Source organism: Flavobacterium sp. MMLR14_040 (assembly GCF_033657265.1).
Classification (GTDB): domain Bacteria; phylum Bacteroidota; class Bacteroidia; order Flavobacteriales; family Flavobacteriaceae; genus Flavobacterium.
The window spans coordinates 1-115,343 of sequence record NZ_JAWVWO010000003.1; the positions used below are offsets into that span (position 1 = coordinate 1).

General features: G+C 32.6%; 104 protein-coding genes and 1 tRNA gene (1 of these 105 running past the window's edge). 64 read left to right on the forward strand and 41 right to left on the reverse strand.

Annotation, left to right across the window (positions count from 1 at the left end; translation table 11 throughout):
- The 5 genes from SD960_RS05170 to SD960_RS05190 all read right to left on the reverse strand — a co-directional run.
- The coding region (locus tag SD960_RS05170; RefSeq protein WP_318801285.1) for a PorP/SprF family type IX secretion system membrane protein at positions 1–3,849 on the reverse strand (3,849 nt) is incomplete at its 3' end.
- 1 nt (position 3,850) lies between these two features.
- Positions 3,851–5,311: a gliding motility protein SprC gene (sprC, locus tag SD960_RS05175; RefSeq protein ID WP_318801286.1), complete on the reverse strand. Its 1,461-nt coding sequence runs from the start codon at positions 5,309–5,311 to the stop codon at positions 3,851–3,853.
- On the reverse strand, positions 5,308–5,721 hold the full coding sequence (locus SD960_RS05180) for a hypothetical protein (protein WP_318801287.1): 414 nt from the start codon (positions 5,719–5,721) through the stop codon (positions 5,308–5,310). Before SD960_RS05180 ends, sprC begins: the two co-directional genes overlap by 4 nt.
- A gap of 104 nt (positions 5,722–5,825) precedes the next feature.
- Positions 5,826–7,118 (reverse strand): hypothetical protein, encoded by a 1,293-nt coding sequence (locus SD960_RS05185; RefSeq protein WP_318801288.1) that lies wholly within the window; start codon positions 7,116–7,118, stop codon positions 5,826–5,828.
- 179 nt (positions 7,119–7,297) lie between these two features.
- Positions 7,298–7,750: a hypothetical protein gene (locus tag SD960_RS05190; protein WP_115844776.1), complete on the reverse strand. Its 453-nt coding sequence runs from the start codon at positions 7,748–7,750 to the stop codon at positions 7,298–7,300.
- 436 nt (positions 7,751–8,186) lie between these two features.
- Here SD960_RS05190 and SD960_RS05195 point away from each other — a divergent pair, with 436 nt between their 5' ends.
- The 4 genes from SD960_RS05195 to recA all read left to right on the forward strand — a co-directional run bounded on the left by SD960_RS05195 (position 8,187) and on the right by recA (position 11,519).
- Entirely contained in the window at positions 8,187–9,335 is a 1,149-nt protein-coding gene (locus SD960_RS05195) for a DNA polymerase III subunit delta' (protein ID WP_318801289.1), read from the forward strand.
- Between the two features lie 7 nt (positions 9,336–9,342).
- Entirely contained in the window at positions 9,343–9,726 is a 384-nt protein-coding gene (locus SD960_RS05200) for a DoxX family membrane protein (protein ID WP_042564933.1), read from the forward strand.
- Between the two features lie 106 nt (positions 9,727–9,832).
- Positions 9,833–10,342 carry an acyl-CoA thioesterase gene (locus SD960_RS05205; RefSeq protein ID WP_318801290.1) on the forward strand — a complete coding sequence of 170 codons (510 nt, stop codon included), beginning with the start codon at positions 9,833–9,835 and terminating at the stop codon, positions 10,340–10,342.
- Positions 10,343–10,511: 169 nt separating this feature from the next.
- The gene (recA, locus tag SD960_RS05210; protein WP_318801851.1) at positions 10,512–11,519 is read left to right on the forward strand and encodes a recombinase RecA; all 1,008 of its coding nucleotides are present in this window, start codon (positions 10,512–10,514) and stop codon (positions 11,517–11,519) included.
- 573 nt (positions 11,520–12,092) lie between these two features.
- On the opposite strand, the gene SD960_RS05215 is transcribed toward recA, so the two are convergent.
- Complete coding sequence (locus SD960_RS05215) at positions 12,093–12,839, reverse strand: lysophospholipid acyltransferase family protein (RefSeq protein WP_318801291.1); 747 nt, start codon at positions 12,837–12,839, stop codon at positions 12,093–12,095.
- 294 nt (positions 12,840–13,133) lie between these two features.
- Between SD960_RS05215 and SD960_RS05220 the strand changes: the two genes are divergently transcribed.
- The 3 genes from SD960_RS05220 (at position 13,134) to SD960_RS05230 (ending at position 14,961) form a co-directional block, all read left to right on the forward strand.
- Positions 13,134–13,511, forward strand: coding sequence for a GxxExxY protein (locus tag SD960_RS05220; RefSeq protein ID WP_318801292.1), 378 nt, complete (start codon positions 13,134–13,136; stop codon positions 13,509–13,511).
- 215 nt (positions 13,512–13,726) lie between these two features.
- A complete protein-coding gene (gene trpS / locus SD960_RS05225; RefSeq protein ID WP_318801293.1) occupies positions 13,727–14,701 on the forward strand; it encodes a tryptophan--tRNA ligase in 975 nt (324 codons plus the stop codon).
- 134 nt (positions 14,702–14,835) lie between these two features.
- Positions 14,836–14,961 (forward strand): FeoB-associated Cys-rich membrane protein, encoded by a 126-nt coding sequence (locus SD960_RS05230; RefSeq protein WP_318801294.1) that lies wholly within the window; start codon positions 14,836–14,838, stop codon positions 14,959–14,961.
- A 21-nt stretch (positions 14,962–14,982) separates the two neighbouring features.
- Here the strand turns inward: SD960_RS05230 and dprA are convergent, their stop codons facing one another.
- Entirely contained in the window at positions 14,983–16,083 is a 1,101-nt protein-coding gene (dprA, locus tag SD960_RS05235; RefSeq protein WP_318801295.1) for a DNA-processing protein DprA, read from the reverse strand.
- Between the two features lie 255 nt (positions 16,084–16,338).
- On the opposite strand from dprA, the gene SD960_RS05240 reads away from it, so the two are divergent.
- The gene (locus tag SD960_RS05240) at positions 16,339–17,307 is read left to right on the forward strand and encodes an SPOR domain-containing protein (protein ID WP_318801296.1); all 969 of its coding nucleotides are present in this window, start codon (positions 16,339–16,341) and stop codon (positions 17,305–17,307) included.
- A gap of 131 nt (positions 17,308–17,438) precedes the next feature.
- Positions 17,439–17,879 carry a hypothetical protein gene (locus SD960_RS05245; protein ID WP_318801297.1) on the forward strand — a complete coding sequence of 147 codons (441 nt, stop codon included), beginning with the start codon at positions 17,439–17,441 and terminating at the stop codon, positions 17,877–17,879.
- Positions 17,880–17,939: 60 nt separating this feature from the next.
- On the opposite strand, the gene SD960_RS05250 is transcribed toward SD960_RS05245, so the two are convergent.
- The 9 genes from SD960_RS05250 to SD960_RS05290 all read right to left on the reverse strand — a co-directional run bounded on the left by SD960_RS05250 (position 17,940) and on the right by SD960_RS05290 (position 32,102).
- Positions 17,940–19,457 carry a hypothetical protein gene (locus SD960_RS05250; RefSeq protein ID WP_318801298.1) on the reverse strand — a complete coding sequence of 506 codons (1,518 nt, stop codon included), beginning with the start codon at positions 19,455–19,457 and terminating at the stop codon, positions 17,940–17,942.
- 166 nt (positions 19,458–19,623) lie between these two features.
- Positions 19,624–20,382, reverse strand: coding sequence for a hypothetical protein (locus SD960_RS05255; RefSeq protein WP_318801299.1), 759 nt, complete (start codon positions 20,380–20,382; stop codon positions 19,624–19,626).
- A gap of 249 nt (positions 20,383–20,631) precedes the next feature.
- Positions 20,632–22,911 carry a helix-turn-helix domain-containing protein gene (locus SD960_RS05260; RefSeq protein WP_318801300.1) on the reverse strand — a complete coding sequence of 760 codons (2,280 nt, stop codon included), beginning with the start codon at positions 22,909–22,911 and terminating at the stop codon, positions 20,632–20,634.
- A 99-nt stretch (positions 22,912–23,010) separates the two neighbouring features.
- A complete protein-coding gene (locus SD960_RS05265) occupies positions 23,011–23,592 on the reverse strand; it encodes an OmpH family outer membrane protein (protein ID WP_115845090.1) in 582 nt (193 codons plus the stop codon).
- A gap of 696 nt (positions 23,593–24,288) precedes the next feature.
- Positions 24,289–25,137, reverse strand: coding sequence for a class I SAM-dependent methyltransferase (locus tag SD960_RS05270; protein WP_318801301.1), 849 nt, complete (start codon positions 25,135–25,137; stop codon positions 24,289–24,291).
- Between the two features lie 96 nt (positions 25,138–25,233).
- Positions 25,234–25,698: a GNAT family N-acetyltransferase gene (locus SD960_RS05275; RefSeq protein WP_318801302.1), complete on the reverse strand. Its 465-nt coding sequence runs from the start codon at positions 25,696–25,698 to the stop codon at positions 25,234–25,236.
- A gap of 310 nt (positions 25,699–26,008) precedes the next feature.
- The gene (mnmG, locus tag SD960_RS05280; RefSeq protein ID WP_318801303.1) at positions 26,009–27,880 is read right to left on the reverse strand and encodes a tRNA uridine-5-carboxymethylaminomethyl(34) synthesis enzyme MnmG; all 1,872 of its coding nucleotides are present in this window, start codon (positions 27,878–27,880) and stop codon (positions 26,009–26,011) included.
- A gap of 413 nt (positions 27,881–28,293) precedes the next feature.
- Positions 28,294–28,713 carry an rRNA maturation RNase YbeY gene (ybeY, locus tag SD960_RS05285; RefSeq protein ID WP_318801304.1) on the reverse strand — a complete coding sequence of 140 codons (420 nt, stop codon included), beginning with the start codon at positions 28,711–28,713 and terminating at the stop codon, positions 28,294–28,296.
- Positions 28,710–32,102 carry a DUF4175 family protein gene (locus SD960_RS05290; protein ID WP_318801305.1) on the reverse strand — a complete coding sequence of 1,131 codons (3,393 nt, stop codon included), beginning with the start codon at positions 32,100–32,102 and terminating at the stop codon, positions 28,710–28,712. The genes ybeY and SD960_RS05290 overlap by 4 nt, the downstream gene beginning before the upstream one ends.
- A gap of 162 nt (positions 32,103–32,264) precedes the next feature.
- On the opposite strand from SD960_RS05290, the gene gltX reads away from it, so the two are divergent.
- Both gltX and SD960_RS05300 read left to right on the forward strand, forming a co-directional pair.
- Positions 32,265–33,770, forward strand: a complete 1,506-nt coding sequence (gene gltX, locus SD960_RS05295; protein WP_318801306.1) for a glutamate--tRNA ligase — start codon at positions 32,265–32,267, stop codon at positions 33,768–33,770.
- A 197-nt stretch (positions 33,771–33,967) separates the two neighbouring features.
- Complete coding sequence (locus tag SD960_RS05300) at positions 33,968–34,951, forward strand: SPFH domain-containing protein (RefSeq protein ID WP_318801307.1); 984 nt, start codon at positions 33,968–33,970, stop codon at positions 34,949–34,951.
- Positions 34,952–34,968: 17 nt separating this feature from the next.
- On the opposite strand, the gene SD960_RS05305 is transcribed toward SD960_RS05300, so the two are convergent.
- From SD960_RS05305 to SD960_RS05325, 5 genes are all read right to left on the reverse strand, one after another.
- Complete coding sequence (locus SD960_RS05305; RefSeq protein ID WP_318801308.1) at positions 34,969–35,223, reverse strand: DUF6327 family protein; 255 nt, start codon at positions 35,221–35,223, stop codon at positions 34,969–34,971.
- A 5-nt stretch (positions 35,224–35,228) separates the two neighbouring features.
- On the reverse strand, positions 35,229–35,579 hold the full coding sequence (locus tag SD960_RS05310; protein ID WP_318801309.1) for a competence protein: 351 nt from the start codon (positions 35,577–35,579) through the stop codon (positions 35,229–35,231).
- Positions 35,580–35,655: 76 nt separating this feature from the next.
- Complete coding sequence (locus SD960_RS05315; RefSeq protein WP_318801310.1) at positions 35,656–35,982, reverse strand: YtxH domain-containing protein; 327 nt, start codon at positions 35,980–35,982, stop codon at positions 35,656–35,658.
- Between the two features lie 91 nt (positions 35,983–36,073).
- Positions 36,074–36,550 (reverse strand): hypothetical protein, encoded by a 477-nt coding sequence (locus SD960_RS05320; protein WP_318801312.1) that lies wholly within the window; start codon positions 36,548–36,550, stop codon positions 36,074–36,076.
- Positions 36,551–37,453: 903 nt separating this feature from the next.
- Positions 37,454–39,571 carry a glutamine--tRNA ligase/YqeY domain fusion protein gene (locus tag SD960_RS05325; protein WP_318801313.1) on the reverse strand — a complete coding sequence of 706 codons (2,118 nt, stop codon included), beginning with the start codon at positions 39,569–39,571 and terminating at the stop codon, positions 37,454–37,456.
- Positions 39,572–39,715: 144 nt separating this feature from the next.
- Between SD960_RS05325 and SD960_RS05330 the strand changes: the two genes are divergently transcribed.
- The 4 genes from SD960_RS05330 to SD960_RS05345 all read left to right on the forward strand — a co-directional run bounded on the left by SD960_RS05330 (position 39,716) and on the right by SD960_RS05345 (position 40,757).
- Positions 39,716–39,931 carry a hypothetical protein gene (locus SD960_RS05330; RefSeq protein ID WP_318801315.1) on the forward strand — a complete coding sequence of 72 codons (216 nt, stop codon included), beginning with the start codon at positions 39,716–39,718 and terminating at the stop codon, positions 39,929–39,931.
- Positions 39,922–40,227 (forward strand): hypothetical protein, encoded by a 306-nt coding sequence (locus SD960_RS05335; RefSeq protein ID WP_318801316.1) that lies wholly within the window; start codon positions 39,922–39,924, stop codon positions 40,225–40,227. Before SD960_RS05330 ends, SD960_RS05335 begins: the two co-directional genes overlap by 10 nt.
- A 5-nt stretch (positions 40,228–40,232) precedes the next feature.
- Positions 40,233–40,592, forward strand: coding sequence for a dihydroneopterin aldolase (folB, locus tag SD960_RS05340; protein WP_318801317.1), 360 nt, complete (start codon positions 40,233–40,235; stop codon positions 40,590–40,592).
- A 94-nt stretch (positions 40,593–40,686) separates the two neighbouring features.
- Positions 40,687–40,757: transfer RNA gene (locus SD960_RS05345), tRNA-Cys, on the forward strand.
- A gap of 623 nt (positions 40,758–41,380) precedes the next feature.
- On the opposite strand, the gene SD960_RS05350 is transcribed toward SD960_RS05345, so the two are convergent.
- From SD960_RS05350 to rnr, 3 genes are read right to left on the reverse strand one after another with little or no spacing between them, the layout of a single operon-like run.
- Positions 41,381–42,061 (reverse strand): LysE family translocator, encoded by a 681-nt coding sequence (locus tag SD960_RS05350; RefSeq protein WP_318801318.1) that lies wholly within the window; start codon positions 42,059–42,061, stop codon positions 41,381–41,383.
- Between the two features lie 16 nt (positions 42,062–42,077).
- Positions 42,078–42,746 (reverse strand): head GIN domain-containing protein, encoded by a 669-nt coding sequence (locus SD960_RS05355; RefSeq protein ID WP_318801319.1) that lies wholly within the window; start codon positions 42,744–42,746, stop codon positions 42,078–42,080.
- A gap of 23 nt (positions 42,747–42,769) precedes the next feature.
- Entirely contained in the window at positions 42,770–44,950 is a 2,181-nt protein-coding gene (rnr, locus tag SD960_RS05360) for a ribonuclease R (protein ID WP_318801320.1), read from the reverse strand.
- A gap of 195 nt (positions 44,951–45,145) precedes the next feature.
- On the opposite strand from rnr, the gene SD960_RS05365 reads away from it, so the two are divergent.
- From SD960_RS05365 to SD960_RS05380, 4 genes are all read left to right on the forward strand, one after another.
- A complete protein-coding gene (locus tag SD960_RS05365) occupies positions 45,146–45,379 on the forward strand; it encodes a DUF2007 domain-containing protein (RefSeq protein WP_318801321.1) in 234 nt (77 codons plus the stop codon).
- 793 nt (positions 45,380–46,172) lie between these two features.
- The gene (gene rpiB / locus SD960_RS05370; protein WP_318801322.1) at positions 46,173–46,604 is read left to right on the forward strand and encodes a ribose 5-phosphate isomerase B; all 432 of its coding nucleotides are present in this window, start codon (positions 46,173–46,175) and stop codon (positions 46,602–46,604) included.
- Between the two features lie 7 nt (positions 46,605–46,611).
- Positions 46,612–47,535, forward strand: a complete 924-nt coding sequence (locus SD960_RS05375) for a cation diffusion facilitator family transporter (RefSeq protein WP_318801323.1) — start codon at positions 46,612–46,614, stop codon at positions 47,533–47,535.
- A gap of 219 nt (positions 47,536–47,754) precedes the next feature.
- The gene (locus tag SD960_RS05380) at positions 47,755–48,897 is read left to right on the forward strand and encodes an ATP-binding protein (protein ID WP_318801324.1); all 1,143 of its coding nucleotides are present in this window, start codon (positions 47,755–47,757) and stop codon (positions 48,895–48,897) included.
- Here SD960_RS05380 and SD960_RS05385 read toward each other — a convergent pair.
- A complete protein-coding gene (locus SD960_RS05385) occupies positions 48,880–49,149 on the reverse strand; it encodes a DUF1294 domain-containing protein (RefSeq protein WP_318801325.1) in 270 nt (89 codons plus the stop codon). The two genes, SD960_RS05380 and SD960_RS05385, sit on opposite strands and share 18 nt — an antisense overlap.
- 78 nt (positions 49,150–49,227) lie before the next feature.
- On the opposite strand from SD960_RS05385, the gene SD960_RS05390 reads away from it, so the two are divergent.
- Together SD960_RS05390 and SD960_RS05395 are read left to right on the forward strand one after the other, a co-directional pair.
- A complete protein-coding gene (locus tag SD960_RS05390; protein ID WP_318801326.1) occupies positions 49,228–50,046 on the forward strand; it encodes a Bro-N domain-containing protein in 819 nt (272 codons plus the stop codon).
- 111 nt (positions 50,047–50,157) lie between these two features.
- On the forward strand, positions 50,158–52,281 hold the full coding sequence (locus tag SD960_RS05395) for a Tex family protein (protein WP_318801327.1): 2,124 nt from the start codon (positions 50,158–50,160) through the stop codon (positions 52,279–52,281).
- A gap of 109 nt (positions 52,282–52,390) precedes the next feature.
- Here the strand turns inward: SD960_RS05395 and SD960_RS05400 are convergent, their stop codons facing one another.
- Together SD960_RS05400 and SD960_RS05405 are read right to left on the reverse strand one after the other, a co-directional pair.
- Positions 52,391–53,791 (reverse strand): glycosyl hydrolase family 8, encoded by a 1,401-nt coding sequence (locus SD960_RS05400; protein WP_318801328.1) that lies wholly within the window; start codon positions 53,789–53,791, stop codon positions 52,391–52,393.
- A 116-nt stretch (positions 53,792–53,907) separates the two neighbouring features.
- Positions 53,908–54,087, reverse strand: coding sequence for a twin-arginine translocase TatA/TatE family subunit (locus tag SD960_RS05405; RefSeq protein ID WP_042564899.1), 180 nt, complete (start codon positions 54,085–54,087; stop codon positions 53,908–53,910).
- 210 nt (positions 54,088–54,297) lie between these two features.
- On the opposite strand from SD960_RS05405, the gene SD960_RS05410 reads away from it, so the two are divergent.
- From SD960_RS05410 to SD960_RS05450, 9 genes are all read left to right on the forward strand, one after another.
- Entirely contained in the window at positions 54,298–54,798 is a 501-nt protein-coding gene (locus SD960_RS05410; RefSeq protein ID WP_318801329.1) for a peptidase, read from the forward strand.
- A 10-nt stretch (positions 54,799–54,808) separates the two neighbouring features.
- Positions 54,809–56,293, forward strand: a complete 1,485-nt coding sequence (locus SD960_RS05415) for a GH3 auxin-responsive promoter family protein (protein WP_318801330.1) — start codon at positions 54,809–54,811, stop codon at positions 56,291–56,293.
- Positions 56,294–56,309: 16 nt separating this feature from the next.
- Positions 56,310–56,648, forward strand: coding sequence for a hypothetical protein (locus tag SD960_RS05420; RefSeq protein ID WP_318801331.1), 339 nt, complete (start codon positions 56,310–56,312; stop codon positions 56,646–56,648).
- A 249-nt stretch (positions 56,649–56,897) separates the two neighbouring features.
- Entirely contained in the window at positions 56,898–58,577 is a 1,680-nt protein-coding gene (locus SD960_RS05425) for a DUF6909 family protein (protein ID WP_318801332.1), read from the forward strand.
- 7 nt (positions 58,578–58,584) lie between these two features.
- Positions 58,585–59,577, forward strand: a complete 993-nt coding sequence (locus tag SD960_RS05430) for a hypothetical protein (RefSeq protein WP_318801333.1) — start codon at positions 58,585–58,587, stop codon at positions 59,575–59,577.
- A 28-nt stretch (positions 59,578–59,605) separates the two neighbouring features.
- Positions 59,606–60,910, forward strand: a complete 1,305-nt coding sequence (locus tag SD960_RS05435) for an MATE family efflux transporter (protein WP_318801334.1) — start codon at positions 59,606–59,608, stop codon at positions 60,908–60,910.
- A 10-nt stretch (positions 60,911–60,920) separates the two neighbouring features.
- Entirely contained in the window at positions 60,921–61,940 is a 1,020-nt protein-coding gene (locus tag SD960_RS05440; protein WP_318801335.1) for a glycosyltransferase family 2 protein, read from the forward strand.
- A 9-nt stretch (positions 61,941–61,949) separates the two neighbouring features.
- Entirely contained in the window at positions 61,950–63,014 is a 1,065-nt protein-coding gene (locus SD960_RS05445; RefSeq protein ID WP_318801336.1) for a hypothetical protein, read from the forward strand.
- A 124-nt stretch (positions 63,015–63,138) separates the two neighbouring features.
- Positions 63,139–64,290 carry an O-antigen ligase family protein gene (locus SD960_RS05450; protein ID WP_318801337.1) on the forward strand — a complete coding sequence of 384 codons (1,152 nt, stop codon included), beginning with the start codon at positions 63,139–63,141 and terminating at the stop codon, positions 64,288–64,290.
- Here the strand turns inward: SD960_RS05450 and SD960_RS05455 are convergent.
- On the reverse strand, positions 64,226–65,335 hold the full coding sequence (locus SD960_RS05455; RefSeq protein ID WP_318801338.1) for a glycosyltransferase: 1,110 nt from the start codon (positions 65,333–65,335) through the stop codon (positions 64,226–64,228). The two genes, SD960_RS05450 and SD960_RS05455, sit on opposite strands and share 65 nt — an antisense overlap.
- Before the next feature lie 166 nt (positions 65,336–65,501).
- On the opposite strand from SD960_RS05455, the gene SD960_RS05460 reads away from it, so the two are divergent.
- From SD960_RS05460 to SD960_RS05470, 3 genes are all read left to right on the forward strand, one after another.
- Positions 65,502–66,485: a UDP-glucuronic acid decarboxylase family protein gene (locus SD960_RS05460; protein ID WP_318801339.1), complete on the forward strand. Its 984-nt coding sequence runs from the start codon at positions 65,502–65,504 to the stop codon at positions 66,483–66,485.
- A gap of 64 nt (positions 66,486–66,549) precedes the next feature.
- Positions 66,550–67,917 carry an undecaprenyl-phosphate glucose phosphotransferase gene (locus tag SD960_RS05465; RefSeq protein WP_318801340.1) on the forward strand — a complete coding sequence of 456 codons (1,368 nt, stop codon included), beginning with the start codon at positions 66,550–66,552 and terminating at the stop codon, positions 67,915–67,917.
- A complete protein-coding gene (locus tag SD960_RS05470; protein WP_318801341.1) occupies positions 67,917–68,684 on the forward strand; it encodes a glycosyltransferase family 2 protein in 768 nt (255 codons plus the stop codon). Before SD960_RS05465 ends, SD960_RS05470 begins: the two co-directional genes overlap by 1 nt.
- Positions 68,685–68,849: 165 nt before the next feature.
- Here SD960_RS05470 and SD960_RS05475 read toward each other — a convergent pair whose 3' ends face one another.
- Positions 68,850–69,380, reverse strand: a complete 531-nt coding sequence (locus tag SD960_RS05475) for an ORF6N domain-containing protein (protein WP_318801342.1) — start codon at positions 69,378–69,380, stop codon at positions 68,850–68,852.
- 40 nt (positions 69,381–69,420) lie between these two features.
- Positions 69,421–70,731 (reverse strand): phenylacetate--CoA ligase family protein, encoded by a 1,311-nt coding sequence (locus SD960_RS05480; protein WP_318801343.1) that lies wholly within the window; start codon positions 70,729–70,731, stop codon positions 69,421–69,423.
- A gap of 136 nt (positions 70,732–70,867) precedes the next feature.
- On the opposite strand from SD960_RS05480, the gene purD reads away from it, so the two are divergent.
- Complete coding sequence (gene purD / locus SD960_RS05485; protein WP_318801344.1) at positions 70,868–72,142, forward strand: phosphoribosylamine--glycine ligase; 1,275 nt, start codon at positions 70,868–70,870, stop codon at positions 72,140–72,142.
- Here the strand turns inward: purD and SD960_RS05490 are convergent.
- Positions 72,134–72,364, reverse strand: coding sequence for a DUF6341 family protein (locus SD960_RS05490; RefSeq protein ID WP_042564884.1), 231 nt, complete (start codon positions 72,362–72,364; stop codon positions 72,134–72,136). The two genes, purD and SD960_RS05490, sit on opposite strands and share 9 nt — an antisense overlap.
- Before the next feature lie 139 nt (positions 72,365–72,503).
- On the opposite strand from SD960_RS05490, the gene SD960_RS05495 reads away from it, so the two are divergent.
- Entirely contained in the window at positions 72,504–73,433 is a 930-nt protein-coding gene (locus SD960_RS05495) for a DUF6427 family protein (protein WP_318801345.1), read from the forward strand.
- Here SD960_RS05495 and upp read toward each other — a convergent pair.
- Positions 73,428–74,081: a uracil phosphoribosyltransferase gene (gene upp, locus SD960_RS05500; RefSeq protein WP_318801346.1), complete on the reverse strand. Its 654-nt coding sequence runs from the start codon at positions 74,079–74,081 to the stop codon at positions 73,428–73,430. The two genes, SD960_RS05495 and upp, sit on opposite strands and share 6 nt — an antisense overlap.
- A 111-nt stretch (positions 74,082–74,192) precedes the next feature.
- Here upp and SD960_RS05505 point away from each other — a divergent pair, with 111 nt between their 5' ends.
- Complete coding sequence (locus SD960_RS05505) at positions 74,193–74,798, forward strand: DUF4254 domain-containing protein (protein ID WP_318801347.1); 606 nt, start codon at positions 74,193–74,195, stop codon at positions 74,796–74,798.
- Positions 74,799–74,834: 36 nt separating this feature from the next.
- Positions 74,835–75,845 (forward strand): glycosyltransferase family 9 protein, encoded by a 1,011-nt coding sequence (locus SD960_RS05510; RefSeq protein WP_318801348.1) that lies wholly within the window; start codon positions 74,835–74,837, stop codon positions 75,843–75,845.
- Positions 75,846–75,919: 74 nt separating this feature from the next.
- Here the strand turns inward: SD960_RS05510 and SD960_RS05515 are convergent, their stop codons facing one another.
- The 3 genes from SD960_RS05515 to SD960_RS05525 all read right to left on the reverse strand — a co-directional run bounded on the left by SD960_RS05515 (position 75,920) and on the right by SD960_RS05525 (position 78,024).
- Positions 75,920–76,207 carry a hypothetical protein gene (locus SD960_RS05515; RefSeq protein WP_318801349.1) on the reverse strand — a complete coding sequence of 96 codons (288 nt, stop codon included), beginning with the start codon at positions 76,205–76,207 and terminating at the stop codon, positions 75,920–75,922.
- A gap of 315 nt (positions 76,208–76,522) precedes the next feature.
- Positions 76,523–76,831, reverse strand: coding sequence for a hypothetical protein (locus SD960_RS05520; RefSeq protein ID WP_318801350.1), 309 nt, complete (start codon positions 76,829–76,831; stop codon positions 76,523–76,525).
- 140 nt (positions 76,832–76,971) lie between these two features.
- Positions 76,972–78,024, reverse strand: coding sequence for a ferredoxin--NADP reductase (locus tag SD960_RS05525; protein WP_318801351.1), 1,053 nt, complete (start codon positions 78,022–78,024; stop codon positions 76,972–76,974).
- A gap of 124 nt (positions 78,025–78,148) precedes the next feature.
- Between SD960_RS05525 and SD960_RS05530 the strand changes: the two genes are divergently transcribed.
- The 24 genes from SD960_RS05530 (at position 78,149) to SD960_RS05645 (ending at position 104,441) form a co-directional block, all read left to right on the forward strand.
- Positions 78,149–79,609 (forward strand): DUF5687 family protein, encoded by a 1,461-nt coding sequence (locus SD960_RS05530; protein WP_318801352.1) that lies wholly within the window; start codon positions 78,149–78,151, stop codon positions 79,607–79,609.
- Between the two features lie 121 nt (positions 79,610–79,730).
- Positions 79,731–80,426 carry an ABC transporter ATP-binding protein gene (locus SD960_RS05535; RefSeq protein ID WP_318801353.1) on the forward strand — a complete coding sequence of 232 codons (696 nt, stop codon included), beginning with the start codon at positions 79,731–79,733 and terminating at the stop codon, positions 80,424–80,426.
- 89 nt (positions 80,427–80,515) lie between these two features.
- Positions 80,516–83,134: a tetratricopeptide repeat protein gene (locus SD960_RS05540; RefSeq protein ID WP_318801354.1), complete on the forward strand. Its 2,619-nt coding sequence runs from the start codon at positions 80,516–80,518 to the stop codon at positions 83,132–83,134.
- 4 nt (positions 83,135–83,138) lie between these two features.
- Positions 83,139–83,549 (forward strand): polymer-forming cytoskeletal protein, encoded by a 411-nt coding sequence (locus SD960_RS05545; RefSeq protein WP_318801355.1) that lies wholly within the window; start codon positions 83,139–83,141, stop codon positions 83,547–83,549.
- A complete protein-coding gene (locus SD960_RS05550) occupies positions 83,515–83,742 on the forward strand; it encodes an AtpZ/AtpI family protein (RefSeq protein WP_042564874.1) in 228 nt (75 codons plus the stop codon). Before SD960_RS05545 ends, SD960_RS05550 begins: the two co-directional genes overlap by 35 nt.
- A 566-nt stretch (positions 83,743–84,308) precedes the next feature.
- Positions 84,309–85,484: a F0F1 ATP synthase subunit A gene (gene atpB, locus SD960_RS05555; RefSeq protein WP_318801356.1), complete on the forward strand. Its 1,176-nt coding sequence runs from the start codon at positions 84,309–84,311 to the stop codon at positions 85,482–85,484.
- A gap of 38 nt (positions 85,485–85,522) precedes the next feature.
- A complete protein-coding gene (gene atpE, locus SD960_RS05560; protein ID WP_008465835.1) occupies positions 85,523–85,720 on the forward strand; it encodes an ATP synthase F0 subunit C in 198 nt (65 codons plus the stop codon).
- A 90-nt stretch (positions 85,721–85,810) separates the two neighbouring features.
- A complete protein-coding gene (locus tag SD960_RS05565) occupies positions 85,811–86,311 on the forward strand; it encodes a F0F1 ATP synthase subunit B (RefSeq protein WP_318801359.1) in 501 nt (166 codons plus the stop codon).
- 4 nt (positions 86,312–86,315) lie between these two features.
- Complete coding sequence (gene atpH, locus SD960_RS05570; RefSeq protein WP_318801360.1) at positions 86,316–86,849, forward strand: ATP synthase F1 subunit delta; 534 nt, start codon at positions 86,316–86,318, stop codon at positions 86,847–86,849.
- 38 nt (positions 86,850–86,887) lie between these two features.
- A complete protein-coding gene (atpA, locus tag SD960_RS05575) occupies positions 86,888–88,465 on the forward strand; it encodes a F0F1 ATP synthase subunit alpha (RefSeq protein WP_318801361.1) in 1,578 nt (525 codons plus the stop codon).
- An 82-nt stretch (positions 88,466–88,547) separates the two neighbouring features.
- Entirely contained in the window at positions 88,548–89,408 is an 861-nt protein-coding gene (atpG, locus tag SD960_RS05580; RefSeq protein ID WP_318801362.1) for an ATP synthase F1 subunit gamma, read from the forward strand.
- Positions 89,409–89,796: 388 nt separating this feature from the next.
- Positions 89,797–90,474, forward strand: a complete 678-nt coding sequence (locus SD960_RS05585) for a hypothetical protein (RefSeq protein WP_318801363.1) — start codon at positions 89,797–89,799, stop codon at positions 90,472–90,474.
- Positions 90,474–91,595: a hypothetical protein gene (locus SD960_RS05590; protein WP_318801364.1), complete on the forward strand. Its 1,122-nt coding sequence runs from the start codon at positions 90,474–90,476 to the stop codon at positions 91,593–91,595. Before SD960_RS05585 ends, SD960_RS05590 begins: the two co-directional genes overlap by 1 nt.
- 28 nt (positions 91,596–91,623) lie before the next feature.
- Positions 91,624–93,438 (forward strand): OmpA family protein, encoded by a 1,815-nt coding sequence (locus tag SD960_RS05595; RefSeq protein ID WP_318801365.1) that lies wholly within the window; start codon positions 91,624–91,626, stop codon positions 93,436–93,438.
- Between the two features lie 48 nt (positions 93,439–93,486).
- The gene (locus tag SD960_RS05600; protein WP_318801366.1) at positions 93,487–94,257 is read left to right on the forward strand and encodes a hypothetical protein; all 771 of its coding nucleotides are present in this window, start codon (positions 93,487–93,489) and stop codon (positions 94,255–94,257) included.
- A 2-nt stretch (positions 94,258–94,259) separates the two neighbouring features.
- Positions 94,260–95,090, forward strand: coding sequence for an ATP-binding cassette domain-containing protein (locus tag SD960_RS05605; protein ID WP_115844600.1), 831 nt, complete (start codon positions 94,260–94,262; stop codon positions 95,088–95,090).
- A gap of 9 nt (positions 95,091–95,099) precedes the next feature.
- Positions 95,100–96,632, forward strand: a complete 1,533-nt coding sequence (locus SD960_RS05610) for an AAA family ATPase (RefSeq protein ID WP_318801368.1) — start codon at positions 95,100–95,102, stop codon at positions 96,630–96,632.
- A gap of 633 nt (positions 96,633–97,265) precedes the next feature.
- Positions 97,266–97,712, forward strand: a complete 447-nt coding sequence (locus tag SD960_RS05615; RefSeq protein WP_318801369.1) for a GNAT family N-acetyltransferase — start codon at positions 97,266–97,268, stop codon at positions 97,710–97,712.
- A gap of 93 nt (positions 97,713–97,805) precedes the next feature.
- Positions 97,806–99,266, forward strand: a complete 1,461-nt coding sequence (locus SD960_RS05620; RefSeq protein ID WP_318801853.1) for a lipopolysaccharide biosynthesis protein — start codon at positions 97,806–97,808, stop codon at positions 99,264–99,266.
- Between the two features lie 28 nt (positions 99,267–99,294).
- A complete protein-coding gene (gene dut / locus SD960_RS05625; RefSeq protein WP_042564863.1) occupies positions 99,295–99,729 on the forward strand; it encodes a dUTP diphosphatase in 435 nt (144 codons plus the stop codon).
- A gap of 224 nt (positions 99,730–99,953) precedes the next feature.
- Entirely contained in the window at positions 99,954–100,970 is a 1,017-nt protein-coding gene (locus SD960_RS05630; RefSeq protein ID WP_318801371.1) for a sugar phosphate nucleotidyltransferase, read from the forward strand.
- 26 nt (positions 100,971–100,996) lie between these two features.
- Complete coding sequence (locus SD960_RS05635; RefSeq protein WP_318801855.1) at positions 100,997–102,346, forward strand: tetratricopeptide repeat protein; 1,350 nt, start codon at positions 100,997–100,999, stop codon at positions 102,344–102,346.
- A 13-nt stretch (positions 102,347–102,359) separates the two neighbouring features.
- The gene (locus tag SD960_RS05640; RefSeq protein WP_318801372.1) at positions 102,360–103,136 is read left to right on the forward strand and encodes a DUF4292 domain-containing protein; all 777 of its coding nucleotides are present in this window, start codon (positions 102,360–102,362) and stop codon (positions 103,134–103,136) included.
- Positions 103,137–103,160: 24 nt separating this feature from the next.
- Positions 103,161–104,441 carry a murein hydrolase activator EnvC family protein gene (locus tag SD960_RS05645; RefSeq protein ID WP_042564859.1) on the forward strand — a complete coding sequence of 427 codons (1,281 nt, stop codon included), beginning with the start codon at positions 103,161–103,163 and terminating at the stop codon, positions 104,439–104,441.
- Positions 104,442–104,478: 37 nt separating this feature from the next.
- On the opposite strand, the gene SD960_RS05650 is transcribed toward SD960_RS05645, so the two are convergent.
- Positions 104,479–104,901 carry a CBS domain-containing protein gene (locus SD960_RS05650; RefSeq protein ID WP_318801373.1) on the reverse strand — a complete coding sequence of 141 codons (423 nt, stop codon included), beginning with the start codon at positions 104,899–104,901 and terminating at the stop codon, positions 104,479–104,481.
- A gap of 215 nt (positions 104,902–105,116) precedes the next feature.
- On the opposite strand from SD960_RS05650, the gene rbfA reads away from it, so the two are divergent.
- The 3 genes from rbfA to SD960_RS05665 all read left to right on the forward strand — a co-directional run bounded on the left by rbfA (position 105,117) and on the right by SD960_RS05665 (position 108,308).
- Positions 105,117–105,509, forward strand: coding sequence for a 30S ribosome-binding factor RbfA (gene rbfA / locus SD960_RS05655; RefSeq protein ID WP_318801374.1), 393 nt, complete (start codon positions 105,117–105,119; stop codon positions 105,507–105,509).
- 1 nt (position 105,510) lies between these two features.
- Positions 105,511–106,710: an ABC transporter permease gene (locus SD960_RS05660; protein ID WP_318801375.1), complete on the forward strand. Its 1,200-nt coding sequence runs from the start codon at positions 105,511–105,513 to the stop codon at positions 106,708–106,710.
- 170 nt (positions 106,711–106,880) lie between these two features.
- The gene (locus tag SD960_RS05665; RefSeq protein ID WP_318801376.1) at positions 106,881–108,308 is read left to right on the forward strand and encodes an MATE family efflux transporter; all 1,428 of its coding nucleotides are present in this window, start codon (positions 106,881–106,883) and stop codon (positions 108,306–108,308) included.
- A 168-nt stretch (positions 108,309–108,476) separates the two neighbouring features.
- Here SD960_RS05665 and dusB read toward each other — a convergent pair whose 3' ends face one another.
- The 5 genes from dusB to SD960_RS05690 all read right to left on the reverse strand — a co-directional run.
- A complete protein-coding gene (gene dusB, locus SD960_RS05670) occupies positions 108,477–109,469 on the reverse strand; it encodes a tRNA dihydrouridine synthase DusB (RefSeq protein ID WP_073394480.1) in 993 nt (330 codons plus the stop codon).
- Between the two features lie 147 nt (positions 109,470–109,616).
- Positions 109,617–110,915, reverse strand: coding sequence for a phenylacetate--CoA ligase family protein (locus SD960_RS05675; RefSeq protein WP_318801377.1), 1,299 nt, complete (start codon positions 110,913–110,915; stop codon positions 109,617–109,619).
- On the reverse strand, positions 110,912–112,573 hold the full coding sequence (locus SD960_RS05680) for a C45 family peptidase (protein ID WP_318801378.1): 1,662 nt from the start codon (positions 112,571–112,573) through the stop codon (positions 110,912–110,914). Before SD960_RS05680 ends, SD960_RS05675 begins: the two co-directional genes overlap by 4 nt.
- A gap of 42 nt (positions 112,574–112,615) precedes the next feature.
- Positions 112,616–114,133, reverse strand: coding sequence for an NAD(P)/FAD-dependent oxidoreductase (locus tag SD960_RS05685; RefSeq protein ID WP_318801379.1), 1,518 nt, complete (start codon positions 114,131–114,133; stop codon positions 112,616–112,618).
- Positions 114,134–115,343, reverse strand: partial view of a 1-acyl-sn-glycerol-3-phosphate acyltransferase gene (locus tag SD960_RS05690; protein WP_318801380.1) — the 3' portion only. The gene runs 2,468 nt beyond the window's last position; only the last 1,210 of its 3,678 coding nucleotides appear in the window; its start codon lies beyond the right edge, outside the window — the gene reads right to left on this strand; its stop codon occupies positions 114,134–114,136.

Below are 115,343 nucleotides of genomic sequence, written 5' to 3' on the forward strand. Positions count from 1 at the left end.
AGCTTGTTGTGCTTCTGCGTCGGCTTTGGCTTTTGCTTCTGCAGCTAATTTTGCTTGTTGTGCTTCTGCATCTGCTTTGGCTTTTACTTCGGCAGCTAGTTTAGCTTGTTGCGCTTCTGCATCTGCTTTAGCTTTTGCTTCTGCTGCAAGTCTAGCTTGTTGTGCTTCTGCGTCGGCTTTGGCTTTTGCTTCTGCAGCTAATTTTGCTTGTTGTGCTTCTGCATCTGCTTTGGCTTTTACTTCGGCAGCTAGTTTAGCTTGTTGAGCTTCTGCATCTGCTTTTGCTTTTGCTTCTGCTGCAAGTTTTGCTTGTTGTGCTTCTGCATCGGCTTTGGCTTTTGCTTCTGCAGCAAGTTTAGCTTGTTGAGCTTCTGCATCTGCTTTCGCTTTTGTCTCGGCAGCTAGTTTTGCTTGTTGAGCTTCTGCGTCAACTTTAGCTTTTGCTTCTGCAGCTTGTTTTGCTTTTAATGCTTCTGCATCTGCTTTGGCTTTATCAGCAGCTAATTTAGCTTGACGTTCTTCCTCTTCTTGTAATTTTTTAGATTCTTGTTCTGCTTTTAGTCTTTCAGTCGCTTCTGCATCCGCTTTTACTCTTGCATCTGCTAATAATTTCGCTTGTAAAGCTGCCATATCGGCTTTAGCTTTTGCATCAGCAGCTAATTTAGCTTGTTGTGCTTCAGCGTCAGCTTTTGCTTTATTTTCAGCAGCTAGTTTTGCTTCACGAGCTTCTGCTTCTTCTTTAGCTTTAGCCTCAGCAACTAATCTTTTTTGTTCTGCTTCGGCGTCGGCTTTCGCTTTTGCCTCTTCAGCTAATTTTATTTTTAATGCTTCAGCATCTGCTTTTGCTTTTGCTTCGGCAGCTAGTTTTGCTTCATGAGCTTCTGCATCAGCTTTAGCTTTTGCTTCAGCAGCTAATCTCTTTTGTTCAGCTTCGGCGTCGGCTTTCGCTTTTGCCTCTTCAGCTAATTTTATTCTTAACGCTTCCGCATCCGCTTTTGCTTTTGCTTCGGCAGCTAATTTAGCTTGTTGCGCTTCTGCATCTGCTTTCGCTTTGGCTTCAGCAGCTAATTTTGCCTGAGCCTCAGCATCTGCTTTTGCTTTGGCATCTGCAACAAGTTTTGCCTGAAGTGCCTCTGCATCAGCTTTCGCTTTTGCTTCTGCAGCTAATTTTGCCTGAGCCTCAGCATCTGCTTTTGCTTTGGCATCTGCAACAAGTTTTGCCTGAAGTGCCTCCGCATCAGCTTTCGCTTTTGCTTCTGCAGCTAATTTTGCCTGCGCTTCAGCATCTGCTTTTGCTTTTGCATCTGCAGCTAATTTTATTTTTAATGCCTCAGCGTCTGCTTTCGCTTTTGCTTCAGAAGCAAGTCTGGCTTGTCTAGCTTCTTCATCTGCTTTTGCTTTGGCTTCTGTTGCAGCTTTTTCTTTTAATGCAGCTTCTTGTGCGGTTTTTTCTTTTGCAGCAGCGGCTAATTTAGCTTTGTTGGCTGCATCAATACTTACTTTAGTTTTTGCAGCAGCAGCAGCTTTTGCTTTTGCTTCGGCAGCTAACCTTGCCTGAAGTGCATCTGAATCTGCTTTTGCTTTGGCGTCAGCAGCTAATATAGATTGTAAATCTGCCGCTTCAGCTTTCGCTTTTGCATCTGCTTTACGTTTAGCTTCTGCAGCATCTGCTTTTGCCTGAGCATCAGCAGCTAACTTAATTTTTAATGCTTCAGCATCTGCTTTCGCTTTTTCAGCAGCTAATTCTGCAGCAGTTTTTTGTGGCTCAGCTGTTTCTGTAACAGTTGTTGTTTCAGTAACAGCTGGTTTTTTAGCTACTCCCTCGGCATCAACTTTTCCTTTTGCAGCAGCTAATCGGGCTCTTTCTGCAATTTGAGCGTCTACTCTGGCTTTATTTTCTGCAGCCAGTTTTGCTCTTTCGGCATCCTGTGCATCAGCTTTTGCTTTATTATCCGCAGCAATTCTTGCTCGCTCTGCAGCTTGTGCATCTGCTTTTGCTTTATTGTCTGCTAATAATCTTGCTCTTTGTGTAGCTTGTGCATCTGCTTTAGTTTTATTATCTGCAGCTAATTTTGCTCTTTGTTCCGCTTGCGCATCAGCTTTAGTTTTATTATCTGCGGCTAATCTTGCTCTTTCTACTGCCTGTGCATCTGCATTGGTTTTATTACCAGCTGTCAATCTTGCTCTTTCTGCTGCTTGTGCATCGACTTTTGATTTATCAGCAGCCAATTGTGCAGCTGTTTTTTCTGTAGCTGCTGCTGGTTGGTTGGTTGCAGCTATTTGTGTTTTGGCTGTACCTTGTACATCGGCTTTTGCTTTTGCATCTGCCGCTAATCTTGCTCTTTCTGCAGCTTGTGCATCTGCTTTAGTTTTTGCATCCGCAGCTAGTCTCGCTCTTTCTGCAGCTTGTGCATCTGCTTTAGTTTTTGCATCCGCAGCTAGTCTTGCTCTTTCTGCAGCTTGTGCATCGGCTTTTGTTTTTGCATCTGCAGCAAGTCTGGCTTTTTCTGCAGCTTGTGCATCAGCTTTCGCTTTAGTATCAGCAGCTAATCTTGCTCTTTCTGCAGCCTGTGCATCGGCTTTTGTTTTATTATCTGTAGCTAATCTTGCTTTTTCAGCAGCTTGTGCATCTGCTTTTGCTTTTGCATCGGCAGCTAATCTTATTTTTAATGCTTCAGCGTCTGCTTTTGCTTTATTGTCGGCTTCTAATTTTGCTTTTGCCGCGGCTTCGGCATCAGCCTTGGCTTTTTCTGCAGCAGCAAGTCGTATTCTTTGTGCTTCTGCATCAGCTTGTGCTTTTGCATCGGCTGCGAGTTTTGCTTTTTCAGCACCACTTGTTCTTGTAACCTGAGCTGTAGATGTGTTTTTCTTAGCAATTACAGGTTTAGATCTGTCCGGATCTATAAGAGCACCATCTTCATCATCTCCGTAATAGTAATTTCTGTTTTTAAATTTATATGCTATTGCAAATTCATGAGAACCACCTAAATTGGTAAAATTCCCCATTCCTCTTTCATAATTATATTCTATAGCAATACTTGGAGTAATATTAAATCCAAGTCCTGCTGAAATTCCGTATAAAGTATTATATCCGGCTTGTGCCCAAACTCCTTTTGGAACAGAAATCATGGCAAGCCCTGAAATAACTGCTTTATCTTGTTTAATTTCTGTTTTTACAATTCCTGAGAATTTACTTTGTTCAAAAAAACCATAGCTATCAATATATCCTGTGTACATAGCATGCAATTCTATTGCTCTTTCAGGATCATCTTTTACAACTCCTGAACCAAAGTTGTAAAGAATTAAATTGTTTACAGATAATCCGAAATCAAGAAATGCTGTTCCGTAGTTAATACCAGGATTTACAGTAAGCATTGTATTTGATGGATAATCTCCATCTAAAATAGTTGTGTCGTCTGAAATAATTTTGCCTTTGTTTAAACCACTTTGATAAGCACCAACGTTTAAACCGAAAGTTAAATTACTGTCCTGATCTAAAACGATGTTATGCGCAAAGTTACCTACTCCGCCAAACACGGTCATTAAACCATAGTTTTGTTGAAATAAACCAAAAGCAAAAGCTTCATTTTCTCTAAAACGACCTGAGTAACCAAATAAATAAGTGTTTGGAGCATCTTCAAACTGCACCCATTGCCTTTTATTATAAAAACTTATATAAGCATTTTGTTCACGAACGAAACTAAATGCCGGGTTAATTAAATATCTATTAAACTTTAAAGAATTTCTAATTGGTAATGAAAACGAAACAACTCCATTCTCAGAAGTCTGGGAATAGAGTACATTTGAAAAACCGTAAAATAAAGTTATGAATAGTAAAATTTTCTTCATATTATTTAATCACAGTTATTGATCCTTTTTTTTCACCTGCATCGCCTTGAATAACATAGTAATATACTGGATTTACATTTTTAAAATCTATTGAGGTTTGTGGCCAGTCGCCCTGATAATCGACAACGTCCAAAACCATATCACCATTCGAACTTATAATCATTACCTTGGTGTTTGTATTTTTATATTCATTTGGGATATTCCAATATGGGTTTAAACCACTTAACTTAATAATATTTGGAATAACCGTTGATGGGCCTGATTGCCCTAAAACTCTAAACTTTAATTCTTTTGTAGCTATACATCCAGAAGCTTGAGAAATTATAACTTTATAATTACCTCTTACGGCTATCACATTATTTTCTGTTGTTGCACCAGCAATCAGATTGTCATTTAAATACCATTCAAATGTTGGACTTGTAGCGTCTGTTGTTACAGAAACATTAATAGTTTCACCTTCTGCAATTGTTGTATCATCTGCAATATCGATACTCGCATTAAAACCATTATTGCTAAGATTAATACTTCCTGTAGCTTTACATCCGCCAAAATCAACATCTACAGTATAAAGTCCTGATTGATTTGTTGTGTAGCTACGTGTTGTTACTCCAGTTATTTCATTTCCATCTTTAAACCATTTATAAGTGTTTCCAGAAGTTGCTGTCAAAACAGTTCCTGTACCACTGTCACAGAAAGGATTTCCAAGACTTGAATTAATTACCGCTGCAGAGCCTGAGCCGGAAGAAACAACATTAACACGGTTTGAACTCGTATTTGGTTCTGTACAAACTCCATATTCTATTTGTGAATAATATTCACCCGGCGCATTAATTACTAACGATAAACCTGTCTGTCCGGCAATAAGAACATTGTCTTTAAACCATTTGTATTTAAGATTAGGATAATTTGCGGGAGATGAAGTTTTAACACCTGGTGTTTCGTTAAAAACTGTCAATGTCATACTACTGCCTGCGCAGATAGTAGCTTCTGTATTTTTATTATTGATATAAAAAGCACCCTCATAACTTTTAAAAAACACTCCAAAAGAAGTTTCACCTACTGAGTTTTTAATTCTCTGGCTTACTACTCCTGTAGAACTTTTTACTCTCATGCTATAAGTATCAGAGCCTATTAGTTCTTCTGGCACGGCAAATCGAATCGTTTTTTGCGTTGCACCTGGGTCACTAACACTGATCTCTCTGGCAATGGTAGTGTTTTGCAAAAAGCTTCCGGAAGGATCTGAAAATTCGATTTGAAAAGTTGTACCAGCCGGAAAATCCAGATAAGTAAAAGTTGCTTTGTATTCGTTGAAACTCGCGCCCGCACAAAATCTGTCAAGACCAGCCTCTAGTTGTTGCGGAACTATGATTGGTGCCTGAGCATACAGGTTTGATTTAGCAATAAATAAAAAGCTAAATAAAAAAAAATATTTAGTAAAAGAGAGAGTAATTTTTCGAATCATATAGTGCGTTTTCTTGCTAAATCTATATCTTCAAAAAACAAAATATCAATGAATGTTTCAGAAAAATCGTATTTGTAGTTCTCAATAATGTCTTTTGCAAGAACCGAATAAGAACCAGCAATTACTGAATTTTCGTAACATCCTGAAGTAGTTTGATTTTCTACATCAGCGGCCATAGCAAGGCTGTCCTTGGGGATGGACAGCCCTACTATAAACTGATTAGAATTATCTAATTTGCTGATACCTTTATCAGCTATATCATTCTTTTGATTAAGTGTACACGAAGTCATCTCGCAATCAGAAACAACAGAAACTGTAGGTTTTTCTATTGTATTCTGTGCATACAGACATAAGGTTACAGGCGAAATCAAAAATATTATACTAGTAAAATATCTTTTTATCGGGGCCATTATATTTTGATCTTTATTTGGGTCCGTTGAGACGAATACACATAAATTGTGTCTGGGGACTTTATTAATAAAATTTACGCTCTGAAATAAAAATCTAAATCTATCTATCTGTTTCCGCTAGATGCTGTAATTTTTCCTAATTGTAATCTGAAATCTGGTTTCTTAGGGTTATAGATATCAATGAATGTCTCTTTGTTGTCGCTTTGAGATTTAACATTAAAGAAAACAGTATTACCATACCAGCTCTCTAAATCTTCGTTGTTAGAATTGTATTCAGTAAAGATGTTTCCTTTACATAGGTTGAAATACATTTCTTCAAATTTGATTTTTTTAAGGTTAGCATCGTTAATCTCAGTTTTGCTATCTAATAAAACAGCAGGATTAAATCCAGAGATTACACTTCTTTTCATTTCAAGAGAAGCATTTTCAGCAACATAGATTGCTTCTTTTACTAAACCAGCCTGAATATCAGCATTGATGTTTTCGCTATCATTAAGCATTGTAATGTTTGTTGCAGCAACAAGAGTTTGTTTTTTAGTAAAATCAGTTTCGCTTTTCTTTTCGTATGATTTTACTTCCATGCAACGTGAACCATCTTTATTACTTGATAAATAAGAAGATCTTACCGCTAATGAGTTGTATAAACGACATTGAATACCTTGAGTAAATTTATAATCGTCATTGATTGACTTGTATGATACTAATTTAGTAGCATTTACATCACCACCATAAAAAGCAAATGAGTCACCACCAGAGTAGCTTACCATAACGTTTTCAAGAATAGTTTTGTTTCCAACACCTGCAATAGTTAAACCATTGAAAGTATCCATACCTTTAACTTTTTTACCTGCAAACTCGATTCTAACGTATCTTAAAATACCTGAATTACTAGCTACATTGTCACCACCATAAGTAGTAAGTGTAGGATCAAGATCTAGATTGTAAGAACCAACATTTCCAAATTTGTTAATAGGAGCATCACCAAGAATTACAAGTCCACCCCAGTCTCCAGCTTTTTTCTGGCTGCGGTTTGATGTAAATACAATTGGATCTGTTTCTAAACCATCTGCAACAAGTTGCGCACCTTTTGTAACTACCAATGTTCCTTTTGTTTCGAAATCACCAATAATTAAAGTTCCCGGTTCAATTGTTAAAACGGCATTGTTAGTAACATAAACGTTTCCTTGCAAAACATAAATGTTTCTTTTAAGCAATTTAGTATTAACAGAAATGTTTCCTGCTAAAATTTGGTTTGCTTCACCATAGTCAACTTTGTTAGGCTTAAATTCAGTCCAGTTGTTCAACCAGTTGTTGTAGCCCATAATTCCTTTTTCTTGTTGAGCACTCATACTCGTAACTGTCAAAAGAACGCAGATAAATTGAGTAATTTTTTTCATGATAAAGGGTATTAGGTTAATAATAAATTTGGGTATGCGTAATATGATAAAAACTCATCTCGATTTTCCTGAAGCTATCAGAACACATCGAGAACGAGTTAATATTTTTTAACTTCTTTTCATGTTCAGTAGCATTTACGTAAACATTTGAAAAAAGGTTTTAAAAAATTTTATTTTTATTACATTTCGTTCAATTCATTGAACTCATGTAATGATTTTAATGTGCTTTCGTAAAATAAAATAGCTGCAATTAAGTTTCCTTTATCAGAGTATGGCATCATTTTTCTTTGAAACTCTACAGTTACGTCTAAGAATGCTGATGTACCTACAGCCTGATTGTCTAAAACTTTTTTGTGTTCAGAATCGTCCGGAATACCTAAGTCTGCCATCGTTACACCTGGTTTTGTCACCAATGCAATGTAAGGGAGAGTCTTAACTAATACTTTAATTCTTTCAATGTACAACTCTAAAAGTTCTCCTTTTTGCATACCGCTCAATTCTTTTTGATCGTGGTATTTACGAATAAGAGCTGTTGTACTAATAATACTTCTTGGAGCGTTCTTAGCCTGAGCTGAAGCTGCCGCAGTTGTCAAAATAAAAAATAGACTAAAAAAAATAATTTTCCCTTTCATAAATTCTTATTAAAAATTGGTTGTTGATGAAAACAAAAATATATAAATTATGTTAAATCGCAACTTTAATGTTTTTTTTTTTCAAAAATTCCCCTTAAAATAACCTTAAAAAAGGGTCGTAGGTCGAGAAAATATGCGTTTTGCCGAGGATTTTGTTAATTTTGTTAAAATTTTTTCCTGTAAGAAATAGTTTAAGTAAATTAAGCCTTTACGCATTATTGTACTCAAAAAAGACATCTGATTTAAACATTTTTGCAAAAACTATTAACAAAAAAATCTTAATATCTATTCAAATCATCTCAGTATTGATAAAACTTAAGAAGAAATAAATCAACAATTCAGTTAAAAAACATTTCATAAATACAAAAATGAAGCTACAGAATTAAACTTTTTACTGAAAATTTTTGCCTACATCATTTTCTTATATCTTTGCTTCATGCAATTTTCACAAATTTTAGGTCAGGATTACATCAAAAGTCACTTGATAAAAAGTGCAGCTTCCGGGCGAATTCCGCATGCACAATTATTCATTGGGCCAGAAGGAAGTGGTACTTTATCAACAGCTATTGCCTATGCGCAATATATTTTATGCAATAACACAGGCGACGAAAATTCTAACGGAAACGATTCCTGCAATCTTAAATTCCAAAACCTTTCGCATCCTGATTTGCATTTTATTTACCCAACCGTAACTACAGAAGATGTAAAAACAAAACCTAAAAGTTTAGATTTTATTCAGGACTGGCGAAATTTTATTCAGGAAATGCCTTACGGAGGTTTATTTGACTGGTATAAAATTCTCGGCGTTCAAAACAAACAAGGTGAAATACGTGTCGAAGATGCTCAGGAAGTTTTAAAATCACTTGCGTTAAAATCATACGAAGGCGGTTATAAAATTATGATCATCTGGATGGCCGATAAAATGAATATCGCTGCGTCAAACAAACTTTTAAAACTTTTAGAAGAACCATCGGATAAAACTATTTTTATTCTGATTTCTGAAAACGAAGAAGATATCATTCAAACCATAAGATCTCGCTGTCAGGTAATTCACTTTAATGGTTTACCCGAAAAAATAATTGCAGAAGCCTTAGTTTCTCAAGAAAATATAGATTCCAACTTAGCCAAAAAAATTGCCCATCAGGCACAGGGAAATTTCAACAAAGCAGTTTCTTTACTAAAAGAAGATGATTCAGAATTTCCTTTTGAACAATGGTTTGTAAATTGGGTTCGCGCTGCTTTTAGAGCCAAAGGAAATGCCGCCGCCATTCAGGATCTAATTTCCTGGAGTGAAGAAATCGCCGGTTTGGGTCGTGAAAGCCAAAAAAAATTCATTCAGTTTTGTATCGAAATGTTCCGTCAGGCACTTTTGCTTAATTATGAAGCGCCGTCTTTGGTCTATATAGAACCGAAAGTTGATAAATTCAAATTAGAAAATTTTGCGCCATTTGTAAACGGAAACAACATTCATGATATTTTCAAAGAACTTTCAGATGCGATGTATCATATTGAAAGAAACGGAAATGCAAAAATAATTTTAACAGATTTATCTATAAAACTGACTCGTTTAATTCATAAAAAATAATTTTCAAATGAATAATGTTGCCTCTATTTTACTTTTGATTTTTTTGGCCTTAACATTTTTACAATCTGGCTACGAGAAAATTTTTTACTGGAAAGATAATGTTACCTGGCTAAAAGAACATTTTGCAAAAACGCCACTAAAAAACCAAGTGCCGCTTGCCCTTCTTCATCTTTTAATTTTAGAATTAATTTCCGGAATTTTATGTGTAGTTGGTGCTATACAATTAGTAACAAACAGTGGTCGGGAATTTGGTTTTTACGGTGCTGTTTTTTCATGTATCTCCTTGTTAATGATGCTTTTTGGACAACGATTAGCCAAAGATTACGATGGAGCAAGAACCATTGTTATTTATTTTGTTCCGGCTATAATGGCTGTTTATTGGCTGAATTAAAAAAATATGCAACAGATTAAAGTGGTTAAAAATCCTTGAGAATCTGTGGTAAAAAATAAATTGTTCGCTAAAGCGGGCAGCAAAAAAATAATTTTACATTAAAAAAATGAATCCAAAACACCCTTCAGAATCTCTAACTATTTTAACCGATTTAGTTTTACCGAGCGAAACTAATCCTTTAAACAACCTTTTTGGCGGCGAATTATTAGCCAGAATGGACCGCGCTGCAAGTATTTCGGCACGCAGACATTCACGCCGAATTGTAGTTACAGCTTCTGTAAATCATGTCGCTTTTAACAGAGCTATTCCTCTTGGAGCCGTAGTCACAATAGAAGCAAAGGTTTCAAGATCTTTTAAAAGTTCTATGGAAGTTTTCATCGATGTTTGGGTAGAAGACCGTGAATCCGGAAGCAGAACCAAAGCCAACGAAGCTATTTATACTTTTGTCGCGGTCGATGATAGCGGAAGACCTGTTGAAGTGCCGGCAATTATACCGGAAACTGAACTTGAAATACAGCGTTTTGACGCCGCACTTCGTCGTAAACAACTAAGTTTACTGCTTGCCGGAAAAATAAAACCATCAGAAGCTACAGAATTAAAGGCTTTATTTTTATAAGACAAGTTTTGTGAAAATTTGATACAATTTGGAACAATCAAACTTCAAAAAAAGAAGTAATTTTACAAATTATATGCCCATGAAAATCTAAATCAGGAAGTTATTTCATTTTCTGATTGAAAGAGAAAAAAATAGAAAAATTTAGATGAAAGAAAAAGAAAAAAAAGAGATGAGTTCAGAGAAAGATGCCAAATTAAAAGCGTTACAGCTTACACTAGACAAACTAGATAAAACGTACGGTAAAGGAACTGTAATGAAAATGGGTGATAAAGCCATTGTAGAAGTTGAAACAATTTCTTCAGGTTCTCTTGGTGTTGATTTAGCACTTGGAGTAAACGGTTACCCAAAAGGAAGAATTATCGAAATATACGGACCAGAATCTTCTGGTAAAACAACATTAACTTTACACGCAATTGCCGAAGCTCAAAAAGCCGGAGGAATTGCTGCTTTTATAGATGCAGAGCACGCTTTTGATAGAAATTATGCTGAGAAATTAGGCGTAGATATCGAAAATCTGATCATCTCTCAGCCAGACAACGGAGAGCAGGCTTTAGAAATTGCCGAGAACTTAATTCGTTCAGGAGCAATTGATATAGTTGTTATTGACTCGGTTGCTGCGTTGACTCCAAAAAGTGAAATCGAAGGTGAAATGGGAGATTCAAAAATGGGTCTTCACGCACGTTTGATGTCTCAGGCTTTAAGAAAACTTACCGGAACTATCAGCAAAACAAATTGTACTGTTTTCTTCATCAACCAGTTGAGAGAGAAAATTGGTGTAATGTTTGGAAATCCTGAAACTACAACGGGTGGTAATGCCTTAAAATTCTATGCGTCAGTACGTTTAGATATCCGTCGTTCGTCTCAAATTAAAGACGGTGAAAATGTTATCGGAAACAGAACTAAAGTAAAAGTGGTTAAAAACAAAGTAGCGCCGCCTTTTAAAACTGCCGAATTCGACATTATGTACGGAGAAGGAGTTTCTAAAACAGGTGAAATTTTAGATTTAGCTGTTGAATTTGACATTGTTAAAAAAGCAGGTTCATGGTTTAGCTACGGAGACACAAAATTAGGACAAGGTCGTGATGCTGTAAAAGCATTAATTAAAGATAATCCGGAATTAGCTGATGAATTAGAACTTAAAATAAAAGCTCACATCAAAGAATTGGCAAACGCATAAAACATTAAATATCTGCTAATTGCAGCATTTATAATTCAAACCCGACAGTTTTAAAAACTTGTCGGGTTTTTTTATTTCAAAAAAAACAAAAAACTGACGCAACCCTTTTAAAACAATTGCATCTTATTAAAAGACTCAAGATTTTACACGGTATTTACTGCCATAAATACCTTAATCAAAAGTTTGTTTTTAGAATAAATTTGGTTGTTTATTGTTTATAAAGATCCGTTAGTTTTTTTTTGGTGCTAACGGGTTTTTATTCTTTTTTAAGAAATATTTTACGTTTAAACGCAACCTTTTTCATTTTTTAGAATCTATTAATTGTGACGTTAACTTGAGTTCTAATCAAACTCTTTATTACCAACCCTTAAGATTTGTAACCATGAAAGAGAAACTAGAAGTGTTGTTGAATAAAAACCGTAGAAAAACCAAATTAAAAATTAAGAAAGTATTACGTTTTATTTCTGAGAAAATAATACATCGATAAATTTTGAATATAAAAGGGGTTTTAATTCAAAATAAAACCCGGCAAGCTTTTATAGTTTGCCGGGTTTATTATTTTAAGTACTCTGGTTACTTTTCTTTTTTAAATTCAAGTAATCCTTTATAAATCAATTGTCTTACCTGATCTCGTAGATCTTTCCTGTTTTCACTTGTTAAGCCTTTGGTTTCAATAAATGGCAAAACCTTTATTCTCATTTTTCCCGGACTTCCGCTCAAAAAAGTATACGAGAATCGCTTTTTATTATCTGCAAAAACAATGGGTACAATCGGAATTTGATGCTCTATTGCCAGACGAAAAGCGCCGTCTTTAAATTCATCCAATAAAATAGTTTCATCGTCCGGAACTCCGCCCTCAGGAAAAATACAAATGCTAAGTCCTTGACTAAGTCTGTCTTGTGCTCTTTTAAAAACTTCGTTTTTGCTTCTGGATGAATTTCTGTCAACCAGAATACAAGTTCTTTTATAGAAAAATCCAAATAAAGGAATTTTTGAAAGCTCTTTTTTTCCAACAAATACAAACGGATTTCGAACAATAGCCAACATCAGCATAATATCTGTCATTGAAGTATGATTTGCGACGATCATATAGCTCTTTCCTTTCTCCAATTTTTGCAAACGTTCGACCGTATAATAAAAACCCATCCCGAAAAGAATGAATTTAGCCCAAATACGGGCCATTTTAAAAAAATAGGGGTATCCGCTTTCCGTAATAATAGAAACAAGCAAAAACGGCAGCATAATCAATATCGGAATGGCCATTAAAATGTAAAACCAAATGCGCCACAAAACCCAAAAAATAATTTTAATTCCTTTCATGGTTTCAAATGTAAGAAAACCGAAAGGAATTTTACAAAAAGAATTCTGATGTTGTTAAAATCCAATCTTTTTTAAATTTTACCGGATGTCTTTTACCGCAGAGACCGCAAAGTTTTTTCGTAAAGTTCTCAAAGAAGATTTAGTTAAGTTTTTTTGAAGTTCACAAAGTTTTGTGGTTAGATTTTAATTTTATAAACCTTGAACAAAGTTTATCATTACAAAAAACACCTTGTTATAGCAAAATTCTATTTAATAATATAAGAAAATAATTATTAAATTTGAAGTTTTTAAATTATGACAGAAAACGAAATATCTAGTATTGTAATTGGTCTTGCAATTGAAATTCATAAAAAACTTGGACCAGGATTACTTGAAAATGCTTATCAGGAATGTTTATTTCATAAAATTAAACAACGAGGGCTTTTTATAGAAAAGGAAAAAGCAATGCCGTTAATCTTCGAAGATGTCAAATTAGATTGTGGTTATCGCATTGATTTATTAGTAGAAAACAAATTTATAATCGAAATAAAAAGTGTAGAATCACTAACTGTAAATCATCTGGCTCAAACCTTAACCTATTTAAAACTTGGAAACTATAAACTCGGTCTTATTATAAATTTCAACGAAGTCTTACTAAAAAATGGGATCAGAAGAGTTATCAATAATCTATAACACAAAGCTCTGTGAACTTCAAAAAAAACTTCTTCAAAAAAACTTTGCAAACTTTGTGAAAAAACTTTGCGTTCTCTGCGTTAAAAATTAAACATTACAAGAAAATACCAAAAACTTTTACCTTATCCTGTGGTAAAAAGAATTTGCAGCTAAAAAAATTACACACTTTACAGTAAAAAAACGAACTTTGCGTTTAGTAATAAGAAAAAACGAGAATGGCAAAAATACTAACCGGTGTTCAGAGTACTGGAACGCCACACTTAGGCAATTTATTAGGGGCAATTATTCCTGCAATCGAATTATCAAACAATCCTGCAAATGAATCATATTTGTTTATTGCTGATTTACACTCGATTACGCAAATTAAAGATGGTAAAACATTACGAGAAAATACATACAGCACCGCAGCGGCATGGCTTGCGTGCGGACTAAATCCTGATAAAGTTACTTTTTACAGACAATCTGATGTAACTCAAACTGCTGAATTAACCTGGTACTTAAGCTGCTTTTTTCCGTTTCAACGTTTGACATTGGCACATTCTTTCAAGGATAAAGCTGATCGTTTAGATGACGTAAATGCCGGACTTTTTACTTATCCGATGTTAATGGCGGCAGATATTTTGCTCTATGATGCAGAATTTGTACCGGTGGGAAAAGACCAATTGCAGCATTTAGAAATCACACGTGATGTGGCTTCTCGTTTCAACCATCAAATGGGAGAAACTTTTGTAATTCCTGAAGCTAAAATTCAGGAAGACAGTATGCTAATTCCCGGAACAAACGGCGGAAAAATGAGTAAATCTGCCAATAATATAATCAATATTTTCCTTGACGATAAAACGCTTCGAAAGCAGGTTATGAGTATCGAAACCGATAGTACGCCGCTTGAAGAACCAAAAAATCCGGATACCTGCAACGCTTTTGCAATTTATTCATTGTTGGCAAATGAAACACAAATTGCCGAAATGAGAGCCAATTATCTAGGCGGAAATTATGGTTACGGCCATGCCAAACAAGCTCTTTTTGAATTGATTACAGAAAAATTCAAAACCGAAAGAGAAAAATACAATTACTATATCAACAACCTTGAAGAAGTTGATGCACTATTGAAAAAAGGAGCCTCAAAAGCTTCTGTTGTTGCGAATGGTGTTTTGACAAAGGTTCGCGAAGTCCTTGGTTTCGGAAAATAATACCTTTTTTAAAAATAAATATAACCTCTTGTTTACGCAGGAGGTTTTTTTATTTTTAGGATATAGAAACTTTAATAAATAATTCGTAATTTCATTATAATCAATACTTTCAAGTATAATCAAAACCAAATAAGATGAATAAGTTTATAGAAGATTATGATGTTCCGCCCTATTTATTTCAGATTCTAAATGTTGTATTTGCCATTATTTTAATTATTGTCCTGTATCAATTGTACAGACATTTTAAAGGAAAAAAATAATTCTAATTCTGTAATACACGTTTAAATAGCTTCAAATAATTTGCCCGGCAATGGCCGAATTACACCTTTAAGTTCCATATTTAACAAGATTCCAGAGATTCTAAAAATCGGGAAATCGCACTGCAATGCTATAATATCCAGCAATTCTTTGCCATTTATTATTAAAAAATCATACACCTTTTGTTCCTCAGGTTCGAGATCAACAAACAATGATTTTTGAATTGATTTTACCTTTTTCTCGATGTCCCAATTAAGCATATAAATCAAATCTGCTGCGCTCGACAGAACACTTGCCTTTTGTGTTTTAATCAAATCATTGCAGCCCTGACTGTACTTATCAGTAACGCGGCCCGGAACGGCAAAAACATCCCTATTGTAATCATTGGCGAGATTTGCCGTAATCAAAGATCCTCCTTTATCAGCAGATTCAATAACAATTGTAGCTTCGGTCATGCCGGCCACAATACGATTTCGACGTACGAAATTTTCTTTATCAGGATTTGACGAACTCCAGAATTCAGTAATAAACCCACCGTTCTCCTCCATTTTCGCAACATACTTTTTGTGCGTTTTTGGATAAATCTGATTGAGACCATGTGCCAGAACTCCAATGGTTTGCAAATTATTTTCCATCGCAATTTGGTGCGCTACGATATCAACTCCGTAAGCAAAACCACTCACAATTACAGGATCAAGAGGTGCCAAATCTTCTATAAGTTTTCTACAAAAATCCGTTCCGTACGAAGTGATCTGGCGTGTACCCACAATACTGATTATTCTTTTGTTTTTTAAATTTATATTTCCGGCAGAAAAAATCAAAACAGGCGAATCAAAACAGTGTTTCAATCGTTCCGGATAATTTTCGTCCTGATAGAAAGAAACTTTTATATCATTAGCTTTAATAAAATCAAGTTCTTTACTGGCTTTTTCGAAAATAGATTTGTCTTTTAAATTTTTTAATAAAACAGAACCAACTCCATCAATGGCAGCAATTTGATTTGTTTTTGTTGTAAAAACCGTTTCTGCCTTTCCAAAATGAGTTAGTAATTTTTTGGCCATAATATCACCAACACCTTCGACTTTTAATAAGGCTAACAAATAAAACAAATCTTGTTCTGACATAATAAAATTTAATTTTTGAGAAGTAGAAAAAATCTTTACAACAATAACATCCCGACTACTTTTAAGAAGAACAAAGATATAAAACAGAAGTAATTTCCTGCTAAAATAAAATATTTAAACCTAATTGAAATTCTTATCGAAAAACTAATTATATTTAAATCGTTGAAAAAGAACAACATGTAAAACAATGTCGATTGTTAATAAAAATTGTGAATAAAATTTTGATAACTATATTGGATGCATAACTTTGTTACTATGAAAATCGAAACTTACATCGCGCAATTATTGTATCGTTATCAATGTGTAACGGTTCCCGGATTTGGAGCTTTTCTAACAGAAACTCAGCCGGCTCAGGTGAATGAGAGCACAAATTCGTTTTTTCCACCAAAAAAAACAATCTCATTCAATGGTCTGTTGAAAAACAATGACGGACTATTGGCAAATCATATTGCTCAGGCAGAAAATACATCATACGGTTTTGCTGTTAGTGCTATTGCGCACGAGGTTTTAAACTGGAAAAAAGTATTGGAAGAATATGGTTCTTTGCAATTAAAAAATATTGGTGATATTCGCTTGAATGCAGATCAAAATATGGTTTTTTCACCAAACGATCAGCATAATTACCTAACAAGCTCTTTCGGATTAAGTCCGTTTGTTTCTCCTGTTGTCAAAAGAGAAATGTTTGAGAAAAAAGTGGCGGAACTCGAAGAAAGAGAAGCTATAGCATTAAACGAAGATGAAGATGAAATTAAATCTTCAAAATCATATTTAAGATATGCTGCAATATTCGTTTTAGGTCTTGGAATTACAGGAAGTATTGGATATCCTATTTACCAAAACCAAATTGCAACACAAACGCTTATCGTTGAAAGTGCCGTTCAGAAAAAGGTAGAAAACAAGATACAAGAAGCAACTTTTTTCATTCAAAATCCGTTGCCGGCAGTTACACTTTCTGTAGATTCTTCAAAAACAGAAACTATAGAAACAAAGAAAATGCCTTATCATATTATGGCAGGAGCATTTAGAAGTGAGCAAAATGCCAAAAAAGCCTATGATCAATTGATTAAAGATGGTTATAGTGCCAGAATGCTTGGCGAAAACAAACATGGTTTATTTCCGGTTTTGTACGGAAGTTATCCGACAATGGCCGAAGCAGAAAAAGCACAAAAAGAAATTCAGAAAGGCGAAAATCCGGATGCCTGGATTTTAGTCGAATCTTTATAAAACTTAAGAAAATCCAATTCAGCAGAATTGGATTTTTTTTGCCTTATGCTGTCTCTTTAAAATCTTCTGCAGTATTCAGACCGATGGTTCACCGTTTATTTTTGCTGCTAAAATTTTAAAAATAAACAATAATGAATACTACAATTAAATCTGTATTGGTGTTAATGCTAATGCTGACATCTCAGGCGTTTTTTGCACAGAAAATAATCACAAGTAACAAACAACAGCAAAACATCAACCAGAAGGCCGAAAAAGACGCTAAAAAAGCATCTGATGAATATCATGCCAAACTTAATGATGAACAGGCAAAGCTAAAAAAGGAACAAAAGAAAGTAGAGAAACATCAAAAAGAACTGAAAAATTCTGAAAAAGACTTAGAGAAAAACAAAAAGAAAGTTGCTAAATTAGAATCAGACAATCAAAAAATGAACTCAAAATTAGGTTCGCTTTCTAATGAAGAATCACAAAAACAACAACTGAAAATAAAAAAGAATGAGCTTGAAATTCAAAAACTTAAAGTAAAGCAAATCAATCAGCAAAAGGCCTTAGATAAAGCTCAAGCGCAGATATAAAAATAAAAATCCTGTTTCATGTGGAACAGGATTTTTTTTATCTTGCAATTATCTTCGATTCTATGTCAGATAAACAACTCCATTTTGCTGTACACGCCCATGTCCGATAAGACTATTCATGATTAAATCTCCGTTTCCAATATATTGAATAAGTGCATAAAAACCATTTCCAAAAACATTGTTTCCAAAAATTCTCTTGTGCACGGTATCACCGGTTAACCAATCCAAACCGGTAATTTCCCACCCTGTTCCTGCTGTTTTATAATATCCATTTATAAAAACGATATTAGATCCTGTACTAATTCCCGGAACCATACTTACATCCGAAACATCACCACGAGTCCAGACAGAACTCCATGAATGTGTAACGGGATTCCATTCAAACCTTTCTACTCCAAACGGGGCGTCCAAAATTGGTCCACGCGCAAGAGCATCTACAAGAACTGCTCCGGTCAACTGGTCATCTGTCAAACTAACATTATTTACAACAAAAGCGCCATAGCCGCTTACTGCTACAGATTGATCTGTTTGTATAAATTCTGTGGTTAATGGCAGGCCACAAGTTACTTGTATCTGTCCTGCAATTCTATCTGTAAAACCAACCGGAATCTCATTTCGCCAAAAGGCGATCAAGCCCATCCTTTTCAGTCCATCTGTAATAACAACCAGTTTATCGGCGTCATTTCCAAAACCCATCAACGTTGGTGTTGCACCAGAACCGGAACCAAAAAGGGTCGGAAAAGTATCTCCTGTAGGATAAGCAGATTCCCAGGCGCCATCTACTGGATTAGAGGAAATTATGGTTCCTGTCCAAACCAACTTATACATTTTTTTATCGGTAACAACATAAATTCCACCATCTTCATCCACCGCTACAGAATTAGATATTGTTTCTGTTGGACTAAAAGTATATTGCGCTAAAGCAGGAGCTGTAAGATTTCTGTCTAAAATTGTGACAGAACGTCCGCCAACAACAATCAAACGTCCGTCAAAAGTCATCGATAATCCCGCAACTGATTCGCCGGTCGGGAGAACTGTAGAAGTCTGTATGCTGCGTTTAACTTCAATTCCCGGAAATAAAACTGATGATTTTAAATTTACAGCATTTATTGCGCCTAAATAATTCACATACAAATCATTATTATTATCTACCACACTATAAACTCCTCCGAAAAGTCCAAAACCGCTTCCTCCGCCAAGCCCAAGTGCGCTCAAAGCAGTTTGAATTGCACTAATTGATGCAAACGGCTGATTTAAAACAGATGCCAAAAGTGATGTTACAATATTTGGAGCGCCGGGAAGTGGTAATCTGTAAAGCGGTGTAAAATCATCATTTGAAACTCTGATATAGGAAACATCTGTTAGCGAAACTCCCCACATATAATTTGGGTCTGTTGATGCTAATGTCATGATGTTAATCGGGCCGCCTGCAACTTGTGGCAAAGGGGTAAGCAATGGCAGAATTGATGTTACATTTTTAATGTCTCGTGGAACTTCATTTGGGAAATTGTCGGTTTGAGCAGAATCAAAATGCGTAATTGCATACTTTGGAGCGGCCAAAAATGGATTGTTTGTCATAGTTAAATAGGTTTTAAGGTTAGAAAATAAATAATTACAAAAGCTTATTGTAAGATTTGTTACAGTAAATGCTTTTGCAAATAAGCAATAAAAATAACCTAAAATATTGAAAACTAGACAATTGAAATTTATTTAATACTATTAAACTTATTAACAATAAATAATTTTAGTGCAAAACAATAGCATTTTGTTCTAAAATCGCTTTGCTTTTCTGATAAATAGTCAAAGTCGCCGGTGGTGAATCACTTGTCCCTAAAACGATGATGTAACATCGATACAAATAATCACCCTTTTTAAAATCGAAATAACTGTTTCCTCCACTTCCATCAGAAATCCATTTTCCGTTAGTAATAACCAAATCAGGCTTTTCACTCATTTTTTGTTTGATAGACCAAGACGCATAACGATAATTATTATTTCCCAAATCATCAATTCTAATTCTGAATTTTGAGGTTTCCAAAATATATTCCGGAGCTTTAAATTTTGCGATTGAAGGATGTAGTTTTGCTTTTTCTGCCGCAATCAGTTTATTACTAAGATCTTTCTCGGCCTGAGATTGGTAATTAATACTAATAATTTTTCCATTGGTATCAATCCATAAAGTACCTTGATTCAACATAATTCCTCTCCAGCCTACTTCCGACCAATCTTTTTCGGGATCTGATTTAATGATTTCATTTTTCACAGTCGGATCAAAAATCTGATCGTACCTTTTTACAAACTCCGCTTTGTTTTTAACATTCGGAATTGGATAATCTCTTCCAAGTGGAAAAGAAATAAAACCTGCAACTCCGTCTTTGTTATTGATTTTTACATTGGCAATAAAGCTTTTAACGAACTTTTGATACTCCGGTTTTAAATTCTGGCTAAAAGTAAATTGACTGCATAAAACAAAAATAACGAGATATATTACTCTACTTTTCATCTATAAATATTTTTAATTAATTATACTCTGATATTTATAAAGTTAGCGAAAATGTTTTATTCGAACAATTGGCCACTTCCATTATTCAAAATCAGGATTATATGTTTAACGTGGAACAATTAAAAAGTCTTAAAAAATAATTTCTAATTTTCTATTTTACATAATGTTAATTAGCAAAATCTAAAATCTAAAATCTAAAATCTAAAATCTAAAATCTAAAATCTAAAATCTAAAATCTAAAATCTAAAATCAGTTAATACTGGCTTTGAACATTTTAAGTTCGTCCCATGTAAATTCATCACCGTATTTTTCTTTTAATGGATTTAAAGATTCTTCCTGATAGAACTCAAAAGCTTCCCGCAAGGCCAGGATTTTATCGTACGACAGCACATCAGAAATATCAACTTTTTTAGCCTGAATTAGTTTAACAAAATGCGTTTCAACAGTTTGCACGGTTAGCTTACGAATGCGGGCTATATCTGCAATAGAATTTTTCTCCAGCCACAAATCATGCGTTTCTTCTATAGTAGTTTTTTTAGCAGCTTTAGGTTCATTTTTATCTAATTTCCTTGCTGTATAACGAACAACAGGTTCTTCAGTTTTAAAGATATCGGTATTGGTCATGTTTAATTCCTCGCGAATCTTTGCAATCTTGTCTAATTTGTAATTTTTAATTGCTGAAGAGCTTAATTTCTCTTTGCAAATGGTCTCGCCTGCAACAACAATTTCAATTAATAATTTGGCTTTCATTAAGCGCAAAACAGCCTTTGTTTGCAAGTCATCTAAAAAAGCTAATTCTTCGTAAAACTCTTTTACTTTTTTAAATTTCTGAATTTCAGCCATTTTCTGCAAAAGATCTGTTACCAGTTTGTCCATCGGCTTGAAGAAATAGTCATAGGCAGCCACTACCCTTTCCTGCACAAAAAACAAATCGACAGTTTCTTTATTGAAAATTTTATTAAGCTGATGAATGAATTTTTGAGATGGATCCAAAAGCAGTTCAATCGTTTCAAGACGTTTTGCCGCCCAGACAGAATGTTTCGCTTTTTCAGAATTAACTGCATTTTCATTATAACTAAAACGGTGATTGCGCCATTCCTGCGCTAAATCTGTCCAATTAAAACTGTTAATCAAATAGTTATGAATAAAATTCTTGGTTTCAAAATGCAAAGAGTTCTTTAAAACTTCTTCGGTTGCCTTGTTCAGAGAATAATCCATTACATCCTGATCGTTCGAAATACCATTCATTTGCAGCGGAGAAAGCAAAATAAGCCCATTTAAGGAAGTCAAACGAGATAAGGCTACATATGCTTGTCCAGGTAAAAAAACTTGCGATACATCGAGCGCAGCTTTCTCAAATGTCAAACCCTGGCTTTTGTGTACCGTAATGGCCCACGCCAATTTCAACGGATAATGGGCAAATGTGCCCAAAACCTCTTCTTCAACCTCTTTTGTGAGATCATTTACTTTGTATCGAATGTTTTTCCATTCGTATTTCTCGACTTCAATGGTTTTATTCTCTTCTGGAAAATGAACGAAGATTTCTTCAGGTGAAAGCGATTTTATAATGCCCATTTTTCCATTAAAATAGCGTTTTTCAAAAGAAATATCGTTTTTAACGAACATAACCTGTGCTCCTACTTTTAATTTGAGGTTTTCTTCAACCGGAAATATTTTTTCGGGAAAATCTCCAACGATAAAAGGTTGAAAAGCAAATTCATTGCCTGCTAAATCATTAATTGCCTGCTCATTAATCGAATCGGCTTTTGCGTTATGCGTTGTAAGTGTAATATATCCGGGATTATTTTTTAAGTCGAAATCCGGTTTTACATATTCGTTTAAAACCTGAATATCCTGAGGTGTAATCTGGTTGTTTCGAAGATTATTTAAAACGGAAATAAAAGTATCATCTGTCTGGCGATAAATCTTGGATAATTCGATATAAAGCGGCGGATTTTGCTGAATAGCATGCGAATGAAAGAAAAATTTTCCTTTGTAATAATTACGCAAAGTGCGCCATTCTTCATCACGAATTACGGGAGGCAATTGTAATAAATCGCCAATAAAAAGCACCTGAACTCCCCCAAAAGTTTTAGAATTTCTTCGAACCGTCTGCATCATAAAATCTATAGCATCCAGTAAATCAGCACGTAACATACTTACTTCATCAATAATCAGCAATTCCATATTGCGGATGACATTTCGCTTGACATTGTTCATTTTGAAGTGTCTGCGAAGCGTTTCTTTGTTCTCAAACTTCACCGTTTCAGTAAATTTTGAGGCTTCATCATAGGAAGGAATAAAGGCCGAAAAAGGCAGCTGGAACATCGAATGAATCGTTACTCCGCCTGCATTTAAGGCTGCAATTCCCGTAGGAGCAACTACAACAGTATTTTTGTGCGTTGTAGCGATGATTTCGCGTAAAAGCGTCGTCTTTCCTGTACCGGCTTTACCGGTAAGAAATATAGATTTTTGCGTTTGATTGATAAATTGTAAGGTGTAAGCAGCAGCTTCTGAAACGTTTTGCATTGGGCAATAATTGAAGAACTAAAAGTATCTTATTTTTATAAAAGAAAAAACCTAAATCTTAAGGATTTAGGTTTTTAAATTATGTCGTTTTGTGTGGTATTATTTTTTAGCTTCTTCGCCTTCTTTAGCAGCCGGTTTCGCGTCAGCTTTTGGAGCATCTTTGTATTTATCATTCAAAGCTTTAATGATATCTTTGGTAATATCATATTTCTCTTCAGCGTATAAAATTGAGGCAGCATCACCAGTACCATAGATATAAGAATAACCGTTTTTCTTACCGTAATCTTTAATGAATTTTTTAACTCCACTTACTAGAGAATCCATTTCAACACCGCTTTCTTGTTGCAATTGTTGAGATAATGCTTGTTGAGCATAACCCAATTGTTGCTCTCTTTTTTGCAATTCAGCTCCTCTTTGTTGAGCCCATGCCTGACCATTTGCTTGTGCCTGACTTTGAAAATTAGCAGCGTCTTGTTTAAAACGAGTAATTTCCGCTTGTAGCTGTCTTCCTTTTTCTTCTGCTTGAGCTTTGTATTTAGCCTCAAGGTCTTTTGCTTCAGTGTACTCTTTCATCAAAACTGAAGTATCTACGTAAGCTGTTTTTACTTCCTTAACTTCTGTTGCTTTATTACACGAAACAACTAAAATTGAAAGCGCGATAATTACTAATGCTTTTTTCATTTCTAAATTTCTATTTTTTTTAATGTATGAAAGACAAAAATATAAAAAAATAAATAGCATCCACATAAAGTTTAAAAAATGCTATAATTTTATGATATTAGTTTTCTTTATAGCTCCTAATTTTACTATAAAAGATCATTATTAAAAGTGGCTTTCATAGCCTTCCTTACAGCCGTTTTCTTAAAAAAGAGCACACAAAGCCTCGTTCTTGTTGAGAAAACGCCGTAAATGTGCTTATTTTGCGTTTTAGTCGTTTTTTAAGATGCAAAATGTACATCCAATACCATTTTACTATGTGATGATTTCAAAATTAATCACAGCCAAGGAAATTACCAAAATTTCATTTTTCTGTTTCGTAATTTTCAAAAAACAGAAATTCGAATAAAAATTCGATTAGCATCATTTTTGAATTTACTATTGAAAAAATACTGAAAAAAAATTTCCGCCTTAAAAGCAAAATTTTTAGCAATTTTCAAATCATTGAATTTTCGAATTTGAAATCTGAAAATTCAGCGCAAAATTTAAAAAAACACACGTTTTTTTGGTATTGTTTTTATTTATGGAATCATCTTAAAGCATAAAAAACCACTATTAAAAGTGGCTTCTATAGCTTTTATTAGAGCTGATTTCTCCAAAAAGAGGATATTTCAACTCGCTAGAACCAAAAAAGCGCCGTAAATGCGCTTATTTTGCGTTTTAGCTGTTTTTTAAGACGTAAATGTGCGATGAATACTCTTTTGTGCGGCTCGCTTTTAAATTTGATCGTAAACCAACAAAAAACGCACTGATGTAATTCATTTTTCCGGTTTTGTATTTTTCGGATAATAAGCTCACATAAAAAGAATCAAATTTCATCGGAAGCACTTTTACTAACTTCATATCTACTTTTTGAAAAAGTGACTGAATGGCTTTTTTTGAGAAATGCCAAAAATGAATTGGCACATCAAAAGCTGCCCAAAATTCTTTGTAATGTTTTGCATCGTACGATTTGAAATTTGGAACCGCAACAATTAATGTTCCAGTTGGTTTTAGCAATCGCTTCAATTCCTGAATTTGAAGTTCTAAATTTGGAACGTGTTCCAAAACGTGCCACATGGTAATGACGTCAAATGAATTATTTTCAAGAACACTAATTTCATCAACAAAAGAAATTCCTTTTTGCTTGGCAATATTTTTTGCTCTTTCGCTTGGTTCTACTCCAACAGTTTCCCAACCGTCATTTTTCGCCGTTAATAAAAAATCTCCGGTTCCGGCACCAATGTCTAAAATTCTTCCTTTTTGAGATTGTTCCCCATTAATCAAATTGAGTTTGTTTTTTAAAGCGATATTTTTCACAAAGTGATATGCTTTTTCAAACAGCGAACGTTTGTTGTCTGTATGCGAAATATAATCTTCGCTTTCGTAATATTTTCCAAGATTTTCTAAATCTGGTTGCGGAGATGTAATCAACATGTCTAAAGTTTCGTCGTGATACAATTCGAAAATTTCTTTAGATACAGAATGGTCTTTTACAGTAAGAAAATGTTTTTTGTTTAAAACGTCCATTTTTTAATTATAGGGATTTTGGTTTAATTTTATAGCAAAACCCTAAAAGCCAAATTTCACTTTTAGGGTTTATTATTTTAGTATTTATATTTTCTTTTAGCTTCTCCAATTTATTTTTACAGCCGACATTTTTTCATTTTCAACTCTTGTTTCAGTCAAAATTGTAAAACCATTTTTAATATAAAACGGTATTGGAGATTTATACAATTCGCTATTTTGTTTTATTTCGTTTTCCTGATCAATCACCCAACCGTTCAAACTCGTTTTTTTCTTTTTAATTTCATTGATCAAAAGTGAACCGTTTCCTTTTCCCTGAATTTTACTATTCAGAATTATCGCAAACCAATCTTCTCCTTCTCTCAAAAAAGTAAATGTCCATCCAATAATTTTATCTGAATCATCAAACAGCAAATAATGTTTTGTATTTAAAATTCCGTTTAAATACAATTCAAAATCTTCAGAAGTTTTCAAATGCAATCTTGCCGGATATTCATTGTTCCAAAGTTCTCTTAAAATTTCTTTTTCTTCTGCCGATAAAACTTCTTTTTCAATAATCTTCATAAAAGAAAAAATTTAAATTTATTCCTCTGTCATCTCGAGGAACGAGGAATCTCCATAAGTGACTTCACAATCAGAGAAAATAATCTTTGTCGATCTTCCAATGAAGATCCCTCGTCCTCGGAATGACAAAACTATATTAAATTCGTTTCACGTGGAACAAATATAATTTTAGATTTCTGTCTCCAGGATATTGGATCAATTTTAGATTATTTTAAAACATAAACCACAAATAGTTTCACGTGGAACATATCTAAGTTTAAATTACAGATTACAACACAATCCAAATTCTAAAATCACAAATCTAAAATTCCTAACGCCCCATATAAATCAACAAAACAGAAATATCACTTGGTGATACTCCGCTAATTCTTGAAGCTTGAGAAATTGTTACAGGACGAATTTTGCCCAACTTTTGTTTCGCTTCAATCGACATTGATTTAATTTTATTATAATCAAAATTCTCCGGAATTTTCACTTCTTCTAAACGAGTTAGTTTATCAGCGTTGTTTCTTTCTTTTTCGATATAACCGGAATATTTCACCTGGATTTCGGCTTGTTCCAAAATTTCCTGATCAACATCATTCGCTTCGATATACTCTTTTACTTTTTCGAATTTCATCATATCCTCCAAATCAATTTGCGGACGTGAGAAAACTTTAAACATTTTATCACCTTGCGTAATCGGAGCTGTTTCTTTCGCTTCTAAAATTGGATTTGTTTCTGCAACCGAAACACTCGTCTCTTTAAAGAAAGCGACCATCTTTTCAGATTCGTTTAATTTCTTTTCCATTCTTCGTAAACGAGCTTCAGAAGCCAAACCAATTTCGTGTGACATTGGCGTTAATCTGAAATCGGCATTATCCTGACGTAGCAAAGTTCTATACTCTGCTCTTGATGTAAACATACGATATGGTTCTTCTGTTCCTTTCGTAATTAAGTCATCAATCAAAACTCCGATATATGCTTCATCACGTTTTAAAATTAATGGCGCTTTTTCATGCACTTTTAAATGTGCATTTATTCCGGCCATCAATCCTTGCGAAGCTGCTTCTTCATATCCTGTTGTTCCATTTATTTGTCCGGCAACATATAAACCTTCAACAAGCTTTGTTTCCAAAGTATGTTTCAATTGTGTTGGCGGAAAATAATCATATTCTATTGCGTACCCCGGGCGAAAGAATTTCACTTTCTCAAAACCGGCAACAGAACTCAAGGCTTTAAATTGAATATCTTCCGGCAGCGAAGTCGAAAATCCGTTTACGTAAACTTCACAAGTATTCCATCCTTCCGGTTCAACAAATAATTGGTGACGTTCTTTATCTGCAAAACGATTTATCTTATCTTCAATCGAAGGACAATATCTTGGTCCAAGACTTTTGATTCTCCCGTTGAACATTGGCGAACGATCAAAACCTTCTCTCAAAATATCATGAACATCCAAAGACGTATACGTCATGTGACAAGATCTTTGATGCGTTAACGGAACGGTTAAATCCGAATAAGAAAACTTATCCGGTTTTGCATCCCCTTTTTCTTCGTTCATTTTAGAATAATCCAAAGAGCGACCATCAACACGTGGTGGCGTTCCTGTTTTCATTCTTCCAGCTTCAAAACCTGCATTCACTAAATCTTCGGTAATTCCGGTTGCTGCACTTTCACCAGCTCTTCCTCCTCCAAATTGTTTTTCTCCAATATGAATCAAACCATTCAAAAAAGTTCCGTTTGTCAACACAACAGATTTAGACCGAATCTCTACTCCCAACGAAGTTCTGATTCCTTTTATCTTTCCGTTTTCGATAATCAAACCTTTTACCATCTCCTGATAGAAATCCAAATTTGGAGTTCCCTCCAACATTATTCTCCATTCTTCAGCAAAACGCATTCGATCACTTTGAACTCTCGGCGACCACATTGCAGGTCCTTTTGATTTATTCAACATCTTGAATTGAATTGCAGTTCGGTCAGAAACAATTCCCGAGTATCCACCAAGCGCATCAATCTCTCTCACAATTTGTCCTTTTGCAATTCCGCCCATGGCAGGGTTGCAAGACATCTGTGCAATGTTCTGCAGGCTCATCGTAACCAATAAGGTTTTCGATCCCAAATTTGCGGCCGCTGCCGCGGCTTCAGATCCAGCGTGACCTGCACCAACTACTATAACATCGTATTCTTCTAAAAACATTTTATCTCTTATTCTCCGGGATACCATTTAAGTCGGTTCTCAGAATTAAATTCTTTATTCTTTTGTTCCACGTGGAACGGCGCTTACGCGCAATTTTCAAATTCTCTAAACTTCAATTTCACGCTAATATCTGTTCCACGTGAAACAATATACTTTCAAACACAACTTACAAACTCAAGTCTTAATTAATACATCGTGTTCCACGTGGAACGATTTCATATAAACACAAATTAAAATTCTAAACTAAATCTGTTCCACGTGGAACAGATTAAAAGATTATAATTCAAAACTTGAATATCAAATTAAAAATCAAACTCTCACAATTGTTCCACGTGAAACGTTATATAAACATCTTTCATTATGTTTCACGTGAAACAATTAGAATCTATGATTTAAAAAATTAGAGTCTTAATCTACTGTTTCACGTGAAACATCGCAATCTTTTCGTCTTCTTTCGAACGCATTAATTCAGCGTCATTATCGCTTTTATCTTTATAACCACAGTAATGTAATATACCGTGAGCCAAAACTCGTTTTAATTCTTCTTTAAAAGAAACATTAAAATCCTTTGCGTTATCTTCTACTCTTTCAACAGAAACAAAAATATCTCCGTTTAATTCGTTTCCAACTGTATAATCAAAACTGATAATATCTGTTAATGTGTCGTGATTTAAATATTCTACATTTATCTTATGAAGATAATCATCATCACAAAAAATGTAATTTATCTCTCCTTCTGTTTTCTTTTCAGAAACTATTACAGCACTCAACCAATCAGAAAAGGCTTGTTCGTTATCTAAAGTAAATTCGGTTTCGTAATTAAAATTGATCATTTTGTATTAAAATATTCTTGAACCTTTTGATTAAAATTCGAGCGCAAAGGTAGTGATTGTCTATTTAAAATTTCTACGCTGTTTAAATATTCTAAAAGTGAGCTTGGTAAAGCATTCGTTCTATTAGAAAATTCAGTCTTATTTGTTTCAGATTGACGCTTCGTATCCTGACCTTGTTGTTGAACTGCATTGTTTAGTTTTAATAATTCTTGCTGAATATTAAGGATGCGTTGCAAGTTCTCATTCTTAAAACCTTTATTTAAAAGTTGCTTTTCTGAAGCTTTCATTTGATCGATTACAGATTTACCCTGAGAATCTAATCCTTGCTTTGCTAATTCTTTTTGCAACGCTTCACGAAGTTTTACTTGTTCTTTATATATCTCCATGATTGCTTCAGCATCTCCTTCTCCATCTTCTCTATCTTTTCCTTCACCTCCATTTTTATTTCCTTGTCCATTTTTACCTTCACCATTCTTTCCCTGACTTCCTTTTCCTTGTCCTTCTTTTCCTTGTCCTTCTTTTCCCTGCCCCTGTTTTCCTTCTCCACTTTGGCCTTGTTTTCCATCCCCGGGTTTTTGCCCCTGCTTCATTCCTTCTTTCATTTTATCACCCAAGCCTTTTTGTTTTTGAATAATATCCGGCAATTGCATTCCTTGTCCGTCTCCTGGTTTTGGTTTTCCAGCTCCCGGTTTAGACATAGACATTTGCATGTTGTTTAATAAATCACTTAAAAAGTCGGCTAGTTTATTTGCAGATGAAGTTGCATACTGTTGATGCGAAACTCCTTTTGGAACCTGAACATCTGTCAAAGTCTCAATTGCTTTGTCTATATTATATTGTACGTTTCCAATTTCCTTGGTTACATCTTCTGCTACTTTTGGATTACGTAATGATAATGCAAACAAACTATCGTCGACATGTTTGAACTGTTGTTTCAAATTCTGCTGAATCTTTATATTCTTTGTATAAGCAGAAGAACCCAGTTTCATAGATTTAAATTGTTTCATCACATCTTCCTGAGATAAAGAATAGGCTAACAGGTTATCCAAAATCTGACGAAGCATTGCAACATCTTCTTCCAATTGTTCCTGATCTCCGCCCTCCATACTTGACTGCATTTCCTGCGACATACTTTTCATTTTCTTTGCAGCACTTTTTTGTTTTGGCTTCGCCGAAGAAGTATTCTTTTTACTCAATTCTTCAGAAGCTTTTTGCAAATCAGAATCTACATCTTTCTCTTTCGAAGCATCAGAAGGAATATCAATTGGAGATTTCAACGACTTGTTTTCTTCTTTCAAATCTTTCAAATCTTCTTTGATTTTATCAAAGGCTTTATTAATATCATCTTGTTTTTCTTTTGTATTTTCTCCTTCTTTGTTAGAAAGCTTTTCTTGTTCGTCTGCTAGTTTATTTAATTTCTCTGCAACCTGTTCTGCTTTCTTTTCTACATAAAAATGCTTCGTTAATTCAACTAATTGTTCTAAATTACGAGATTGATTTTTGCTGATTTGTTTGAATTTTTCCATCTTATCAAACAACTCTTCGCTTTGTAATTTGTCGTTTAGGTTCTTCAATTCATCCATCAACTTCTGATTTTTTTCTAAATCTTTCTCTGCATTATCCAAACGCTTTTGCAAATCATCAGCAGTTTTATCTTTCTTTTCAGATTGAAACTTGTCTAAATTCTTATTCATTTTCTCAGCAAACTGTTTCATCATTTCGTCTTGTTGTTTCTGACGTTTGATAAAATCACTTACTTTTTGCTGATCTTTAAATTCTAAATTATCTTTTTCTTTTCCCGTTTTCTGAATCTTATCCATCTCAGAAAATTGCTTGTTTTGATTTTTTAAAGACTTTTCTAAACTATTGATATTGTTATTTTGCTGCTGCAATTCCATATCCTGAATTTCATCTGTAGTAGAAACACGATCAGAAAAAACAGAAGACTTTGTACTCTTAAAACCGTGCGGTGCATCATTATCAAAAACCTCAAAATAGTATTCGTAAGACACTCCTTCTTCTACAGCCAGATTACTTGGGAAGTTAAAAACGAACTGATCAAAAACAGCTTGCTTTACCGGAATGGTTCCACGCTTTGCAGTTTGTGGTTTGTTACGTTCATAATAAACAACCTGTAATTTTGACAAACCATAGTCGTCACCCAATCTTCCTAATACATAATTTTTATCTAACTTTAAACTATCTGGCGCAGGCGAAACGGTGATCGATGGATGCTGATCTTTTATAACTGACAGCTGATAATCCAGTTTTTCGTAGTTTTTGACTTTATTATTCGAAGTAAGAATTTGATATTCTGTATTTTGACTGATATTTTTAGCCAATTTAAACTCGTTTTCGGCTTTATTAAACTTAAAAGTTGCCTTTTCATCTTTCCAAACAATCTCCTGAGTCGACTGTGTATTCATTTTCCAGGTTACCAAAGTTCCTTCTGGTACGATTGCATTTCCAGTTCCCTGAATAGTTTCTGATTTCTTTTTTAGATAAGATGGAAAATTCAAAACCATTTCGAAGTTGGCAATTGATGGAACTGTGATTACTTTCAATTCATATTCTTCAGATGAAACTGAATTTCCTTCAAAAGAAAAAGAAACATTTTCAACTGGTTTTTCAATCTTGAATTCAAACTTTCCTGGCTGAGAAGATTCCATAAAATAACTTTCATCACCAATATGAATCATCACATTCTCCGGAACTATATTTCCAACAGATTCCATTTTGACAACGAAATCTTTGTTTTGTTCTGTTTGCAAATTTTGGTTTAGCACAACAAATTTGAATGGAGCCGGTGGCAAAAATGTAGCATTAAAATGTACTACTCTATTTAAACTTTGAGAAATTACATTGCTGTTTCCTGAAATATAAAACACAGCAAAAAGCAAAATTGGAATAATGGCCAATGGCAAATACTTCTTGTTTGTTTTAAAATTGATAGCATTTCCAAACGGAATTGGCTGCAATGAATTTGCTTTTTGTTCTATTGAAGCCAACATCAACTCCGAACTTTCTGCTGAATTCTCAGAAGCCGAAAGCTGTAAAAAGTTCGTTAGCTTATCACTTACTTCAGTAAAATGATTTCCAATAATAGTTGAAGCCTGATTATAATCGATTCCTTTTTGAAGTTTGAATAACTTAAAAATTGGAAACAAAATAAATCGGAACAAAAGAAAAACTTCTACTCCTATAAATATCCAAAATAAAAGAGTTCTTCCGAGAGGTTTTAACCAAAGGAAATACTCAATAAAAAGTGTAAATAGAAAGTACAACAATCCGAAACCGATAAAAAGAAGTCCTCCTTTTATCAATTCGTTTGTATAATATTTTTTAATAAACGCTTCTAATTTTTGATATATAGCAGATGTTGTTTTCAAAATAAAATCTCTTTTAATTATAACCCATAAAAGTAGTAATTTTAATTAGATAATGATCAATGAGAAAATTAGTCAATTAAGCTACAAGCAAGGCATTATCTAATTAAACTCATTTTCTAATTCTCTAATTAGAATTGTATCTTTGCATCAAAATTTAAACAAATGTCAAAGCAAGTTCGTGTGCGTTTTGCACCAAGTCCAACAGGACCTTTACATATTGGCGGAGTTCGTACTGCCCTATTTAATTATTTATTTGCCAAAAAAAACAACGGTGTTTTTTATTTAAGAATTGAAGATACAGATCAGACTCGTTTTGTTCCTGGTGCCGAAGCTTATATTATGGAAGCTTTGGAATGGTTAGGAATTTCTCCTGAAGAAACTGTTGGCAAGAATGAGAAATTTGGTCCATACAGACAAAGTGATCGCAAGGAATTATACCAAACTTATGCAGATCAGCTGATCAATTCTGGTTGGGCCTATTATGCTTTTGATACTCCAGAAGCGCTTGACAGTTTAAGAAAAGAACAAGAAGCTGAAGGAAAAACATTTATTTACAATCATACAATCCGTGAAAAGTTAGATACTTCTTTAATAATTTCTGCTGATGAAGTTGCTAAAAGAATTGCAAATGGAGAACATTATGTGATCCGTTTTAAAACTCCGGTTGATGAAACTTTACATCTAAAAGATATTATTCGTGGAGATGTAAAATTTGAAACCAGTTTACTTGACGATAAAGTTTTATTTAAAAGTGATGGAATGCCAACGTATCATTTAGCCAATATTGTGGATGATCATTTGATGGAAACATCACACGTGATTCGTGGTGAAGAATGGTTGCCATCGATGCCACTTCACGTTTTATTGTACAGAGCTTTTGGTTGGGATGCTCCGGAATTTGCACATTTACCTTTGATTTTAAAACCGGTTGGAAACGGAAAATTATCAAAAAGAGATGGGGATAAATTAGGTTTCCCAGTATTTCCTTTAGAATGGAAAACGGAAGAAGGGATTTCATCTGGTTACAGAGAGAAAGGATTTTTCCCAGAAGCGGTTATAAACTTCCTTGCTTTGTTAGGCTGGAATGACGGAACAGACAAAGAATTATTTTCTTTAGAAGAATTAGTTGAATCTTTTGACTTAAACAGAGTTCACAAATCGGGAGCAAAATTTGATCCAGAGAAAAATAAATGGTTCAATCACCAATATTTAATCAAACAAAATGATGCTGATTTAGCGAAAAGCTTCTCTCCTATTTTGATAGAAAAAGCTGTTGATGTTTCTAAATTTGATGTTACAAGAATTGTTTCTTTGATTAAAGAAAGAGCGCATTTCGTTTCTGAATTTTGGGATTTGACTGATTTCTTTTTCCAGGCGCCAACCTCATATGATGAAAAAGCAAGCAAAAACTGGAAGGAAGAAACTCCAGCTTTAATGCAGGAATTGATTTCGACTCTTGAATATATTGACGGTTTTGATTCTGCAAACATCGAAGCAATTGTAAAAGACTGGTTAACCAAAAACGAAATTGGAATGGGTAAAGTTATGCAGCCTTTCCGTTTGAGTTTAGTTGGAGCTTTGAAAGGTCCTCACCTATTTGACATCGTTGAAATCATCGGAAAAGAAGAAACTATTTCGAGAATTCAGAAAGCGATTGCAACTTTATAATTAGAATATTTTTACCAATAAGATATTAAGTTCATAAAGCTAAGCTTAATTTATCTTAATCCCTTAATGGTAAAAAGAAAATCATAACGCTAAGAAACATTCATAAAATGTTCTTAGCGTTTTTTTATACTTTAAAAAATTTAAATTGGGAGAATATTCGTAATTTACGCATCCATAAAACTTAAATCAATATCATTATGAGTATTCCATTTATTATCATTTTAATCTTCGGTTTTTTTATTTTCCTCTCGTCTTTCTTTACTGTGAAACAACAATCATCTGTTGTAATCGAAAGATTTGGTAAATTTTTAAGCGTAAGAAATTCAGGTTTACAACTAAAAATTCCAATCGTAGACAGAATTGCCGGACGTGTAAATTTGAAGATTCAACAGTTAGATGTTATCATCGAAACCAAAACCAAAGACAACGTTTTTATCAAAATGAAAGTTTCGGTTCAGTTTAAAGTTATTCAGGAAAAAGTATATGATGCTTTTTATAAACTGGAATATCCGCATGATCAAATTACCGCTTATGTATTTGATGTGGTTCGTGCCGAAGTTCCAAAACTAAAATTAGATGACGTTTTTGAGAGAAAAGATGATATAGCAATTGCTGTAAAAAGAGAATTGAATGAAGCTATGACTACTTATGGTTATGATATTATCAATACTTTGGTTACTGATATTGATCCGGACATTCAGGTAAAAAATGCCATGAACAGAATCAACGCTGCCGACAGAGAAAAAACGGCTGCCGAATTTGAAGCTGAAAGTTCAAGAATCAGAATCGTTGCAAAGGCAAAAGCTGAGGCAGAAAGTAAACGTTTACAAGGTCAGGGTATTGCAGATCAGCGTCGTGAAATTGCAAGAGGTTTAGTAGAAAGTGTTGAAGTTTTGAATAATGTTGGAATCAATTCCCAAGAAGCTTCTGCCCTAATTGTAGTTACGCAACATTATGATACTTTACAAGCAATTGGTGCCGATGCAAACTCGAATTTAATCTTGTTACCAAATTCACCACAAGCCGGAAGTGATATGCTGAATAATATGGTGGCATCTTTTACAGCCTCAAACCAGGTTGGCGAAATGATGAAAAAGACAAATAAAAAAGTAGAAAAACCAAAACCAATACAGCCACAATCTGGTTATGAAGATGACATTCAACCAGATGTACAACAATAATACAATGAAAAAGAGGCTTAACGGCCTCTTTTTTTATTTATAAACCAATTGAAAACAAATGGTAAAATGGATTGTAAAATTTTTGGATAGGATTTTGAAAAGTAATCTGTATATGAAGAAACAAATCCATTTACGATTTTTTGTGGTGTAATGCCTTCTTTCGTTTTCTGAAAACTCAAAACTAATTTCTGATAATTTATATCTTTTTCTAATTTTAGAATTTCCAAATCTCTGTCGATTTCAGCATAAGAGGAGTATTTTTTCTTTTCCATATTTATTAATCGTTAAAAAATATTTCTGAAAACTTCTCTAAAATCGGTCCTTCCACAATCTTATCTTTTATAAAGAAAAGTAAAATTGTAAACAAAAGATAGATCCCTCCTACTGCTAAAAATCCAAGAGCATTACTTCCGAATAAATCTCCAAAAGCATAAGCAGCCGCAAAAGATCCAAAAAACAGCACCATAGTAAAACACAATAAAATCAAAGTAAACTTTAAAATTAAAGTTGTTGGCTTCATTGCAACCTTAAAACCCCAAAGTTTATAATAAGCTAAATGGCTTTCAATGTAAACTTTAGTCTGATCCTGAATTTTTTCTGTGTTTTCTTTTAACTCTTCAAAAGCCATAATTTAATTTTATATTAAAAAAAGAAACACAAAACTTCCTTAGTTTCTTAAGTAAGCTTTGTGTTTCAAGAGATTATTATTTTTGAAGTTTAGCGTTTTGAGCTTTCAAATCGGCCAATTTAGATTCTAAAAAAGTAATAACTTCTTCAGTTTTATGACTTACATTCGACAGCAACTCATCTAAAGTTCCGTCAAGATTTTGTGTTGCTCCAGCAAATTTTTCACGAAGAACATCAGAAGTAGCTCCTAATGAATCTTTTAAATTGCCTTTTGCATCATCAAAACCTTCTTTAAGTTTTGCTCTTGTATTTGAACCTTTATCCGGAGCCAATAAAATTCCGATTGCCGCTCCTACCGCCGCACCAGCTAAAATAGCCGCTATTGTATTTGAATTATTTGACATAATATTAAAATTTAAATGAATACTAAAGATACAGTATTTTTGAAAGATAAATAATTGATTAAAAAATATTTACCAGTAATTAACAATAAAATTAATACACGTAAGCAACAGCTTCGTATTTACCATCTTTTTCGATAATGCTTACAAAAGGATAACCATTTGATGCTGATTTGGTTTTGATTCTCATAGCTGTATGATTTTTATTAGCCATAGGCGGTTCTCCTTTTGTCTTTGTCGAGACTCCGGTAAAATTAGCTGCTTGTTTTAATCCAATTGTTTTTTCCTGAGGTAAAACAGTTACCATTGAATAATCTGATTTTGAATCAATTATAACTTTATCAGATATTTTTTGAGTTTGATTTGTCTGTTTATTGGTAATCTGTGAAACTGCATATTTACTAATTTTGTGTTCTTCTGCACTTCCGTTTACTGCATAATAAATTAGACCATTTTCGTTTTTGATAAAGTTTACATCCAATTGTTCACCATTGTGTTTTGTAATTTGATGAGTTTGAGAAATTGCAATATTTGCAAATAAAATAGCTAGTGTAAAAAATAAATTTTTCATGATAATTAAATTTAAAGGATTAAAAAATTTCTTAGTTCAAATGAAAATCAAAATTTAAATAAACCACAAAACTAATTTCATGAAATTTGAAAATTATGTAATGCAATTGAAAAATACTTATTTATACATTGAAGTATTATCAAAACAAAATCACAATCAAAATTGACCATAAAACCAATTTTCAGAATTCAGACTTAGAATTATTCTAAAACCTAAAAATAATTTTTAAAATTTTAGAAAAACTCAATTTAGATTCTTAAAGTGTCATTTTTAAAATTATAAAATTTCAGATTTGACCTTTGGATAAAAATACCAACTTTATAAACAATTGTATGTTAATAACCCGTTAAACTGACAAAAATAACAGTGAAAAGTAAAATAAAGACCAATATTAAACAATAATTCAAAAAATGAATAATGTATCGGATGCATTAAAAAAATAGCTTAAAATTAATTTATGAAGGTTGATTTTAATCTATAAAAACTATCAATTATTATATTAACATAGTTATAATATATAATAAATATAAACTACTGAAATATAAAAATTAATCAATTAAATTGATTTACGAAGAAAATTATAATTCTTCCTTTTATCAAATTTTAGAAAACAAAATTCAATTCATTTTTCGTAAAAACTACATAAATTGTACTTATAAACAATTCACTGTTAATAACGCGTGAAGAGGCGTGAAATATGGTCTAAAACTAAAATAAAGCGTTTTAAAAGATGATCTTTTGAAAGATGAATATTGAGACGGAAGAAGTAAAAAAATAGCTTAAAATTAATTTATAAAGGTCACTTTTAATCTAAAATATTTATTATTTTTAAATTTTCAATAGAAAATATAAATAATAAAAAAAGCGCTTATATAAAGCGCTTTCCAATAGATTTTAATAATATTATTTCTTCACCATTTCGGCAAGAATTTCAATTTCTCTCTCCGAAGCATTTTTTGGAGGATTTGAATATAATTTTAAAATTTCATCATCAAACTGATTTTTGAAAGTTTCATTTTCAATATCTCTTAAATTTAAAAGTGCTTTTGATCGAACATAAGTCGACTCACTTCTAAGAGACATATTGTATAATTTTTTAATATCCTCTTCTTCAAAATCAGAAGATTTCAAACTTGAATATTTCAGAATAAATTGAGCAAACAATAATGAAGCTTTATTATTGTTGATATTTTTCTTTAATGAATTTTGTAATAAAGAAAAACTCGAAACATTTTTGATGCTCTCCCCTATTGCACTTTCAATTGCGATACGTTCTGGTTTTGTCTCAACTTTAAAATATTTATTTATTTCTTTTAAAGAATTATTGATGCTGTTTTCTTCTTTTTTACCTTTTTCTTCCCAGGCATCTTTCAATCCAACAGTTTTATTAAATACTAGTTTTGAAGTAGTTGAGTCTTTATCAACAGTAAAATAACCTAAACGTTGAAACTGAAATTTGTCTTCATTTTGAGCCGTTGCCAAACTTGGCTCTACAAATCCTTTGATGATTTCTAATGAATTTGGATTTACAAAATCTAAGAAATTTTTCTCTTTATAACTGTCCGGAGCTTCATCGGTAAACAAACGGTCGTACATACGAACTTCTGCTTCAATAGCATGAGAAATTGAAACCCAATGCAAGGTTCCAGACACTTTTCTTTGGCTTGCTTCTGTCCCGCTTCCGCTTAAAGAATCGGTATCATAAGTTACGTGAATTTCAGTAATATTTCCGCTAGCATCTTTTACAACACTTTCACCTTTAATGATATACGCATTCTTAAGACGCACTTCTTTTCCTAAAGTCAAACGGAAAAACTTTGTCGGAGCTTCTTCTAAAAAGTCTTCTCTTTCAATGTATAATTCTCTTGAAAAAGGAACTTTTCTGAAACCAGCATTCTCATCTTCCTGGTTATTTTCGGCTTCCAACCACTCTTCTTTTCCTTCAGGATAATTTGTAATTACCAATTTTACAGGATCTAAAACAGCCATTACACGAGGTGCAATTTTGTTCAAATCTTCACGAATACAAAATTCTAAAACCGATACATTGATTAAATTATCACGTTTTGCAATACCAATTGTGTTGGCAAAATTACGCAATGAAGCAGCAGTATAACCACGTCTTCTTAACCCGGAAATCGTAGACATTCTAGGATCATCCCAACCGTTAACATGCTTTTCTTTAACTAGTTGCTGTAATTTTCTTTTACTGACCACTGTATGCGAAAGATTACGTCTTGCAAATTCTCTTTGCTTTGGACGAATCTGATTTTCATCAATAATCTGGTCTAAAAACCAATCGTATAATTCACGGTGAGGCAAGAATTCTAATGTACAAAATGAGTGTGAGATTTCTTCTAAATAATCACTTTGTCCGTGTGCCCAATCGTACATGGGATAAATTTTCCAATCGTCTCCCGTTCTATGATGATGTCTGTGTAAAATCCTGTACATGATAGGATCACGCATCAACATATTGGTAGATTTCATATCTATTTTTGCACGAAGAATATGAGTTCCAGCCTCAAATTCGCCGTTTTTCATTCTTTCGAATAAATCTAAATTTTCTTCAACTGAACGATTTCTAAACGGACTATCAGTTCCAACAGTTGACGGAGTTCCTTTTTGAATTGCCATATCTTCAGAAGACTGGCTATCAACATAGGCTTTATCTTTTTTAATTAATAAAACAGCCCAATCATACAATTGTTGAAAATAATCAGAAGCATAACGTTCTTCTGCCCAGGTATAACCTAGCCATTCGACATCTTTTTTAATGGCGTCAACAAATTCCTGCTCTTCTTTTTCCGGATTCGTATCGTCAAAACGTAAATTTACAGGTGACTGATAATCAATTCCTAAACCAAAATTTAAAGCAATAGAACTCGCATGTCCGATATGCAAATAACCGTTTGGTTCTGGTGGAAAACGAAAATGAAGTTTAGTTTTGGAAAGACCTGATTTTAAATCTTCCTCTATGATTTGTTCAATAAAATTGAGTGATTTCTCTTCTGATGCCATTATTTTATAGTAATTTTAGCAAAGATAAAAAAGTTTACAGTTTATGGTTTACAGTTTGTGGTTTTCTTTGGAAACTTCTCAGTAAATCTGAAAGTTAGAACCTGAAACTAAATTAATTACTATTTTTGTATAAATTTTAAAGTTATGAGACAATTAACTGTTACAATTCCAGACGATTTTTACGAAACTTTTGTTAGTTTTTTTAAACATGTTCCTGATGTTTCTATTGATGAAAACATTACTAATGAAATTCCACTATGGCAGCAACAAATGGTTTTAGAACGATTGAAAAATGCAAAACCAGAAGATTTTGTAAGCTGGGAAGATTTTGAAAAAGAAATGGATAAGAAATGGCTGTAAATAATTTTAAAATTCAAATACTTTCACGAGCAAAACTTGAAGTTGATGAAGCAGCAAATTATTATGAATCTGAAAGCAAAGAACTAGGAAAATTATTCTACTTAGAATTCAAAAGTTATCGCAAAACATTAGAGAGTATTCCTTTTTTCGAGGAAAAGTATGAAACGATTCGCACCTTACCTTTAAAAAAATTTCCTTATACCATTCATTTTAAAGTAGATGAGAGCAAAAAAATAGTTTTCATTCTAGCGTTAACATCTAATTATCAAGATCCAAATACTACAAGAATAAAATAATAAAAATGGGAGTTATAAAACTTAAAAACATTCGAACTTTCTCTTACCACGGATGTTTAATTGAAGAAGGAAAAATTGGATCTGATTACACTGTTGATCTAAAAATTAAGACCAATTTACAAAAATCAGCACAAACAGATCATTTAGCTGACACTGTTGATTATGTACATTTGAACAGAATTGTAGCTGAAGAAATGGCAATTCGTTCACATTTATTAGAACATGTGGCCAAAAGAATCAATATTAGGGTACTTGCAGAAATAGAAATGATAGAAAAAACAACGGTTTGGGTTTCTAAAATAAATCCTCCTATTGGTGGTGATGTTGAATCAGTTACTATTAAAATGACGGAAACTAGAAGGTAATTCTTTCAGGTAAAATAACTAATTTTTTAAAATAGTTACTTTTAAAGTTTTGAATTTTAAAGATTTTAGTTACTTTTGCCATCCGTTCAACTACGGCGTCGTGGCCGAGCGGCTAGGCTGGGCTCTGCAAAAGCTCCTACTCCGGTTCGAATCCGGACGATGCCTCTAAAACCTTCAAGGAAACTTGGAGGTTTTTTTTATGGTTAATTTTTAGAAAAAATTAGATAAAAATTTACGTTCGAATCCAGACGATACCACTAAAAGCTTCAAGGAAACTTGGAGGTTTTTTTTATGGTTAATTTTTAGAAAAAATTAGATAAAAATTTACGTTCGAATCCAGGCGATATCTCTAAAAGCTTCAAGGAAACTTGGAGGTTTTTTTATGGGTTAATTTTTAGAAAAAATTAGATAAAGATTTACGTTCAAATCCAGACGATACCTCTAAACCTTCAAGGAAACTTGGAGGTTTTTTTGTGGTTAATTTTTAGAAAAAATTAGATAAAAATTTACGTTCGAATCCAGACGATCCTCTAAACCTTCAAGGAAACTTGGAGGTTTTTTTGTTTGATTTTTCCACAATCTTGTCATTCTGAGGAACGAAGAATCACACTAGATATTCTACAAAGATTGGCGAATTACTACACGGAGTTTCTAGTGTGATTCTTCGTTCCTCAGAATGACAAACTGCGTGAGATTGCTTCGTTACTCGCAAAGACACTTTGAGTTATAAACATAAAAAAACCTCTGACATTCAGAGGTTTTAGTTTATATTTTAAGGTTATTAACAACTACTTCTTCTCAATCTTTTCAAAAGCGTTTTTAACCATTTCTTTTTCACCTGGAAACCAGCCTTGTGTTATTAAAACCAATCCAAAAATCATTAAAACAATACTAATAACTTTTTTAATTTTTAGAATATTTCTTGGTGTCATTTTAGATTTTAATTGTTTAGCTAATAGTATTTTAATACAATCAACCAGCAAATAAGTAATGATAACTGAAGTAAAAAAAGTAAACATTCTTGAGTTTTGCATTTCTAATTTTGGTCCAACAGAAATGATAACTGCCAGCCAAAAACCCAGAACTCCAATGTTAATAACGTTGAGTAAAAAGCCTTTTATAAACAAACTACCGTAATTTCTTTTTATAATATCACGATCTATTTCTTCGTCATCAATTTTTTCTTCATTTCTTAATCTTACGAAAGAAATGATTCCATAAGCCACCATTATAATTCCGCCAAAAATAAAAAGTGCCGGTTTATCTTTTAAACTCTGAATTAATCTGTAACTCCCTAAATAAGCAATTGCTATAAAAAAAATATCCCCTAATACTACACCAAAATCAAAGACAATTGCAGCTCTGAATCCTTTTGTAATACTGGTCTCTAATAGTATAAAAAATACCGGGCCTACCATAAAGCTCAAGAAAATTCCCCATGGCAGCCCAGCTAAAATATCATTTATCATTCCAATACAAATTGATTTATTTTACTTCTTCAATCTTACCGCCAAGAACAGTTTTCTGATTGATTTGTTTTGGTTTTCCGTAAATGTAAATAGAGCCTCCTGCGCTTACTTTTGCATCAACAAGAGTAGAAGCATTCACATCTGCTTTTCCTCCCGCAGAAACGCTTACTTTAGTTTGAGCAGTACTTAATTTACTTGCCAGAAGATATCCCCCTGCTCCAAGGCTTGCATCCTGGTTTGAAGCTTTACCAGTTAAAGTAATTTCTCCACCTGAAACAGAACTAACATTTAGTTTATCAACATCCAAATCTACATTGATTTTACCACCTTCCTGAGCACTTACTTTAAATGAAGTTGCTTTCAATGTTTCCTTGCTGGTAACTTCTGCACCTTCATTCACATCGATTAATTCAATGTGTTTATAATACAAAGTCACTTCGAGGTCATTTCCTGAAAGAAGTTTTGGAAAAGGCATTCTTATTTTTAAAATACCATTTTTATTAACAGCTTCTAATTCTGTTTCTCTTGCTCCTTTTATAACAACTTTATTTTCAGAAGACTGAACTAGTTTTACACTTAATTTATCATAAACTTTCACTGTATCAAAATCACCTAATTCTTTAGTAACCTGACCAAAAGACATTTGTGCAACAAGAATTGCAGCTCCTATTAATAACTTTTTCATCTCTCTATTTTTTAATTTAACAACTATTCTGCTCTTCTTAAAAAATGAAAATCCAGTTGTTTTTTAACTAAATCTGCATTTTTTACTTTAACATAAATTTCATCTCCTAATTGCAATATACTATTTGAAGTTGCGCCCACTAAAGCATATTGCTTTTCATCGAAAGTATAATAATCATCTTTAATTTCTCTGATTCTTACCATTCCTTCACATTTGTTAGAAACAATTTCAACATAAATTCCCCATTCTGTAACTCCTGAAATAACTCCCAAAAATTCTTCGTCCTGGTGATCCTGCATATATTTAACCTGCATGTATTTAATACTGTCACGTTCGGCATTAGTTGCTAAACTTTCCATATTAGAACAATGCAAACATTTTGTTTCATAAACTTCATCATCTACAGAAGCTCCATTATCCAGATAATATTGTAGCAAACGATGTACCATAACGTCAGGATAACGACGAATTGGCGAAGTAAAATGACTGTAATAATCAAAAGCTAAACCATAATGACCAATATTATCTGTTGAATATTTGGCTTTACTCATACTTCTAATCGCAAGAGTATCAATTAAGTTTTGTTCTTTTTTCCCATTTACTTCTTCCATCAATGCATTCAAAGACTTCGAAATATCTCCTTTGTTACGGAAATCAATTTTATAACCAAATTTAGCAATTACGGTTTGCATCGCAATTAATTTGTCTTCATTTGGTTCATCGTGAATCCTGTAAACAAATGTTTTCTTTTGTTTTCCAATGTATTCAGCCACTTTTCTATTGGCTAAAAGCATGAATTCTTCAATCAAATGATTGGCATCTTTAGAAACTTTAAAGTAAACGCCTTCTGGTTCTCCTTCAGCATCTAAGTTGAATTTTACTTCTACTTTATCAAAAGAAATAGCACCATTTGCCATTCTTTTCTTTCTTAAAATCTTAGCTAATTCATCTAATTTTAAAGTTGCATTTTTTATTTCATCAGAAACTGTGTAAGATTCTCCGGTAATCGAAACATCAACGGGAATCGTACTATCTTTTGTTTCAATGATATATTGTGCTTCTTCATAAGCAAAACGCTGATCAGAATAAATTACTGTTCTTCCAAACCATTGGTTGATAACCTGTGCATTTTCCGAAACTTCAAATATGGCAGAGAATGTATATTTCTCTTCATTTGGACGCAGCGAACAAGCAAAATTAGACAAAACTTCAGGAAGCATCGGCACTACTCTATCCACTAAATAAACAGAAGTGGCACGTTGATAAGCTTCATCATCTAAAATTGTTCCTTCTTCCAAATAATAAGAAACATCGGCAATATGAATACCAATTTCGTAATTTCCATTTTCTAACTTTTTAAAAGACAAGGCATCATCAAAATCTTTTGCATCTTTTGGATCTATCGTAAACGTAAGCGTATCACGCATATCACGACGTTTTGCAATTTCAGATTCCTGAATTGACGTATCTATTTTTTGAGCATACACTTCTACTTCAACCGGAAAATCTGCAGGTAAACCATATTCAGCCAAAATCGCGTGAATCTCTGTATTATGTTCTCCCGGTTTTCCTAAAACTCTGATTACAGATCCAAACGGACTATCAGCTCTTTTTGGCCAGTCTTCAATGGTAACCAAAACAACATCACCATTTTCTGCTTCACCAATTTTATCTTTTGGAATAAAAATATCCGTATACATTTTAGGATTTGCAGTAGAGACAAAAGCAAAATTTGCCTGGATATCAATAACACCAACAAACTCTGTCTTGTTTCTTTCTATAACTTCAATTACTTCACCCTCAGGTCTTTTTCCTTTTCTACGGTTATAAACGTAAACTTTTACTTTGTCTTTGTCTAAAGCACGATTCAAATTATTTGTCGGGATAAAAACATCTTCTGTAAAATCAGGACAAATAAAATATGCCGTTTTTCTACTGGTCATATCAATTGTTCCTTCGTAATAATCCTGACTTACGGCTTTTACTAAATATTTACCAGGTTCAGTTTCTATAATTTTTTTTGAAGCAGCCAGAATTTTTAAATCTTTTATAATCTGATTTCTGCTTTTTGTATCATCAAGTTCTAACTTTGCTCCTATCTGTTTATAATTGAATGCTTTATTTGGGCTTTGCGATAAAATTTTTACTATTTTGCTCGAGAAATCTTTCTCATTTTTTATCGGCTTTCTAATTTTCTTACTCATAAATCTTTTTCTTAAAAAGTTAAAATTACAAATAAGATACCACATTATAGATTTTAACAAATAAATTATTAAAAATATAACTTTCAAAAGTAGATTTTTATTGATTTTTAAAGGTCATTTGTAATTCGCAATTAATATTACTGCAAGCAATAAATTTAGTAATGCTCATTTCGTATCTTTATAAAAAGACACTTTATGGAAAGCTTTAAAACCATCGCTATATTCAATTATCAACACGAAACTGTGGTTCTGAAACACTTATTAGATCAGGAAGAAATTCCGTATTTTTTTGAGAACGAAATAACACTTTCAGTTGTTCCCATGTATACTTCGGCGCTCGGTGGAATCAAACTCAAAGTTCATCCAAACGATTTCGAAGAAGTTCAGCAAATTCTGGACAATCTCAATAACCCACTTAAAATCGTTTAAACAGTTTCTTTTTTCAATTCAAAAATTTTTTTTCTCTTTTCAAATTTCAAAGTTGTCAACATATATTAAATACAACAAAAAAGAAATTTTAAATTTAATTAATTTTTGATGGTTATTATAGCTTGTTAATATGTCGAATAAATTTATTTTTAAATGTATTGAAATGAAGTTTCTCTTAGTTATATAGAGTTATCAACATAGTTATATTTTGTTAAACGATTAGTTTTTAAGTGTTTTTCAATTTTAATTAACAACGGTTGACAACTAAAAATTGATTCATTTTGTAGATAAGTTCATATGTTGATATTTGTTGAAAATGGCATTTTTGATATTGATAACTTTTCTAAAAATTCATCAAACTTTATTAGGATTTTTGATTCCGGTTTTGGATTAGGTTTTTTTTCGACACAACCAAAAAATACTTCTAATTTTCTATCTTAACTTATTAACAAATAATGTTAATTTAAAGTTAACTGAATATCAACGAATTAGCTTTTACTATTAACACAACAAAATTTTAACAAAAAGATTATTTATTTCTAATTGATTATCAGATTCTTATACAGATATTAAGATTGTTAATAAGTGATAAGGTTTTGATATGAAGTACTTTATATTTTAATTTTTTTTGCAACGAATTACACGAATAAGCTCGAATTTTATTTTGGCTATATTAAGGTAATTAAAATTGTAAAATTGTAAAATGAAAAAAATTAGTGAAAATTAGTGTAATTCGTGGCAGCCATTTATTAATTAAGTAAATTTGCAATTACACAACTTAATAGTATTTAAAATGAAAATTTCGATAGGAAACGACCACGCAGGACCAGATTATAAAAAAGCGATCGTTGCAATGCTTAAAGCAAAAGGATATGAAGTAACTAATTATGGAACAGATTCTGAAGATTCTGTTGATTATCCTGATTTTGGACATCCGGTAGCGAATGATGTATCTGAAGGAAAAGCTGATTTTGGAATTGTCATTTGCGGAAGCGGAAACGGAATTGCCATGACGGTTAACAAACATCCGAAAGTAAGAGCGGGTTTATGCTGGACTAAAGAAATTGCTTATTTAACACGTTTACATAATGATGCCAATATCGTAAGTATTCCGGCACGTTTTACATCGATTCCGCAAGCGGTAGAAATTGTTGAAACGTTTTTAACAACTCAATTTGAAGGCGGAAGACACCAAAACCGAGTAAATAAAATTGCTTGTCAATAAATAAAATATGGGCCACAACCATAATCACCATCACGGACATAGTCATAGTCATGAAGTAACGGGTAAAAATTTATCAATTTCAATTTTCCTGAATATTGGTATTACTGTTGCGCAAATTATCGGCGGATTTATTTCCGGCAGTTTATCTTTATTATCAGATGCGCTGCATAATTTTAGTGATGTTATTTCTTTGATTTTGAGTTTTGTGGCACACAAACTGGCGAAAAAAAAGCCAAGTTCTACCAGTACATTTGGTTATAAAAGAGCCGAACTTCTTGCCGCGTTTATAAACGCGGCAACTTTAATTATTGTTGCTGTTTTTTTAATTTACGAAGCTATTGTCAGATTTACAGAACCAGTTGCTATTGCTTCTAATCTGGTTATTTGGCTTTCTGTTTTAGGTATTGCCTTCAACGGATTTTCTGCCATTATCTTAAAAAAAGATGCTGATCATAATTTAAATATGCGATCTGCTTATTTACACCTTTTTACAGATATGATGGCGTCTGTCGCTGTGTTGGCCGGCGGAATTTTAATGAAATATTTTCAGTGGTTTTGGGTGGATAGTGTGATCACACTCGGAATTGCTATTTATTTGATTTTCATGAGTTTTGATTTATTAAAATCATCTACAAAAATGCTTTTGCTTTTTACGCCCGAAGATTTAGATATCGAAGAAATCGCCAAAAAAATCCACGCCGTTACCAGAAACCATCGCTTATACCACATTCACCTTTGGCATTTAAACGATAATGAACTTCACTTTGAAGCACATTTAGATTGCCAGGAAAACATCTCAATTTCAGAATTTAATAATCTTGTTGCAGAAATTGAAGAGGTTTTATTTCACGATTTCAAAATTAGCCATTGCACGATTCAACCAGATTTTGGAAAAACCTGCAGCAAAGATTATATTCTTCAGGAAGGATAACTTTTTTTGAATTAAAAAGTGCGAAAAAAAAATCGGGTGCTTCGCACCAATGAAAATAAACAAGTTGGGCGGAATTTTATATTTATTATGACGTTATTTTATTATAAAAAATATTAATTTGGTCAATACACTGACTGAATTAACGTTAATTTAGTAAACACGGTGACTGAATTAATGTTTTTAACGTTATATTTGTATCCTAATTTGAACTGAAATAGAATGAAAGAGTATTTGAAAAGAGCAGTAATTCAGGAGTTTAAAAACAAAATTATTCCAAATAAAGTGTTGATTTTGTTAGGTGCGAGACGTGTAGGTAAAACAGAATTAATCAAAAATTATTTAAAAGATATTCCATCTGAAAGTTATCTTCAACTTAATGGGGAAGATATTAATGATATAAGTTTAATAAAAGAGCGTTCTGTTAATAACTATAAAAGACTTTTAAGCGGTCTGGATTTATTAGTAATAGATGAAGCGCAAAACATTCCGGAAATTGGTTTAATTCTTAAATTGATTGTTGATTCAATTGATGGAATTAAAGTTATTGCAACGGGATCATCTATGTTTGATTTGAGCAATAAATTAGGAGAACCATTAGTAGGAAGAAAAAACACTATTTATTTATTTCCATTAGCACAAATGGAATTTTCTTCAAATGAAAACTATAAACAAACAGTTGAAAATTTAGAAGAACGTTTACTTTTTGGAGGATATCCAGAATTAATTCAGTATGACAATTGGGATGAAAAAAAGGATTACCTTTTTGAAATAATCAATTCATATTTATTAAAAGATATTTTAGTTTTCGAAGGGATTAAACATGCCGATAAAATTTATGATTTGCTACGATTAATAGCCTATCAAATAGGAAAAGAAGTTTCGGTTCAAGAACTGGCAAATCAATTACAGTTGTCAAAGAATACAGTTGCAAATTATTTAGATTTACTATCAAAAGTGTTTATTATTTTTAAGATAGAAGGCTTTAGCAGAAACTTACGTAAAGAAATTGTAAAATCAAGCCGATGGTATTTTTATGATAATGGTATTAGAAATGCGATTATCAACAACTTCAATAGACTTGATTTAAGAAATGATGTTGGTGATTTGTGGGAGAATTATTTAGCTTATGAAAGAGTAAAAAAGCAAAACTATCAGAAAATAAAAACCAATAATTATTTTTGGCGTACTTATGATCAGCAAGAATTGGATTGGTTGGAAGAAAAAGGAGATAATCTTGAAGGATTTGAATTTAAGTGGAATGAAAATAAAAAAGTAAAAATTCCTTTAGCTTTTTCGAAAGCTTATCCTGAGGCAAATTTTAGCGTAATTAGTAAGAACAATTATTTAGATTTTATTATTTAAATTAAAAACTAAAATCACAATCTGAATCAGGAAAATTCCTGAAAACTTCAGAATAAAAGATGTTTTACTCGTTTTATGTTTAAAAATCAACATTGCCAGTAATAAACCTAAAGATCCGCCAACAGCGGCTAAAAGAAAAAGTGTATTTTCGGGAATTCGACGTTTATGTTTGACAGCCAAATATTTATCGTAACCTGCCAGACTAAAAGCAATACAATTTATAACTAAAAAAGACACTAATAAAACTTCCATTGGCTTAAAAATTCAGACAAAGATATTAATTTGGTTATTAGGTAAGAATAAAAAAGAATAATATAATTCATGTTAAAAATGAGTCCAATACAATTGTTTGAGCAAAAAAAAGTGAGAAGTCATTATGATACTGAAAAAGAAATTTGGTATTTCTCTGTTATTGATGTGATCCAAATTTTAACTGGAAGTACGATTCCTAAAAGGTATTGGACTGATTTAAAAAAGAAGTTAAAAGCAGAAGGAAGTGAAGCGTACGATAAAATCGTACAGTTGAAAATGCTTGCAGATGATGGAAAAAATAGGCTGACAGATACTGCAGATACTGAAACTTTGCTGCGTCTAATTCAATCTATTCCTTCTCCAAAAGCAGAACCTTTTAAACAATGGCTGGCAAAAGTTGGTTACGAAAGAATTCAGGAATTGGCTGATCCTTCTCAAAGTTTAGATCGAGCTCGCGAAAATTGGCAAAATTTAGGGCGAAGTGAAAAATGGATTCAACAACGAATGACAGGACAAGAAACCAGAAATAAATTGACTGATTATTGGAAAGAATCAGGTGTTGAAAAAAAGGACGAATTTGCAATGTTGACAAATATCATTCATCAGGAATGGACTGGATTATCTGTAAAAAAACACAAGGAAATAAAAGGATTAGAATCTCAAAATTTGAGAGATCACATGTCTGAAGCAGAATTAATTTTTACCGCTCTGGCAGAACTTTCGACTCGACAAATTGCTGAAAGTGAAGAAGCAAAAGGACTTTTAGAAAATGCAAAAGCAAGTAAAAAAGGAGGCGCGATTGCAAAAAATGCCCGATTAGCTTTAGAAGACAAAACAGGAAAAAGTGTCGTTACGGGAGAAAATTTTCTACAACCAGGTAAAAAAAGACTAGAGTAAATTAGATTAAAATTTTTAGTTTATTTTTGACCAGACTAAACCAACAAATACATAAATCCTTATAAACTTTGCAAAACATATCAATTTTTTGCGGTTAAAATAAAATTAAGAATGACTAATATTCAATTCATTGCCAAGACTGTTCAAACAGCAGCGATTAACATTCAAAACACGGTAAAACTGTTAGAAGAAGATTGTACGATTCCGTTTATTTCCCGTTATCGAAAAGATACAACCGGAAATCTGGATGAAGTTCAAATTGAGCAGATAGCAAAACTTCATAAAGAATATGAAGCGATTGTAAAACGTAAAGAAGCAGTTTTAAAATCGATTGAAGAGCAAAAAGCACTTACACCTGACTTGAAGCAAAAAATAGAGCAAAGTTTTGACTTACAAGAAATTGAAGATTTTTATTTACCTTTTAAAAAGAAGAAAAAAACAAAAGCCGATGTAGCTCGCGAATTTGGTTTAGAACCATTGGCAAAAATAATCATGTCTGAAAATGATGTTGACGTTGATTTTATTTCGACGCAATATTTAAATGAAAATGTCATTAATGAAGAAGCCGCAATGCAGGGCGCACGTGATATTATCGCCGAATGGATTAACGAAAATATTTATGTTCGTAAGCAATTGCGACGATTATTTAACAGAAAAGCGACAATAGGAACTAAAGTCGTTAAAAAGAAAAGCGAAGAAGAAGGTGCCCAAAAATTCAGTCAGTATTTTGATTGGGAAGAACCGTTGACAAAAGCACCATCTCACCGATTATTAGCAATGCTTCGTGCCGAAAATGAAGGTTTTGTAAAAATGAAAGTTGATGTTGATATCGATGAAGCTTATGATATTATTGACGAAATAATCATTAAAAAACAAAATAGCACAACGGCGCATTTGCAATTAGCAATTGAAGATAGTTACAAACGATTATTGAATCCGGCGATTGGAAACGAAACCTTACAAGAAGCAAAAGCAAAAGCCGATGCCAACTCAATTCAGGTTTTTGCCAACAATTTAGGGCAGCTATTATTAGCACCTCCTTTGGGCGAAAAACGAATTTTGGCAATCGATCCGGGCTTTAGAAGCGGTTGTAAAGTAGTTTGTCTGGATGAAAAAGGCGATTTATTATACAACGAAACCATTTATCCGCATGCACCACAAAATGAGGAAGCAATGGCGATAAAAAAAATCCGTTCTATGGTAAATGCGTATCAAATTGATGCAATTTCTATAGGAAACGGAACGGCTTCGAGAGAAACGGAATTTTTCATAAAAAAAATTGCGTTTGATAAACCCGTTCAGGTTTTCATCGTTTCTGAGGCTGGAGCTTCGGTGTATTCGGCGTCAAAAATTGCCCGTGAAGAATTTCCAAATTACGATGTTACCGTTCGTGGTTCGGTTTCTATCGGAAGAAGACTTTCAGATCCTTTGGCCGAATTGGTGAAAATTGATCCAAAAGCCATCGGCGTAGGCCAATACCAACACGACGTAGATCAAACCAAACTAAAAGAAGAACTAGACAATACGGTAATTCGCTGCGTGAACTCGGTTGGAATTAATATCAATACAGCTAGTAAACACTTGCTAAGTTATGTGAGTGGAATAGGAGAGAAACTGGCCGAAAATATTGTACAATATCGTTCAGAAAACGGACCGTTTGAAGATAGAAAACAGCTGAAAAAAGTGCCTCGTTTAGGCGATAAAGCATATCAGCAAGGTGCGGCTTTTATTAGAATTTCGAATGCAAAAAATCCGCTTGATAATTCAGCTGTTCATCCAGAAGCTTATCCGGTTGTAGAGAAAATGGCAAAAGATTTAAATCTTTCGGTAAACGACTTAATTGCAAACAAAGAGAAAACAGCCTTAATTAAAGCTGAAAAGTATATTACACCAGAAATTGGTTTATTAACTTTAAAAGACATCATAAAAGAGCTTGAAAAACCAGGATTAGATCCAAGAAAGTCTGCGAAGGTTTTTGAATTTGATGCAAATGTAAAATCAATTAAAGATTTAAGAACCGGTATGATTTTACCGGGAATTGTGAATAACATTACCAACTTTGGCTGTTTTGTTGATATCGGAATCAAAGAAAGTGGATTGGTTCACATTTCGCAGCTAAAAGCAGGTTTTGTAAGCGACGTAAACGAAGTGGTAAAACTGCACCAGCATGTTGATGTAAAAGTGACTGAGGTGGATGAAGATAGAAAAAGAATCCAGTTGACGATGGTACTTTAATCTAAATTCCAATTTTGAAATCCGAAATTCCAATTCTGTAGTTTCGTTAACTTTCAAAAATAAAAAAATCCCAAACTACGATTGTAATTTGGGATTTTGTGTTTTGCAATTATTTCAAAATTACCTTTTTGGTAATACTTTTATTTTCGTTAGAAATCTTTATCAAATACAAACCAGAGGATTGATTCGCCAAATTAATTTCGGTGGTTTCGGTATTTGTTTTTTGTTCCGAAATTATTTTTCCCTGCGGAGAAATAACTGAAATTACAGATTTTTCGGGAGCTGAAACAGTAAACTTATCCGCACTTGGATTTGGGTATAAAGTAACAGTCGAATTTTCTAACTCAAATTCATCATTAGATAATGTTGCATTCAACGGCAAATAAAAGTTACCTGTTAATAGAAGAGAGTACAGTGTTTTTAAGGTATGATTAAAATAACTGTTTGGCTCGTTTAAATTGTTTAAATCAGTATAAGAAGTATTTAAATGTGTTTGATTTTCACCCGCCATTGCAGCGCAGGCAAAGGCGCCTACAAAAGTAGCATTGTGCCATTGTCCTATTAAAGAACCATTTTGGTTGTAGCCATCTTTTATATTGGCAGATCCGCCCAAATTTACACGAACAAAATCGGATGACTTTTTAGAATAGGTTTTAGCATCGGCATTGCCAAACCATAAATAATCAACCGCAATACGCCATGGAGTTCTGGCAGCGTCATAAGTATAGGTTTTTCCACCGTTATTATATGAGCCAGCTGATGAGGAATAAGCTCCGGATGCCATACACCAGTCAGAAACCAATCCGCCAGCTGCACTATTTACAGTTAAATTATTGTTGATAATTGTATACGATTTTGCGGCAACCGAATTCCAAAAAGCCACATCGTTAGTAAAAATTCCAAAAACTCTGTAATAGGCTGGTGAGAAATAAGAAGGATTTGTAATTTGGCTTCCGCCGAATTGATCTCCGGGTTTTAAAACAAAGGTATTCGCTTCGACTTCATGTGCTTTAATAGCTGCGATTAATGTTTTAGCATCTGTTTTATAATTGATAGTTCCGGTGCTTGTCCACTGATAATCGGCTACGATAAGAGCAAAAGCCGCATCAAGTTCAGCATCTGTTGCACCATTGGCGCCGTCAGTTCCGGAACAGCCATTGATTTTCCAGTTCATAACACCGTTTGAATTGACATTATCTTTGTAATACAGCCAAAGACCGTCAAAAAGGGTTTTATCAGCCATATAAACAGACAGTAGCATTCCATAACCAATTCCTTCAGAAACGGTTTTAGAAGGATCGTCAAATTTTATTCGTTTTCGGCCATTTGTGCAATCTGCAACAAAATTGTTTTTCCAGGTATCATAATTAGTTTGAGCGTCCTGACTATTTTTGTTGGTGGCCATAAGACCATTTCCATAAACTTTGTTGGCAGGAAAAGGCTGTTTGGGGTTTTGTGAATAACTTTTGAGACACAAAAATGCAATACTTACTAAAAGTAGGTTTTTCATAAATTATTATTTATTTGATTTAGGGACTCTAAAAGTAAGAATTTTTAGATATAAAAAAAATCCCAAACAACAATTCTAAAATTGTTGTTTGGGATTTTCAATAAATTTGAAGGTTATTATTTAGTTTCCTCTTCTTGTTTTTTAGCAGGTGCAGGCTGATCGTCCTTAGCAGCGTTTTTAAATTCCTTAATTCCGCTTCCTAAACCTTTCATTAATTCTGGAATTTTTTTACCTCCAAAAAGTAATATCACAATACCTACTATTACAAGGATTTCTGTAAGACCTAATCTTCCCATGGTTGTATATTTAATGCCGAAGCAGATTGTTATCTAATTTTACCGCAAAGGTATATAGAAATATACGAAGAAGAAGTGTTTTTGGATTAAAAAATTATTTTTTAGAGCGTTAAATATTTTATAAAATCATTAAATTAATACAGTTATCCGTTTTTGTCTGGGATTAACAAGGTGATTAATTATTATATTTGCGAGTATTAATGACCTAAAATGGCAAAGAAAAAACATAATTTAAAGAAGAAATTATATACCAAAAACCGTTTGGTAATTTTGAATGAAGATACTTTTGAAGAGATTTTTTCATTTAAACTAACCTTAATGAATGTTTTTGTAGTTTTTTCTTTGGGTGGAATATTCTTAATATTAGTAACAACTTTTATTATCGCTTTTACGCCTTTAAGAGAATTTATTCCGGGATACTCTTCAACACAATTGAAAAAGAACGCAACACAATTGGCCATTAAATCAGATTCTCTGACTGTTGCTTTAAAGAAAAACGAAGCTTACATAAAAGGAATTCAAAAAGTATTGAGAGGCGAACTGGATTATGCAAAATTCAATAAAGATTCTATTTTATCAGAAGCAGAAGAGACTCCGCATCTTAATATGAAAGCCTCTGAAGAGGAAATTAAGTTGAGAGAAGAAGTAAATAATATAGAAAAGGAGTCAGGCGTTCAAACGGGAAATAAAAATAAAAAAGCCAAAAAATAACCAACATACAATGTCAATTAAATCATTAGCAGCAAAATTATTTGCCGGCAAAATATATCATCAAACAAAAACCTGGGCCAATAAACCTGTTGAAACTCAATTGGCAGTTTTTAAGAATTTAATCAATGATGCAAAAAGGACTGAATTTGGAATTGATCATCATTTTGATAAAATAAAAACATACGAAGATTTTAGAAAAAATGTTCCGGTTCGTGATTACGAAGATCTAAAAACCTATATAGACAAAGTTAGAACGGGCGAAAAAGATATTCTCTGGAAAGGGAAACCTCTTTATTTTGCCAAAACATCAGGAACAACATCAGGGGCAAAATATATTCCGCTTACCAAAGAATCAATGCCTACGCACGTAAATGCAGCGCGAAATGCCATCCTACATTATATTAACGAAACCGGAAATGCGGATTTTGTAGATGGGAAAATGATTTTTTTGCAGGGAAGCCCTATTTTGACTGAAAAATACGGAATTAAATTTGGAAGACTTTCCGGAATCGTCGCACATTTTGTTCCTAAATATCTACAGAAAAACCGAATGCCTTCGTGGGAAACCAATTGTATAGAAGATTGGGACACAAAAGTAAATGCAATTGTAGACGAAACGATTAAAGAAGACATGTCGGTTATTTCCGGAATTCCGGCTTGGGTTCAAATGTATTTTGAGCGTTTACAGGAAAAAAGCGGAGGAAAAAAAATAAGCGAGATTTTCAGGAACTTTAATCTGTTTATTTACGGAGGTGTAAATTACGAACCATATCGCGCCAAGTTTGAAAAAATGATTGGTAAAAAAGTCGACAGCATTGAGTTGTTTCCCGCTTCAGAAGGTTTTTTTGCATATCAGGATTCACAAAAAGAAAAAGGAATGTTGTTGCTTTTGAACTCAGGAATTTTTTACGAGTTCATTAAAGCCGATGAATTTTTTACTGAAAACCCAAAAAGACATACTATTGGCGAAGTAGAAACAGATGTAAATTATGCTTTAATTATTTCGACAAATGCCGGACTTTGGGGATATAATATAGGAGATACAGTGCAGTTTACGTCTTTGTTTCCGCATCGTGTAATTGTTTCGGGCCGAATTAAACACTTTATTTCTGCTTTTGGTGAACACGTTATTGCCAATGAGGTCGAAAAAGCGATGAAAGAAGCAACAGAAGCAACCAAAATAGTTATAAATGAATTTACAGTTGCGCCACAAATTAATCCGTCAGGCGGATTACCTTATCACGAATGGTTTGTAGAATTTGAAAATGAACCGGAGAATATGGAAGCTTTTGAAGAAGCAATTGATAATTCGATGAGAAAACAAAACATTTACTACGATGATTTGATAACCGGTAATGTTTTAAGAAAAGTGGTGGTTACCAAAGTTTCTAAAAACGGATTTCAGGATTATATGAAATCACAGGGAAAATTAGGTGGACAAAATAAAATTCCGAGATTGTCAAATGATAGAAATATTGCTGATAATTTGAAATAGAGACAAGTTTTTATTTATGAAATATAAATATTATTTGAGACCAGGATATAAATCTCAAGATCTGTTAATTGAAATATTTAGTGGTGCCGAAGACGAATATTTTCTCACAGATTTATTAGATTCAATTTCAGAAATAAACCCAAAAGTTGATAAAATGAATGACCTTTGGATGAATGATGAAATTGAGATAGAAGTTAGCTCAGATATTGGGTCATTTTTTATTTCAAAAGACATTTGGGATTTAGCTTTTATAATGTCAGATAATAATAAGGAATGTATCAACAAGATAAATTTGATTTTACTAAAAGATAAAAATTTCCATAAAGCAGAAGTCAACTTTGAAGATTACAAATAATAATACAATAATAAATAGTTTAAAATTATCAAATAACAGCGATAATTTGAAATAAAAAACTAAGATAAATTCTTCTTCTAAATTTTTTTAAATTGCAGATAACAAATTACTTACTATAAAATTATATTGTAATAACAGTTTAGTAATAATGATGTTTTGCAGAGTTAACGTTTTTAATTCCTATTTTCGCTAAAATTAATAATACTAAGATTAATCTTCTAAAACCGAAGATTTTTTAAAATATAAAGCATGAAAGAAACCAAACATATATCAAGATCAAGAGCGCAGGAATCATCTGCAGCGATTGAAAAAATGTACATAACAATGCGTCACTTATTCAACCGTGGTTTTTATAAACCTATGGGAGTTTCGGGTGATAGTTTACGCGAATCATTATTGGCCTTGCGTCCGGAAATTTACGGAAATATTGGAGAAGAAAAAGTAGAACTTAACGGTCTTTTATACGTTATAGAACGTCTTCCGATAGGAATTGAACAATGTCGATTTATTAATTTAACTTCAGATGAAGGATATTCTAAATCACATTTTCAGGCAATTGTTCCTCCAAAAAGAAGAAGAAATTGTTACAGAATTGATGAGGAACAAATGAATGTTGAAATCACGCGAGGACGATCTGACATTTATGATATTTTGACGCATTTGACTTTTATTTTTATCGAATCGCACAAAATAAAAAACAGAGTTTTATTGGATGACGGCGGTGAAGTTTCGCGCGATTGGCTGAAATTGGAACAAGCTGTATTACAGACTAAAAAACTTTCTTTAATAGAAAAAGAAAAAGCAATCTCGCATGTTGCCAATATTTTAGGAAGAACATTTGAAGAGGTTCTGGACATTTATGACGCTTTTGGTTCAGAAAATGCTCCTGATCGTTTTCTGCACGTTATTTATTGGTTAGGGAAACTGGCGATAGAAGAAATGATTGATAATAACAAACGCACAATCACTTTTAGTCCTGTTTTAAGAGAACGTCTTGGGCATCACATTCATGGTGAAATCTGGGCAACCAATATCAAGGAAGTTTTAAAAGCGAATAACCTTTTAAAACGTCCAATTCATGTGATAAGCGCGAATATGCACAGTGTAATGAATTCCATTTTTGCAACGCCGTTGTTGAAAACAAAATTCAAGGACAAATCTGATTTCTTTATTTATGAAGAATTAAGCAAGTCTGGCGCAAAAGAACTTAGAGCGCACGTTGAAGAATTGGCATTGAAAAACGGAATGATTTCATTACCGGATAGCTCAGGAACAAATATTGATGTTCAAATTTTTGACACAGCCAAAATTGACTGGTCAAAAACGGCATTTTCATATGGAAATATTGATGAAGAAAAACCTGTAATAATTGTAATGGATTATGCATTTGGCGAGCAGGCTTATGAAACTATCGACGAACTTTTAAAACCGTATAAAAAAGAAACTTTACTAAATGTAAAATCAGTTTCGATAATGGGTAAAGCCGGAATTCTAGAAGGTGGAAAAGGTGATATTATGATTCCGTCCGCGCATATAAATGAGGGAACGGCAGATAATTATTTCTTCGAAAATGAATTAACAGGCGCTATGTTTGAAGGAAATGACATTGCTGTTTTTGAAGGTGCAATGGTTACCGTTTTAGGAACATCATTGCAAAACAGAGATTTGCTAAAATTCTTTCATGAGTCGACGTGGGGAGTAATTGGTCTTGAAATGGAAGGTTCTTATTATCAAAAAGCAATACAATCGGCTTCAAAAATTAGAAAAAGCGTGCCGCATGATATCAAAGTTCGTTATGCTTATTATGCATCAGATAATCCTCTGGAAACCGGAAGCACACTTGCTTCGGGCGGATTAGGAACAACCGGTGTAAAACCAACGTACTTGATTACTATTAAAATTTTGGAACAAATTTTCAACGTAAAATAAAACCTAAATGAGTACAAAAGTACCCCAAAATACCTCAGATCAGGAAATTGATATTTTTCAGCTTTCAAAAAGCATTGGTAATTTTTTTGATAGAATTAATGCTGCAATTTTTCAGTCAATTCAATTTTTTGTTCGAAACTGGGTTGTTGTTTTAATTTTGGTTATAGTTGGTTTTGGTTTTGGATGGTACTTAGATTCTAATAAAAAATCATTTGAAAATCAGGTAATTGTAACTCCAAATTTTGGAAGTGTTGATTATTTGTATGCTAAAATCGATTTAATTCAATCTAAAGTTATTTCTGGAGATGCTTCTTTCCTAAAAAATGTGGTAGGGATTTCAGATCCAAAACTAATTAATAAAATAGAGATTAAACCTGTTGCCGATGTTTATAAATTTATAGAAGACAAAGAACAAAACTTTGAACTTATAAAATTAATGGCTGAGGTTGGTGAAGTAAAAAAAGTTTTAGAAGATAACGTAACGAGTAAAAACTATACCTTTCATACAATTTCTTTCGTTTCAGGTGAAGCTATAAATGAAAAAGAAGTAGTTGAACCGTTGATGAAATATTTGAATGATTCTGAATATTTTGCCGCAATTCAAAAAATAGGATATAAAAATCTGGAGCAGCAAATTGCTCAAAATGATACTATATTGCTGCAGATAGACAATGTTTTAAACGGATTTTCGAATAAAGTAAAAGGAGCTTCAAATAACGACAAACTGATTTATTACAACGAAAATTTACAGTTAAACGACATTATAAAAACCAAACAAAAACTAGTTACCGATCAGGGAGAAAACCGATTAAAATTAATAAGTTTTGACAAAACGATTAGAGAAATTAATTCGACGCTTAACATAAATGATAACAAAATTACAAATGGAAAGCTCAAATTTTTATTTCCAATTTTCTTGATCTTCATGTTTATTTTCGTCAGTTTGTTTTCTAAGTTTTATAAAAAACAATATAAACTTCAGCAATCAGAAACGATCTAAAAAGATATTTTCTTTAATATAAAACCAATTGAAAATCAACACTATTTTTGAAAGAATAATTCAAAATTCATTTTTAAAACAAAGTTTTGCTACTTTGTTTTTAAGGATTTTTGGAGTGTTGCTATTGTTTGGTTTTACTGTTTTTTTAACAAAATCATATTCGCCAAAATTAGTTGGACAATATGATTTTGCAAGATCTTTTTTGTTGGCGGTTGGCAGTATTTGTTTGTTGGGTTTTGATCAGTCGATTTTATATTTTAAAGGAAAATTGACCAGTAACGGAACTCTTGAAGAATTAAAATACATATATGTCAAAATGGTTACAATGCTATTTGTAACGTCAATTATTGTATTATTAATTGTTGCCGCGATTAGTAAAAATTTAATCAACGATTATTTTTCAGATCAGGAAGTGTATTCAATATTATTGAAAGGTTCAATAGTATTATTTTTCCACGGACTTTCAAACTTAAATACAGAGATTTTTCGAGCTTTGGATAAATTATATGTCGCAGAGTTATTTAGAAATGTTATTAAATATATTCCATTAATTATTGGTTCAATAGCTTTATTCTATTGGCACAAGGAAAACTATTTGGTAGATGTTTTTTTAATTGGATTTGTTGTCCTTTCGCTTGTTAGTTCTTTATTAGTTTTCATTTACTTTAAGAAAACAATACCTTTAGAAAGACAGGAAAAAATTTCACATAAAGAAATTTTTTTTAAGTCATATCCAATTGCGATTAGTGGTATGGCCTTATTTTTATTGATGAGTTTTGACATCATGTTTCTGAAAAAATATCGTAATGACGAAACAGTTGCTTTTTATTCTGTTGGAGTTAAAATAATGACCATTGTTTCGGTTATAATTTTAACGATAAACATTACAGTTTCTGCAAAAATTGCGGAATTTTTTTCCAGTCAAAATACATTAGAATTAAAAAAGATTTTGCGAAATAGTTCACGTTTAATTTTCGGAATTACCCTTCCTTTAATAGTTTTAATTTGTTTTTTCTCTGAATATATTTTGTCTTTTTTCGGACATCAATATGTAGCAGCCCAGGAAGCTTTTCTTATTTTAATTGTTGGTCAGGGAATTTGCTCAGCATTTGGGGTCGCACCGGTTTATTTAAATATGACCGGAAGACAGCATATTTTTCAGGTTATTTTGATTATTGCTGTTATCGTAAATTTTGCTTTAAATCGATTTTTAATTCCTGAATACGGAATGATTGGGGCTGCAATTGCATTTGTTTCGAGTTCCCTTTTTTGGAATATTGTTTCAGCGATTGTTATTTATCAGAAAGATAGAATTAAAGTTTTTTTGAATTAAAAGTAAAACAATGAATCTGCAAAAGGAAAAAACTTTTTTTAGCATTATTATTCCGGTTTATAATGTTGAGGATTATCTAAACCAATGTTTAGAGAGTATTTTATGCCAGACCTATTCTAATTATGAAATTGTTTTGGTTAATGACGGTTCTACAGATTCTTCTTTTCAAATTTGCCAAAAATACCAGGAAAGTTCATCACATATAAAATTAATTAACAAAGAAAACAGAGGTTTATCAGACGCCAGAAATAAAGGTTTGTTAACGTCAAACGGCGATTATGTTATTTTTACAGACAGCGATGATTACTGGTCAGGAGATTCTGTTTTAAAGGATTTGAATAATCTGATAGAAGAATCAAATCCGGATTTGATTATTCATGAAGAAACCCGTTTTTTCTCTGAACAGGATGTGCATTGCAAATACAACCAACGTTTTATTAAAAACAAAACCGGAAAATTTGAGGATCAAATCATTAATTTGGTTTATTATGATCTATATGTCGCCTCTGCATGGGATAAAGTAATTAGAAGGTCAATTTTAATAGATAATCAGTTGTTTTTTCCCTTGGGGCGAAAATCTGAAGATATTGAATGGTGCGGCCGATTAATGCATTATATTGACACTTTTAGTATTTACTCTAAATCATTTTACATTTATCGTCAGGTTAGAAAAGGATCTATTACTACAAACGTAACCGAAAAACACATTGAAGATGTTTATTTTATGGTAAAAAATGGTTTAAATGCACCAAAAGCAAATTCTGAAAATATAAATCAGGCGATAGAAAATTATTGGGCTTTTAATTATGTTGTAATTTTAAAAGATTTTTACGTACTCTCTTCAAAAACAAGAAGTAATATTTGTAATGATATAGTTTCCTGGAAGTATTTGCTTCAAAAAAAACGAAATTTAAGAGTCGATAAAGTGATACGCTTCTATCAATATTTGCCGTTCAAAGCCTTGATACTTTTTTTAAACGGATATAGAATTAAAACAATTTTGTTCAAGAAATACAGAGCTTTAAAATAAAAAATAAGTATGCAGAAAAATATTAAAAAAAGCACCGCAGCATTTTTGCTTATTGCGATGGCCAATTTGGTTGTTGCATTTGCCGCTTTTTTTGTTTTGCCGCCACGGTTTTTTTATGATACCGCAATTATAGTTTATGACAAAGGACACGAAATAGGATTTATTGGCAGTTATCCGGTTTCGATTTTGCTCTATAAAATTTCAGGTTTTCGTTATTTGCCTTTTCCTGTAATTGCCTTAATTCAATTTCCTGTTTTAATGTATGTTTTGTATAAAATTGGCATTCCGGACAACTTCGAAAAGCTAAATATCAAGAACGTTTTGGTTTACATAGGAATTTTGATGATTGCCATTTTTATATCAATGCCTTCAAAAGAATTTATAACCTTTTTGTATGTAACGCCAATTGTTTTTATGTGTATGAATGATCAGGTTTCAGTAAAGAAAACAATTCTGTATACCACTCTAATGTTGCTGTTTTTTGGAATAATTTTTCGTCCTTATTTTGCCATGATTCCTATTATTGGCGGCGGAATGTATTTGCTTAGTTTAATAAGCTTTAAGAACAAAACCATAACGACAATTTTTTACGGTTTATTGATTGCCTTCTTCTTATCATTCAGCCACGGTGTTATAAAGGGAAAATATCTTTCTGAAATTAGTCGTGAATTGGTAAACAATGACCGGGTAGGTTCTTCAGATGCAAATTCCATGATTGTTTCTCCCGTAAAAACTGATACTTGGTACGGAGAAATGGTAAGTGTTTTTTATGGATTTTTTACGGTTAACATTCCTTTAAACGGCTTAAAACATTTATTTTCTCCACAAATAATATCGTTTATAATATGGCAGCTTTTGCTGTTTTATATTTTATTAGTTCGTTTTTCTAAATGTTTAAAAGACAGAAAAAGATACTCAAAAGAACTGATGGTTTTATTAATTCTTTTTTCCTTTTTTATTGTGCAGGGTGTATTCGAACCAGATTTAGGCACTGCTGTTCGACATAAAATAGGCATTTTTCCTTTAATTTATTTTGCGTTATACTATGAATCTTTCCGAAAAGAACTTCAATAAAATATTCCATGTTTTTGTATGTCTGATCGCTGTTGCGATGATTTTTAGAAAACCATGTTCATTGCTTATAATTTTATTTGCTGTTTTTAATTTGGTTTTTATTAGCAAGTTAAAATTCACCAAAATGAGCCTTATTTTAATGGCTTGTATTGCTTCACCTATATTGTTGGAGTTATTGTTTTTTTGGAACAACGATTCTTTTACAAAAGGACTAAAAGCAATAGAAAAAAGCAGTTCGCTATTATTGTTTCCAATTTTTATTATTGGTAATTATCAACGAATTAATTTTTTAAAAATAACACAAATTTACAGCACCGCAACAACAATTTTAATGTTGTTGTTATTCGTCCGTTTTAATGTTATTTATCCCGAATTAATGAATAAATATCTTAGTGGAATTGATTTATGGGAAATGGGATATCAATTTGCAGACAGTATTGGTATTCATGCGCCGGCATTAAATATGCACTTGGCTTTTGTTTCGGTTTGTGCGTTGTATTTTGTCTTTTCTAGCTTTCAAAAAAACGAAAAATTGATGCTAAAAATATTGCAACTTATTATTTTCCTTTTATCTTTTTTCTTCGTGCTTTTTGTAAACACAAGAATGGCATTATTAAATGTTTTGTTGGGATTTGCTATTGTATTGTTTTTTGTGATAAAATCTAAATTCAACTTAAAAAAAATCGCAATAACATCAACAACAGTTTTAATTTTATTAGCTGGAATTTTGTTTCTCTTCGTTCAAAAAAATCCATACATGAAGGAGAAATATTCTAAAGCAACTTTTGCTTATATGGATAAGGTTGGGAAATTAGACGAAATTGATCATCCTGAGATTAAGGTTTTCAATTCTTTTGTAACCCGCCTTTCGATCTGGAAATCAGCTTGGGAATTGTCTGAAAAAAACCTTCCTTTTGGAGTTGGAGCTTCAGACGGAAAGCCGGAATTGGTAAAATATTACAAAGAAACCAATCAGCATTTTTTGGCTAAGTATGAATTTCCAACACACAACCAGTTTCTTGATTTTTTACTAAAATTCGGGATTCCGGGACCTTTGGTTGTTGTTTTGTATATTTTTACAATAGGATATTTAGGTTATAGTTTAAAAAATGCGATAATCCTTTCCTTTTTTCTAATCTTTTTTACATCTAATTTAACAGATGACTTTTTACTTCGTTTTGACGGAATAGCTTTCAGCGGATTATGGTTTTCTATTTTTGCAAGTTATTGGCTTCAGCAAAGAGCGATTCTTGATAAAGATCAAAAAGCTGCTTAAAATTTTGATTTGTATCAAATAAATCTTCGCATCTTTTTAATGCTTTTTTTCCAAAATCAGTTCTGGTTTCGTTGTCTTTTAGAATTTCAAAATAATTATCAAGTTCATTAATATCATTAAAAAGAAATCCTGTTTTATTATGTACAACAATGTCTTTATTACCAATAATATTGGTTGCTATAACTGGTTTTTCTAAAACCATTGCTTCTAATAATGCAATTGGTAAACCTTCCCAAAGAGAGGTTTGGAGATAAATATCAACTGAATTTAAAGTTTCAAAAACAATATTTTTATCCATAATCCATCCGGTAATCTTAATATTTTCAGAAGTAATTAAATGGCTTAGTTCGCCATCACCTATCCAAATAAAATTAAAATCCGGAAATTTTAGCGCAATATCATTAAATAACTTAGGGTTTCTTGCGGCTGTGATTCGGCCTAAAATGCCAACAGTTAATTTTGAGTTTTGATGAGGTAAAAAGTGTTCCCGCATATGAGGAATATCAACACCATTTCTCACCAATTTTGAGGGGCCGATTTTTTTAGCAATTTCAAATTCGGTATCCCCACATGCCACAATTGTTCCACCAAATAATTTCTGAAAACTTTTTTCAATGATCGAGTATAATTTTCTGGAAGCTTTTGAAATGTCAGTTCTTAGAAAAGCATATCCGTGAGGCGTGTAAAAAACCTTCTTTTTTTTAAATAGGAAAAAACAAGCAATTCGACCTAAAACGCCTGATTTTGATGAATGAAGATGAATTATATCAGGATTAATTTTCTTTAGTTCTTTAGTTAATTTTAAAATAGATTTTAAATCCTGAAAAGGAGAAATCTCCCGAACCATATTAAGATGAATCAGATTAACACCGTTTGAAAATTCAGTGTTTACTTTCTCGGAAGTAATTCCTTTTCTATTACTGCTATAGACAATAGAGGTTTCTATATTCTTACTTATTCCTTCATTTCCAAAAAAATGAGACAAATCTCTAAAATAAGTATATACACCACCTTCTAGTGCTTCAACGACATGTACAACTTTCAAAATAATTAAATTTAGTTTAGTAAAAGTAGAATAAAGCAATTAATAATGAATTAAAAATTGAATCTCTCTTTGCATAAAAATTTAGTCAATTTAAAGGCAGGATATTTTATTACATTTGTGGATATTTGCAGAGATTATCAAAACCAATAGGTTCAATAAAACCATTATGAAAAGAATACTTATTACCGGAGCGGCGGGTTTTTTAGGATCACATTTATGCGATCGTTTTATCAAAGAAGGATATTATGTTATTGGTATGGATAATTTAATAACTGGTGATCTTAAAAACATCGAACATTTATTCAAATTAGAGCACTTTGAGTTTTATCATCATGACATCACTAAATTTGTTCATATTCCGGGAAATTTAGATTATATATTACATTTTGCTTCGCCGGCAAGCCCAATCGATTATTTAAAAATTCCGATTCAGACATTAAAAGTCGGATCATTAGGAACACATAATTTATTAGGTTTGGCGCGAGTGAAAAAAGCAAGAATTTTGATCGCTTCAACTTCTGAGGTTTATGGAGATCCTTTGGTTCACCCTCAAACCGAAGAATACTACGGAAACGTAAATACAATTGGACCAAGAGGCGTTTATGATGAAGCCAAACGTTTTCAGGAATCCATAACAATGGCCTATCATACTTTTCACGGTGTTGAAACCAGAATCGTTCGTATTTTTAACACTTACGGACCAAGAATGCGTCTCAACGACGGACGTGTAATTCCGGCATTTATTGGTCAGGCACTTCGTGGTGAAGATTTAACCATTTTTGGAGACGGAATGCAAACACGTTCTTTTTGCTATGTTGATGATCAGGTTGAAGGTATTTTTAGATTGCTGCATTCTGATTATGTTTATCCGGTAAATATTGGAAATCCGGATGAAATCACAATTAAGGATTTTGCAGAAGAAATCATAAAACTTACCGGAACAAATCAAAAAGTGGTTTACCATCCGCTGCCGGTAAATGATCCGTTACAACGTCAGCCAGATACAACCAAAGCAAAAGAATTATTAGGTTGGGAAGCAAAAGTAAGCCGTTCTGAAGGAATGAAAATCACATATGATTATTTTAGATCACTTTCAAAAGAAGAACTTTCAAAAGAAGAGCACAAGGATTTTTCGAATTATATAAAATAGCTGTTATAAGTACGGCTATGTAAAATCAAATGTGCAATAAAATGATTGCATAGGGGAACTAATTATGACAGTATTTCAAACAGGAAGATACTCAAAATATATCAGGCCAATTAGTATTTTAATTGATCTGACAATTATTACAGTATTAAGCTTTTTTATGTTTAAAGAGCTGGTTTCAAATATGTTGTTGTTTATTTTTTATCAATATATTGGTTGGGGTTTAATAGCTTTTTCAACACATTTTTATGATGTGTACAGATTTACGACTCCAATTGAAATTGTTGCAAAAGTATTGAGACAGGAAATTTTGTTTCTTCTCGTTGTAATTGCTTTTTTCCCTTTTTCGCCGCAAGTTGTTTTTAGCCAAACGGCCATTATAATATTTATAGTGTTAGCGATATTATTGGTAACAATTTTTAAATTCTCATTGTTTTTTTATTTAAAAGAATACAGAATAATTACAGGAAGCAATTATCGAAGCGCTGTTATAATAGGTTTTACAGAAGAAGCAATTCGATTAAAAAACCTTTTTGAAACCAGAAAAGATTATGGATATCGATTTCTCGGATATTTTTCGGATAAGAAATCAGGCGAGAATATCACAGGAAAACTGACAGATTTAAAACCTTTTATAATTGAAAACGAAGTAGATGAAATCTATTGTTCTTTGAATGAAGTATCAAACAAATATTTGAAAGATTTGATTGATTTTGCAGATGAAAATAATAAAACAATAAAGTTTATTCCAGACACAAAAGAGATTTTCTCCAAGAATCTAAAAATAGATTATTACGATTTTTTCCCCGTACTTTCGTTAAAGCAGACCATGCTTAATGAACCGGCAATTCAAGTATTGAAACGTACTTTTGATGTTGTTTTCTCTATTTTAATTATTGTGTTTGTATTATCCTGGTTAGGCCCAATATTGGCAATTCTAATAAAATTAGAATCTAAAGGCCCGGTTTTTTTCACACAAGGACGACCTGGATTAGGAGAAAATGAATTTGTATGTTATAAATTTCGCTCCATGCGAATTAATAAAACTACAGAAAAAGAAGCTTCAATAAACGATCCCCGCGTTACGGCAATTGGCCGTTTCATGAGAAAAACAAGCATAGATGAATTACCGCAGTTTGTTAATGTTTTAAAAGGTGACATGTCGGTCGTTGGACCAAGACCGCATCTTTGGTCACAGAATAAAGAATACGGAAACAAAGTAAAAAAATACATGATCCGTCATTGTGTTAAACCCGGAATTACCGGATTGGCACAGGTTAGTGGTTTTAGAGGTGAAATCACAATAGAAAGAGATATGATTAACCGAATAAAATTTGATGTTTTTTACATCGAAAACTGGTCTCTTATTTTAGATTTGAAAATAATTTTTCAAACCGTAATCAATATTTTTAAAGGCGATAAAAAAGCATATTAATGAGTGAATTAGTTTCGATTATAACGCCAACTTTTAATGCCGAAAAATTTATTCGGGCAACTATAGAATCTGTGCAAAATCAGAGTTATCAAAATTGGGAAATGATTTTGGTTGATGACGCTTCTACAGATAAAACGATTGCCATTATAAAAGAATTTGCCCAAAAAGACAACCGGATAAAATTAACAGAATTATCTAAAAACTCCGGAAATGGATTTGCGCGTAACGTTGCATTAGAAAAGGCAGACGGGAAATATATTGCTTATTTAGATGCAGATGATTTGTGGTTCCCGATGAAATTGGAAAAACAGATTCAATTTTTGAAAACCAACAATTTACCGTTTACTTTCAGTTTTTATGATTGTATAGATGAAGAAGGAAATTCTTTAAACAGGCGAGTTGAGGCTCCATTAAAATTGACTTACGATCAATTGTTTTTTTGTAATTACGTTGGCAACTTAACCGCGATTTATGATGTAGGTTTTTTCGGAAAAGTTGTTATCGAAGCAACACAAAAGAGACAAGACTGGCGATTATGGCTTACGATTTTAAAACAAATTGAAGTAACGAAACCAGTACCGGAGATTTTAGCTCTTTACAGAATAAGAAAAGACTCAATATCTGCTTCAAAATTCAAATTGATAAAACACAATTTTGGTGTTTATAGAGAATTTCACGGATTCAATTTTGTGTTTTCTGTTTTGTTGATGACACGATTTTTATTTACACAGTTGATTATTAAGCCTCGATATATAAAGAAGATTTAATATTCTCTAAGGTCACAAATTGTGACCTTGAAGAATTTCACTTATTAAATCTTGATGTCGCAAATTGCGACTTCAAGATTTGAGTTTAATTTTAAGATCAGAATTTGTGATCTTAAAAAATCACTTCCAGAATTGGAGGTCACAATTTGTGACCTCCAATTCTGATTATTTCTTATATCCAATTTTTACTCTTTCACTTTCATTCTCTTTTTTCTCTGTTAGTTCATCTAAATAAGAAAAAACCAACTCTATATTTTTATCATGATTCTCCAATTTCTTTTGAATCTGTAGAATGTCGACTTTAATTTCTGTTGTATCCAGAAGCATTTGTCGCACTTTTGTAAAAATGCGCATAATTTGAATATTAGTTTGAATTGCTTTGCCGCTTTTTAGGACACTTGACAACATCATAACCCCATGTTCAGTAAAAGCAAAAGGAAGATATTTTTGATATTTACCTCTTCCTTTCTCTAAGGTCGCAAATTGCGACCTTAGAGAATTATGCTCATTATCATTAAGTTGAAACATAAAATCTTCAGGAAATCGGGATAAATTCCTCTTTACCTGTTCATTTAATCTTTTAGTTTCGACTCCATAGAGTAAAGCTAAATCACCATCAAGCATCACTTTTTGATTGCGGATAAAATATATTTTGTTTGAAATAGTTTCTTCTGAAAGTAAAGATTGATCGTCCATAAGTTTTAATTAAAAAAACAAATGTAAGATTTTATTTATATTACAAATACGATTTGAATTGCTTTAATTTACCCCGATTGGTTCTTTCTAAGACATTTTTTCGGGTAAAAATGAAGTTCAAATTGGATTCAAGATAGAGCGCAATTGCTTCTTTTATTTTTTGAATTTGTTCTGCATTTAATTCATTTTCAGAAACATATTCAATTTCAAAAGAATCTAATTGGGTTTGTTTGATGATAAATTCTTTTACATTCCCATCATCTTCAATGATGCTTTTTGTTACGTAATAAAATGTCAAGCCGGGAGATTTTTTTCCGCTTGGTAAAATCGCAACATCATTTGTTCTACCAACCAATTTTTTTAAGATGGGTTTTTGTGGCGTACTTTTTTCATCCAAAATTCCAATATCGCCAATATCATATCTGATAAATGGATTTGCTTTATTGAAAAGAGAAGTAATCACAATTCGGCCTTCTTTTCCATAAGGGAGAATCTGATTATTTTCATCCAAAATTTCAAGAAATAATGTTTCAGCATTTATTTGCCATTCGCCCTTTGTGTTTTCAAAAGCAATTAAATCCAATTCTGAGGCTCCGTATTCGTTGATAATCGGAATTCCGAATTGTTTTTCCAGCAATATTTTATCCGATTCAAAAAGCATTTCCGAAGTAACAAAACAAGCTTTTAAAGTTGGACAAAATTCACTTAAAATAATATCTCTTTTTTCTAAAAATTTAGCAAACAAAACGATCGAACTCGTGTAACCATTAATATAATCGAATTTTTGCGTTTTAAATTTTCCCAGGAATTTTTCCAAAACTTCATCAGACAAATCAAAAACCGGAAAGCGAAAACGACCGCTTAAAAAATCTTTAAAACGTTCTTTTTGGTACCCAATAAAATCCATCGGAATGCCGTAAAAACGTGCTTGGTAAGAATGATTAAAATCAATATTAAACCATCCAAAACGCATAATATTCGATGCCCATGTAAGAGCGTGAGAATATTTATCTTTGGCAAAAACAAAAGGTGTTCCGCTCGATCCTGATGTTTTGTTGAGGTAAACGTTTTTTAGAGTATATCCTTTAGAAAGTCTTTCTACAAGCGGTTTTTGTAAATTTTGTTTGTTTAAAATCGGTAAATCTTCCCATTTATAATCATTTTTATTTCCAACTAATTCCTGGTAAAAAGAATTGTTTTGTAAATGAAAATCAACAATATCTCTTTTTTTATCCTGAATGAATTTCGCATGTTCTTCAGTAGATAAATTCACAATTCGATTCAATTCGGCCTTAGCTTCTTTGATTGGAAAACCATTTAATTTTAACGAAAGATCGAAAAGTGATATCATTTTTTGAAGATAAATTTTCACCAAAAATAATATTTACCAATTACTAACAGAGAAGAATCAACAACTTTTTAAGATTTAATTATTTTTTACGTACAAAAGCAATTATTTTTGCACCACAACTAAATACAACTATACCATGACAATTTTACTATTGGGATCAGGCGGAAGAGAACATGCTTTTGCATGGAAAATGATTCAGAGTCCGCTTTGCGAAAAACTTTTTGTTGCACCAGGAAATGCGGGAACAGCTGCAATTGCTACAAATGTTGCAATGTCTCCAACCGATTTTGATGCCATAAAAGCATTTGTACTTAAGGAAAATGTAAAAATGGTTGTTGTAGGACCAGAAGATCCTTTGGTAAAAGGGATTTACGATTATTTTAAAAACGACGAAAGTTTACAACATATTCCGGTAATTGGACCATCAAAATTGGGTGCTCAATTAGAAGGAAGTAAGGAATTTGCTAAAGAATTCCTGATGAAACACAATATTCCAACAGCTGCTTACGATAGTTTTACTGCTGAAACGGTAGAGAATGGATGTGCATTTCTTGAAACTTTACAACCTCCATACGTTTTAAAAGCAGATGGATTAGCAGCTGGAAAAGGTGTTTTGATTATTCAGGATCTTGAAGAAGCTAAAACTGAATTGAGAAACATGCTGGTTCACCAAAAATTTGGAGCGGCAAGTTCAAAAGTAGTTATTGAAGAATTTTTGGACGGAATCGAGTTAAGCTGTTTCGTTTTAACAGACGGAAAAAGTTATAAAATTCTTCCAACTGCAAAAGATTACAAGCGAATTGGCGAAGGTGATACAGGATTAAACACAGGCGGAATGGGAGCAGTTTCTCCGGTTCCTTATGTTGATGCTGTTTTGATGGAGAAAATTGAAACAAGAATCGTAAAACCAACAATTGAAGGTTTCCAAAAAGACGGAATCGAATATAAAGGTTTTGTTTTTATTGGTTTGATTAATGTAAAAAATGAACCAATTGTTATTGAATATAACGTAAGAATGGGTGATCCTGAAACAGAAGTTGTGGTGCCAAGATTAGAATCGGATTTGGTTGAATTATTCTTATCGGTTGCCAATCAGGAATTAGATTCTTTCGAATTAAAAGTAGATCCAAGAAGCGCGACTACAATTATGGTAGTTTCCGGGGGATATCCTGAAGATTTTGAAAAAGGAAAAATAATTAGAGGATTAGAAAATATTACAGATTCTATTGTTTTTCATGCAGGAACAAAATTAGATGGCGAAAATGTCGTTAGTAATGGAGGTCGTGTATTAACAGTAACATCTTATGGGGACGATTTCCAACAAGCCATAAAAAAATCTTACCAAAACATAGATAAACTAAATTTTGATAAGATGTATTTTAGAAAAGATATTGGCTTCGACTTACTTTAAAAAAGAGTGAGCTGTAGTATCTTGGTTTTCTGTTCCAGCGTCATCAAAAATGCGTAATTGTTTAATCCAATAAACGATTGCGCATGCACAGATGATCATAAAAATCCAGTTAATTGTATTTGCACCAAACCATGTAACAAGTTCTAAACGACGTAAAAAGTCAAGTGGAGCAAATAAAATGTTAACGAATAAGTATTGTATTCCTTCAAAAAAAGCTGTCATAATTTCTAAAATTATATGTTATTTATTGTTGTGTAACGCATTGAAATCGAATTCAGATTATAGAATCTTTTTTCAACTTGTTGGTTTTACTTTTTAAACAAGTATTATATTTACAATCACAAAAGTATAAAATATCCTTATGATAACAAGTGTTTTTAGAAAATCTACGCCATTAAATTATTCGTTGGTCGTAATTTTAATACTGGTTTTCTTTTTTCTGTTTCAATTTCAGGAACCATCATGGATGAGTTCTTCATTTTTGGCGTTTCAGAAAATGAGTTTATTGTGCTTTATATTTGCTTCTTTTTTTCTGATAAATTTTATTGTAAAAAAGAACGGCCTCAGTAAAGACAATGGTTACGCGATATTTTTTTACTTATTGTTTATATTGTTTTTCCCCACAATATTTAATAATGCAAATGTAGTATATGCCAACTTTTTTGTTTTGCTGGCACTTCGACGATTGATTTCTTTACAATCTTTAAAAGCTTCAAAAGAAAAAATATTTGATGCTTCTTTTTGGATTTTAATAGCTTCTTTATTTCAATTTTGGTCTATTCTTTTCCTGATATTGGTTTTTATATCGATTATTTTTCACGTTTCGCGCGATTATAGAAACTGGGTTTTGCCATTTATAGCACTTATGGCCGTTGCGGTTATCTTTTTACTGATCTCTTTAATCTTCCATATTAACGCAATTGAATTTTTTCAAAAACGTGCTGTGGTTGATTTTAATATTAATTATTTTAAGAATAATTACGAAAACGGAGCACTATCCATTTATGTGGCCGTGGCATTATTTTTCGTCGTTTCAATGTTAATGACTTTTTCAAACAGGCCCCAAATTGTACATTCTTCATACAAAAAAATCGTAGCCTGTTTTTTTATAGCAGCTTTTGTTTTTATTATTTCGCCAGATAAAAGCAACGATTTATTATTGTTTAGCATTGCTCCTTTAACAATGATGGCGGCAAGTTATGTCGAATATGTGCAGCAAAAATTAAACAGCGAAATTGTATTTTATACTTTAATTGCGTGTAGTTTATTTGCTTTTTTTACTCAATTATAATTTACTGCCGTAAGCAAGATCGCCAGCATCGCCGAGTCCCGGCACTATATAATTTTTTTCATTCAGTTTTTCATCGAGAGATGCAACCCAAAGATGGCAATTGTCTGGAAGATTTTTTTCAAGATAGGCTACACCTTCCGGAGCAGCAATAACAACAACAATATGAATTTCGTTTGGAGTAGCATTCTGAACCAATTTTTCATGAACTGCCACTATTGATTGTCCCGTCGCCAACATTGGATCAAGAAGTAAAACGGTTTTATTATTGATATTTGAAACGGCTTGATATTCAACCCGAATTTCAAATTCATGATCGTTATTTGGATGATATCTGCAAGCAGAAACAAAACTATTTTCGGCATGATCAAAATAATTTAAAAAGCCATTATGCAACGGTAATCCGGCTCTTAATATGGAACATAAAACCAGATCATCATTAATTTCGGTAGTTTTTTTAATGCCAAGCGGCGTTTGAATATCTACATTTTTATACGACAAATTTTTGCTTAATTCATAAGCCATAATTTCGCCAATTCGTTCGATATTTTTTCGAAAACGCATACTGTCATTTTGAACATTTACATTTCTGATTTGACCCAAAAAATGATTTAAAACGCTATTATTTTCAGATATATAATGAATTTTCATATGAAGTTTTTAGAATTATCAATGATTTGCGATACTAAAATGAAAAAACCAACGTTTTTTTCACAGCATAAAAGTATAAAAAGTATCTTTGCTTCTCTAATAATTAAAGACATGTTTTCAAAATTAGCATATTCTGTTTTCGAACAAAGCATCAAAGATTATCATCAGTTTGATAACGTTGATCAACCTATAAACAATCCATATTCTAAGGATAAATTTGAGCATTTATTATATTTAAAAAACTGGATTGACACTGTTCAATGGCATTTTGAAGATATTATTCGTGATCCGCAAATTGATCCGGTTGCAGCATTAACTTTAAAAAGAAAAATTGATGCTTCAAATCAGGAACGTACAGATATGGTGGAATATATAGACAGTTATTTTTTGCAAAAATATAGTGATGTAAAAGCAAAAGATGGTGCAAAAATCAATTCTGAAAGTCCGGCTTGGGCTTTTGACAGATTGTCTATTTTGGCTTTAAAAATTTATCACATGAATGAAGAAGCTACTCGTGCTGAGGCTTCACAAGAACACAGAGATAAATGCCAGGAAAAATTAAACGTTCTTTTAGAGCAAAGAAGTGATTTGTCTACAGCAATTGATGATTTGTTGACAGACATCGAAAATGGCGATAAATTCATGAAAGTGTACAAACAAATGAAAATGTACAACGACGATGAATTAAATCCTGTTTTATATCAAAATAAAAAATAATTGGCAAAATTGTCCAATATTAAGCATATAGCCGTCATGAGACTTTCCGCAATGGGAGATGTCGCCATGACGGTTCCTGTTTTACGCGCTTTTGTAAAACAGTATCCCGAAGTTAAATTAACAGTAATTTCACGTCCGTTTTTTAAACCCTTTTTTGACGGGATTCCAAATCTTGATTTTTTTGCTTTTGATGAAAAAGAACGTCACAAAGGTTTCGCGGGACTTTTACGATTGTTTCAGGATGTCCGGAAATTAAAAATTGATGCTTTTGCAGATCTTCATAATGTATTAAGATCTAAAATTGTGAGTTTGCTTTTCGCTTTAAGCGGAAAAAAAAGAGCCACTGTTGACAAAGGTCGTGAAGGAAAAAAAGAATTAACCAGAGCAGAAAATAAAATTTTCAAACAATTACCTACAATGTTCGAAAGACATGCAAAGGTTTTTGAAGAACTTGGTTTTCCTCTGGATTTATCTAATGCAACTTTTCCTGAAAAGGCAAATTTGAGTGCAGAGATTTTAGAAATTATTGGCGGTCAAAATCAAAAATTAATTGGAATTGCACCTTTTGCACAATATGATTCTAAAGTTTATCCTTTGAATTTAATGACAGAAGTTATTACAACTTTGGCACAAAATCAAAACTATAAAATTTTGCTTTTTGGCGGAGGAAAAAAAGAAATCGAAATATTAGATTCGCTTTCACAATCCTTTGAAAATGTAATAAATATGGCTGGAAAAATTAAATTTCAGCAGGAATTACAATTAATAAGCAATCTTGATGTAATGCTTTCTATGGATTCCGGCAACGCACATATTGCCGCAATGTTGGGCGTTAAAGTTATTACGCTTTGGGGCGCAACGCATCCTTATGCAGGATTTTTGCCGTTTAATCAAAGCCTGGAAAATGCTTTAACTTCAGACAGAAATCAATATCCAAAATTGCCAACATCTGTTTACGGAAATAAAATTGTTGAAGGTTACGAAGATGCGATGAGAACGATTTCTCCGGATAAAATAGTGAACAGGATTCAGTCACAGTTACAGTAAGAATTCCAATAAAAAAATTCCAAATCCCAATTGTACAGTTGGAATTTGGAATTTTTTTATTGGAATTTAATTTATCATAAATCAAGGAAAAGATAACCCATTGCTTTCTTTTTGTTTCTATCGATTACAACGTTAACAAAATGATTTTCTTTTTCTGTAGTTAATAAAATATGTTCAAAATCTTCGGTTGAATTTCGGTAAACTTTATATACCAAATCAGATTCTTTAATTTTATTTGATAAAATTTTAGCTGCTTTTAGTTCACTTACATACGGCCAGATATTAAAAAAACTATCATTTGCAACTGATATCTCAGCCATTTCTTCATTGATTGCTGAATTATATTTTTCTTTTGAAATCATTTTAGGAGCTTTCCTGTTTCTTCTTTTTTTAATTATAAAGTAGACACAAAACAAAGATGTTACAACAAAAAGGAATATAAAAGTTAAACGGAGGTAGTGATGCATTGCCATAATTTAATGTTTTTAAACGTGTTGACAAATAGAAATAGCTTTACACAGAGAAAAATGTATCAGCTTTTGAACTACTAATATACTAAAATTTTAGCTCATTTTTTAAAAAATACTTAAAATGTAATATGCTTTTTTATCAATTAAATACAGCGGTTTTAATTTTAAGTTGGAATTTGGATTTATTTTTATTGGATTTTTAATTTTTCACAACCAAATTTTCTCATCACGGCATCTTCCATAAATATAATTTTTAAGATTTGAAATTGTAGTTTGATAGTCAGGAGCTTCAAAACCAAATCGTTCATGTTCCATTTGTGCTTTTTCAATTTCGTTACAGCCTTTTATAACTTCGCGAAGCATATATAGCATTGCCAGTTCTTTATTATTGTTTTTTTGAAATTTAAACTCCACAATTTCATCTTGCAATTCTTCACAATAATCAATAAGTTTTACAACTTCTGCCTCTTCCAAAAGATATTCTTTGTTTTTAAAAATTTCGCGTACTGATTTCATAATAACTAATATTAAATTCCAATTTTTTAAAATTCCAAATCCCAATTTGACAAAGATTGCTAATAATTACAAACAAAAAAAATTCCAAATCCCAATTTTAAGCTTGGAATTTGGAATTTTTTATTTAAAATTTTAACTACCTAAACATCATCATAATCTACATAAATAGATTCCGAAGTTGGGTGCGCCTGACAAGTTAAAATTAAGCCTGAAGCAATTTCCTTATCGGTTAAAATAGAATTTTTAGTCATTTCGGCAGTTCCGGATGTTACACGCGCTAAACAGCTGCTGCAAATTCCGCCCTGACAAGAATACGGAGCGTCGATTCCTTGTTTTAAAGCTGCGTCAAGAATGGTTTGTTTTTGAGACATTTCAAAAGAAACTTCATCATCATCAACCAAAACAGTGATTTTTGTATGTCCTTCTAGCGAAGTTTTTATTTCATGTTCCTGAGATGAAGAAGTAAAAAGTTCAAACTTAATAGCAGAATCTTTTACGTTTTTCTCTTTCAAAATTGCCGAAACGGTATTGATCATTTCTTCCGGACCGCACAAGTAGAATTTATCAAATTCAAGTTCTTTGTGTTTGTTGTTCAAAACAAAATTTACTGCCGATTTTTCGATTCTGCCAAACAATGCGTTTTCAGCTTTAGCCTGACTAAATACAAAATGAACAAAAAAGCGTCCTACATATTGCAATTGCAAGTCGTGCAATTCCTGGTAAAAGATGGCGTCTTCTGGAGTTCTATTTCCGTAAACTAATACAAATGAGCTTTTTGGCTCGCTTTTTAATATCGATTTTATGATAGAAAGTACAGGAGTAATTCCGCTTCCGGCAACAAAAGCTGCGTAATTTTTTTGTCTTTCGGCATCTGGCTCAAAAGTAAATTTTCCTTCCGGTTGTCCCACTTCAAGAACGTCTCCTGCTTTTAATTTAGTATTGGCAAATTGCGAAAACAAACCGTTTTTTACTGCTTTTACTGCAATTCTCAATTCACCGCTTTCTGGAGCTGAGCAAATAGAATAAGCACGGCGAATTTCCTGATTATCAAGAGTTAATTTTAAGTTTACGTATTGTCCGGCAATAAATTTATAATCTGGTTTTAGTTCTTCCGGAACATTAAAAAGTATCGAAACCGCATCGGCAGTTTCACGTTTTACCTCTTTAATTATAAGTTTTAAGAATGAAGGCATGGTTTAATTTTTATGCAAAAGTAGCAAACGGCGTTTAATTGATAGATACGAATTTATTATTTTTAACTTTTTTTGTAATGTTTTCTTACATTTGAGCTCTTACTATAAACTCAAAACCAAAACCATGATTAGAAAGTTCATTTATCTGGAATGGAAGGCCTTTACAAGATCTGCCTCTTTTGGAGCAAATTTGGCCATGAAAATTTTAATAGGCTTTTTGATGGTCTATTTCTCGGTCATCTTTATCGCAATGGGCGTTGGTACTTTTTACCTGCTCAAAGAAATGAATTTCGAACCCTTATTAACAGTCAATAGATTTTTGATTTATTATTTTTTATTCGATTTGGTCATTCGTTTGTTAATGCAGGCAATTCCTGTTCTTAATATAAAACCGTTATTGGTTTTACCTTTTAATAAATCTACAATCGTTCATTTTTCATTGGGCAAAACTGCTTTGTCCTTTTTCAATTGGGTTCATGCACTTTTCTTTGTTCCGTTTGCAATTGTATTAATAATAGAAGGTTATGATATCATTGGAATTACGTTTTGGCTTTTGGCAATTTTTTCTTTAGTATATATCAACAATTTTTTAAATATTATTTTAAGTAATATCGATAAATTATTTGTTGTTTTTATTGCACTTGCCTTGGTTTTAGGAATAGCCCAATATTATGAATTATTTGACATTACTGTTTTTACAACACCATTTTTTCAGGGACTTTACAGCAAAAAAGGATTGTTTTTAATTCCGGTTTTAATTTTAATTGGGTTGTATCAGTTTACTTTTAAATATTTTAAAAACAATCTGTTTTTAGATGCCGGACTTTCTAAAAAAGAAGACATTGCAACGACTGAGAATTTGGTTTGGCTAAATCAATTTGGAACTTTAGGAACGTTTCTTAAAAATGATATTAAATTAATCCGAAGAAACAAAAGATCAAAAACGACCCTTATTATGAGTTTTTTCTTTTTGTTTTACGGATTGATCTTTTTTGGAAATACGCAGCAGCCGGAAATCATGCATATTTTTGCCGGAATATTTGTTTCGGGCGGTTTTTTATTTGTCTTCGGGCAGTTTGTACCAAGCTGGGACAGTTCGTATTATCAGTTGATGATGACACAAAATATTCCGTATCGCGGATACATTACTTCAAAATGGTGGCTGGTTGTAATTGCCACTTTTATTTCGACAATTTTAGCATCATTTTATCTTTTGTACGGATGGGAAATTTATTTAACCATTGTCGTTGGAGCGATTTATAACATAGGAGTCAATTCGCATTTGGTCCTTCTGGGAGGTGCCTTTACAAAAACTCCAATTGATTTAAGTAGTGCCGGAGGCGCTTTTGGAGACAAAAAAGCATTTAATGTAAGCGCCATGTTGTTGACTTTGCCAAAATTATTATTGCCTTTGGGATTATACGGCATCGGACTTTATTTAGGAAATAAAAATCTCGGATTAGTTTTGGTGGCAGGAGCAGGGATTCTGGGTTTTATTTTTAGGAACTCTGTTTTTTCATTAATCGAAAAAAGATACAAAATTGAAAAATACAGCACGATCCAAGCTTACAAACAAAAGAGTTAATTAGATAATGTGCCAATTTGATAAAATTTATCAAATAAAATTCAATATTAAAAACATACGGGAGATTTTTAAATCTAAAATCATCAATCTAAAATCATCAATCTAAAATCTAAAATTACAAATGATACAAGTAAATCAGCTTTCAAAAATATATAACGGTACAACAGTTTTAAACATTAAGTCTCTTGAAATTCCAAAGGGTCAAAGTTTTGGATTAGTGGGAAATAACGGCGCAGGGAAAACTACTTTTTTTAGTTTACTCCTGGATCTGATTCAACCATCAACAGGAAATATTAAAAGCAATAATATTGAGGTAAATACAAGTGAAAACTGGAAATCATTTACAGGTTCATTTTTAGACGAAAGTTTTTTGATTGGCTATTTAACTCCCGAAGAATATTTTTATTTTATTGGAGATTTACGCCATCAAAATAAAGCCGATATAGACGCTTTGTTAGCGCAATACAAAGAGTTTTTTAATGGAGAAATTCTCAATAACAAAAAATACCTTCGTGATTTGTCTAAGGGAAATCAGAAGAAGGTGGGGATTATTGCCACACTTATAGGAAATCCTGAAGTTGTTGTCCTGGATGAACCGTTTGCAAATTTAGATCCTACAACTGTAAGCCGATTGAAAAAAATTATAAAAGAGCTGGCACAAAATCCAAACGTTACAGTTCTGGTTTCCAGCCATGATTTGCAGCATACAGTAGAAGTTTGCGATCGTATTGTTGCACTTAATGAAGGCGAAATTGTAAAAGATATTCAAACATCAGAAGAAACCTTACAAGAACTCGAATCGTTTTTTGCTGTTTAAAGTACCGATATATCAAAAAGAAGCGTAATTTTACGGGGCATTATACTAAAAATCCTTTTTAGAAGTTAATTGATTTAAAATCTTTTCTATTGAAAAAGAATACTCTTAAATATAGTTCTGCTTTGGCATTTCTGTTTGTTTTGATAGCTTGTTCTACCAAAAAGAACACTTTTTTGTCCAGAAATTCTCACGCTTTAAGTACAAAATATAATATTTTGTACAATGGCGGTATTGGTTTAGACAAAGGTTTAAAATCTATTCAGGCAGATAATAAGGATAATTTTTGGAAGATGCTTCCTATTGAAAAAATGCAGGTTGATGAAAACTTTTCTGAAGAAGGAAAAGCAAAAAATGCAGATTTTGAAAAAGCAGAAACCAAAGCAACAAAAGCCATTCAGAAACATTCTATGAATATTGGGGGAAGAGAAAAAAACTCCCAAATTGATGAGGCTTATTTAATGTTAGGAAAAGCCAGATACTACGATCAGCGCTTTATTCCCGCCTTGGAAGCATTCAATTATATTTTATATAAATACCCAAACAGCAGTAATATTTATACAGCAAAAATCTGGCGCGAAAAAACCAATATGCGTTTAGGTAATGACGCTATTGTAATAAAAAACATCAATCTTTTATTAAAAAATACGGATTTAAATAAGCAAACATTTTCAGATGCAAATGCATTATTAGCAGAAGCTTTTTTAAATTTAGAAGAAAGAGATAGTGCTGTGACGAAGCTTAAAATTGCAGAAGAATTTTCGAGAATAAACGAAGACAAAGCGCGCTATCGTTTTATTCTTGGACAGATGTATCAGGAAATTGGAAAAAAAGACAGCGCCAATTATTTTTATGATGGTGTAATCGATATGAACCGCAAAGCCGACAGAAAATATATGATGCATGCGTATGCTAAGAAAGCACAGATGTATGATTATGAAAATGGCAATGACACCATATTTTTAAAAACCTATAATGATTTAGTTGAGGATCGTGAAAACAGACCTTACTATGATGTCCTTTTTTATGAAATGGGGGTTTTTTATGATAAAAAGAAACAGCAGGAAAATGCTTTGCAATTCTATAATAAATCATTAGCAAGAAAATCGCAAGATTCATATTTAGTGGCTTCGACTTATAGAAATATAGGAGATATGTATTTTAAAAATACAGATTATACAATGGCTGCCAAATATTATGACAGTACATTGGTAAAATTAGATCTGAAAACGAGAGAATATGCTTTTATTCAAAAAAACCGAAAAAATCTGGATGACGTCATTAAATATGAAGCAATTGCCAAAAGAAATGACAGTATTATAAAAGTTCATGATTTACCGGCACCGGATCGAAAAATTTATTTTGAAAATTACATCGCTGAATTAAAAAAGAAAGATGAAGCCAAACGTATTTTAGAAGAAAAAGAAAAAGAAAGACTAGCAAATATAGAACGTAATTCAAATTCTGGCGGCGGCGGGCCAACAGCTATAAATCCTGCATCAATAGGAAAACCTTCAGATCCAAATGTGGGAGCTATTATGCCGCCTGATGGAAATTCGCCGGTAAGTACTTTCTATTTTTATAATCCTACAACAGTTGCCTACGGTAAATTGCAATTTAAAAAAATGTGGGGCAGCCGAACTTTAGGAACAAACTGGAGATTGGCAGCTGTAAAATCTGCAAATAATGTTGCATTAAACGATACTTTAAATAACAATCCAGATGCGATGAACGCATTAAAAGATACCATTGTTATTGAAAAGTACACCACAGAATTTTACGAAAAGCAGCTTCCAACATCTCAAATTGTAATGGATAGCATTGGTAAAGAACGAAATTTTGCTTACTACCAGTTAGGACTCATTTATAAAGAAAAATTTAAAGAATATAATTTAGCAAGCGATAAGCTGGAACAATTATTAAAAAATAATCCTGAAGAAAAATTGGTTTTGCCATCGATGTATAATTTGTATAAAATCTATCAAATTACAAATCCTGCTAAAGCCGAAGCAATAAAAGCAAAAATTACTGGAACTTATCCAAATTCGAGATATGCTCAAATTTTGAATAAGACAAGTGAAGAAGATTTAGTTACGCCTGACAAAGAATACAAGAAATGGTATAAGCTGTTTGAAGAAGAACAATATTATGTGGTTTTAGATAATATTGATAATTTAATAAATCAATATTCAGGTGATGAAATTGTTTCTAAATATGAATTACTGAAAGCAAACACTTTAGGGAAAACAAACGGTTTAGCAGCTTATAAAAAAGGTCTTGAAGCAGTTGCAGATAATTATCCAAATACCGAAGAAGGAAAAAATGCACGTGAAATTCTGGAGAAACAAATTCCTAGTTTAGAAAAGCTTGATTTTACGACAGTTGACAATAAAAACTGGAAAATTTTATATCAGGTTTCAAGTAATGATTCTAAAACAAGTAAAAAAATTGAAGAAGCAATAAGAGTGTTTTTATTAGTTGAAAATTATGAGAGATTAACAACTTCTGTGGATAAGTACAATAAAACCTACAATTTTGTAGTTATTCATGGAATTAAATCAGAGGCTTATGCAAATGATGTTGTTGGGATCTTAAGAGATGATAAAAAATATAAAATTGCACAGCCAGGAATTATTATCTCGAGTGACAATTATAAAGTTATTCAAATCAAGAAAAACATTGAAACGTATTTAGCCCCCAAAAATCCATAATAAAATGTTTGACAAAGTAAAAAAAAACGGAACTGAGCAATTAGGTAAAACAAACAGAATTGTTGAAGGAACTTCTATAATAGGAGATATTGTTTCCAAAGCCGATTTCAGGTTAGATGGAGAGTTAATAGGTAACTTTACATCACAAGGAAAATTAGTGATTGGATCCAGCGGTGTTATTAAAGGAGAAATTATTTGTAACAATGCCGATATTGAAGGAGAATTTCATGGCAAGATAAAAGTTCTGGAAATCCTTAATATAAAAGCATCAGCACATATTCATGGAGAAGTTGCTGTTGGAAAATTGTCTATTGAGCCAGGAGCCGAATTTGCAGCTACTTGTACAATGTTGAAAAACAATAACGAAGTAACAAATAAAGATGGAAAAGGAGCCCAACAAAAACAGGCGGAATAAATGGTTGCCGCTAATAAATATTCCCGTTCAAATGGGAATTATTATTTTTTTGTTTTCCTATTTTGGTACTTGGTTAGATGAAAATCATCCAAGTCCCAAAGTTTATTATAATACAATTTTTGTAATGCTTGGCGTTGGACTAGCCTTATATAATGTTATCCGGCAAGTAAACGACATTAATAAAACAAAGTAAATTACGTTTAAAGTGCTTTAAATAAATGTTGCATCTTTGCAAAAAAATTATTTCAAATGCTTTTAAAAATTTACAAACCTATTTTACAATTGTTCTTTTTAGCTTTGGCAGCATATGTTTTGCATAAAGCAGCTTTTTTACTTTTAAAAGTTAACCCCCAAAACTTTTATTATAGTATAGAATTTTTGTATTTAATTTTTTTCGGAATTTCCGCATTGTTATACCTTATATTATTAATAGTAAAAAAGAAGAATTTTGAAATTGTTGGAATGGTTTTCCTTTTCGGAACCTTTACGCAAATGTTATTAGGATATTTAATTTTGAGACCTGTTTTGGAAAGCAAATCGGAAGAGGTCATGATTGAGAAAATCAATTTTTTTTTAACATTTATTTTATTTTTGTTATTTGAGACGCTTTTAACTGTCCGATTATTAAATGAAAAGCGTTAAAATAACGATTCTGTAAAACAAGGTTTAAAAATAATTTTTCATATCCTTTTGAATATTAATAAAAAATGTACCTTTGCACCAAATTTCAGAAACGTAAAAATAAGATTTTTAACAGATATGGTGATTTCAAACAGACCGCTTAAATTTATTCTTGCAGCTTTAGTAGCTTGTCTTCCAGTATCGGGTTTTGCAAACTCAGAGAATGACACAACGCATGTACAAACTGAGGTAGCTCATGAAGAGAAAGTTGTTTCACATGATAATCATGCAGAAGCAGAACATGTAGCACAGGATCCAAAAGCAAAAGTTGATGCTTTTATTGATCACCACTTACAAGACTCCCATGATTTTGTTTTCTTTTCAGATGATAAAGAAAATAAGCATTATGGTTTCCCATTACCAGTTATTCTTATTGACGGAGGTTTGAAAATTTTCTCGTCTTCAAAATTACACCATGGAGAAGAAGTTGCAGAAGTTGATGGAAACTTCTACAAACTTGTTCACGGTAAAATATACAAAACAGATGCTGCCGGAACCATTACTTTTAATGAGCACGGGCATCCTGAAAATGAAAAAGCGTTAGATTTTTCTATTACAAAAAATGTTGTGTCAATGCTTTTTGTTGCAGTACTATTATTCTTCATGTTTACCGGTTTAGCAAAATCATATAAAAAAGGACCAATCCCAACAGGATTTGGAAGAGTTTTAGAACCGCTAATTATTTTTATCAGAGACGAAATCGCTGTTCCAAATATTGGTGAGAAAAAATACAGAAAATATATGGGTTACTTATTAACCGTATTTTTCTTTGTATGGGTGTTAAACTTATTAGGTATGACTCCACTAGGAATTAACGTTACAGGAAATATTGCAATCACAGTTTGTTTGGCAATGTTTACTTTCATCATTACACAATTTAGTGCAAACAAAGATTATTGGGGACACATCTTCTGGATGCCGGGAGTTCCTGTACCAATGAAAATTATCCTTGCGCCAATCGAGGTGTTAGGAACATTAACAAAACCATTTGCATTATTAATTCGTTTGTATGCAAATATCACTGCGGGTCACGTAGTAATTATGAGTTTAATTGCAATGATTTTTGTTGGAAAAAATTTAGCTGCAGATTTGCCAATTTCTTTAGGATTAACATTATTTATTTCTGTTATCGAAGTTTTAGTTGCATTTTTACAGGCATTCATTTTCACCATGTTATCATCACTATTTATAGGTATGGCTGTTCAGGATCATGATCACGCACATCACCATGAAGATGAAACAGCAATCATTTAATTTTTTTTAGAAGTTTAATTTTATATATATAAATACTTATGGGAACAATTCCAACTTTAGTAGGTGCAGGTTTAGTAGTAATCGGTGCAGGTTTAGGTTTAGGTAAAATCGGTGGATCTGCTATGGACGCGATTGCTCGTCAGCCAGAAGCTGCTGGTAAAATTCAAACTGCGATGATTATTATCGCGGCTTTATTAGAAGGTTTAGCATTTGCTGCTTTAATCTTAGGAAAATAATAAAGAAGAAAATAACAACATCTTTAACGGTTGGTTAAAGGTGTTGTTACCTTTTAAAAAAAGAAATTAAATATTTTAATATAGTATAAAATGGATAAGTTAATTAACGATTTTTCATTCGGTTTATTCTTTTGGCAAGCTTTAATCTTGTTGGTTTTAATTTTACTTTTAGTAAAATTTGCCTGGAAACCTATCATGCAATCTATTACAGATAGAGAAGAAGGGATTAAAGATGCATTACTTTCTGCTGAAAATGCAAAGAGAGATATGGAAAACTTGCAAGCTGATAATCAAAGAATCTTGAATGAAGCTCGTGCTGAACGTGACGCGATGTTGAAAGAAGCTCGTGAAATGAAAGAGAAAATGATAGCTGATTCTAAAAACGAAGCGCAAGAGGCTGGTCAAAAAATGATCGAGCAGGCAAAAGCTGCTATCGAAAACGAAAAAAATGCTGCAATGGCAGAATTGAAATTACAAGTTTCAACGCTATCATTAAGCATTGCTGAAAAATTATTGAAAGATGAATTATCTAACAAAGAATCTCAAACTAAATTAGTGGAGAAAATGTTAGGTGACGTAAAGTTAAACTAAGATTATGGCAAGTACAAGAGCAGCAATTCGTTATGCAAAAGCAATTCTAGACTTAGCAAACTCTAAAGGTGTTGCCGAAGCTGTCAATAACGACATGAAGACAATTGCATCAGCAATTGAAACAAATGAAGAATTGAGTACATTTATTCAAAACCCAACTACAAAAGTTGAAGTGAAAGAAAGTGCTCTTTTAGAAGTTTTTGCAAATGTAAATGGAGTTACCAAAGGTTTATTTCATTTATTATTTGAAAACAAAAGATTCGAAATTTTAGAAGCAATTGCTTTAGAATATAAAAAATTATTTGATGAAAACAATGGTGTTGAAGTAGCAACAGTTACAACAGCAATTCCAATGGATGCAGCATTGGAAGCTAAAGTTTTGGCTAAAATTGCGACATTATCAGATAAAAAAATTACAATTGAAAATGTAGTAGATCCCGCAATTATTGGAGGATTTATTTTAAGAATAGGTGATAATCAATATAATGCTTCTGTGGCAAACAGATTGCAAGTATTAAAAAGAGAGTTAAGTAATTAGTTTTATTACACATAAAAGTGTCTAAATTATAAATTAAGATGGCGGAAATCAAACCTGCTGAAATTTCAGCAATATTAAGAAAGCAAGTAGAAGGTTTTGAATCTGGTGCTACGCTAGAAGAGGTAGGAACAGTACTTCAAGTTGGAGACGGTATTGCTCGTATTTACGGGCTATCGAATGTACAATATGGTGAGTTGGTTGAATTTGACAACGGACTTGAAGCTATTGTATTGAACCTTGAAGAAGACAATGTTGGTGTGGTACTTTTAGGACCATCAACAGGAATCAAAGAAGGATCAACAGCAAAAAGAACACAACGTATCGCTTCTCTTAAAGTAGGTGAGCAAATGGTAGGACGTGTAGTAAACACTCTTGGTTTTCCAATTGATGGAAAAGGACCAATTGGTGGAGACTTATACGAAATGCCTTTGGAAAGAAAAGCTCCTGGAGTTATCTTCCGTCAGCCGGTAACTGAGCCATTACAAACAGGAGTAAAAGCAGTAGATGCTATGATCCCGGTTGGTCGTGGACAACGTGAGCTTGTTATTGGTGACCGTCAAACAGGTAAATCAACTGTTTGTATCGATACAATCTTAAATCAAAAAGAATTTTACGATGCAGGAAAACCTGTATTTTGTATATATGTTGCAATTGGGCAAAAAGCTTCAACTGTAGCAGGAATTGCTAAAATGTTAGAAGAAAAAGGTGCAATGGCTTATACAGTTATTGTTGCTGCAAATGCTTCTGACCCAGCTCCAATGCAAGTTTATGCTCCTTTCGCAGGTGCTGCAATTGGAGAATACTTTAGAGATTCAGGTCGTCCGGCACTTATTGTGTATGATGATTTATCTAAACAAGCTGTTGCTTACCGTGAGGTTTCTCTTTTATTAAGAAGACCACCGGGACGTGAGGCATATCCTGGAGACGTTTTCTACTTACACTCTCGTTTATTAGAACGTGCTTGTAAAGTAATTGCTGATGACGGAATTGCTAAAAACATGAACGATTTGCCAGATTCTATCAAGTCTATCGTAAAAGGTGGTGGTTCATTAACTGCTTTGCCAATTATTGAAACTCAGGCTGGTGACGTTTCTGCATATATCCCAACAAACGTAATTTCGATTACAGATGGTCAGATTTTCCTTGATGGAGATTTGTTCAACTCTGGAGTTCGTCCTGCTATTAACGTAGGTATTTCTGTATCTCGTGTAGGAGGTAATGCTCAGATTAAATCAATGAAAAAAGTTTCTGGAACTTTAAAATTAGACCAGGCTCAATTCCGTGAATTGGAAGCTTTCGCTAAATTTGGTTCTGACTTGGATTCTGTTACTTTAAATGTAATTGAAAAAGGAAAAAGAAACGTTGAAATCTTGAAACAAGGTTTAAACGATCCTTATCCTGTTGAAAACCAAGTTGCAATTATTTACGCTGGATCTAAAAACTTATTAAGAAACGTTCCTGTAAATAAAGTAAAAGAATTTGAAGTTGATTTTATTGCTTACTTAAACAGTAAGCATAAAGATACGCTTAATGCGTTGAAGGCTGGTAAATTAGATGACAACATTACTGATGTTATCGAAAAAGCGGCAAAAGAAATTTCAGCAAAATATATCTAAATATTAGTTTATAGTTTTTGGTTTATTGTTTGCGGTTCGCCCAACGATAAACTAAAAACTAAAAACAATAAACATAAAATTAATGGCAAATTTAAAGGAAATCCGTAATAGAATTACTTCCGTTTCATCGACGATGCAAATTACATCGGCAATGAAAATGGTTTCTGCTGCAAAGCTTAAGAAAGCACAAGATGCAATCACTGCAATGCGCCCTTATGCCGAGAAATTAACAGAGCTGTTACAAAATCTTTCTGCTACACTTGATGGTGAAGTAGGTGGTGATTACACAACTCAACGTGAGGTAAAAAAAGTATTGCTTGTTGCTATAACGTCAAACAGAGGTTTATGTGGTGCATTCAATTCAAATGTAATTAAAGAGATTAAAAACCGTACTGAATTTTACGCTGGTAAACAAGTTGACGTTTTTGCTATTGGTAAAAAAGGAAATGACGTTTTAAGTAAAACGCATAAAGTTCACGGTCATCATAATGCAATTTTCGATCATTTAACTTTTGAAAACGTTGCCGGGATTGCTGATAATCTTACTGAAAAATTCTTATCTGGAGAATACGACAGAATTGAATTAATCTACAATCAGTTTAAAAATGCTGCGACTCAAATTGTTCAGACAGAGCAGTTTTTGCCTTTAGCTCCAATTAAATCTGATACTGCAGTTTCAGCAGGAGATTATATTTTCGAACCTTCAAAAGAAGAAATTGTATTGACTTTGATTCCTAAATCATTGAAAACACAACTGTATAAAGGTATTCGTGATTCATTTGCTTCAGAACACGGAGCACGTATGACAGCTATGCATAAAGCAACTGACAATGCAACCGAATTGAGAAATCAATTGAAATTGACTTACAATAAAGCGCGTCAGGCAGCGATTACTAATGAAATCTTAGAGATTGTTGGTGGAGCAGAAGCTTTGAACGGATAATTTTATTTTAAGAATATAAAAAGAGGGCCAACATTTGTTGGCCCTCTTTTTTTGTTTAAAGATTCATCCATATTTATTATTTACAACAATAATAAAAATAAGAAATAACCTATAAATATTTTTTTTTGATTTACAATTGAACTGTTTTTTTAATTACATTTGGTGTTTATCTTTATAAGGTAAAAATTACTATACAATCGTATTTTCGAAAAGCAATAATATTTTTTTACATATTTAAATACAAATAAAATGTACCTGATAATAAATTAGTTATGTTTAAATTGTAAAAAAGTATATATTTAGGCTTTTAAATTAGTAACTTTTTAACACTTTCTGCGTATAACATTTAACAACCAAAAAGTTATTAAAAATAGATTCACTATAAACAATGGCAAAAGAAAGTTTTAATTGGAAAAGTCTTTTCATTAATGATGAGGCTAATAATAATTCTGAGGGCAAAACTGCTGCTCAATCATCGACGCCCATTTCACCAGCTCCTGATAACAAATTTCCGAATCAAGTTACAGAATCGTTTCCGACAGGTTCACTGACAAATCCTTTTTTAAACGAAATCGTTGAAGTTTATGATAAAGGTTTTGAGTCATTGAATGAGGCCGGCTTTGATTTTTTCGAACTTTATAAATCTGTTATGGCAGTTGGAGTTACAAATCCGCAAAGTTATCAGATGGCTTTTGCAATGGGCAAATCAATTAGATCTGATTTGACTAAAGAATTTCTTTTACAAAAAGGAAGTTTTTATATTGCAGAAATCGAAAAAGTGTATGCTAAATATGATACGATAGGTAAAACTAAAAAAGCAGATTTAGATAATACCATTACGAAAGAAAAGTATAATTTATCTAAAAGCATTTCTGATTTAGAAGCAAAAATTGTTGAACTTCAAAAAGAATTAGAAGCTAAAAAAATAGAACTTCAAAAAATTGATCCTGTTAATATGGAGCAGCTTTCAGAAATTCAATTAAAAATGGAAGCTAACAACCTTGCAAAACAAAAAATATTATCATCAATCAATACTGTAATAACAGGAATTAATCAATATTTATAATGGACAAATTCGAACAAGAAAGAAGCACACTTTTGACATTGCCAATACTTAAACATTTTGACGAGTCTAAAGGAGAAATTGCTCTAAAATCAGGTGCGCTTAAAAAAGGAGAAAAGTCATTGTTTTTGGCTTTAGCGTTAGGTTTGTTAGGAGTTGGAGGTTATTTAATCTGGACATATATAATTCCGCCATTATTTACAATGTTGGGTCAGGCAATTGCATTATCTGCAACAGGTGTATTTTTGGTTTTTTTAGTTATGATGGCTCCGGTTATTATGAAGGCACTTCGTTTTGCAACAAAAAACATTCATAAAGCCTTAATTCAAAGTAATCCTTTTAATGAATTAGAAGAGCAAAAACAAAAAATGATCAAAAATCGTGAAGTTTTTAAGAACACTAAAGCAAAGCTTAAAGGACTTAAAAATGAGATGGAAATAGAAGCCAGTAAATCTGAAAAAGAGGCAAAAGCATTTCAGGAAGATGTTTTGAGTTTACAGCGTCAATCTGAAAAACTTAAATCAGCTATGGATGAAATGGTGAAACAAAATGGAATTGCTGCCAAAGATACAGATGAGTATGTAGCCCTGCAAAGTGAGCTTGCCAGAAAGCTGAGTGATTCTCAAAGAGTTTCGACACAATACGAACAAAGCAAAAGTTTTATTCAAAAATATGGTGTTCGTGCCAACGTTTTAGGAAAAATGGATCGTAAACTGACTTTGGCAGGAACAGCTATCGATATCAAAATTGCTGATTTTGATGTTACAGTAAAAATGCTTCAAAAAGAATATGAATTTGCAAAGAATGCTAAAGAAGCAACAGAAAGTGCAAAAAGCGCAATGTTGTTTACTAAAGACTGGGAATTAGAATATGCACTGGAAGTTGTGACATCTACAATTGCTCAGGATATCGCTAAAACTTCAGAAAACCTTATTGATATCGATGCGCTGACATCGAAATATTCTGTTGATAATGATGAGCTTTATTCAAGATTAGATTCATTAGCAGATGAAATTAAAACAGGAGATAATACAATTCCGGATTCAACAAAATATACAAGTCCAAACTATAAAATGACCAAAGAAGATAAATTATCCGGCGGAGGTTTTGGCGATATTTTTTAATACAAGTAAATTTAATTTTTAAATAAAAATGGGAAAAATTTTAAGAACAGAAAAGTTAACGACGTTTTCTGAATTATTAATCGTTATTGCTGGAATTGCTGTAATTTTAGGAGGCGTTTATTACTTATCTCCAGGAATCAAGACTGCTGTTTCAAAACAATTAAACGGAATTGAACTGAATCAAACAGATGTAAATAATGTTACGAATGCCGCAAAAATTGCTCTTCCGTCTACGGAAATATCTTCAGAAGTTGCAGACAAACCTTTAGTGAAAATTGGAGCTTATGCCTGGAATGCACAGTCTGGAATTATCGTTTCTAATGGTGGTCCTAAAACAACAAAAGGATCATTAATGGAAAAAAACGGAGTTAATCTTGAAATTATCCGTCAGGACTGGCTTTCAGAATTGCGTAATATGCAAATGAAATTTATCGAGGAATTTGATAAAGGTGAAGCTTTTCCTTCTTCAGATAAAAGTGTTTTTGCTGTTATGATTATGGGTGACGGAGCGCCATTTTATATTAGTTCTGTTCAAAAATCATTAGACGAAAAATACGGAAAAGACAAATACCACTTACAAGTTATGGGTGTTGTAGGTATGAGTTATGGTGAAGATAAGTTGATTGGACCACCAAGCTGGAAATCAGATCCAAAATCTATGAAAGGTTCAGTTATCTCTGCGGTACTCGGAGATGGTGACTGGGTTACAACCGTAAACTATTGTTTTGCAAACGGATTAAAAGTAAATCCTGATCCAACAACTTACGATGCAGAAGCGGTAAATATTTATCCATCAGAAAATGATGATTATATTAAATCAGCAGAAGAATTAATCAAATCTCAAACAACAGGCTGGACAGTTACTTTGAAAGAAGTTGTAGATGGAAAATTAACAGGGAAATCAGTTAACAGAAAAATCGACGGTTGTGCAACATGGACTCCTGGAGATAAAACGGTTTTTGATAAATTGACAGGTTTTGTTGACATTGTTTCTACAAAAGAATTCAATAACCAAATGCCAACAGCTCTTATTGGAGTGAAAGAATGGGCTGTGAAAAATCCAGATATCGTTTCTAATATTTTGAAATCGGCATTGACGGCTTCAAACCAAATGAAAAATTATGAAGACTGGAAAGTAAGAGCTTCACAAGCAGTTGCTGATACTTATAAAATTGAAACAGCTGATTATTGGTACAAAATGTTCAAAGGACAACAAGGAACAAAAGCTGGATTGACTTATAATATGGGTGGTTCAAAAGTCTTTAATTATGCTGATGCAATGCAATATTTTGGTTTGTCTGATGGTGTGAACAGATACAAATCTGTTTATAATCAGGTTTCAGGATATTTGACAGAATTGAATCCGTTTGGATTTAATGAAAATGTAGGAGCTGTTGTTCCTTACGATCAGGCGGTAAACTTATTCTTTTTGAAAAACATCAACGATATCGAATCTACTTCTGCAGATAAAGCAGATTATAGTGGAGAAGCAAAAGAGGTAGTAGCTTCTGGAGAATGGAAAATTAATTTCAATACAGGAAGTGCTGACATTTCAAACTCGTCTAGTAAAGAAGTAGAAAAAATTTACAATCTTTTGGTACAGGCTGAAAACACAAAACTAACAGTTGTTGGACATACTGATAATGTTGGAAATCCAGATTCTAATTTAGCTCTTTCAAAAAGCAGAGCAGAAGCGGTTGTAAATTACTTAAAACAAAAAGGAATTCCTGCAAGCCGTTTCCAATTAGTTGACGGAAAAGGTCAAGCCGATCCAATTGCAGATAATAATTCTGCTTCTGGAAAAGCTTTAAACAGACGTGTAGTTATTACTTTCTTAAAATAAAAAATAAAAAAAGGCTATCTTTTATAGGTAGCCTTTTTTACAATTAGCATGATAAAAATTTTAACTCCTTTCGAAAAAATATCAAAACAAAACAGAACGCTTATTTTATTAGGCTGGTTAGTTCTTTTGATTATTATTTGGTTTGCAACAACCTCTGGTGAAAAACATCTTTTCCCTTCTCCTTCTCAGGTTTTAACAGGTTTTCAGGATTTGTATAGGGAAGGTTTAGTTGTACATATTTTCAATTCATTGTCTTTATGTTTTATTTCAATTTTTTTGGCTACAATAATTTCTTTATTATTTGCCTATGCCTGGCCAATTCCGTTATTAAAATCAATTTCTGAATTTGTTACAAAATTTAGATTTTTGCCTTTTACCGGACTTTCATTTTATATAACGATGGTTGTTCATGAAGCAAGAGCAATGCAGGTTTGGATTTTAGTAATTTTCCTTACTACTTTTTTGACAACGTCATTAATTGCGGTTATTAAAGATATTCCCCAAGAAGAATTTGATCACGCCAAAATGCTAAAATGTACCCGTTGGGAAGTTCTCCTGCAGGTTATTATTTTAGGAAGAATAGATTATGTAATTGATGTAATCAGACAAAATCTTGCCATAACCTGGATGATGCTAGTTACGGTAGAATCTATCGTGGTGGCTTCCGGAGGATTAGGGTTTTTGATAAAAAACTCAGATAAATTCATGAATACCGGAAGAATCATTGCGCTTCAAATCATTATTTTATTAATAGGTCTTGGCTTAGATGCAGGAATAAATTACTTAAGAAAAGCACTATTTAGATATTCAAAAATATAATCATGAAACACGAATATAAAGAGACGCTTTTGTATGTAGAAAATCTTAGCGTTGCATATGATGATACCGTTATCATAAAAGATATAAGCCTTATAGAAAAAGATGTAGTTCGCGATGGAGTTGAATGCACAGGACAAGTTATCGCTTTTGTTGGAAGATCAGGAAGAGGAAAATCAACTTTTTTTAAAGCATTGACAGGATTAATTCCAACCAATACAGGAAAAATATTAATACGGGATTTTGAAAACAAAGAACCTAATGCAGCAAAATCTGTATGCGAAGGCGACATTGGTTTTGTAGATCAAAAATATACCTTGTTCAGACATAAGACAGTTACTGAGGCTTTGAAATTTTCATTAAGAAAAACAACACTTTCTAATACTGAAAAGGATGAAAAAATAAAGCAATACCTGAAAGAATGGGGATTAGAAAATTGTAAAGACAAATATCCTAATGAACTTTCAGGAGGACAAAGACAAAGAACAGCTATTATAGAACAGCTGTTTTCTTCTGATCAGTTTATTGTTTTAGATGAGCCTTTTTCAGGTTTAGACGTTGGAAATATTGCAGAGGTAAAAAAATCTTTCGAACTGTTAAGCAATTCGTCTGATTTTAATACGGTTATTTTTTCTACACATGACATCGAATTAGCGATAGAATTGGCGCAGACTATTTATGTTATTGGGCATCCAACCATTAATGGTAAAAAAGAAAACTATGGAACAATTGTAGCCAAATATGACTTAAGAGACATGGACTTGGCCTGGAAAGATTATTGTGATGATCATTTAAAATTATCAAAAGAAATTATTCATCAAATGATGATTTCTTAAAGTTAGAATATGTCAAAGAAGAACAATCCGATATCGATTATTGAAGAATCATTTTTGTCTCTAAAAAAATATTTAGAAACAAATATATCTATGAATGAAGCCGTTTTTACGGCTTCATTTATTATAGCGCTGCAAAAAGAAACGAAACAGATTCTTGAAATTTGCAATGCATTAAATCAGGATGCAGATTTTATTCAGAAGATAAATGAAGCCGTAAATCCGGTTTTTTCGAAAGGTTTATTGTTTAAAACAGAACATTTTTTTCTTTCTGATATTATTGCTCTTTACGAAAGAGAACCTGGCGCGAAAAACGAAAAACAAGAGTTTGTTTTGGCTTATTACTATGATGCTTTGCGCAACAATCATTTTGCAGATCAAAACTCTGTAAATGAACTTAATCAGTTGGTTTTTACAGAGAATTTTAAAAATCATCTTTTAAAAATCAAAAGAGAAAATAAGATAGCAATTTCAAATGCACAACAAAATCAATATTTACTTCCAGAAGTTTTATCCGAAAAAAAGAACAATAAAATAGAAGAAATTCTAATCAAATATCAAAATTTCATTCATTTTGCATTTGATAGAAAATTTGAAAATGCAACAGCTTTCAGTAATTATTTAGGTTTAAATCTGAACAAACCAAAAACAGATCAAAAAGAAATAGACAATCTGCCAGAAGAAGACACGCTCGAAAAAGTTCTTAAAGAGTTAAACGATCTTGTTGGTTTAGCAGAAGTAAAAAAAGATGTTTCGGAACTAATCAACTTATTAGAAATACAAAAAAAACGTTCGAAACAAGGATTAAAAAATGTTGAAATTACATTGCATACTGTTTTTCTGGGGCCTCCTGGAACAGGAAAAACTTCTGTAGCAAGACTTTTAAGCCGAATTTTTAAACACTTGGGATTTTTATCCAAAGGTCAAATGTTTGAAACAGACAGAGAAGGTTTGGTCGCCGGTTATGTTGGACAAACAGCCACAAAAGTCAACACTGCTGTAGAATCAAGTCTTGGCGGTGTTTTATTTATTGATGAAGCTTATGCCTTAAATCAAAATGCATTTGGAAATGATTATGGAGCCGAAGCCGTAAATACATTACTGAAAAGAATGGAAGATCATCGGGAAGATTTGGCAGTTGTAGTGGCTGGATATACGGAGCCGATGAAAATTTTTATAGAATCTAATCCAGGATTGCGATCTCGTTTTAATAGATATTTCTATTTTAATCATTTTACTCCGGCAGAATTATTTGAGATTTTTGAATCATTTTGCTCAAAATCTGATTTTATTATTTCTGAAGATGCAAAAGAAAAATTAACAGATACTTTTGATTTATTATACGAAAGTAAAAACGAGAGTTTTGGAAATGCCAGAGTTGTTAGAAACCTATTTGAAAAATGTATTCAGAATCAGGCTAACAGAATTGTGAAATTAAAAAAAATCAGCAATAAAGTTTTAAAAACACTTACCGAAGAAGACATTCCTGAACCACAAGAAACAAAGAAAAATGTTAATCTTGAATTAAAGAATAAAGAAGAATAGGACTAAATGTTGTGAGGAAACATAAAGAGAATTATACTCACTAATTATTTTTTTGCCACAGAGAACACAAAAAAAGAGCCAACAATTATTTGTTGGCTCTTTTTATTTATAGTAGTTTGTAGTTTTCTTTTTTTAAATGAAACTTATAAAATGGTGATTCTCAATTCATTCATAAACCGAGAATCAATACCATTTTATAAAATTACTGACAGATAAAAATCTGCAATGCTTTGTCTTTCATGGGAACAAACTAGCTTTATTAGTCCCAATGCTCTGTTTTTTTAAGGGTTACATTTCAGCAGAATCAATCCCTTTTGCTTTGTCTTTTATGGGAACAAACTAGCTTTATTAGTCCCAATGCTCTGTTTTTTTAGGGTTACAATACAGCAGAATCAATCCCTTATGGCTTTGTCTTTTATGGGAACAAACAAGCTTTATCAGTCCCAGTGCTTCCTTTTTTATAAGGGTTGTATTTAGCTTTCTCAATCCCTGTGATACAAATTTAAGAAGAGAAGTTGTAAAAAAAGTTATATAATTTTTATGAAAATTTTATACATTTCACATGTTTTAGTTTTGTATCTTATAAGTGGCTATAAAAAAATTGAGTATTTTTGACTTCCATTTACTATTATAATGAAACTACAGATACAAGAACTCACTACAATTAAGGAAATGCTGCAGCAAATTGAAACGATGCGATTTCTTTATCCTAATCTTTCCATTGAGAAATACGAGGAATATCTTTCTCAAATGGTACCTCATAACTATATTCAGATTGGAGTTTTTGAAAATGAAGTTTGTCTTGGAATTACCGGCTGTTGGTCGGCAACAAAATTATGGACAGGTAAATATCTTGAAATCGATAATTTTGTAGTGAATCCTGAATTTCGTTCAAGAGGAATTGGAAAAATACTAACGGATTATATTGAACAAAAAGCGATAGATCTGGATTGCAGCAGTATTGTCCTGGATGCTTTTACTGGAAATTTTGCGGCGCACCGTTTTTACTACAATCAAGGTTACGGGCCAAAGGGTTTTCATTTTGTTAAAATTTTAGACGAAAAAAAATTAACAGTATAAATTATGTCTAAGTTTTTTTATTGAATCAACAAAATCAATAATAAACGAAAGAATTGGTTATTTTTGTCTTACAAACTTTATTACATACATATTTTGGGATTATATAAAAATCTATTCAAACAAACGGCTATTTACGGATTAGCGACAGTATTACCCCGAATGCTAAGTTTTTTATTAGTGCGGCTTTATACCGGGATTTTACCAACGTCTGAATACGGAGAAGTTTCGATTGTTTTATCATGGATGGTTTTCTTTAACGTGGTACTTTCTTACGGAATGGAAACCGCTTTTTTTAGATTTTACAGTGCCGAAGAAGATAAGCAAAATGTAATTGCAACATCAACAATTTCAATATTTTGGTCTTCGATCGGGTTTCTTTTTGCAGCATTAATTTTTAGAAATACCTTAGCAAACTGGGCAGAAGTCGACGCTCAGTATATCACTTATTCGGTTTGGATATTAGTATTGGATGCATTGGTTTTGGTTCCATTTTCAAAACTAAGAGCCAACCAAAGACCAATGGTTTATGCGGCCATAAAAATAGGAAACGTAGTAATTAATATGTTGCTTAATTTCTTCTTTTTAATATACCTGCCAAAACTTGCAGCTGCAAATCCTAATTCGGTTTGGGATAACTTATATGTAGAAAATTTCCAGATTGCTTATATTTTCATCGCAAATCTATTGGCAAGTTTGGCAACATTTGTCGTGCTTTCCCCAAATTATCTTTATTTGGGCAGAAAATTTGATCCTGTACTTTGGAAAAAAATGATGAAATACGGTTTACCAATTTTGGTTGCCGGTCTTGCTTTTGCAGTTAATGAACATTTTGACAAAATTTTACTTGGATATTTGTTGCCTGAAAATTTGGCCAAGTCAGAAGTTGGGGCTTATTCGGCCTGTTATAAATTAGGATTGTTTATGGTTTTGTTTGCAACAGCTTTCAGGTTAGGAATTGAACCTTTCTTTTTTAGTCATGCAAAAAGTGAAAATGCTCCACAAACATATGCAGTAATTACTAAATATTTTGTGATTTTTGGATCGCTTATTTTATTGGGAGTAATTGTTTTTGCAGATGTTTTAAAATATCTTTTGCTTGACAATAAATCCTATTGGGAAGCCATGAAAGTCGTTCCCTTAATCATTCTGGCCAATTTCTTTTTAGGAATTTACAACAATTTATCGGTTTGGTATAAGCTGACGGACAAAACAAAAATAGGCGCTTACATTTCTATAGTTGGTGCGATTGTAACTTTGGTTTTAAATTATATGTTAATTCCAAAATACAGTTATTATGGTTCTGCAATTGCAACAATTTCGGCTTACGGAAGTATGATGTTAATCTCATACATTTTAGGAAATAAATATTATCCAATACCTTATGATATGAATAAAATTGGCGCTTATTTGGGTATTTCAATTCTGTTTTCGGCTATTTCTTTTTATGGATTTAGAGAAAATTATTTTGTTGGAATCCCGTTATTACTAGCGTTTATCTATTTTGTTTATCATAACGAAAAAAACACAATCAAAGGAATTATGAATAGAAAGTAATTGTACTTTTTAATCTTTAAAATAAAAAATGAAAATACAAATAATCAATAAGTCACAACACGCATTACCAAATTACGAAACAATTGCTTCGGCAGGAATGGATTTACGTGCGAATTTAACGGAATCGATAACATTAAAACCATTAGAAAGAACCATTGTAAAAACGGGACTTTTTATTGAATTACCAATAGGTTACGAAGCACAAGTAAGACCAAGAAGCGGTCTGGCTGCAAAAAAAGGAGTGACTGTTTTAAATTCTCCAGGAACTGTTGATGCTGATTACAGAGGAGAAATAGGCGTAATTTTAGTAAATTTATCAAACGAAGAATTTGTAATCGAGAATGGAGAACGAATTGCTCAATTGATTATTGCCAAACACGAAAGAGCTGAGTGGATTGAAGTTGGAGAGCTTTCTGAAACATCAAGAGGCGAGGGCGGTTTTGGAAGCACAGGCGTAAAATAGTTTTCAGTCACAGTTTCAGTAATCAGTTTGAGTCGCATTTTTCAACGTTGAGTTAAGCTTTGCGATCTTTAAAATGAAAAACTTAAAAATCTTTGCGAATCCCGATAGTTATGGGGATTGCTAACTTTGCGGTAAAAATTTTAGATAAACTTAATTTTACCGTAACTTAATTTGAACTAACCAAACTGAAGATTTAAAATCTTCCCATATTAAAATAATTCAAAATGAAAATAATCGTTCCAATGGCGGGTCGCGGATCAAGACTTAGGCCACATACATTAACAGTACCAAAACCATTAATTCCGGTTGCGGGAAAATCTATAGTACATCGTTTAGTTGAAGATATTGCCAAAATATTAAAAGAACCAATCGAAGAAGTTGCTTTTATTTTGGGAGATCCTGCTTTTTTTGGAGATGATCTTGTAGAAAGTTTAGAAGAATTAGCGGGAAGTTTAGGAGCAAAAGCTTCTATTTATCGTCAGGATTTACCTTTAGGAACGGGTCATGCTATTATGTGTGCCAAAGAATCTTTATCTGGTCCGGCAGTTATCGCTTACGCGGATACTTTGATAAGAGCAGATTTTGAATTAGATCCTTCTGCAGATGCTGTAATTTGGGTAAAACAAGTAGAGCAACCTGAAGCATTTGGAGTTGTAAAATTAAACAGCAACAACGAAATTGTAGAATTGGTCGAAAAACCTAAAGAATTTGTAAGTGATTTAGCGGTTATCGGAATCTATTATTTTAAAGAAGTTGGCGATTTGAAAAAAGAACTTCAGAGTGTTTTGGATAATAATATTCAGAATGGCGGTGAATATCAAATTAATGACGGAATCAAAGCAATGATGGCTAACGGAAAAGTTTTTAAAACCGGAAGCGTAGATGAATGGATGGATTGCGGAAACAAAGATGTAACTGTAGAAACTAACAGCAGAATGTTAGGATTTTTACATAACGATGGTGAGCATTTAGTAGATTATAACGTAACTTTAGATAACTCAACGATTATTCCACCTTGTTTTATTGGCGAAAATGTAGTGTTGAAAAACACAACAATTGGTCCAAACGTGTCTTTAGGAAATGGATGCCATGTAACTGATAGTATTATTAAAAACAGTTTGGTACAAACTTTTTCACAAATAAAAAATGCTAACTTGGACAATGCAATGATCGGAAACCACGTTAGTTACGATGGTAAGTTCACAAGTATTAGCATTGGCGATTATTCTGTTTTAGAATAATAATTTAAAAAGAAATTATGTAAATGATGAAAAAAAGAGTTTTAGTAATTTTAGTATTCGCTTTGTTCAGCAATGCATTTTCGGTTATGGCGCAAACCAATCCGGAAGATATTGCTATGGCAACAGATGAGTATCAGGACTCTTTTTATGAATCATTGAAACAAAAAGGAATTGAAAATTACGATAAAGCGATCGTATCTTTAGAAAAATGTATCAAACTAAAGCCTAATGATGCCGTAGCTTATTTTGAATTAGGTAAAAATTACCTGTCTTTAAAAGATTATGGTAATGCCCAAAGTTCTTTTGAAAAAGCAACACAATTAGATCCAAAAAACAAATGGTACTGGCTGGGAATTTACGATGTAAGTTACGAAACCAAAAACTATCCTTTGGCAATCGAAACAATTCAAAAAATTATTCCGTTTGACGAAGAATATAAAGATGATTTAATTTCGTTGTATATGATTTCAAATCAATATGACAAAGCGCTTACAACGATTAATGAAATGAACGATAAATTTGGAAAATCTGAAGATCGAGATCGTTATAAAATGCAAATTTTATCTCAGGGAAAATATCAAAATGCAGAGGCTTCGAATTTAATTGATCAGATTAAAAAAAATCCGAAAGAAGAATCCAATTATATAGATCTGATTTCTTTGTATTCAAAATCAAATGAAACGGATAAAGCTTTGGATGTTGCAAAACAATTGGCAAAAGAAATTCCATCATCAGAATGGGCACAGGTAAGTTTGTTTAAAGTTTATTTAGATGCTAATCAGGCAGACAAAGCGATTAATTCGATGAATATAATTTTGGTAAGCTCAAAAATTGATTCGAAAATAAAACATCGAACACTAAATGAGTTTTTGATTTATACAAATAAAAATCCGCAATATGCGCCGGCTTTAGAAAAAGCAATTGGTTATTTTGATAATGATCCAAATGTTGATGTTGCGAAAGAAATAGGTAAATTTTATCATAGCAAAAATCAGTTTGAAAATGCAATTAAATATTATGAAAAAGATTTAAAAGCGAATTCAGATACAGATCGTGAAACAAATTTGCTTTTGCTTGATGCTTACACACAGGTAAAACAATTTGAACCTTTGACAAAAAGAGCGATGATGATGATTGAAGTTTATCCGAGTCAGCCGCAATTTTATTATTTTGCCGGAATGGGAAGTAATCAATTGAAGCAATTTAAAAATGCGAAAACCGTTTTAGAAATGGGATTGGATTATGTGGTTGATGATTTTAAGCTTGAAGCAAATTTTAATTTTCAGTTAGGAGAAGCTTATAATGGATTGGGAGACGCCAGGAAAAAAGAGGAATACTTTTTGAAGGCAAATGAGTTATTAAAGAAAAAAAAGTAAAGAAAAATTCAAGATGAAAAAATATATAGCATTTGTATTGGTATCAGTTTTTATGATTTCCTGTAAATCTAAAGCTGTTGCGGTACAAAACAATAAGACAGAAGCTGCACCAAAAACGGATAACAAAGTAGTAGAGAAACATTACGACAATAAACTAGATTTCAAAACATTATATATAAAAGCAGGTGCAAGATATGTAGATGAAAAACAAAGTCAGAATGTTACTGCCGAAATTAAAATTGAAAAAGATAAACAGATTTTAATAAGCGTTCGTTTTCTTGGAATCACAATGGCAAAAGCATTGATTACACCAACAAGTGTAAGTTATTACGAAAAAATAAACAGTACTTATTACGATGGAGATTTTACCAGTTTAAGCAAATGGCTGGGAACAGAACTGGATTATAGCAAAGTACAGAATTTATTGGTTGGAGAAGCTCTTGACGATTTAAGAAAAGGAAAATATACACAAACAATTGTAGAAAATCTTATTCGATTGGAAGATGAAAAAGACACTAAATTAAAAAAAACTTTCTTTCTTGAGCCTGAAAAATATTTGCTTCAAAAGGAACAAATTTCACAGGCAACAGAAAATATTATGTTAGAGATTAAATATGCTGATGCTAAAGTTTTTGATCAGGGAACGCTTCCAACAAGTATTGAAATAAACGCGATTCAGCCAAAAGGAAAAACAGACATCAATTTAAATTACAATAATATTTCGTTTAATGAAGAACTTTCTTTCCCTTATAGCGTCCCTGGTGGTTATAAGAAAGTTTTAATTAAGTAAATTTGCAAAAAGAAAAAGATAAACATGCCGAAATTTCTCCTCAGCCTAATTTTTATATGTGCCACAACTTTTGGATGGGCACAGGATTCGCAGCAAGAAAAACTTGAACAGCGAAAAGCTCAGATTCAGCAGGAAATTAGAGACAACGAAAAAATGTTGCAATCTGTAAAGAAAAAAGAAAAATCAGCAGTAAATGTGTTTTTAATTCAGGCAAATAAAATTAAGCTGAAAGAAAAACTTATTAATACAACGGCAAAGCAAGAAAAGATCTTAAATAACGATATGTATATTAACCAATTGAAGGTTAATAAACTAAACAGAGAATTGGCTATTTTAAAAGAAGATTATGCCAAAATGATTTTAAAATCGTACAAAAGCCGCTCTGAACAAAGCAGAGCAATGTTTATTTTGTCTTCAGAAAGTTTTTTACAAGCTTATAAAAGAGCACAATATTTAAAACAATATACCAATTTCAGAAAAAATCAAGGTTTAGAAATTGAGTCAAAAACCAATGAATTAGTTGATTATAATGCCAAACTGGACGGACAAAGAAAAGTTAAGAAAAAAATTATTGCTGAAAACGAAAAAGAAAAGCAAAGCTTAGAAGTTGAAAAGAAAGAACAGCAAAAATTGGTTAACGAAATTAAAAAAGACAAAAATAAAATTATTGCCGATACAAGATCTAAACAGCAGGAATCGAAAAGAATTGACGCAAAAATTAAGGATCTTATCCGTGAACAAATTAGATTAGCCAATCAACGGGCAGAAGAAGAGAGACGTAAAAGAATCGCAGAAGGTAAAGCCAGCGAAGCAGATAAAGCAGAGGCCGCAGCACCTAAAAGTTATTCATCAGATAGAATTACATTAACCCCGGAAGGTAAAATTTTAGCTGCCGATTTTAAAGCAAACAGAGGAAAACTGCCTTGGCCGGTAGAGAAAGGATTTATATCTCTTGGCTACGGAGATCAGCCACATCCAGTATATCCAACATTGACTGTTCATAATTCTGGAGTAGAGATTACTACAGAACAAGGAGCAAATGCGCGCGCAGTATTTGAGGGAGTAGTATCAAAAGTTATAGCCTTGTCGCCTGTAAATAAAGCTGTTTTTATTCAGCATGGAGATTACTTTACAGTATATCAAAATCTAAGTCAGGTATCTGTTGAACAAGGTGACAAAGTAAAAGTTAAACAAAGTATTGGAAAAGTAAGAACAAGTGGAGACACTGGAAAAACAATTATTAAGTTTTTGATTCTTCAAAATACATCAAATAATAATCCGGAAGGATGGTTACAAAACAGATAAAAGAAAGGGAGCAATTAGCTCCCTTTTTTATAATTATTTAATTAGCGTATTGTTCAAGAAAATATTTTACAACATCTGTAGTTGTGACAATTCCTTTAAGCTGGCCATTATCTACAACCGGCAAAGCATGAAAATCTTCTTTCACAAAAATTTCTGCCAAATCTTTAATTATAGTTTCAGATGAAACGGTTTTGGGTTTTGAAGTCATAACCTGAGAAATAGTAAGCATGTCAAGAATGGCTTCATCTGCACCTTCCTGTCCTTCAAACAAAGCGCCGAAAGTCAATCGGTTGATATCTGTTCGGCTTATAATTCCCACAACTTCTTTGCCTTTCACAATTGGAATGTGTCGAATAGCATTTTTCCTTAATTGTTCAACAACGGTTTTTAAGTCGTCATTTTCATTTGCAGTCACTACGGTTTTAGTCATAATATGACTGATTGGTTCTCGCTTTTTCATAGTTAAAGAATTTATTATTCTATCAAAGATGTAGAATAATTCTCATAAATAACATGATTTTTATCATCACCAAACAATGAACCAATTAGATGATTTATTGGTTTTTTTGATGTAAAAGATTGAAATTTGAAATAAAGAAGATAAGAATGTAAAAATCATCCCATTGTTCATTTGAAAATTGCATTGATGAAATTTAAAAATAGTATTTTTGCATTATGGAAACAAATAGACAGAAAAAAATAGGCGGTGTCATCCAAAAAGATTTGGTTGATATTTTGCAAGGTGAAGTGCGAAAAAACGGAATTAGTAATTTGGTAATTTCGGTATCCAAAGTTAGTGTTACTTCAGATTTATCTGTGGCAACGGTTTATTTAAGCATTTTTCCTCAGGATAAAGCGAAGGAAACTTTAGAAGGAATAAAATCTAATACCACATTAATTAAGCATGATTTGTCACAACGTGTACGTTTGCAATTGCGTCGTGTACCAAACCTGGTATTTTTTATCGATGACTCATTAGATTATATTGAGAAAATTGATAATGCTTTATCAAACAGAGAAAACCCAATAGAAAACCGTGATCTTTTAGATAAAAGAAGAAAATCATAAATTGAATTTCCCCCTCTACATAGCCAAACGTTACATTTTTAGCAGAAGTAAAAACAATGCTATTAATATTATCAATCGCATAGCCAGCTTAGGAATTATAGTTGGTACAATGGCTCTGTTTGTGGTTTTATCTGTTTTTAGCGGATTAAAAGTCTTCAGTCTTTCGTTTACAAACGAAATAGATCCTGATTTAAAAATGACAAGCACAATTGGAAAATCATTTTTGATAACCCCGGATCAGGATAAACAGCTTAAGAAAATTGACGGAGTTGCTTCGTATACCAAAATTATTGAAGAACGTGTTTTGTTTTTATTTAAAGACAAACAACAGGTTACGTATTTAAAAGGAGTTGATAGTCTTTATCCTGTGGTAAATGACATCAACAAAAAACTTTTTAACGGGCAATGGATTAAGCCTGAAACGTATCAGGTTGTTGTGGGTTATGGAATTGCCAGAGATTTCTCGATGGGAATTTTAGATTTCGAAAATCCGCTGCAGATATTTGCTCCAAAACCCGGAAAAGGAGCTTTTGAAAACCCTGAAGAAGCATTTAATAAAACTGATGTTTTACCGGTTGGAATTTATTCCATCAGCGAAGATTTAGATTCTAAATATGTATTTGCTGATTTAAGTTTAGCACAGGAATTACTGATGTATAAACCCAATCAAATTTCGGGAATTGAATTTCATTTAAAAGAAAATGCAAATGAAAGCGCAATCAAAACTCAACTAGATGAAATTTTCAAAAACAAAATCACTTTAAAAAATAGAGCACAACTAAATGAGTCTCTATATAAAATGCTCAATACCGAAAACATTGTGGTTTACCTGATTTTTACCTTAGTAATTATCGTGGCACTTTTTAACTTGGTTGGAGCATTAATTATGATGATTTTAGAGAAGAAAGGAAACTTAAAAACCCTTTTCAATCTTGGAACAGAAATTAAGAGTATCCGAAAAATATTTTTGCTGCAGGGAACTTTGCTAAGTGTTTTTGGAGGAATTGTTGGTCTTGTTTTAGGAATCATTTTGGTACTGTTACAACAGCAATACGAGTTGATTATGATCACGCCAACTTTAGCATATCCGGTTGTTTTTAGTCTGGAAAATGTATTGATTGTTATGACAACAATTGTTTCCCTTGGTTTTGTAGCTTCTTTAATTGCCAGCAGTCGCGTAAGCAAAAACTTATTAGATTAATACTTCTTCCTAAAAATATTACCTATATTTATCCTCTCAAAAGTACAGCCTTATGATTGTTTCTGCTTAATCCTAATTTATTTCTTACAAAGAATTAGGATACTTACGTTTATTTTCTTGAGTTCAGATATAGTGTATCTGGGCTAGTCTTATCATTTATCCTAACTATCATGACAGAAACTACAATAAAGAGAAGTTTATTTTCTAAAATTTTTACCACATTAACACAAGCATTAAAAGGCGATGAATCTTTTGATTATACCGCCGGAAGTATCAAAAAAGCAGTCATTTTACTAGCCATTCCGATGGTTTTAGAAATGATGATGGAATCTGTTTTTGCTTTAGTCGATTTATATTTCGTCGGACATTTAGAGCACAGCAGTTTTGCAATTCAAACAGTTGGTTTAACAGAATCTGTTTTAACGATTATATATTCCCTTGCAATTGGAATGAGCATGGCGGCAACCGCAGTTGTAGCAAGACGTATTGGAGAAAAAGATCCAGTCGCGGCGGCAAAAGCAGGAATGCAGTCGATCATTATTGCATTTGCAGTCAATAGTGTAATGAGCATTTTTGGAGTTATTTATGCTAAAGATATATTGATGTTAATGGGAGCGTCCGCAGATGCTGCAGAACACGGTTATCGTTTCACACAAATCATGATTGGTTCAAGCTTATGTATCATGCTTTTATTCTTAATTAACGGAATATTTCGCGGGGCAGGAAACGCAGCAATTGCCATGAAAAGTTTGTGGCTGGCCAATATTTGCAACATTATTTTATGTCCAATATTGATTAACGGTTTTGGACCAATTCCTGCTTTTGGATTAACAGGCGCTGCTTTGGCTACAACTTTAGGAAGAAGTATTGGAGTACTATACCAAGTGTATCATTTGTTTTCTGGAAACAATGTTTTAAAAATCAAAATTGCGTATTTCGCACCAGATTTTAAGCAGATAAAAGCATTAGTAAAAATTGCAGCTCCGGGAATTTTACAATTTGTAATAGCATCCTGCAGCTGGATTTTCCTGGCGCAATTAGTAGCAACAACCGGAGGTGATCATGGATCTGCGGGCTATCAAACGGCGTTGAGAATTATGATGTTTTTCATTCTTCCGGCTTGGGGGTTAAGTAATGCCGCCGCAACTTTGGTCGGGCAAAATTTAGGAGCCAAACAAATCGAGCGTGCCGAAAAATCTGTGTTCACAACAGCAAAATACAACGTGATTTTTATGGCAACCATTATGGTTATTACCTTATGTTTTGGAAAATATATTATTTCCTTTTTCACGAATGATGAAATGGTCCGAACAGTCGCAGTAGAAGCTTTACAAATTATGAGCGTAGGATTTATTTTTTACGGAATTGGAATGGTTTTAATAAACACTTTCAATGGGGCAGGTGATACCTGGACGCCAACGGGAATTAATTTCTTTGGATTTTGGTTGTTCCAAATCCCATTAGCATACGTATTAGCGAAACATTTTAATATGGGACCAACAGGAGTTTTTATCGCAATTCCGGTTGCCGAAACGGCTATAACTTTAGCGGGAATTTTCTTTTATAAAAGAGGGAAGTGGAAACGTATTCAAGTATAAATTTTATTTCAAGCATGCTTTGTCATTCTGAGGAACGAAGAATCTCCGCAAGTAACTCAACAAAGATTGAACGTTACTAATAAATACAAGAAAGACCTTCATTTGAAGGTCTTTTGCATTTAGATCTTTGTCAAAGTTTCAAACTTTGACAAAGATTACGCTATTATTTTAAACAAACTCATATCCCGCATAAACCTGTTCAATTTCTTTCATGATAGCAAAAAGATTTTCAGGTTCGTCGGTTGTAACGAGTTTTTGTTTGTATTCTTTAAACGAATGAATTCCTTTAAAATAATTGGTATAATGACGTCGCATTTCAACAATTCCTAAACGTTCACCTTTCCATTCCATCGACCACATTAAATGATTTCTGGCGGCCTCGACACGATCAATAACCGTTGGTGCAGGCAAATGTTCTCCGGTTTTAAAGAAATGTTTGATTTCGTTAAAAATCCACGGATAACCAATCGCGGCGCGACCAATCATGATACCGTCAATTCCGTATTCGTTTTTATATTTTAATGCTTTTTCAGGACTGTCGATATCGCCATTTCCAAAAATTGGCATGGTGATTCTCGGGTTATTTTTCACACGTGCAATATGCGACCAATCGGCGTGGCCTTTATACATTTGCGCGCGGGTTCTGGCGTGAATTGTCAAAGCCTGAACACCAATATCCTGAAGTCTTTCTGCAACTTCATCAATATTAATTGAACTATCATCCCAGCCCAAACGCGTTTTTACTGTTACAGGCAAATCAGTGCTTCTGATAACGGCTTTTGTCAAACGCACCATCAAATCGACATCTTTCAAAACTCCGGCTCCGGCGCCTTTACAAACTACTTTTTTAACGGGGCATCCAAAATTAATATCAACCAAATCCGGTTTTACAGTAGAAACAATTTTAGACGAAAGTGCCATTGCTTCTTCATCACCACCAAAAATCTGGATTCCAACCGGACGTTCGTAATCAAAAATATCCAGCTTCATTCGACTTTTGATAGCATCACGAATTAATCCTTCCGAAGAAATAAATTCAGAATACATCATGTCAGCGCCATGCGTTTTGCATAATCTGCGAAACGGCGGATCGCTCACATCTTCCATCGGTGCGAGTAATAAAGGAAATTCGGGTAATTCTATGTTGCCAATCTTGACCATCTTCAATATTTTGTGCAAAATTACAACATTTAGTTCAATTTGTACCAAATTGAGGTTCAAAGGTTCAGAGCAACAAAGGTTCAAAGTTTTATCTCAGACTTTTACAAACCTTTGTTGCTCTGAACCTTTGCAACTTTGTACCTTTTTTTATTGAACTCGGTAATCAAAAAAGCGAATTGGTTTTCGACTCATCGGATTAAAAACCAAAGGATTTAATATTTCCTTTGGAGCAAATTCTATTTTTGGAGTTACTCTTAATTTTGCTCTGAAGTGATCTTTTATTTCTTGTAGAAATTCAGGCGTTTGATTTTTGGCAGCGATTTTTATCAGGATTTCATCTGTTCCTAAATCGTTTGTAGAAATCTCGATAATATGATTTTCGATGTTATCAAAGTCGCTCAAAACATCATTCATCGCTGGTGGATAAAGTGTTGTTCCTTTATATTTTATCATTTGCTTTTTACGACCCACAACCGGACCAACACGAACGGTATTTCTTCCGCATGCACAAGGTTCATTATGAAGCTGTACAATATCTCCGGTTTTAAAACGCAATAAAGGCATGGCTTCAATACCCAAAGTAGTAAAAGTCAATTCGCCGATTTCGCCGTTCTTTACCGGATTATTTTCTTCATCTAAAACTTCAATAATAATTAATTCCGGATGATGATGGCCGCCAATACCATGTTCACATTCTGTAAAAGCAGTACTCATTTCTGTAGAAGCATAAGTCGAAAATAACTGAATATTCCATTTTTCAGTGATTTTTTTAGACAAAGTATTCATCGAAAAATCCTGATTGCGCAATGACTCGCCAATGCAAATGGCACCTTTTATACTTGAATTATTATAATCAATTCCGTGTGCTTCAGCATATTCAATTAACTTCAATAAAAAAGAAGGAACCGTAATTAAATAAGAAGGTTTGTATTTTAAAATAGAATCCCATTGCAATTCCGGAATTCCCGCACCAACGCGAATAACACCAACCTGCAGTTTTCTTAATCCTAAAAAGTAAGCCAGACCAGCCATAAATTTTCGGTCAATTGTTGTCATTAATTGTACCACATCGCCTTCTGCAATTCCGGCGCAGGCAAACGAAATTGCTTCGTTATAAGCCAGTCGATCCAAATCAGAATCTGTTAAACCAAAAGTAACCGGATCGCCCAAAGTTCCTGAAGTCGAGGCATAATCGATAATTTTATGCTGCGGAACACACACAAAATCATCATTATATTGTTGTAAATCTTCTTTTGTTGTTACAGGTAAATGCTGTAAATCTTCCAGCGTTTTAACTTTAGAAATATCGATATTCTGACCGGCAAAAAGACGTTTGTAAAAAGGAGAATTTTGACTGATATAAGATAAAAGCTCGGCTAATTTCTGCTCTTGAAAATTTTTAATTTGTTCTAAAGAATCCTTCTCTATTGTTGGAATCGTGTTCATTTTCTTTTGAGTTTTTTTAAATATTTTTCAATTGCTTCTTTATCAGGAACAGTTGTAATTTCTTTGGTTAATGCTTTTTCAAAATTGCTTTGCGCAAACTGAAAATATTTCTGTTCGTAAAAATACAATCCAGCTTTATAATACACAACCCAATAATCCGGGTTTAAAGATTGGTAATTCTGAATAAATTCGAAAGGAATTTTCGTTTTATTTTTCAAATACAAATCAATTTTGTGGTCTTCAATTCTAAACTTTTGATAGTTTAAAAAAGCCGTCGTTTCTAAAAAAGGATCTTTGGCAATATTAAGGTTTTCTTCTTCAAATGAAACAGGAAGAGCTGTTTTTCTTTCTTTAAAAATCGAATCTAAATTATAACAAACAAACTCGCCCAACTGATACGGATTTGCAGAAACCCAAACCAATTTTTCTTTTGGTTTAAAAATAATTCCGTGATGCGCCATCAATTGATTGAGTGCTTTTTCGTTGCCATAACCAAGTGCTATATTTTGTAAACCATCTCGATTTCTCAAAATATCAGATGCTATTTTTGGATTAATTTTTGGGTTTTCGCTAAAAAGTTCCTGCATTCTGTCATAACGATATTTGGAATGACTGTTGGCAATTTGCGACAAATTTCGTTCATCGTTTTTAAAAGCATCACTTTGAAAATGATTCGAGCAAATTAACTGATTGCTGTTTACGACATCAAAAACATCCATTTTTTCAGGAGAAACTTCAATCAAAACGGCTTTATTATCGTGTGCACTTCCAACCATAATAGATTCTGAAACAAACAATTGTCGCTTTTTTGCAATTGCAACTGCTTCCTCAATATTTTTTGCGTGCTGTAAAATCTCCCGGGTTAATATCGAAATTGGTGTTTTGGCAATTATCGGAATTTTCGATTTTCCGGCATTGATCGTAACCGTTAAACCTTCCTTATTCATTCCCGAAACCGTACCAACCATTCCCGGCCAGGTAACAGTCATAAACGGATAACCTTCCTTCGGATTTATAAACGCGACGATTTTATTTTCTGCGAAAGCATCATTAACATAAAAATCAAAATTACGTCCTAAAATCAAATTTCCATCTTCAGATTTTTCGCCCCAAGCCGCAAAAGACGAACAGCCAACTAAAGCCAAATCCTGTAAAGCGTGACCAATATCGTGTGCAGCATGCAAGTATAAACTGCGTTGATATTGTGGCGCAATGTTATTAAAATCCTGCGAAGTATATTGCGAAACGCCGTAAATTTCCGTTTGATATTCATTAGGAACATTCAAATATAATTTTCGATTGTACCATTTTAAAAAATTCCGAAGTAAATTTTGCTGAAATTTTGAAGGAACAATATCTTCAATTCTGCCAAAAAATATTTGTTCCTGTTTCTTTAAAAGTGAATCTGATAGAGCTCCTGTCGTAAGTCCAATTTCTAATGGATCGCCTTCAGCATACAATTCCCAAAGACCTTGTTTATTTTTTAAAAGTGAATTTTTTCCAGATGTAAAAAGTACATCTGAATGTTTTGTTACAACTGGTTTTGCAGCATTATAATTCGAAATTTCCGGCAAATGATGCATTGATTTTGAGGTACCACAAGAAACTAGTATCAGTATAAAAAATATAGAGGATAAAAGTAAGCTTGAGTTTTTCATAACACTAATAGCTGAGTTGGAATTTTGAATTTTTCTTTAATTCTATTCAGATGCCTGATTGATTTTGGTTACTAAATATTCTTTTCCAACAATCTCAGAACACGTTACAACCGCTCCAATTGTTACACCCAAAACGCCATGCATATTGATACTTTGACCGGTAAGATAAAGATTGTCCAGTTTTGTTTTTGACGGAATCAATGTTTTCATCGGGTTGCTGGCGTCTTTTACATAACCGTACATATTGCCATTGCTGCCGCCAATATAATCGCGGTAAGAAAGCGGTGTAGAAGTATGAATCGACTGAATGCATTCTGTAATTCCCGGAAATTTTATCTCAATTTCTTTTAGAAACTTTTCGACTTTTCGGGCTTTAAATTCTTCATAACTTTCACCACGATCACTTTCCTCGGCAGTTGTATTAAACGTATTTACCCAAGGCGCAACATCATCATATTTCATGTAGGTAATAAAAGTCATTCCCTCTGCCCATTCTTCCTGCTTTTTAGACGCATTCATAGAAGCCATAAATGCTTTTGGCCACGATTCTTCATCATATTCATGACAAGTCCAGACTTCGCTGCTTTTCTTAAAATGATAATGATTATGATTGATGTATTTAAACGTTTCCGGTTTAAAAACAATGTATAAACTGAATGCAGAAATAACACCTTCGAGACTTTGAACTCGGCTGAAAAAAGATTTTCTAAAATGTTCCTCGCCAACCATTTTCAAAGTAGTTTTGGGTTCAATGTTCGAAATAAAATAAGACGCAGAAACCTGAGTTCCGTCTTTCATTTCTACAGAAGTTACTTTGTTTTCTTCAACATTAAATTTTACAACTTCTTTGTATTTATAAAATTCTCCGCCGTATTTTTTGAGTTGTTTTAAAAGCTGTTTCGTAATCTGACTTCCGCCATTAATGCAGCGCCACGAACTTTGTATATAGGAGTTTACCGAAAGGGCATGAACGTAAAAAGGCGATTTATCCGGAATCCCGGCATACAAAAAATTAGAACCCGCCAAAACCGCTTTTAGTTTTTCATTTTCAGTAAAAGCGTCAATGGTTTCTTTTGCATTTAATGCCAGGATTTCATTGTCATATTTTCCTTCCCATTGCAAATTATAAAGCGGAAAAGATTCGCAGATCACTTTTATCTTATCACAATATTTTTCGATGTTTTCTTTTTCATCCGGAAAAAAAACACCTAACTGATCTACAAAATTATCGTAACCCTGCGCATGTGGATATTCGTTTTCATCATCTTCAAAAGAGATAATATCAAAACCATTATCATCCATTTTTTTTAAATTCAAATGATCGATAATGCCCAGATATTTAAAATATTTATACAGATTTTCTCCTTCGCTTAAACCACCGATATAATGAATTCCAGTATCAAAAATGGTTTTATCGCGAACAAAAGTCTGCAGATTTCCGCCGTATTGATTGTTTTTTTCGAGCACGCAAACGCTGTAACCTTCTTTGGCCAGAATAATTGCCGAGACCAAACCGCCTAAACCGCTGCCTACAATTACAACATCATACTGCTCTTTCATTTAATTTTTCTTTAATACAATTAGATTATTTTCTTCCAAATCAGAAGAAAAACCAAAGTTAAGCAATGTGTTTTTTAAACGGGAGTTATCGATTAAAATAATGGTAGAAGTTGCAGCAGCAATTTTTTCGATATCGCCAATATTTTCATCAGAAATTAAAACGGCATCGTATTCATTTTGTAACGCCAATTCGATATTTTCTAAATAAGAGATTTTTCTTTTTTTGAGGAAATAATTTGTTTTTGCAACCAATCGTTTTTCTTCGTCGTTAATAAAAGAAACTACTTTTCGCTGCGGTTCCTGCAAAGTCAGCAAAACGTCTAATTGCCCATAATCATTCGCTAAATGCAATATTTTGGCTTTTGCCGAAAGATGTTTATTAAGTCGATGATAGATTTCTAAATGACTTTCGAGATTGCTTTTCACACTTTTTATGACTTCCATTTCCTTGTAATCATAACTGTGAATCAGCATTTTCCTGAAGTATGCCGGACCTTCAAATTCCTGACGAATCTTGTGGTATTCCTCTTTAAAAAAGGAACTTAATTGTTTCGTTCTTTCAGCATAATTTTTTCCGAAAGAAAGATTATCAGGCGCAATTCTTTCTAAAATAGAAATCGTAACCTGACTGTGATGAATAACAAAATCACCTTTCGGGATTGCTTCTGAAGCACCGTGAATAATAACCGGAATGATATCCAGATTAAATTCTTCGGCAAGGAAAAAAGCACCTTTATGAAAACGCTTAATCTGATTGCTTTCTGAACGGGTTCCTTCCGGAAAAACCATTAATGAATATCCTTCATTTACTTTTTGACGCAAATGTTCAACACCGCCTTCAATTCCTTCAGAAACCGGATAAAACCCTGCTTTTCTAACCGTTCCGCCAAAAATAGGAGAATTATAAACCCAGTCGCTTACCAAAAATATAATTTTCGGACTTAGCATTCCCATTGCCAGAATATCAATAAACGAAGTATGATTGGCAATAATTATGGCTGGTTTTTCGAAAGTTTCATTGTATTTATTAATGACTCTTTTATGTAGAAAAGGATTCGAATACAAAACTGAATTCATGAATTTTGAAATTGCATATCGAAATGCCTTCATTTTTGTTTTCTCCTTTATCGGAATAATCGGCATGATGGTGATGCTGAAAAGTGACATTAAAATTCCGCCAAGTCCATAATAAGTAAACGAAATTACACCA

Excerpts from the sequence above, each read along its gene's own strand:
- sprC (WP_318801286.1), bottom strand. The coding sequence starts at position 5,311 with ATGATTCGAAAAATTACTCTCTCTTTTACTAAATATTTTTTTTTATTT.
- SD960_RS05180 (WP_318801287.1), bottom strand. The coding sequence starts at position 5,721 with ATGGCCCCGATAAAAAGATATTTTACTAGTATAATATTTTTGATTTCG.
- SD960_RS05185 (WP_318801288.1), bottom strand. The coding sequence starts at position 7,118 with ATGAAAAAAATTACTCAATTTATCTGCGTTCTTTTGACAGTTACGAGT.
- SD960_RS05190 (WP_115844776.1), bottom strand. The coding sequence starts at position 7,750 with ATGAAAGGGAAAATTATTTTTTTTAGTCTATTTTTTATTTTGACAACT.
- SD960_RS05195 (WP_318801289.1), top strand. The coding sequence starts at position 8,187 with ATGCAATTTTCACAAATTTTAGGTCAGGATTACATCAAAAGTCACTTG.
- SD960_RS05200 (WP_042564933.1), top strand. The coding sequence starts at position 9,343 with ATGAATAATGTTGCCTCTATTTTACTTTTGATTTTTTTGGCCTTAACA.
- SD960_RS05205 (WP_318801290.1), top strand. The coding sequence starts at position 9,833 with ATGAATCCAAAACACCCTTCAGAATCTCTAACTATTTTAACCGATTTA.
- recA (WP_318801851.1), top strand. The coding sequence starts at position 10,512 with ATGAGTTCAGAGAAAGATGCCAAATTAAAAGCGTTACAGCTTACACTA.
- SD960_RS05215 (WP_318801291.1), bottom strand. The coding sequence starts at position 12,839 with ATGAAAGGAATTAAAATTATTTTTTGGGTTTTGTGGCGCATTTGGTTT.
- SD960_RS05220 (WP_318801292.1), top strand. The coding sequence starts at position 13,134 with ATGACAGAAAACGAAATATCTAGTATTGTAATTGGTCTTGCAATTGAA.
- trpS (WP_318801293.1), top strand. The coding sequence starts at position 13,727 with ATGGCAAAAATACTAACCGGTGTTCAGAGTACTGGAACGCCACACTTA.
- SD960_RS05230 (WP_318801294.1), top strand. The coding sequence starts at position 14,836 with ATGAATAAGTTTATAGAAGATTATGATGTTCCGCCCTATTTATTTCAG.
- dprA (WP_318801295.1), bottom strand. The coding sequence starts at position 16,083 with ATGTCAGAACAAGATTTGTTTTATTTGTTAGCCTTATTAAAAGTCGAA.
- SD960_RS05240 (WP_318801296.1), top strand. The coding sequence starts at position 16,339 with ATGAAAATCGAAACTTACATCGCGCAATTATTGTATCGTTATCAATGT.
- SD960_RS05245 (WP_318801297.1), top strand. The coding sequence starts at position 17,439 with ATGAATACTACAATTAAATCTGTATTGGTGTTAATGCTAATGCTGACA.
- SD960_RS05250 (WP_318801298.1), bottom strand. The coding sequence starts at position 19,457 with ATGACAAACAATCCATTTTTGGCCGCTCCAAAGTATGCAATTACGCAT.
- SD960_RS05255 (WP_318801299.1), bottom strand. The coding sequence starts at position 20,382 with ATGAAAAGTAGAGTAATATATCTCGTTATTTTTGTTTTATGCAGTCAA.
- SD960_RS05260 (WP_318801300.1), bottom strand. The coding sequence starts at position 22,911 with ATGCAAAACGTTTCAGAAGCTGCTGCTTACACCTTACAATTTATCAAT.
- SD960_RS05265 (WP_115845090.1), bottom strand. The coding sequence starts at position 23,592 with ATGAAAAAAGCATTAGTAATTATCGCGCTTTCAATTTTAGTTGTTTCG.
- SD960_RS05270 (WP_318801301.1), bottom strand. The coding sequence starts at position 25,137 with ATGGACGTTTTAAACAAAAAACATTTTCTTACTGTAAAAGACCATTCT.
- SD960_RS05275 (WP_318801302.1), bottom strand. The coding sequence starts at position 25,698 with ATGAAGATTATTGAAAAAGAAGTTTTATCGGCAGAAGAAAAAGAAATT.
- mnmG (WP_318801303.1), bottom strand. The coding sequence starts at position 27,880 with ATGTTTTTAGAAGAATACGATGTTATAGTAGTTGGTGCAGGTCACGCT.
- ybeY (WP_318801304.1), bottom strand. The coding sequence starts at position 28,713 with ATGATCAATTTTAATTACGAAACCGAATTTACTTTAGATAACGAACAA.
- gltX (WP_318801306.1), top strand. The coding sequence starts at position 32,265 with ATGTCAAAGCAAGTTCGTGTGCGTTTTGCACCAAGTCCAACAGGACCT.
- SD960_RS05300 (WP_318801307.1), top strand. The coding sequence starts at position 33,968 with ATGAGTATTCCATTTATTATCATTTTAATCTTCGGTTTTTTTATTTTC.
- SD960_RS05305 (WP_318801308.1), bottom strand. The coding sequence starts at position 35,223 with ATGGAAAAGAAAAAATACTCCTCTTATGCTGAAATCGACAGAGATTTG.
- SD960_RS05310 (WP_318801309.1), bottom strand. The coding sequence starts at position 35,579 with ATGGCTTTTGAAGAGTTAAAAGAAAACACAGAAAAAATTCAGGATCAG.
- SD960_RS05315 (WP_318801310.1), bottom strand. The coding sequence starts at position 35,982 with ATGTCAAATAATTCAAATACAATAGCGGCTATTTTAGCTGGTGCGGCG.
- SD960_RS05320 (WP_318801312.1), bottom strand. The coding sequence starts at position 36,550 with ATGAAAAATTTATTTTTTACACTAGCTATTTTATTTGCAAATATTGCA.
- SD960_RS05325 (WP_318801313.1), bottom strand. The coding sequence starts at position 39,571 with ATGGCATCAGAAGAGAAATCACTCAATTTTATTGAACAAATCATAGAG.
- SD960_RS05330 (WP_318801315.1), top strand. The coding sequence starts at position 39,716 with ATGAGACAATTAACTGTTACAATTCCAGACGATTTTTACGAAACTTTT.
- SD960_RS05335 (WP_318801316.1), top strand. The coding sequence starts at position 39,922 with ATGGCTGTAAATAATTTTAAAATTCAAATACTTTCACGAGCAAAACTT.
- folB (WP_318801317.1), top strand. The coding sequence starts at position 40,233 with ATGGGAGTTATAAAACTTAAAAACATTCGAACTTTCTCTTACCACGGA.
- SD960_RS05350 (WP_318801318.1), bottom strand. The coding sequence starts at position 42,061 with ATGATAAATGATATTTTAGCTGGGCTGCCATGGGGAATTTTCTTGAGC.
- SD960_RS05355 (WP_318801319.1), bottom strand. The coding sequence starts at position 42,746 with ATGAAAAAGTTATTAATAGGAGCTGCAATTCTTGTTGCACAAATGTCT.
- rnr (WP_318801320.1), bottom strand. The coding sequence starts at position 44,950 with ATGAGTAAGAAAATTAGAAAGCCGATAAAAAATGAGAAAGATTTCTCG.
- SD960_RS05365 (WP_318801321.1), top strand. The coding sequence starts at position 45,146 with ATGGAAAGCTTTAAAACCATCGCTATATTCAATTATCAACACGAAACT.
- rpiB (WP_318801322.1), top strand. The coding sequence starts at position 46,173 with ATGAAAATTTCGATAGGAAACGACCACGCAGGACCAGATTATAAAAAA.
- SD960_RS05375 (WP_318801323.1), top strand. The coding sequence starts at position 46,612 with ATGGGCCACAACCATAATCACCATCACGGACATAGTCATAGTCATGAA.
- SD960_RS05380 (WP_318801324.1), top strand. The coding sequence starts at position 47,755 with ATGAAAGAGTATTTGAAAAGAGCAGTAATTCAGGAGTTTAAAAACAAA.
- SD960_RS05385 (WP_318801325.1), bottom strand. The coding sequence starts at position 49,149 with ATGGAAGTTTTATTAGTGTCTTTTTTAGTTATAAATTGTATTGCTTTT.
- SD960_RS05390 (WP_318801326.1), top strand. The coding sequence starts at position 49,228 with ATGAGTCCAATACAATTGTTTGAGCAAAAAAAAGTGAGAAGTCATTAT.
- SD960_RS05395 (WP_318801327.1), top strand. The coding sequence starts at position 50,158 with ATGACTAATATTCAATTCATTGCCAAGACTGTTCAAACAGCAGCGATT.
- SD960_RS05400 (WP_318801328.1), bottom strand. The coding sequence starts at position 53,791 with ATGAAAAACCTACTTTTAGTAAGTATTGCATTTTTGTGTCTCAAAAGT.
- SD960_RS05405 (WP_042564899.1), bottom strand. The coding sequence starts at position 54,087 with ATGGGAAGATTAGGTCTTACAGAAATCCTTGTAATAGTAGGTATTGTG.
- SD960_RS05410 (WP_318801329.1), top strand. The coding sequence starts at position 54,298 with ATGGCAAAGAAAAAACATAATTTAAAGAAGAAATTATATACCAAAAAC.
- SD960_RS05415 (WP_318801330.1), top strand. The coding sequence starts at position 54,809 with ATGTCAATTAAATCATTAGCAGCAAAATTATTTGCCGGCAAAATATAT.
- SD960_RS05420 (WP_318801331.1), top strand. The coding sequence starts at position 56,310 with ATGAAATATAAATATTATTTGAGACCAGGATATAAATCTCAAGATCTG.
- SD960_RS05425 (WP_318801332.1), top strand. The coding sequence starts at position 56,898 with ATGAAAGAAACCAAACATATATCAAGATCAAGAGCGCAGGAATCATCT.
- SD960_RS05430 (WP_318801333.1), top strand. The coding sequence starts at position 58,585 with ATGAGTACAAAAGTACCCCAAAATACCTCAGATCAGGAAATTGATATT.
- SD960_RS05440 (WP_318801335.1), top strand. The coding sequence starts at position 60,921 with ATGAATCTGCAAAAGGAAAAAACTTTTTTTAGCATTATTATTCCGGTT.
- SD960_RS05445 (WP_318801336.1), top strand. The coding sequence starts at position 61,950 with ATGCAGAAAAATATTAAAAAAAGCACCGCAGCATTTTTGCTTATTGCG.
- SD960_RS05450 (WP_318801337.1), top strand. The coding sequence starts at position 63,139 with ATGAGCCTTATTTTAATGGCTTGTATTGCTTCACCTATATTGTTGGAG.
- SD960_RS05460 (WP_318801339.1), top strand. The coding sequence starts at position 65,502 with ATGAAAAGAATACTTATTACCGGAGCGGCGGGTTTTTTAGGATCACAT.
- SD960_RS05465 (WP_318801340.1), top strand. The coding sequence starts at position 66,550 with ATGACAGTATTTCAAACAGGAAGATACTCAAAATATATCAGGCCAATT.
- SD960_RS05470 (WP_318801341.1), top strand. The coding sequence starts at position 67,917 with ATGAGTGAATTAGTTTCGATTATAACGCCAACTTTTAATGCCGAAAAA.
- SD960_RS05475 (WP_318801342.1), bottom strand. The coding sequence starts at position 69,380 with ATGGACGATCAATCTTTACTTTCAGAAGAAACTATTTCAAACAAAATA.
- SD960_RS05480 (WP_318801343.1), bottom strand. The coding sequence starts at position 70,731 with ATGATATCACTTTTCGATCTTTCGTTAAAATTAAATGGTTTTCCAATC.
- purD (WP_318801344.1), top strand. The coding sequence starts at position 70,868 with ATGACAATTTTACTATTGGGATCAGGCGGAAGAGAACATGCTTTTGCA.
- SD960_RS05490 (WP_042564884.1), bottom strand. The coding sequence starts at position 72,364 with ATGACAGCTTTTTTTGAAGGAATACAATACTTATTCGTTAACATTTTA.
- SD960_RS05495 (WP_318801345.1), top strand. The coding sequence starts at position 72,504 with ATGATAACAAGTGTTTTTAGAAAATCTACGCCATTAAATTATTCGTTG.
- upp (WP_318801346.1), bottom strand. The coding sequence starts at position 74,081 with ATGAAAATTCATTATATATCTGAAAATAATAGCGTTTTAAATCATTTT.
- SD960_RS05505 (WP_318801347.1), top strand. The coding sequence starts at position 74,193 with ATGTTTTCAAAATTAGCATATTCTGTTTTCGAACAAAGCATCAAAGAT.
- SD960_RS05510 (WP_318801348.1), top strand. The coding sequence starts at position 74,835 with ATGAGACTTTCCGCAATGGGAGATGTCGCCATGACGGTTCCTGTTTTA.
- SD960_RS05515 (WP_318801349.1), bottom strand. The coding sequence starts at position 76,207 with ATGATTTCAAAAGAAAAATATAATTCAGCAATCAATGAAGAAATGGCT.
- SD960_RS05520 (WP_318801350.1), bottom strand. The coding sequence starts at position 76,831 with ATGAAATCAGTACGCGAAATTTTTAAAAACAAAGAATATCTTTTGGAA.
- SD960_RS05525 (WP_318801351.1), bottom strand. The coding sequence starts at position 78,024 with ATGCCTTCATTCTTAAAACTTATAATTAAAGAGGTAAAACGTGAAACT.
- SD960_RS05530 (WP_318801352.1), top strand. The coding sequence starts at position 78,149 with ATGATTAGAAAGTTCATTTATCTGGAATGGAAGGCCTTTACAAGATCT.
- SD960_RS05535 (WP_318801353.1), top strand. The coding sequence starts at position 79,731 with ATGATACAAGTAAATCAGCTTTCAAAAATATATAACGGTACAACAGTT.
- SD960_RS05545 (WP_318801355.1), top strand. The coding sequence starts at position 83,139 with ATGTTTGACAAAGTAAAAAAAAACGGAACTGAGCAATTAGGTAAAACA.
- SD960_RS05550 (WP_042564874.1), top strand. The coding sequence starts at position 83,515 with ATGGAAAAGGAGCCCAACAAAAACAGGCGGAATAAATGGTTGCCGCTA.
- atpB (WP_318801356.1), top strand. The coding sequence starts at position 84,309 with ATGGTGATTTCAAACAGACCGCTTAAATTTATTCTTGCAGCTTTAGTA.
- atpE (WP_008465835.1), top strand. The coding sequence starts at position 85,523 with ATGGGAACAATTCCAACTTTAGTAGGTGCAGGTTTAGTAGTAATCGGT.
- SD960_RS05565 (WP_318801359.1), top strand. The coding sequence starts at position 85,811 with ATGGATAAGTTAATTAACGATTTTTCATTCGGTTTATTCTTTTGGCAA.
- atpH (WP_318801360.1), top strand. The coding sequence starts at position 86,316 with ATGGCAAGTACAAGAGCAGCAATTCGTTATGCAAAAGCAATTCTAGAC.
- atpA (WP_318801361.1), top strand. The coding sequence starts at position 86,888 with ATGGCGGAAATCAAACCTGCTGAAATTTCAGCAATATTAAGAAAGCAA.
- atpG (WP_318801362.1), top strand. The coding sequence starts at position 88,548 with ATGGCAAATTTAAAGGAAATCCGTAATAGAATTACTTCCGTTTCATCG.
- SD960_RS05585 (WP_318801363.1), top strand. The coding sequence starts at position 89,797 with ATGGCAAAAGAAAGTTTTAATTGGAAAAGTCTTTTCATTAATGATGAG.
- SD960_RS05590 (WP_318801364.1), top strand. The coding sequence starts at position 90,474 with ATGGACAAATTCGAACAAGAAAGAAGCACACTTTTGACATTGCCAATA.
- SD960_RS05595 (WP_318801365.1), top strand. The coding sequence starts at position 91,624 with ATGGGAAAAATTTTAAGAACAGAAAAGTTAACGACGTTTTCTGAATTA.
- SD960_RS05600 (WP_318801366.1), top strand. The coding sequence starts at position 93,487 with ATGATAAAAATTTTAACTCCTTTCGAAAAAATATCAAAACAAAACAGA.
- SD960_RS05605 (WP_115844600.1), top strand. The coding sequence starts at position 94,260 with ATGAAACACGAATATAAAGAGACGCTTTTGTATGTAGAAAATCTTAGC.
- SD960_RS05610 (WP_318801368.1), top strand. The coding sequence starts at position 95,100 with ATGTCAAAGAAGAACAATCCGATATCGATTATTGAAGAATCATTTTTG.
- SD960_RS05615 (WP_318801369.1), top strand. The coding sequence starts at position 97,266 with ATGAAACTACAGATACAAGAACTCACTACAATTAAGGAAATGCTGCAG.
- dut (WP_042564863.1), top strand. The coding sequence starts at position 99,295 with ATGAAAATACAAATAATCAATAAGTCACAACACGCATTACCAAATTAC.
- SD960_RS05630 (WP_318801371.1), top strand. The coding sequence starts at position 99,954 with ATGAAAATAATCGTTCCAATGGCGGGTCGCGGATCAAGACTTAGGCCA.
- SD960_RS05635 (WP_318801855.1), top strand. The coding sequence starts at position 100,997 with ATGAAAAAAAGAGTTTTAGTAATTTTAGTATTCGCTTTGTTCAGCAAT.
- SD960_RS05640 (WP_318801372.1), top strand. The coding sequence starts at position 102,360 with ATGAAAAAATATATAGCATTTGTATTGGTATCAGTTTTTATGATTTCC.
- SD960_RS05645 (WP_042564859.1), top strand. The coding sequence starts at position 103,161 with ATGCCGAAATTTCTCCTCAGCCTAATTTTTATATGTGCCACAACTTTT.
- SD960_RS05650 (WP_318801373.1), bottom strand. The coding sequence starts at position 104,901 with ATGAAAAAGCGAGAACCAATCAGTCATATTATGACTAAAACCGTAGTG.
- rbfA (WP_318801374.1), top strand. The coding sequence starts at position 105,117 with ATGGAAACAAATAGACAGAAAAAAATAGGCGGTGTCATCCAAAAAGAT.
- SD960_RS05665 (WP_318801376.1), top strand. The coding sequence starts at position 106,881 with ATGACAGAAACTACAATAAAGAGAAGTTTATTTTCTAAAATTTTTACC.
- dusB (WP_073394480.1), bottom strand. The coding sequence starts at position 109,469 with ATGGTCAAGATTGGCAACATAGAATTACCCGAATTTCCTTTATTACTC.
- SD960_RS05675 (WP_318801377.1), bottom strand. The coding sequence starts at position 110,915 with ATGAACACGATTCCAACAATAGAGAAGGATTCTTTAGAACAAATTAAA.
- SD960_RS05680 (WP_318801378.1), bottom strand. The coding sequence starts at position 112,573 with ATGAAAAACTCAAGCTTACTTTTATCCTCTATATTTTTTATACTGATA.
- SD960_RS05685 (WP_318801379.1), bottom strand. The coding sequence starts at position 114,133 with ATGAAAGAGCAGTATGATGTTGTAATTGTAGGCAGCGGTTTAGGCGGT.